Consider the following 115343-nt stretch of genomic DNA (forward strand, 5'->3'; position numbering starts at 1 on the left):
CAGCTCAGCGTGCTCAGCGTCAGGTCATCCACGGTCACTCCTCGGTTCGCGGCCGGGTCGGGTCGGCTCGGCGGCTGTGTCTCACTGTACTGATGTCGGCACAGCAAGGTGAACTGATGGCGGTCGTTCGCGCGTGGGACGTCATCCGGGGTGAAGGGCCGGACGGCGCGTGGGACAATGGGCGCGAACGAGTCGACACTGCTGCGAGGGGATGTTGGATGAGCCAGGCCGAGACGAGCGAACTCCTCGGGACGGGACGCCGCGCCGCCGTCGTCATCGCCTCCACCTCGGCGGCCCGAGGCGAGGCGGCGGACACGACCGGACCCATCCTCGTCGACTGGCTGCGGGGACGCGGGTACGACTGCCCCGAGGCGATCGTCGTCCGCGACGGCGAACCCGTCGGTCAGGCGCTGCGGGACCTCCTCGTCAACGCCGCCGTCGACGCCCGCCCCCGCATCGTCGTCACCAGCGGCGGCACGGGACTCGCCCCCGACGACCGCACCCCGGAGTTCACCGCCGAGCTCCTCGAACGCCAATCGCCGGGCCTCATCTACGCGATGTGGCGCAAAGGCCTCGAATCGACCTCCTCGGCGGTGATGAGCCGGGGCGTGGCCGGGGTGCGCGGTCGCAGCTTCGTCATCAACTTCCCGGGGTCGAAGGGCGGGGTCAAGGACGGCATCGCGGTCATCGACGACCTCCTCGAGCACATCCAGACCTCGATCGAGGACACCACCGACCACGGGCCGCGGGTCTGAGATGCAGCAGCGAAAGGCCGTGCGCGCCCGCGTCCACCGCTTCGACGCGACCGGAGAGATCAAAGCGGGCCCGGACTCACTCGCCGGCGAGGAACCGCTCGAGGTCAGCCTCGACGGCGAGGCGTTCTCCGTGACCATGCGCACCCCCGGCAATGACGTCGAACTCGTCGCCGGCTACCTCCTGTCCGAAGGCGTGGTCACCGCGATGGACGACATCGTCGAGATCGATTTCTCCACCGGGCTCGCCCCCGACGGGTCCCGGAACTACAACGTCGCCCGGGTGCGGCTGGCGCCGGGGGTGTGGAGCGCCGAGGCGGCCCCCGCCCGATCCGTCTACACCTCGTCGTCGTGTGGGATCTGCGGCACCGCAGCCATCGACGCGGTGACGAAGGACTCGGCGTACCCGCTCATCCCCCTCCTCGGCGTCGGGTCACGGGACGACGTCGAGGCCAGCAATGCCGCCGAGGATGTTGCACGGCTCGATGCCCCGCATCTCGACGAGGACGGTGACATCGTCTTCCCGCCCCTGCTCTCCCCGGCACGGATCGGGGAGCTGCCCGACCGCCTCCGCGAGGGGCAGTCGCTGTTCGACCGGACAGGAGGCGTCCACGCGGCCGCGCTCTTCGCCGTCGGCGACGATCCCCGGGCCGAACCGGAACTCCTCGTCATCCGCGAAGACGTCGGGCGCCACAACGCCGTCGACAAGGTCATCGGCTGGGCCATGGCCGAGCGCGGGCTGCCGCTCAAGCGCACCGTCCTCCAGGTCTCGGCTCGGGCCTCCTTCGAACTCGTCCAGAAGTCGGCGATGGCGGGCATTCCGATGATGTCGGCCGTCAGCGCCCCCTCGGCGCTCGCCGCCGACTACGGCAGGACCGCAGGCGTCACCGTCATCGGCTTCAACCGCAAGGGCCGCTTCAACGTCTACTCCCATCCCGAACGCATCGCCTGACCAGAGGGCGCGCGGACCGCTACGATGGGGTGACCTGAAGCCAGGCAGGCGTGACGAGAGCAAGGGCGAAGACATGGTCGCAACCGACGGCAAGAGCCTCCGCGAGGCAACCCCACGGTCGAGTCAGGCCGACCTCGATCTGCCCGCCGACCGTGACCCGGTCGCCGTGATCTGTGAGCAGAACGAGACCCGGCTGCCCGAACTGCTCGGCATCCGCACCCAGCGACTGGCCGAGTCGCCCTTCAGTTACTACCGCGGCGCCGCCGCTCAGATGTCGAGCGACCTCAATGCCGGCAGGAGCGCGGGACCGGTCGTGCTCTCATGTGCCGATGCACACCTGGGCAACTTCGGCTTCTTCGCCTCCCGCGAACGCTCACTCGTCTTCGATCTCAACGACTTCGACGAAGCGGAGTACGCGCCCTTCGAGTGGGACGTCAAGCGCCTCGCCGCCTCGGCGCACCTCAGCGCTCAGGTCCACGGCCTGAGCGAGGAGGCCGGTCATGCGGCGGCCTTCGCCTCGGTCAAGGGCTACCAGGAACGTCTGGCCGCACTCATGCAGCAGACGGCCCTCGACCGGTTCTACGCGATCGTCGATGCCGACACGATGCTGCGCGCCATCGAAGCCCGCGGGCGCGGCAAGGACAAGGCGACGGCGAAGGCGATGAAGAAGGCCCGCAGCCGAACCGGTGAGAAGGCGCTGAAGAAGTTCGCCACCGAGACCTCGGACTCCGGTCTGCGCATCGTCGACCAGCCGCCGCTCACCGAGCACTTCGACGAAGCGGGCATCGATGTCGAGACTCTCTTCGCCGAATACCGGCAGACCGCCCGCACCGACGTGATGATGCTGCTGCGGCAGTTCTCCGTGGCCGACTCGGTCCTCCGGGTCGTCGGAGTCGGCAGCGTGGGCACGCGCTGCTTCCTCGTCCTGCTCTCGGGCCCCGGCGAGGAGTCGATGCTTCTCCAGGTCAAGGAGGCGCAGGAGTCCGTCGTCACGGCCTTCGGCGGTCAGATCCCCTTCTCCGACCGGCCCGAAGGGAAGATCATCTCGTCGGAAGGGGAGAGGGTCGTCCGCGCGCAGACGGTCCTGCAGTCGGTGTCGGATCCGTTCCTCGGCTGGAACACCTTCAACGGCCGTGACTACTACTGGCGGCAGTTCCGCGATATGAAGGGCAGCTATGACTTGGCGACCCTCGACGCGACCCAGCTGGAGAGCTACTCACGGCTGTGCGGAGAGGTCCTCGCCCGAGCCCACTCCCAGTCACCGGAGGCCCGCCTCGTCGTCGAATACCTGGGGAACTCGGACACGTTCGCGACCGCGGTGAGCGAATGGGCGCGCAAGTACGCCGAGGTGGTCACCGCCGACCATGCGCAGCTCGTCGAGGCCGCGAAGAGCGGGAAGTACCCGCTGCTCGGGGAATGGGCCGAAGAGGACTGAGCGAGGCGGCGGGTCCCGCGCGTCCGGCGCCGCTGCGCGGCGGGCGGGCCGTGCTCAGCGCACCCGCAGGAGGATCTTCGTGCCCGCACCCTCGGTGAGCCGTTCGATCGCCGCCATTGCATCGTCGAGTCCCATCTCCTCGACCCAGCCCGTCGTGTCGTAGTCGCCGGCGGCCATGCGGGCGATGACCCCGTCGAACTCGGCCGGCGTGTATCCGACGGAGCCGATGAGTTCGTACTCGCCCATCATGATCGCACTCGGCTGGATCTCGAAGCCCGCCTCGTGGGGTGACTGGAGGACGACCCGCCCGCCCGGGGCGAGGGCGGCGAGCGCCGATTCGAGTGCGGCCGGCACGCCGGCGGCGTCATAGGCGATCGTCACCCCGTCACCATCGGTGAGTTCGGCGACGGCGGCATTCACGTCCTCGGTGAGCGGGTCGATGACGGTGGCGCCGAGGGCTGCGACCCTGGCACGACGGTCGGGGTTCGGTTCGGAGATGAGGACGTCCACGACCCCGTGCGCGCGCAGGGCGTACCACGTCCCGATGCCGATCGGGCCGGCACCGAGGATGAGGGCGGTGTCCTCGCCGGTGGCGCGGGACCGGCTCACACCGTGCCAGGCCACGGCCATGGGTTCGACGAGAGCGGCATGCTGGAGACTGACCGATGCGGGCACCGGGTGGAACTGGGAGGCGCTGATGGTCACCGACTCGGACATGCCGCCGCCGTTCGCATTCGCGCCCAGGGACGCCATGAGTCGGCAGCTCGTCGGTTCCCCGTGTCGGCAGGCGACGCATTCGCCGCAGCTGTAGGCGACGGGGAAGACCGCACCCCGATCGCCCACGGCGATGCCGTCGACGCCGGGACCCACCTCGGCGACGGTGCCGGAGAACTCGTGGCCGAGGGTCTGGGGGAGGTGCGCGCCGGTGACCGGGTGCGGGGTGAAGAGGTCGACGGGGGAGGCCTCGGGGTGGGCGTGGAGGTGGAGGTCGCTGCCGCAGATGCCGACGAAGCCGTTGCGCAGCCTGATCTGACCGGGGCCCGGGGCGGCAGGTGCGGGGACGTCCTCGATTCGAAGATCCTCGCGTCCGTGGAGTCTCACTGCCTTCATCGTTCCTCTTCTCCGGCCGGTGTCATGCCCGGCCCAGCGTGGTGTGCGGTCTGCCGGCCTCGGGCTGATCGCCGCGGTCGGACGGGGCGTGCGCCCTGCCTTCTACGATTCCGCCGAGGAGGAGGGTGCGACAACCGCCGAGTGCGGCAGATTCGCCGGCGATCGTCCGCCGAACGGGCAACCGGAGCGGGCAGTCGGCGCTGGATCGGATCGGGTTTCCCACCTCGGCGGGCGAGGTCGTCTGGGTCAGGACGACGGCTTGTCCGGAGCGACGATCGACGCGCACAATAGAACACATGAACGAATATTCGGTGCCGGAGTGGCTGACGACGTACCAGGGCTTCAAGGCTCTGTGCTCGGCGGTGTCGGGGGAGTACATCCGGTTCTACCTCACCACCGGGTGCGATTCGGTCACGTACACGCATTCGCAGAACACTGCGGGGCTGACGCGCTACTCGTGTCTGCTCACCGCTGAGGACGGGGCGAGTCTGCTGCTCGAGCTGGAGGAGTGGAACGGACGGCTGGACGAGGTGCCGGCCGCCGTCCGGGCGTGGCTCGCGGCCAATGCCAGTCTGCGAGGGTGTCGTCCGAACAAGTCGCGTTATGTCGGCGACCGGTACTGGCACCGGCAGTGGCAGCTGGCCAACCCCTGGTGAGGGGCGTTGCTCAGTCGGCCGAACCCTGGTGGGGATTCGTCCGTGCTCGAGTGGGCGATTTCGGAGTGTGACTCACGCTCGTCGGGTGCCTCACACCCTGCGGGAGCCTCACACCCTGCGGGGGCCTTCGTAGGCTCGGCGGCAGAGGACGACGGCGACGGTGAGGGCGACGGCGATTCCGGCTGTCGTGGCGAAGAGCGGCGTCCATTCGCCGCGTTCGCCGAGCAGGCCGCCGGCCCAGGCCCCGAACGCGCTGCCGGCGAAGAGGAATCCGGCGAAGAGCGAGACCACGGTTCCGCGGACTTGGGGCAGGACCGTCGTCGACCAGGTCTGCAGCGAGGAGTGGAGGAACGACCACGTCGCGCCGAGGAGGAACGCCGCAATGATCACTGTGACGATCGAGAGGTGGATGGTCAGCAGGACGAAGGCCGCGATCGTGGCGCTGCCGCCGATGACCATGAGGCCGGGCATGGGCAGGCGGCGGGAGAGAGGTTTGACCATGCGGCTGGTGACGATGACGCCGACCCCGTAGGCCGCGGTGGACAGGCCCGCGACGGCCGCGCCGACGCCGAGGGACTGCAGGGCCGGGGCGAGCAGGGTGAGGACACCGAGGACGATGGCCCCTTCGACGAAGACGAGTGAGATGACGATGAGCACCCACTTGTTGCTCAGTGCCGTGCGGATGGTCTGGAGGATCCCGGTCTGAGCCTCGCGGTGGGCTTCGGGGACGCGGGCGAGGCCGAGGACGGAGATCACGGCGAGGACGGAGGGGATGGCGAAGACGAGGCGCCAGTCGACGAGGTCGGCGATGATGCCCGCCAATGCCGTCGCCAGGGCGGTGCCGACGGCGATCGCGGCCATGAGGTCGGCCAGGGCCGGCTGCCGGTGCTCTTCGTCAACGGTGTCGCCGACGTAGGTGAGCGAAGTGGGCACGATCGCCCCGTAGAACGCACCGCCGAGGGTGCGGGCGATGATGAGGACCGTGAGCGACGGGGCCAGGGCCGCGACGATGCCGACGAGGGCGGCGGCGATGAGGCTCAGCCGCATGAGCCGGATGCGCCCGAGGCGGTCGGAGAGCATTCCCCAGATCGGCTGGCTGACGCCGTAGGCGAGGTAGTAGGTGCTCGCGATGACGAGGGCATGGGCGAGCGTGACGTCCATGTCGAGGGCGACGAGGACGAGCAGCGGACTGACCGCGAACCGGTCGAAGCTGCTGACGAATGCCGCGAGCGAGACGGCGAACGGTGGTCGCGTCGGAGAGGCCGGGGCGTCTGGGGAGGTCACGAGTCCACACTGTACTCGCGTCAGGGGTCGCGAACGGGATCGGATCACATCAGTAGATGACGTCCAGTTGCCTCACTTGTCCCAGGGGTCGTCGGTGAACCACCCGGAAACCTCATCAGGGAGCACCTCTGCGTCTTCGGCAGTCTTCAGGCCGTATGGAGCGACCTTGAGTCCCGCGTCCGCCAGAAGCGCGATATCGGTTGCCGGAAGACCACGATTGGGCCCTACCCAGTCGATGCCGGCGTCGGCGATCTGAGTCGGCGACTCCTTCGGAAGTGATGCTTCGAAGAGGTAGAGCGAGGTGAACCCTCGTTCGGCGATCGTCGATGCGGTTCTGAAGTCGAACGACTGGACGATGAGTGAGTTCTGCAGATCTCGGTCGTCGAACTCATCGAGGACCTGATCTACCTCGGCAGTGGTGGCCCCAGGTTTGATCTCAGGTACGAGGACGACCTCCCCGCCGAGTTCGTCGAGGAGTTCGGTCAGAGTCACTGTCTCTGCCGCTGGTCCGTCCGTCGGGTTGGTGATCGTTGCCTGGTCCCACTGCTTGCGAGAGAGATCGCGGATCTCGCCGGACGCCCCCGTGAGCGTGCGGTCTGCTGTCTCATCGTGGATGAGCACAGGGGTCCCGTCGGAGAGGAACTGGATGTCCATTTCGGGCAGGAAACCGTCCTCTGCCGAAGCCGTGAAGCCCTCCATCGATTCCTCAGGATAGACGAGGGCCCCACCTCGGTGGGAGATCGTCACGGGAAAGCTCAGTTCGGAGACCGTTGCAGGAGCTTTGAATGGGCTGGTGGCGGTTGGTTCCGGCGTGGAGGGACTTGGGGAGCACCCAGTGGCAATGGCGGCGATCAAGCTCGCCATTGCCACTGAGACGAAGGCTCTTCTGGTGTTGCGGGTGCGTGAGCGTTCGCGGGGATCCTTCTTCAACGGCGGCATCAGCCGTTCATCGCACGCTTGGCCTGCGAGCGGGCCATGAAGGCCATGACGATGAGGAAGATGCCGAAGACGATGACGTAGATGCCGATGATCCACAGCAGTGCGACGAGCGCGGTCGTCGGGGACGTGAACACGGCGATCATGACGATGATTGCGAAGATGATGTCGAGGACGCCGAGGAGCTTCGACCAGCCGCGGAACGACTTCGACGCAAGAGTGAAGATGCCGCGGACGAGCATGCCGAAGGCCATGAGCCAGAGGATGAAGATCCCGGAGGCCACGGCGAAGGCGAGCGGGGCGATGAAGATCGCAATACCCGCGATGATGTAGACGATGCCGGCAGTCAGCTCCCAGCCCCACGGCAGACCCTGCTTGCGCGCCGTGTTGGCGTTGACGATCGTGAGGATGCCGTCGACGACGAGCCACGCGCCGATCCAGATGCCGGCGACGACGGCCACAGCATCGGGGGCGATGAAGATGAGCAGGCCGAAGAGGACTGCGAGGATGCCGCGCAGCAGCACGACCCAGAAGACTCCGCGACCGAGGTCGGTGAGCAGGGAGCGAGCCGAGCCGACAGGGCTGTGCGAGCCGCCGGCGGACGTTCCCGCCGCGTGACCGGCATCCGGGTTCGAGCCGGGGAAGTCTGGGGATTCGGAATGGTCGGGTGAGGTGGTCATCTCAGCTCCTCGTGAAGGGGTCTTGCCATGGTTCTGGCCACTTCATCCTAAGTCCGAACCGATTTCCCGGCGGGGATTCGAATGCACCGATTGGGTCACAGCTGCTGTATGGGCCCGAGCATCACATCCACTTCTTCCGCCGGAAGACCGTGTAGAGGGTCGCGCTGAGGCCGACCATGAGGAAGATCGCCATCGGGTAGCCGAAGGGCCATGCGAGTTCGGGCATGTTCTCGAAGTTCATCCCGTAGACCGCGCCGATGAGCGAGGGAGCGAAGAGGATTGCCGCCCAGCCGGAGATCTTCTTCATGTCCTCGTTCTGGCGCTGAGCGACGAGGGTGGCGTTGACGCTGAGGATCTGGGAGAGGGCCTCGCGCAGTTCCCCCGCCTCGGCGAGGACGCGGGTGAGGTGATCGGTGACGTCGTTGAGGTAGGCGCGCAGCTCATCGGGGATCGCGTACTTCGTCGCCCCGTTGCTCAGCGCCTGAGTGAGCCGGCTGAGGTGGGTCGTGGCATGGAGGACGTCGATGACCTCCTGGCTGAGCCGGTAGATGCGCTCGGCCGCCGCGGGGTCGCCGCTGAAGACCTGGCGTTCGATGCCGTCCTTGTCGTCCTGGAGGCCGTCGATGACGGGGAAGTAGCCGTCGACGACGCCGTCGAGGAGACGGTAGACGAGGGCTTCGGGCCCGAGCGAGAGCAGGGCTTTGTCCGATTTGCCGATGAGATCGGCGTCGGAGAAGTGCTCCTCGAGACCGTGCGCGTCGGTGGGGATCGGCAGGCCGTCGATGAAGCGGCCGTCCTGGCAGATGATGACGAGGTCGTCACCCTTCATGAGCAGGTGGAACTCGCTGAACTCGACCTCCTCCTTCGCATCGACGTAGAGCGCGGAGATGAGGACGACGAAGAGCACATCGCCGTACCGGTCGACCTTCGGGCGCTGGTCCGCGTGGAAGAGGTCCTCGACGAGGAGGGGATGGAGATCCCAGGCGGTGGCGATCTCCGCGAGCAGCTCGGGGGTTGAGCGGGGCACGATGACCTGCGTGATCGCTCCGGGCTGGGAGGACTCGTCCGGGGTGCAGTCGGCGAGCGCCTCGGCGAAAGAGGAGGAGACGGAGATCGGGCCGGGTTCGCTGTCAACGATCTGTCGGCTGAGCAGGACCGGCGCCGAGGCGGGGGCCGGGGTGCGCCCGTTCGCGCCGGGTCGCGGACGGCGGGCGATCGAGGGAACGGGAAGTCGGCGTGACGGTGGCATCTGAGTCTCCTGGTCTGCGGGCGTACTCCTGGATCCGACGTCGTCGAATGCGGGGAGTCGTGGACTGCCAGGCACAATGGTGCCATGACGACATTGCCGAAGAAGCTCAGCGCCCGCGTGACGGGCGGAGCCAAGTTCGCGCGGACGGCGCTCAGGGTCGGATCGAGGATCGCCGAGCAGCGGTGGGCGGAGGCCCGGCTTCCGGGCGACTTCGCGCCTCGGGACACGGACCGGTTCGTCGCGTGCGCGTACTTCGCCTCGGACCTCTCGTCGGTCTATCAGCTCGAGCAGTGGCTGTGGTCGTTCGAGCAGTGCGCGGACGCACTGCGCTCCGACGGCCATGGGAGTGAGCCGTTCGGCATCGTCGTCCGCGATGCGCAGGTGGCCCGGCGGGTGAGCGGGCAGACAGCGCTGCCCGTGAGGTTCTCGCGACTGACCCGCGGATTCGACCGATTCATGAGCAGTGAGTGCCTGCGTGCGGTCTTCTATGTCAATCAGGCCATCGGGAACTTCCAGGCCCTGCGCTTCCCGCGGCCCGCCCACGTGCACCTCAGCCATGGGGAGAGCGAGAAGATCTCGATGATCTCCAACCAGCTCAAGGCCTACGACTACGTCTTCACCGCAGGTCCGGCGGCGCGAGAACGCATCCGACGGGCTCTCATCGGCATGCCCGAGGAGCACATGATCGATGTGGGACGTCCGCCGCTCGATCAACCTCGGACGCTGCCGCAGGAATGGATCGACTTCGCCGAGGCAGCACCTGAGGGGCAGGTCGTGTTCTGGGCGCCGACCTGGGAAGGCGACTCTCCGTCGATGGCCTACGGGACGCTGCCGGAGACCGGCGCGGCGATCGCCGAGGCGCTCCTCGGTTCCGGATGCCGGGTGATCCTCCGTCCTCATCCGCGCACCGGAGTGCTCGATCCTCGGTTCGCGCGTGCGCTGCGAGATGTGGAGAGGAGTCTCGAGGAGCATCCGCGCGGATTCGTCGATCGGACACCGAGCGTGGGCTGGCAGTTCGACGTTGCCGATGTCGCGGTCGCTGAGATGTCGTCGGTGGCCTTCGACTGGCTGTCGACAGGCAAGCCGCTGGTGATGGTCGAACCCTCCGATCCGCGCGCAGATATCCTCTCTGGTGGCCTGTTCGACAGGGTGCCGACGATCCGGCGCGAAGACGTGAGCGCCATCGCCTCGACGGTGCTCGAGGCGCCTGCGGATTCCGACACGAGTGCTCACTACCTCGGGACGTCGGAGCCGGGGCTGCAGATCCTGCAGTTCATCGATGCCGCGAAGCAGGTCGTCGCGGGACGCACAGAGGTCCTGAGCTCACGACACTGACCGATTCATCGTCAAGATGGCAGACTGGTAAACTTGCGGTGAAATTCTATGATCTTGCGGGACCCGTCTGCTCTCAGTCGGCGTCCTTCGAAAGTTGGGAAGCACCGCGCATGCGCCGAGTCATCACCTATGGCACGTTCGACCTGCTGCATTACGGCCACATCCGGTTGCTGCAGCGGGCCAAGGAACAGGGCGACTACCTCGTCGTCGCCCTCTCGAGCGACGAATTCAATGCGGGCAAGGGCAAGAAGTCGTACTTCACGTACGAGGATCGCAAGCGCATGCTCGAAGCCATCCGCTACGTCGACCTCGTCATCCCCGAGGACAACTGGGAGCAGAAGGTCACGGACGTCGACAAGTACCACATCGACGCCTTCGTCATGGGCGACGACTGGGAAGGCGAATTCGACTTCCTCAAGGACAAGGTCGACGTCGTCTACCTCTCCCGCACGCCGGAGATCTCCACCACGAGGATCAAGTCCGAACTCGGCAAGTCCTGACCCTGCGGAACGGCTGGTACTCCCCGACCTGCTGAGTTCCCGCCCCGTACTCAGCCCGCCGAGGCTGGTTCCCCGCACCCGGTCTGCCCCGACCGGATCCCCACTGAGAAGAGGAACGGCCGCGTGAGCCAGAAGACGACCGGAAGCCCTCCGATCCGCCTGTCCATCGTCATCCCCGTCTACAACAGCCCGGAGCACGTGCGCACGGCTGTCGAGATCGCGGCATCCCAGACCTGCGAGGGCGGGGTCACCGAGGTCATCGTCGTCGACGACGGATCGACGGACGAGACTCCGACCGTGCTCGCTCAACTCGAGGGAGAGCACACCAACCTGCGCGTCATCCGACAGGAGAACTCCGGATGGGCCGGGGCGCCGCGCAATGCCGGCCTCGACGTCGCGCGCGGGGACTATGTGTTCTTCCACGATGCCGATGACCGACTCAACGGCGACTGCCTGGGATCGGCTGTCGCCTACGCGGACGAGAAGTCGAGCGATGTCGTGCTCGTGCGGATCGAAGGACGAGGAGGGCGCCGTACTCATGCCGACGTCTTCGCGGACACGCAGGACGACGGCGACATTCGTCGGCTTGTGCGCTCGAACTTCTGCTTCAAACTCTTCCGTCGAGCCTTCCTCACTGCTCGGGGACTGAGGTTCCCAGCACACAGAATCAGGCTGGAGGACGCACAGTTCTGCTTCCGCGCGTACGCGTCGGCTGAGAGGGTCTCGATCCTCGCCGATCGCACCTGCTACTTCGTCTACGACCACGGCGGGGGCCACATCAGCCAGATGGGAGCCGAGCCCCGCCTCCATGCCGAGGGGATCCGAGAGAGCCTGACACCCCTGTCGTCGGGCCCTTGGGGCGACGAACTGCGTCGAGAGGCGATGGCGGACTTCTTCCGTCGAGTGACGCTCAACCGGTTCAACGACAGCTTCGACAACCGCAGCATCGGGTTTCGACTCTCATGGATCGAGGAATCACGCCGACTCGTCGAAGAGTTCTGCCTGCCGGATCGGCTCTTCGAGTTCTACAGCCCGCTCAATCGGGCGCGCGCGTGGAGCCTCGCGACAGGAAACCCCGCGCTCGTCGAGGCTGTCAGTCGCAGGGGCAACCGATCGCGCGCGGTGCTCGCCCACGTCGACGAAGTGCGGCTCCGAAAGCTGTCCGTCGAGGTCGAAGGGACAGCGGCCGCCGTCCTTGCGACCGACGACCTCAGTCGCCTCACACTGCAGCTGCGCAAGGGCGATGAGGAGCTGGCCCAGATCGACGCCGAACTTCTCGATGCACCGGACTCGGAGGGAAGCGCCGACCGTGCCGCCAATGCCGTTCGCCGCTTCCGTGCGGTCATCCCCCTGAAGACTCTGCTGTCGCAGGGATCGGCGAAGGTCTACGTCCGTGCGATCGACAGCGCGGGCGCGGAGACCGGTTTCATCCGAGTCGGCCTGAACGAGTCGGCGCACCTGAGCACTCGACGACTGGGACTGACGTTCGACGCCGGCTCGACTACCCTGGGCGGAATGAATCTGCACGTATCCTCAGGGCTGAAGGCAGTGGCCAGGTCCGTGCTCGGGCGCAACGGTCGTCCTGCGGGATAACGTTCTGCACGTCCGAATCGCAGCCCACCAGCACCGCACACCCGAGGAACGCCACCCATGATCTTCAACCGGCTTCTCCGGCGGATCCGAGGATCCGCGACCCCCGCCCACGACGGCATCGATCGTGTCTTCGATCTCACGTGGTCGATTCCCCAGGAGTACGGCGGCCTGACCAAAGTCATGCTGCGACGATCGCGGACCTTCGTGACTCAATTGGGGCGCAGCGTCGATGTGCTCACTCTCGACTACCGACTCGATGTCGACGAAGCCCGGGCCCGACTGCGTGCGAGCGGTGAACTCATCGACGGCATGCGCGTGCGCAATGCCTGGGACGAGGTGGCGACGTACGATCGACGGCAGCTGAAGGCGTTCGCCGGCACGCGCACCGGAGGCGGCATTCCGGAAGCACGCGAATCGGCGGAGACTCACAGCACGTCGAGATATGTCGAGCACCTCGACTCGGCGGGAAAGGTCGAACGCGTCGACCATCTGCGCGCAGACGGTTCGACCTGGCTCATCGACGACCGGACCGGAGAGAAGCGGCGTCTCGTGCTCATCGATCACGACGGTCGGTACGTGGGAGAGTTCACTCGCGCCCGCGACTTCTACTTCGCCTGGCTGGACGCCGCGATCGGACCTGACCAGGCCGTCCTGATCAACGAATCAAAGTACATCGCCACCTTCCTCTTCCACTACCGCCGCGATCACATCCGCATCGGCCAAGTGCTCCACAACTCGCATCTGCACCCGACCTCCGACTCGCCGAACGGACCTTTCACGAAGTCCCGACTCGACATCCTGCGCCACTGGTTCGACTACGACTTCATCGTGTTCCTCACCCAGAAGCAGAAAGCGGACTTCGTCCGTGCCTTCGGCGACTCTCCCACCCTGGTCGTCATCCCCAATTCGACCGCCGTGAGCGACGACGGACTCGGCGAAGCGTCGAGATCGTCCGACCGCGGAGCAGTGGTCGCGCGTCTGACAGGCCAGAAACGGGTCGACCACGCGCTGACCGCCGTCAGCGAAGTCGGTCCGGAGATGACTCTCGACATCATCGGCGACGGAGACAAGCGCGCCGAACTCGAACGCACAGTCCACGACAGCGACGTGCTCAGCCGACGGGTGACCTTCACCGGTCACGTCGACGGCGCTGCCGCTCGACTGAGCGACTACTCGTTCCTGCTGCTGACCAGCTCGTTCGAAGGCATGGGCGTCGTCCTCATCGAAGCCATGGCGAGAGGATGCGTCCCCATCGCCTACGACATCCGGTACGGACCATCCGACATCATCGATTCGGGCGAGAACGGCTACCTCGTCGATGACCCCAGGCAGATGGCGGCGGCCATCACAGCTCTGCTCGACACCGACGCCTCCGCACTTGCGGCACTGAGGCAGGCGGCGATCGCGAAGGCACGCACCTTCAGTGACGAAAGCGTCACCGAACGCTGGGCGCAGCTGTTCGCAGACCTGCAGGAGACGCCGAGGCCGCCGTCGAAGCGGGCCCCCGATCCCCAGCCGGGCGAAGCAGCGCTCGACTCCTGCGGAGATGTGATCATCCGACTGTCCGACGACTCCGCCCAGCACGGTGCCGACGATGCGATCGTCATGACCACTCGTGACGGTTACTATTCGTTCGCCTCGGCGATCACGGCGGACGGAACGGCGACATTCACCGCAGACCAGCTCGCCCGAGTGCCTTCGGGTGCGATCGTCGACGTCTGGAGGCAGACGCCCGGACCGGACAGGATCGCACGTCACCGCATCGCTTGGACGGGTGAAGGCGGGGCGACGGAGACCGTCGCAGCCGACGGTGTCGAAGCTCACGCAGACGATGCCGGCGGCAGGGCAGTGGTGCCCTACCGGACGGTGAAGGGCAATCTCAGCCTCAAGGTCGGTTGATCGCACAGCAGCGAAGTTGCGAGCGGTCTCCCAGTATCCGCGGGCAGTGTCGGCGGTCACGGAAGTAGCGGCTCGTTTGGACAGTCGGTAAACTTGACGTGAATTGTCGGGGTCGGATGCAGTCAAAAGGTAGGTCGGGAGTGAGCGCGGAGAAGCAGTCACGGTACCCGACCCTGTCCGAACTGCGCGCGAAGGCGCAGCCGATCGAGGTCCGCTCGCGGAAGAACGCCGAGCACTGGACGGCTCAGCTCTACCTCCGTCATTTCTCCATCTACTTCACGATGCTCCTGGTCAGGACGCGGATCAGCGCCAACGGTGTCACCGGGATGATGATCATCGCCGGGTGGTGCATCGCGGCGTCGCTTCTCATCCCCGGCATCTGGGGCGCGATCCTCGCCGTCTTCTTCTCCCAGGTGCAGATGTACATCGACTGCTGCGACGGAGAGGTCGCCCGGTGGCGGGGGACGAGCGGAGCCAAAGGCGTCTTCCTCGACAAGGTCGGCCACTACACCACGGAAGGGCTCGTGGCCTTCGCCCTCGGTGCGCGCGCCGTCGGAGACTGGTCGAACCTGGCATCTGATCCCGCAGGCACCTACCCGTACCTGCTCGCCGGATCGATGCTCGCCTCCCTCGTCCTCCTCAACAAGGCACTCAACGACATGGTGCACGTGTCCAGGGCGTTCAACGGACTCGACAAGCTTGCCGACTCCCAAGCCGCGACAGCCCTCAACCCGGGGTTCACCGCCAAGCTCAAGCGGGCGGCGCGATTCGTGCCGTTCCACCGCATCTACCATTCCGTCGAACTCTCGCTGCTGGCCCTGGTCTCGAGCATCGTCACCGCGATCGCCGTTCCTCTGGGCGCCGCGCCCCTGGTCGGCGAACGTTGGCTCGTCGTCGTCCTCGTGCCCCTGTGCCTGCTCTCGGTGATCGGTCACTTCATGTCGATCATGGCGTCGAAGAGGCTGTCATGACGGACTCATCCCGCCTCCTCGCTCAGCACTTCGAGACCAACCGGAAGTACACCTTCGGCGTCGTCGTCCTCACCCAGGGCAAACGCCTCGAAGAGCTCAATCGCGGCTTCGACTCCCTGCTCGCCCAGAAGGGCGTCGAGCTCGACATCGTGTGCGTGGGCAACGGCTGGGATCCGCAGGGCATCCCTCCGGCCGTCAAGCGACTGGGCCTGCCGGAGAACCTCGGCATTCCGGCCGGACGCAATGCCGGCGTGCCCCACGTCAAGGGAGAGTTCCTCTTCTTCCTCGACGACGATGCGTGGCTACCCGACGACACCACGCTGATGCGCATGGCCCAGCTCATGCGAACGAAGCCGAAGATCGGCCTCGTCCAGCCGCGCGTCGAGGAGCCGGGCGGACCGGCCTCTCCGAAGCGGTGGATCCCGCGGCTGAAGAAGGGCGAAGCCGACCACTCGTCGAACGTCTTCTCCGTATGGGAGGGCGCCGTGTGCATGCAGCGCAGGGCATTCGACGAGTGCGGCGGCTGGCCGTCGACGTTCTGGTACGCCCATGAGGGCATCGAACTCGCGTGGCGGGTCTGGGACGCCGGATACTCCGTGTGGTACATGGGCGACCTCGCCGTCGCCCACCCGGTCATGGACCCCAGCCGGCACGACGAGTACTTCTACATGAACGCCCGCAATCGCGTCTGGCTGGCCAGGCGCAACCTGCCCTGGCCGTTCAATTGGATGTACGTTGGTTCATGGACGCTCATGCAGTGCATGAAATGGGCGAACAATCCCGATCAGCTGCGCCCGTGGTTCGAGGGCTGGCGGGACGGGTGGAGACTCGACCCATGGAGCGATGACGAACAGCACAAGAAGCTGTCGGGCCGCGGAGTGCTGAGAATGGCTCGGCACGGCAGGCCGCCGGTTGTGTGAGCCGGCCTTCTGCCGACTGACCTCACACCTTCCCCGATCCCCGAAGACAGAAGCACGGAGAGCATTTTGACACACCCAGCGGTGCGCGCCGAAGGAACGACGACCGATACCGAGCCCGCCTCCGTGTGGGGCGCCGACGGTCGACCGATGGTGACCGTGGTGATCATCATGTTCAATGACATCGCCAACGTGGGCACGGCGATCCGCTCGGCGCTCGACCAGACGCTCAAGGGCACCGAGGTCATCGTCGTCGATGACTGCTCCACCGACGGGTCCTTCGAGTATGTGTCCGAGATGGCAAAGTCCGAACCGCGGCTGCGAGCATTCCAGACGCCGAAGAACAGCGGTGGGCCGGGAGCACCGCGCAACATCGGCATGGACAACGCCAGCGCTCCGTATCTCACATTCCTCGACAGCGACGACATCCTCGAACGCCACGCGACGTACAACCTGCTCACAGCGGCAGAGCGCAGCGACGCGGACATCGTCATGGCCAAGACGCGACGTCGGGAGATCGCGAAGAAGAAGTTCCGCGGATGGCACCACCGGCTCTATCGGGAAGAGCAGCACTTCGACACGATCGAGGACAATCCCGAACTCTGCATCGATACGATCGCCGTCGCGAAGCTCTATCGTCTCGCCTTCCTCAGGGACAACGGCATCCGGTTCCGTGAGGAACTCCACTACGAGGACCTCATCTTCACCGCCGAGGTGTTCGCGAAAGCCGACGGCATCCGGGTCATCCCGGAATTCGTCTATCAGTGGAATCTCTATCCCATCAAGGTGCGGAAGTCGATCACCAACCAGCGCGATGACATCAAGAATCTCCAGCACCGCAAGGTTGCGCTCGCAGAGGTGCTGCGGGTAGCCGACCGATCTGTCGTGCCATTGCTTCATGATCGACTTCAGCTCAAGATCCTCCGCCATGACGCGCGGCTCTACCTCAATGACATCGCCGCAGGACAGGTTCCCAATCTCGCGCCCGAGCTGCTTGCCGAACTCAGACCGCTCATCGAATCGATCCCGATAGAGATCTACCAAGATGTGCCCCGTGATGACAGGCTGCTCATCGCCGCCGCGCTGTCCGGCGATGTCGACCTGGTCACGCGCATGGCGAAGATCGCAGCAGGCACGTGGGACCTCTACGGTGACTGGGAGCCCGGGGGAGTCAACAGTCTCTGGGAGCCGGCGACCTTCGCTGACTACCCGGTCGGCTCGCGTGAGCGCATGCTCGCCACCTTCGACTCCGCTCAGGTCACCTCGATTCCCTGGTACTCGTTCAAGTTCTTCACCAAGGTCGACTCCGTGTCGATCGACGGATCGAACCGAGTGCGCATCAGCGGTGAGATCCCCGATTCATTCGGCAGACTCGACCAACCTGACCTCGAAGCGCGGATGCTCATCCGAGAGCGTTGGGGATTCCAACGGGAATGGACCGCGCCAGTGGCCTGGGAGCGCACAGTGGACGGCATAGTCACGTGGAGCACCGACTTCGCTTTCCCCTCTGACCTCGACTTCGCGGTCAGGCCGAAGATCTCGATCCGCATGGAAGTCTCCAACGGGATTGCCTCCACTCTGCTGCCGCTGCGTGTGAAGAAGGGTTTCTCCGGCAGCAAGGCGAAGACGCAGACCCGCGGACTCATCCAATCGTTGGCCAACGTGCGCTACCAGCCCTATGCCACCGAGATCGGCACATTGGCTTTTCGGATCGCGCGCATCGGCAAGCAGCGACGACGTCTGCGGGCCGGACTCAAGTCACTGCTGCAGAGCGGCCACTCTCGCCTTCGTGAGCGGTACATCCCGCTCGAAGCTTTCGAAGTGGCTTCCCAGGCACCGCAGATCATGGCGAGTGCGTCGACTCGAATCGACGACCGACTTGTCGTCGTGGAGTCCCACATGGGCACTTCGCAGTTCGACTCGCCGCACGTCCTCGCCGAGGAGATCCGCCGCCAGCGACCAGACCTCGACGTCGTCGTCTCCGCCGCTTCCAATCAGCGGTGGGCAGCTGGTCGAGACGACGTTGTCATCCGCAACACGGTCGACTACTACCGAACGCTTGCTCGTGCGAAGTACATCATCGACAATCAGAGCCTGCCTGACGGCTATGTCAAACGGCCGGGGCAGATCTACGTTCAGACCTGGCACGGCATCCCCATCAAGACGATGGGATTCGACGAGCCGAACTTCGCTTTCAGCTCCCGCGACGAGGTCTCCGCCCTCGAGCGGAAGGTCGGATACTGGGACTTCCTCAGCATTCCGAGTGACTACTTCCGTGACACGTTCGTTCCTGCTTTCAAATATCCGAACGGGCAACTTCCCGTCGGCTCACCGCGCAACGACATCCTCGTCAACGACTCGGAGGGAATCGCTGCAGCCAAGCGTCGACTCGACCTTGATCCGACGAGGACCGCAGTTCTTTATGCCCCGACGTTCCGCCAGCGCGGGCAGGCATCGATCGAACTCGATCTCACTGAGCTCGTCGAGGAACTCGGAGACGAGTATCAGGTTCTGCTGCGACCGCACTATCTCAATCGGATCTCGATTCCCCCGCACCTGCGAGGAGACGTCGTCGACGTCAGCAACGTCGGAGATACCGCGCAAGTGCTGCTGGCCAGCGAAATCCTCGTCTCGGACTATTCGAGCATCATCTTCGACTACCTCAGTCTCGACCGCCCCGTCATCCTCTATGCCTACGATCTCGACGACTATGTGAACTCGGCGCGCGGCACGTACTTCGACCTGCGCGAGCATCGGCCTGGGCCTCTGGTCACCTCGCAGGAGGAACTCGTCGACGCCATCAGGGCGGTCGGCGACGATGCCGACGCGCAGCGTCGCCACCGGTTCAGGGACGACTTCGCAGGTCGTGAGCCCGGGGACAGTGCAGCGAAGACGATCGCAACAGTGTGGGGAGACAAGTGATGCCGCAGGCGCAGTTCGACCGAATCGTGCTCATGGCCAACGACGTCGACCGCCTCGGCGGGGTCGGGCGTTTCATCGACACGATGGCCAACGGATTCCACTCCCGTGGTTTCGCAACCGAGCTCGTCGGCGTGTCGCCACCGCCAGAAGGGCAGGGACAGGTCGTCGAGCGAGCCGACGAAATCATCGTGCGCACTCTCATGCCGGAACCGCCGCCAGCGGACTGGATGATCCGCTCCGAGTCCGACAAGAAGGACCGAGCACGCATGCAGCGGTACCGGAAGCGCTTCGCACTGCGGAAGACCGCTGTCGACGAGCTGCGCAGGCTCATCGACGTCTGGGGCCCTTCGACGCTGATCATCTGCACCCAGGTCTACGGCATGGAGCATCTGCTCGAGGCGGGCTACGATGCGACGAATGCGTTGCACCCACGAGTCATCGGTCAGTATCACGGATCGAACGATGGCGCGACGCGGACCGGAAGAGACGCGGCCAGAGTGCTCAAGGCCTATGCCGACGTGGACCGAACCGTATTCCTCACCGCGGAAGATGCCGAAGGCTTCCGCCTCGCCGGTCTGAATAACACCGGGTGGATTCCCAACCCGGTGACTCAGGCCGACCCAGCGGAGAAGTCCGAAGGGCGCCGCAATGTCATCATTGCGCTCGGCCGCTACGACGAGCAGAAGTCTCTGCACTATCTGCTGGCAGCTTGGGCCGAAATCGCAGAGAGGCATCCTGAGTGGAGCGTCGAACTCTACGGCGAAGGAGATCTCCGCGAACGCCTCCAGGAACTCATCGACGACCGCGAGATTCCTCGCGCCCGTCTGATGGGCAAGACGGATTCTGTGGCCGAGGTGCTGTCAACCTCAAAGGTGCACGTGATCTCCTCGCAATACGAGGGACTGCCCATCTCGATCGTCGAAGCGGGTCTCCGTGGTGTACCCACGGTGTCGTTCGACGTCGCCCCGGGAATCGGTGCGCTCATCGACTCAGGGCGAACTGGGATCATCGTGCCCCGCAATCATGTCCCCGCACTGTCCGAAGCGCTCTCCGAACTCGCCTCCGACCCCGTCGGGCTCGAACGCATGTCCGAGGAGGTCCGCACGGACATGGCACGGTTCTCTCCGGACCGGATCCTCGACCTGTGGGAGGAGCTCTTCCGGCAGATGGCGCGCTGAGCGGGAGTCAGCCGATCACTCGGCCTCCGCTTTGGCTGCCATCTCGCTCTGGCGCGACCGGATGAGATCGGCGATCACCGAGGTGAAGGTGCGGGTCGAATCGCCGACAGCGCGGTCTCCGAAGTAGAACGCCCGCAACTCCCGGCGCTGCTCCGCCGTGGTGTCGTTGTCGAGCTCGGCGGTGATCGTCGTGGCGACATCGGAGATCGTGGACGCCGAGATGACCGGCGTGGCACGGGAGATCGGTGATTCCGCATGGATCCTCGCGAGATCGTCACGACGGTCGGTGAGGATCAGCGGTCGCTCCGGACGAAGATAGAGGTAGTCGAGTCCCACACTGGAGATATCGGCGACGAGGAGGTCGACATCGGCGAACATCGGCAGGATGTCGCCCTGCATGGAGACGAGGTGTTCGCCCGTCCTCGGTGCTCCTGCGGCGTTGGCCGCGTCGATGAGCTCCCGGATCCGTGCGTCTGCGGCGACGATCGCCGGGTCGTCGGAGGTCTCCACCCGAGGATGGGGCTTGTAGACGAATCGTGTGTGCGGGGTCTTGAGGATCGCCTCGGCGATGGTGACGCCGAAGAGGTCGAGCGACGTGTAGTTGTTCGCGTCGTTCTCGCCTTCCCACGTCGGGGCGTACATGATCGTGCGATTGTCCGAGCGCGGTAGGACAGGGTGCAGGTCGATGTCGAGCTGGGGCCGGCCGACCTCGACGAGCTTGTCGAAGTCGAACTCGATGAGAGCCTTCCGGTGCCGTTCGATCGCGGCAGGTCCGGCGACGAGCACACGGTCATAGGCTTTGACCTGATTCGAGACCATGGAGATCTTGTCGCTCTCACCGTGGTTGAGGTGCACGTGGACCATCGGCGCGTAGCCGAGCGATTGGAAGTTGCGCACGCCGTTGTTGACGTAGAGCGCCACCTTCGGGTCGAGAGCGAAGTAGAAGTCCTGCAGCGGATCGAACCGTCGTTTGAGGACGAGAGGAAGCGATGTCGACTTTCGCAGCTCCTGGAGCGAGCCCGGCGATCTGAGGACGATGGCGACCCTGTTGGTCCTGTCGAGCTCTTCGAGGATGGGGATCCATTGGAGGATCTGATAGATCTTCGCCGGGCCGTCGCCGAAGTAGGCGATGACCGGTGTCTCGAGGCCGGCGCCGTCGAATTCGGCCTCGAGCCTCTCGATCGCCTTCGCGCCCCGGATCCAGCGACTCGTCGCCTGCCAGGGCTTGGATTCGAGCGCAGCCAGCGCGGTCGCTCGTGCCCAGCGTTTGAACGGGGGCTTCTTCGCGGTCAGTTTCTTCAGGCCTGAGCGCATGTGCGGTGGTCCGCCCTTCCGACGATCGTGATTGCTCCCGAAATTCTAGTTCATCTCACCTGGTCGGAGCGTGGGAGACGACATGGAGACCTGATCGAGACCGACCGAAACTGTATTGTGTCCAAGTAACTCTTGCCATAATCGCAACACTTGTGCAGACTGGGGTGGTGTTCGGCAGCAGAGAGGCAGCGAACGGCGACCGCGCCGGTCTCGGGACCCGTGTGCGCGCTGCCATCAGCCGGGCAGGCATCAACCACAGCGAAGTCGCCCGCAGCATCGGTCTCGAACCGAGCAAGCTCTCGAAGTCACTCGCCGGGACGAGGAAGTTCCGCATCGAGGAGATCACCCGCATCGCCGAACTCACCGACGTCACCACCGACTGGCTCACGCGCGGCAGCGGCCGGATCCCGGGCCGGACACCACCTCGGCGCACGATCAGCGCGGTCTCGAGCGCGCACATGATCTCCGACGGAGAGCTCCCCGCCGGTGCGGGCGCTGCCGCGGACTCCCCGGGCAGAGCCGACGACGGGGAATGGATGTCGAAGGGCACCCGCAATCGGCGACGGGTCGTCGCAGCCGCCTGGGAGCTCTACGCCGACCGCGGCATCGACTCCGTGCGCGTCCACGACATCGCCGAGGCGAGCGGTCTGTCGGCCTCGGCGATCACCTACCATTTCCGCACGAAGACCCAGCTCCTCGAAGCGGCACTGCGGTATTCGCTCGAGATCATCGCGACCGCCCGCGACCTCCTCGAACCCGACGATCCCGTCGACGTGCTGCGCCGGTTCGCCCGCGTTCACGCCGGTGTCGACCCCTCGGTGCGGCGCGTGTGGTCGATCTGGATCCAGAGCTGGGCGCGCGCGGTCGTCGACGAGCAATCACGCCTCAACCTCACCGCCGTCTACAGCGAATGGCTCGACCTCATCACCGGCGTCATCGTCGCCGGGCAGCGCTCGGGTCGGGTGCGCGCCGGCGACACGGACCTCATGGTCAAGACCCTGAGCACGTTCATCGACGGCCTCGGCATCGCCCGCAGCGCCCGCCAGATGACGGTCAGCGACGAAGACGCCGCGCTGATGATCGAAGCATTCCTCGACGCCCATATCCTCGCCCCCGCAGACCCCGCGGAATCCTCAGCCAGTGAGGCGCCAACGCCTCAGCCGTCCAGTCGTCCGCCCCAGGACGAAGCGTCCCAGGAAGAAGGCACATGAGCACACCGAACCGAAGACAAGCACTCGGAGCCGGCCTGTCGCTGACGGCGCTCGCGGGCCTGAGTGCGTGCGGCGGGGGAGCCGTCGGCGCGATCAGCGCCGGTGACCCCGTGCGCGGGGGCACCCTGCGCGTGGGTGTGACCGGCGGCAACTCCGCCGACACCGTCGACGCCCACATCCCCGTCAACTCCGGCGACATCGCCCGCACCGTCAACCTCTACAACTGCCTGCTCTCACGCACCGACGACTACAAGATCCAGACCGAGCTGGCCGAGAAGTTCGAACCCAACGCCGACGCGACGGTGTGGACGGCGACGCTGCGACCGGGCATCAAGTTCTCCGACGGTCGCGACATCACCCCCGACGACGTGGTCTTCTCGTTCGAGCGGATCAACGACCCCAACGATCCGAAGACCGCTGCGGCGAGCTTCACGATGCTCGACGAGGTCGTCGCCACCGGCGACCGCACCGTCGAGTTCCGGCTCAGCTCACCCAACGGCCTCCTCAACGACTCCGTCTCCGAGTACACGACCGGCATCGTCCCCCGCGACTACGACCCTGCGAAGCCCGTGTCCTCGGGACCGTACAAGCTCGGCTCGCACACTCCGGCGGTGTCCACCGTGCTCGAGCGCAATGAGTACTACTGGCGCAAGGACGGCAACTGGCTCGACGCCGTCAACCTCCTCAACTTCAACGACTCGGACGCCCTCATCAACGCCCTCCTCTCCAGCCAGGTCGACGCGATCGGGCAAATCCCGCTCGCCCTCGTCGAGGTCATCGGCGCCGACGAGCGGATGGCGATCCTCAACTCCGAGACCGGCATGTGGCTGCCGTTCACGATGCGCGTCGACCGGCCTCCGTTCGACAACGTCAAGGTCAGGCAGGCGTTCCGGCTCGTCGTCGACCGCGAGCAGATGATCGAGCAGGTGCTCTCCGGCTACGGCACGATCGGCAACGACATGTTCGGGCCGCTGAGTGAGAACTACCCCGACTTCCCGCAGCGCACCCGTGACGTCGAGCAGGCGAAGAAGCTCCTCGCCGAGGCGGGGCACGAGGGCGGCCTCGACGTCGAGCTCGTCACCGCCCCCATCCAGTCGGGAGTCGTCGAGGCCGCGCAGGTCTTCGCCCAGCAGGCCGCCGACGCCGGCATCCGGGTGAAGATCCGCCGCGTCGACGCGACGACGTTCTTCGGGGAGAACTACCTCAAATGGGACTTCGCCCAGGACTTCTGGTACACCCGCGACTTCCTGCCGCAGTCCGTGTCCTGCGTGATGCCGGAGTCGCCGTTCAACGAGACGAACTGGAACGATCCGAACTTCACCTCCATCGTCCAAGAAGCCCGTGCCCTGCCCGATCCGAAGTCACGGCGGGATCTCGAACACGAAGCCCAGAAGATCCTCTACGACAACGGCGGCTACATCATCTGGGGCTTCGCCAACCAGGTCGACGCCTACCAGAAGTACGTCGGCGGTCTGCGTCCCAACGCCACCGGCCGACCGCTGGGCGGGTGGCGCTTCGACCGTCTCTGGATCGGAAAGGTGTGACATGTTCGCCCAAGTCATCATCCGCAGGCTGATCTTCTCCGCCTTCATCCTCCTCGCCGTCTCCCTGCTCGTCTTCGGCGCCACCCTGCTGCTGCCCGGCGACGCGGCCCGCGCGATCCTCGGCCAGCAGGCCACCCCGGAGCGCATCGCCGCCCTCAACGAACAGCTCGGCCTCAACCTGCCCGCCTGGCAGCGCTACCTCGAATGGCTCGGCGGCCTCTTCGTCGGCGACTTCGGCACCTCGACCGCCACCGGCGGCCCGGTCTCCGACCTCCTCGGCGAACGCATCGGCAACTCCTTCATCCTCATGGCCCTGGCCGCGATCATCTCGGTGCCGCTGGGCATCGGCCTCGGCGTCTACTCCGCCCTGCACCGCGGCACCCGCCGGGACCAGGCGCTGACCGGCATCAGCCTCGTGCTCGCCGCGATGCCCGAGTTCGTCATCGGCATCGGCCTCATCGCGATCTTCGCCACCTCGGTGTTCCAGATCCTGCCCGCCGTCACCCTCGCCCCACCGGGCCAGCCGGTGTGGATGATCCCCGCCCAGCTGGTCCTGCCCACCGCGACCCTCGTCCTCGTCGTTACCCCCTACATCGTGAGGATGATGCGGGCGACGATGATCGAAGTCCTCGACTCCGGGTTCGTCGAGATGGCCCGCCTCAAGGGAGTGCCCGAGCGGCGCGTGATCCTCCGTCACGCCGTGCCCCACGCCCTCGGTCCCGTCGCCCAGGTCATCGCCATCCAGCTCGCCTGGCTCGCCGGCGGCGTGGTCGTCGTCGAGTTCCTCTTCCGCTACCCCGGCATCGGCCAAGCCCTCATCGACGCCGTCACCTACCGCGACGTGCAGGTCGTCCAGGCGATCTCGATGCTCGTCGCCGCCGTCTACGTCGTGGTCAACCTGGCTGCCGACATCGTCGGCATCCTCACCAACCCGAAACTGAGGAGCGCAGCATGAGCAGCAGCCTCGACGACATGAAGTCCTCCGCCATCGAAGCCGCGGAGATCCCCAAGGAATCCCAGACGACCTACGTGCCGTTCCTCCGGCGCGTGATCGCCCAGAAGCAGGGACGGATCGGGCTGACGCTCACGGCGATCGTCGTGCTCTTCGCCTTCTGCGGACCGCTCCTGCTGCCGTGGGCGACGGGATCGACCGCGACCGAGTTCGTCGGCAAGCCGTTCTCCGCCTACGGCATCTTCGGCACCGACAACCTCGGCCGCAGCGTCCTCTCCCGGTTCCTCGCCGGCGGGTTCACCCTCATCATCTACTCCGTCCTCGCGACCGCCCTGGGCATGGTCCTCGGTGCCGCCGTCGGCATGCTCGCCGCGTAGGTCGGCGGTCGGTTCGATGCGATCATCATGCGCCTCAACGACGTCCTGCTCGCGATCCCGCAGCTCGTCTTCGCCCTCCTGGCGATCACGGTCCTCGGCCCGCAGGGCTGGGTGCTCATCACCGTCATCGGTATCACCCATGCCCCGCGCATCGCCCGGGTCGCGCGGTCGGCGACGCTGAACGTCATCAACGAGGACTACATCCTCGCCGCGGAGATGTACGCGATGCCGCGCACGAAGGTCCTCGTCCGTGAACTGCTGCCCAACATCACCGGACCGCTGAGCGTCGAGGCGGGTCTGCGCCTGACCTACTCGATCGGTGCGATCGCCTCGCTGTCGTTCCTCGGACTCGGCCTGCAGCCGCCGGCCGCCGACTGGGGCCTGATGATCAACGAGAACCGCATCGCCCTGAGCATCCAGCCCTGGGGCGTGCTCCTGCCGGTCATCGCGATCGCCCTGCTCACGATCGGCACCAACCTGCTCGCGGACTCCTTCGCCCGGGCCACCGCTTCGACCACTGTGGAGGAATGATGACGACGACCAACGACACGGTTGCCATCGAGGACCGCGCCCCCAACGAGAGCATCGTCCTGCGCGTCTCGGATCTGCGCATCGACACGTACGCCGGCGACGAGATCCTCCACGGGGTCAGCTTCGCGCTCGCCCGCGGAGAGATCCTCGGCCTCGTCGGCGAGTCCGGGTCCGGCAAGACGACCGCGGGCCTGGCCTGCATGGGCCACTTCCGCTCCGGACTCAAGTACGCCTCGGGGTCGGTGAGCCTGTGGCCGCGCGGTGAGGACACCGCGGTGGAGGTCCTCGACCTCGACGAGGTGGCCGTGCGCTCCCTGCGCGGATCCCGCATCGCCTACATCCCCCAGGATCCGGCGCTCTCCCTCAACCCCGCGATGCGGGTGGGTGAACAGATCCGCGAAGTCCTCGACATCCACGGCTTCGGGTCCTCCGCGGCCGAACGGGAGGCGCGGATCACCCAAGTGCTCGCCGATGTCGGACTGCCGGGCGACAAGGCCTACCAGAACCGGTGGCCGCATCAGCTCTCGGGCGGCCAGCAGCAGCGCATCGGCATCGCCATGGCCTTCGCGATGTTCCCCGACGTCCTCATCCTCGATGAGCCGACGACCGGTCTCGACGTCTCCACGCAGGCCGTCGTGCTCGACACCATCCGGCAGATGACCGTGGCCAACGACGTCGCCGGCCTCTACATCACCCACGACCTCGCGGTGATCAAGGACATCTCCGACCGGGTGGCGGTCATGCTGCGCGGCGACCTCGTCGAAGAGGGGCCGGTCGGCGAGGTGCTGACGAACCCGCAGCACGACTACACGAAGATGCTCCTCGCCGCGGTGCCCGACCTCGCCGGGGACAAGAGGATCGGCGACGAATCGAGTGCCGCGACCGACGTCTACCTCGGTCACTCCGCCGACGGCGCCGAGGCGGCCCCCGCCTCGGCGAGCACTGCGGCGGTCCCGGATCCGGCCGAGGATTCCGGTGCGGGACCCGTCCTCCTCGAGGTCGCCGACGTCGCGCTCTCCTATGGGAAGGCGCAGATCCTCGACGGCATCAACCTGCGGCTCGAACCGGGGGAGTGCACGATGCTCCTCGGCGAATCCGGGTCGGGCAAGACGACGCTGTCGCGGTGTGTGGCCGGACTCAACGACGACTACACGGGAGCGGTGCGGCTGCGCGGGGTCGAACTCGCCCGATCGACGCGCAAGCGCACGAACGATCAGCGCATCGGCATCCAGTACGTCTTCCAGTCACCGTTCTCCTCCCTCAATCCGCGCCGCTCGATCGGACAGTCGCTGACGGTGCCGCTCGAGATGAGCGGGGAGGGGACCGCGGCGAGTCGGAAGGCGACCGTCGAGGAGGCGCTCGACGCGGTGCGGCTGGGCCGCAGCTTCTACCACCGGCGCCCGGGAGACCTCTCCGGCGGTGAACGGCAGAGGGCGGCGATCGCCCGAGCGCTCGTCAACGCACCCGACGTCCTCGTCTGCGACGAGATCACCTCGGCGCTCGACGTCAGCGTCCAGGCCTCGATCATCGGGCTGCTGCGCACCCTGCGGGCCGAACGTCAGCTCGCGATGCTCTTCGTCACCCACAACATCGCGCTCTCACGCCATATCGCCGATAACCTCGCGGTGCTCAACAAGGGCAAGATCGTCGACTACGGGTCAGCGGACTCCGTGCTCGAGAACCCGCAGCACGCCTACACGCGGTCCCTCATCGACGACGTGCCGACGTTCTGAGCAACGGGGTCTCCCGTGCCGGACGGCTGTCCGGCACGGGAGATGCCTGCAGTGGCTGTCGATGTCGCCGGGAGCTCAGCTGCTCGTCGAGTAGACCTGCTGGGAGCCTCCGGTACGCGAGCGGTTGCGCTGCCGGGTCTCGGCCGTCGTGCCACGGGCCTCCGAGCTTCGGCGGGCACCTCCCTGGCGCGGGGTGCTCGTGGCCGACTGGCTGCGTCGCGACGCCTCGCCGCGGGACCGGCTGCCGTCGGACGAGCGGTTCGTACGGCGCTTCGCGCCGCCCGAGCGTGCGCCGCCGGACTGGGCGCCTCCGGAGCGCGGGTTGTTCGACTTCGCACCGCTGCCTCGGGAACCTGTCGTCTCGCGGGAACCGGCACCGGCCTGCTGTGCGTTGCCCGCCTGACCGCTGCCCGACTGGGAGCCGGCCCCGCGCCGTCCGCGGCGGCGACGCGAGGAGCGCTTCTGCGACGGAGACTGCACGGGTGGGACCGCCTCGGTGCCGGGAACACGCTCCGGGTTGCCCGCCTGCGGCTCGACGAACTCGGCGACCTCGCCGACGAGCGGGGTCACCAGCGCGGAGTCGGCGGTGACCTTCTGCGGCTTCACGGAGATCTTCGCCTTGCGCAGCAGGGCGAGTGTGTCCTTGCGCTCCTCGGGCGTCATGATCGTGACGACGTCCCCGGTGCTGCCGGCACGTGCGGTGCGACCCGAACGGTGCAGGTAGGCCTTGTGCTCGGTGGGCGGGTCGACGTGGACGACGAGTTCGACGGCGTCGACGTGGACTCCGCGCGCGGCCACATCGGTGGCGACGAGCACCTTGACTCCGCCGTCGGCGAAGGCTGAGAGGTGGCGTTCGCGGGCGGACTGGGAGAGGTTGCCGTGCATGTCGACGGCGGGGATGCCCTGCTTCGTCAGCAACCGCGCGAGCCGCTTCGCCCGATGCTTCGTGCGTGTGAAGAGGATCCGGCGCCCGGACCCGGAGGCCAGCCGGTGGACGAGGTCGTTCTTGTCCTCGGGGGTGACTTCGAAGAGGTGGTGCGTCATGGCATCGACGTGCGAACTCGGGTCGTCGACGGAGTGGAGCACCTGATCGTGGAGGAACCGGCGGACCAGTTTGTCCACGTCGTTGTCGAGGGTGGCGGAGAAGAACATCCGCTGGCCCCGCTCCGGAGTCTTCGCGAGGATGCGGGTGACACCGGGCAGGAACCCCATGTCGGCCATGTGGTCGGCCTCATCGAGGACGGTGATCTCGATGTCGTCGAGGGAGACGAGATCCTGCTGGAGCAGGTCCTCGAGGCGGCCGGGGCAGGCGACGACGATGTCGACGCCGGCGGCGAGTGCGGTCTCCTGCCGCTTCTGCTTGACCCCGCCGAAGATCGTCGTGGTCGTCAGCCGGCTCGCTGTCGCAAGAGGTTCGAGCACAGCGCTGATCTGTGTGGCCAGCTCCCGGGTGGGGGCGAGGACGAGTCCGCGCGGTGCACGACCGCGGGCCGGACGGTCGGGCTGGTCTTCGGAGAGCCTCGCGACCATCGGGATGGAGAAGGCGAGCGTCTTGCCCGAGCCGGTCTTGCCTCGGCCGAGCACGTCGCGGCCGGCAAGGGTGTCGGCGAGGGTGTCGGCCTGGATGGGGAAGGCCTCGGTCTTCCCGTCCTTCGCGAGCTCGTCGACGAGGGTCGCGGGAACGCCGAGGTCGGCGAAGGACAGGGCGGAGGTCGTGGTGGATGCGGTGATGGGGCGGCCTTTCGACGCGCCGGTGCGCACTCCGGTTCCGCACTGGAGCGGAGGAGGGTGCACATCCCGGCAGGGTGTCCGAACGCGGGTCCGCGTTCTGGTTCGCCGAGAGGAGAGGATCATGTGCCGTGAGCCGATGCTGACTGGCACAGAGTGAGAGTGTCCTGACGACGCAGGGATCCCCGCACGGGGATCACAAGGCTTCCCAGGATACACCCCGCGGCCGACCGTCGTTCTCAGGCAACGATTCGGCTCCGGTGACGATCGACTTCGGCGCCGCCCGTCGGCAGGGCTTCAACCTCGGCGATCGAAGTGCGAGGCGGCGAAGTCCGCGGCCGATTCGAGGGCGGTGTTCGCCTCGTCGAGCATCCGACCGAAGTGGAGGAACGAGTGGAGGACGTGCGGGTATTCGACGAACTCGACCTCGGTGCCTGCCCTGCGCAGGAGCGCGGCGAGGGCTCGGGAGTCGTCGCGGAGCGGATCGAGCCCGGCCGCTGCGACGAACGTCGGAGGCAGTCCGCCCAGATCCGCGCCGAGGTGGTCGACGTAGTGGCTCGCGGCATCGGCGGGTGTCGCGTAGTGGAAGGCGGCGATCGAAGCGAGGGCATCGGGGCCCATCCCGTCCCACTCCCCGCCGAAGAGCCTCCGGCTCGTCGAGTCGGTGAGACCGTGAGCGCCGTAGAAGAGCAGCAGGGACGTGATCGAGGAGAAGCCCGGGTCGGCCCGCACGCGTTCGGGTTCGTCACGGAAGATCCGTTCCGGTTCGTCTCTCAGGAGCAGCGCGGCACCGAGGGCGAGCATGGCCCCGGCGGAATCCCCGGCCACGGCCAGGCGGGTCGGATCGATTCCCCACGCCTCGCCGTGGCGGGCAAGGTGGTCGATGACGCTCGCGCATTCGTGGAGAGCCTGCGGGAACACGGCCTCGGGGGAGAGCGAGTAGTCGACGGCGATGACCGCTGCGCGGGAGCCTGCGGCGATCACCCGGGCGATCCGCTCGTGCGTGTCGAGGTCGCCGAGGGAAAAACCGCCGCCGTGGAGGAAGACGATGCCGGGCAGGACAGCCTCGGCGGTGGGCCGGTGGATGCGCACGGGCACGGCGACGTCCCCGACCTCGATGCGCCCGTCAAGGGTCTGCGCCATAGTCGGCCCACCCTCGTTCCAGTGGGCGCGTTCGGCACGGTACTCGGCGCGTGCGGCGACGAACTCCGGCGGCGTGGGGGAGTTCTCGCGCGAAGCCGGACTCGCCTGCGCCTGATCGGCGAGTGCGCTGGCGGCGGCGTCCCGACATTCGGCTGCGCGCGCGGCTTGGACCGCGAGCACGTCGATCATCTGCACCGACAGGGCGCTGCGGATGTCAGTGGGAATCGCAGCGAGGACGGCTGCCTCGTCGCTTCTCGAGTGCGGGGGCTCGTCTGTCATCGCGTCCTTCCCTGCGCGGCCACGGGCTGCGCACCGCTTCAGCGTACCCGCGACCTGCGATGCGGGCCGCAGTGGTTCGGCACCTGGAACCGGGTTCGCCGCTGGGACTACGAGAACGCGAGAAGGCCGCGGTTCGGGAATAAGCGCAGGCTCCCGGCGTTGTCATCACTGGACGCGCGGGACGTGCCGCAGTACCCCGCGACGCAACCGCGACCGGCAGGGTCAGCGGCCGAGAGACGGAGGAACCAGGTGAGCGAGCAGACGCGGATCGAGCAGATGCGCCGACATGAGACCGACCACGAGGTGCCGTGGTCGCTGCCCATCGTCGTCCGGAAGTCCAAGTCGGCGCCGGCCCGTCACATCGACGTCCTCGAATCCACTGCGCGAGCGGTCGTGACGTTCCTCGACGACCCGCGGACCCAGCCGGGAGGCGAATGGTCCGAAGCCGTCGAATACTGGCGTGACGGGGCGATCCGCAAGGTGGTCCGACGCGGCGACGGGAAGAAGCTCGACGATGCGCGTGCCCTCGGCAGCGTGACCGTCTCCTTCGGCGGCACCGCGGACTTCGCCCCGGCCGAGGCCTCGGTCTTCCCTCCCGGCCCCGTCTCCCCGCTGCCCCCGCAGCTGTCGAAGCTGCAGGTCGGAGGCACCGAATTCCCCGATGAGGGTGAGACCTCGGTTCCGGCCGCCGAGGCGGTCGTGACGATCGAACTCTCACCCCTGGTCACGCTGACGACTGGCAAGGCCGCCGCCCAGGTCGCCCACGGTGCGCAGCTCGCCTTCGAGCAGATGCCCGCCGAGGTGCGCGAAGCCTGGCGGGCCGGCGGTTTCGCCCTGCGCGTGGTCACCCCGACGGAGGAGGCGTGGGCGGAGAACAACCGCCCGGTCAGCGTTATCGACGCCGGCTTCACCGAAGTGGACGGACCGACCGAGACCGTGCGCGCCTGGTGGTGAGGCTCGGCGCCTGGTACGCCGGCGGGTTCAGCTGCTCTCGGGCAGCTCGTCGTCTTCGCCCTCTTCGAGCGGCCGCGTCTTCGTGCCGTTGCCGAACTCGTCGAGGATGATCCTCCGTTTGACCATCTCGCCGGTCTCTTCGTCGAGCACCTCGATGATGTCGCCCGGGTGGGTCGACGGCTGATAGAAATCCTCATTGACTCCGCTCATCGGAACCACCTCCTGTAGTGTCCTCTGACCGTACTTGAGTGTGACGTGAGTCTCAAGCATTGTTCGCCGAGGTGGTGTCGCCGCCGTGGTCGCTACGATCGGAGGCCATCGGGTCCCCTGACCAGTTGGGATCCGCGACACCGCGAGAGGACGAGCGGCCATGAGTGCGAGGAAGCGACACGCCGTCATCGGTGCCGGCATCATCGGCGCCGCCGTCGCGCGTGAGATCCTCCGCCGCGATGATCGTGCCGAGGTCACCCTGTACGAGAAGGAGGACGGGCCGGCCGCCCATCAGACCGGTCACAACTCCGGGGTCGTCCACGCCGGTCTCTACTACGAGCCGGGCAGTCTCAAGGCGACCCTGTGCCGTCGCGGGGTGGCGCTGCTGCGCGAATTCGCCGCCGCCCACGACGTCGCCGTCGACGAATGCGGCAAGGTCGTCGTCGCAACGACCGAGGCCGAAGCGCAGCGCCTCGAAGCGATTGCCGCCCGCGCCCGCGCCAAAGGCGTCCCCGATGTCGCGATGCTCGACGCGCACGGCCTGGCCGCCGTGGAACCGGGCGTCACCGGCCTGACGGCGCTCCACTCCCCGCACACGGCGATCATCGACTACCGCGGACTCACCGAGGCCCTCGTCGCCGATGTCCGCCGAGGCGGCGGCCGGGTCCGCTTCTCCACCCCGGTCTCCCGCATCGAAGTCCGCCGCGGACCTTCCGGGGAGCGGGCGATCGTGCGCACCGCCCACGACGCCCACGAATTCGATCGGGTCATCGTCTGCGCCGGTCTCCAATCCGATCGCCTCGCCGCCCGGTCAGGGGAGAGCAGGCAGCCCTCCATCGTCCCGTTCTTCGGCCAGTACTTCATCCTCGACGATGAGCACGATGACGCCGTGCGCGGACTCGTCTACCCCGTGCCGGATCCGAAGTACCCCTTCCTCGGCGTCCACGTCACCCGCCGCATCGACGGCGGCCTGATGATCGGACCCAACGCCTTCCTCTCCTTCTCCCGCGAGGGCTACTCGGGTCTCGGCCTCAACGTCCGCGACTCCCTCGCCGTCGCCGCCGATCCCGGGTTCTGGCGGTTCGCGGCCGGGAACCTGCCCATGGCGGTGCGGGAGATCGGGGGAGTGCTCTCGACCGATCGCTTCGTCGCCGAGGCGGCCCGTTACGTCCCGAGCCTCGCCGGCGCTCGCGGCCGGCGGGCGACCCGCGGAATCCGCGCCCAGGCGATGAACCGGGACGGCTCGCTCGTCGACGACTTCGTCATCCACCGGGCAGGGCCTGCGATGTTCGTCCGCAACGCCCCCTCCCCGGGAGCCACCTCGGCGCTGGCCATCGCCGAACACCTCGTCGACACCGCGGAATCCGCAGCCGCCTGATCCACGGGCCTGCGAACAGTCATCGCCGGGGACCCCGAACGCCGACATCGGACCTGTTCAGCGGCGCACTTCGTGTCGGAGGCCACCCCTGAACTAAGCTTGTTCCGGCATCGCCGCGGCACCGCGGCGGAAGACGGATGAAGGAGACACATGGCTGTTCTGGTCACGGGAGGCGCAGGCTACATCGGCTCGCACGTCGTACGACTGCTCACCGAACGCGGAGACGACGTCCTCATCGTCGACGACTTCTCCACCGGGATCGCCGACCGTGTGGCAGGACTGCCCGTCCTCGACCTCGACCTCGCCGCCCCCGACGCCGAAGACCGCCTCGTCGCGGCCATCGAGGAGCACGGCGTCGACTCGATCATCCACTTCGCCGCGAAGAAGCAGGTCGGCGAATCCGTCGAACAGCCCGTCCACTACTACCGGCAGAACATCGGCGGCCTGGCGAACATCCTCGCCGCCGTCGACCGCACCGGAGTCTCCTCACTCGTCTTCTCCTCCTCCGCCGCGACCTACGGCATGCCCGACGTCGACCTCGTGCCCGAGGACCTCGACTGCCGCCCGATCAACCCCTACGGCGAGACCAAGCTCATCGGCGAATGGATGATCGACAATGCGATGACCGCCGCGACGATGCGCGGACAGAGGCTCAACGCCGTCAAGCTGCGCTACTTCAACGTCGCCGGCGCAGGCTGGCCCGACCTCGCCGACACCGCGGTGATGAACCTCATCCCGATCGTCCTCGGCCGCGTCGCCGCCGGCAAGGCCCCGATCGTCTTCGGCGATGACTACGACACCCCCGACGGCACGTGCATCCGCGACTACGTCCACGTCAAGGACCTCGCCGAAGCCCACATCGCCGCCCTCGACTACATGAAGTCCGGGGTCGCGACCGAGACCGTGTTCAACGTCGGCACCGGCACCGGAGCCTCCGTCAAGAAGGTCATCGACACGATCGCCGAGGTGACCGGCCGTGACATCGTCCCCGAGATGGGGCAGCGCCGGGCGGGCGATCCTCCCGCCCTCGTCGCCGACGTCACCCGGATCGGCGCGCAGCTGAGCTGGAAGGCCGAGTACGGCCTGAACGAGATCGTCGAAAGCGCCGTCGCCGCCGCGGGAATGCTGCCCGAACAGCGGTGATCGCCCCCGGGCCCGCGCCCGGACCGCTGCCGCTCGCCGGCTGACACGACTGTGCCTCGCGCGCGTCGGCGTCCCGGTGCGAGCGGAACCCGGCACGTCCCAGTGCCCCATGACCCTGCCCTGACCCTGCTCTGCCCTGACCAAGGAGACACCCGCCGTGGATCCCACACAGTTCAGCCCCTACGCCCTGCTCGTCGACTCCGGCCTCATCGGCGGACTCCTCGTCATCGGCACCATCCTGCGCGCCCGGATCAGGGTCCTCCAGACGATGATGGTCCCCGCCGGCGTCATCGCCGGATTCCTCGGACTCGCGATGGGACCCAACGGTCTGGGCTGGCTGCCGTTCTCCGATCAGCTCGGCACGTACTCCTCGCTGCTCATCGTCGTCGTCTTCGCGTGCCTGTCGCTGACGAGCGACTTCAACATCTTCAAGATCGGCCGCTCCGTGGCCGGCTTCGCCAGCTACGGCGTGCTCATCTACGCGACGCAGACGGCACTGGGCATGGGACTCGTGCTTCTGCTCCTGGGCCCCCTCCTCGGCGCCCCCGACTCCGTGGGCCTCCTCCTCTTCGCCGGCTGGGCCGGCGGCTTCGGTTCGGCCGCGGCGATCGGCACGGTCTTCACCGAGGCCGGGGACCCCGCCGTGCAGTCGCTGGCATTCACCGCCGCGACCGTGGGCATGCTCACCGGCATCGTCGGCGGCATCATCCAGGCGAAGTTCGGAGCCAAGAAGGGCTACGCCCGCGAGTTCGTCGGCCTGAGCGAAGTGCCCGCGGAACTGCGCACCGGCGTGCTCGACCACGCCGAGGACAAACCGCGCATCGGCACCCACATGTTCTCCGGCAGCGCGATCGAATCCCTGACCTTCCAGGCCGGCATCGTCGCCACGGTCGCCGCGGGGGCCTTCGGCGTCAACCTCATCCTCGGCGAGGTCATGCCCTCGGTGACGTTCCCGCTCTTCTCGATCGCCTTCATCGTCGGCCTCGTGCTGCGCGGCCTGCTCTCGGCGACGAAGACGACGAAATTCATCGACAAGGAGACGCAGAACTCGATCTCCGGCACCGCCACGGACGTCCTCATCGTCTGCGGCATCGCCTCCGTCGTCCCGAGCTTCGTCGCCGACCAGTGGCTCTCGCTGCTCATCCTCTTCATCGTCGGCCTCGCCCTCTGCCTCTTCCTCGGCCTCTTCGTCGCTCCCCGGGTGATGAACGAGGGCTGGTTCGAACGCCAGCTCTTCACATGGGGATGGGCGACCGGGGCCGTGGCCACGGGCATCGCGCTGCTGCGCATCGTCGACCCCAAGCTCAACTCGCGCACCCTCGAGGACTTCTCCCTGGCCTACCTCCCGGTCATCCCCGTCGAAGTCGCCGCCGTGACCTTTGCGCCGCTGCTCGTCCTCGGCGGCGCCGCGTGGGCCGTCGTCGGCATCTGGGGTGCGATCGCCGTCGCCGCCCTCGCCGTGGCCCTGTTCATCATGGCCGCCAACCGCCGGGAGCTCGTGCCCACAGCCTGAGCCGGACTCGCCGCATTCGGACAACCGGACTAGTCTGAACGACGAGGCTCGTCTCACTCGTCCGGAGGGTTCGCCATGACCGAGCACATCGTCATCGGAGCCGGTCTCGCCGGTGCCGCGACCGCCTATGCGCTGACCCTGCGCGGCGAGGACGTCACGGTGCTCGAACAGCACACCCCCGCCAACGCCCACGGCAGTTCGCACGGCTCGGCCCGCATTCTCCGCTTCGCCTACCCGCAGCGCCTCTACCTCGACCTCGTCGTCGCCGCCCGCGCCATGTGGGACGACGTCGAACGCGCCGCCGGCACCGAGCTCATCACCACCACCGGAGCCCTCGACCACGGAGAGGCCAGGCACACCGCGCAGCTCGCCGCCCTCTTCGCCGCCGCCGGCATCGACCACGAGGTCCTCAGCCCCGCACAGGCCGGCGCCCGGTGGCCCCAGTTCGCCTTCGACACCGCAGTCCTCTGGCACCCGGCCGCCGGGGTGATCGACGCGGAGACCGCGGTGAGCGCGATGCTGCGTCTCGCGGTCGCAAGCGGTCGGGCCCGGGTGCTCGAGGACTGGACCGTCGCCGAGGTGGGACGGCGGGCCGGCGGCGGATTCCGCGTCACCTCGGCGAACGGGGGAGCCGTCGACGGGGAGAGAGTCATCGTCACCGCCGGCGCCTGGCTGCCGGCCCTCCTCGGCCACCTCGGACTGCCGCGTGGCTTCCTCGAGTCACTGCCCGCCTTCGAGGTGCGTGAGGAGCAGGCCTTCCATCTGCCGTACCGGGACACTGAGAGGTCGGGGCGACGCGAGAACCCGTGGCCGACGTTCATCCACAAGACCGGCGAGATCTTCACCTACGGTCTGCCCGGAGGCCGCGACGCCGGGTTCGCGGGACAGAAGCTCGCGCAGTTCAACGGCGGTCGGGTCATCGCCTCGGCGCTCGATGCCGACGGCCGGATCACCGCGGCGATGCGGGCGCGGATGGTCGACTACGCGCAGCGGTACCTGCCCGGTCTCGTGCCCGAACCGTATGCGGAGACGACGTGCCTGTTCACGAACACCCCGACCGAGGACTTCGTCATCGACGAGGCCGACGGCGTCGTCGTGGTCTCGGCGTGTTCGGGCCACGGGGCGAAGTTCGCCCCGCTGCTCGGCGAACTCGCCGCCGGACTGGCCGTCGGCGACGGTTCGGTGCCTGAGGAGTTCCGGGTCGCCCACCACCGAGGCTGACAGGCGTCTGGGCAGCGCGCTTTGTGGGCGGATACCCCCGCTGGGTACGATGGTCGAGTGTGCGGCTGCGGCCGGCACACGACCCAGCAGTGAGATGCGGAAGCGGGACTGACGTGAAGAGACTGGCGATCGCCGGAATGGCCCTGACACTGGCACTGAGCGGGTGCGCCTCGACCGGGGCGGACGACCCGAAGGCGGAGGCCTCGGCCTCTGCGAGCGCCGCGGCGGGCTTCCTCTCCGCCTACGGCATGGCCGGCCAGGATGCCGTCGGCATCATCGACACCCTCGACCGGCTCACCGAGGAGCAGCGGCCGACCGCGTTCACGGCCTCGATCGAACCGGACCGGCTCGTGCTCGCCGACGCCGCCGGGAAGGTCGCGCTGCCGCTGCCGCAGGACAAGAGCTACGTCGCGATCGCCCCCTACGTCTCGCAGACCCACGACTGCTTCTACCACAGCCTCACGACGTGCCAGGGGGAGATGGCGAACACCCCCGTCGAGGTGACGATCGTCGACGACGCGACGGGGAAGACGCTGGTCAAGGAGTCGACAAGGACGTTCGACAACGGGTTCGTCGGCTTCTGGCTGCCCCGGGATGTCGACGGCACGGTGACGATCAGCGCCGGCGACCGCAGCGGCAGCACGACATTCACGACCCAGCCCGATGGAGCCACCTGCATCACGGATCTCCAGCTGAGCTGAGCCACGCCTCCACCTCGGCGGCGAACGCGGCGGGCGCTTCGAGGACCGCGAGGTGTCCGACCTCGGGGAAGCGGGTGAGGTCGACATCTCCCGGCAGCGCCGCAGCCAGCCGGTCCGCCTGCTCGACCGGGATCCACGGATCAGCCTCACCCCAGCTGATGCGCACCGGGGCGCGCACGCCGCCGAGGCGGGCGGCGATCGGTGCGGTGTGCGCCGGTGAGAGTTCGGCGATCTGGCGGTAGAACGTCGCCTGACCGTGCGGCGTCGACCATGGTCGGGCAAGCTCGCCCACCCAGCCGGCGGGCAGATGCGGGCCGGCCGCCCCGGCGATGTATTCGTGCACGAGCGCCCGATGGAGGGCGAGTGGGAGGGCTGCGAAGACCTCCTCGTTCTCGGCGACGAGGCGGAAGAACGGCGACCCCCACGGTGTCAGGGTGACGATGTCGCTGAGGTGGAGGGAGGCGAAGTCGACGCCCTCGAACAGGTGGGCGCCGAGGGCGACCGCCCCGCCGATGTCGTGGGCGATGACGTGCGGGCGCTCGAGGCCGCGATCGTCGATGAGGGCGGCGAGCCGCCGCCGTTGGGCGACGAGGTCGACCGGTGGGGCCGCCTCAGCAGACGTGATCGAGTCCCCGTAGCCGGGCATGTCCCACAGCAGGACACGGTGGTCTCGCGCGAGCCTTTTCGCCAGCGGAAGCCACATCCGCGACGACCACGGCGTGCCGTGGCAGATGACGACATCGCCGCGGCCGGACCCGGTGCGGGGACCGAGACTCCAGGTCACCGCCTCGGCGGGAGACTCATCGGTCCCGATGTCGAGGGTGACGGTCGTGCGGGAGATGTCGATGCCCATGCACCGACGGTAGGCCCACAGGTCGAGTCGACGTCAAGAGGCAGCGGTGAGCCGATGACGATTCCCGGCGCTGCGGCAGCGTGAGGAATGCGCCGAACCCACGGCAGCGCACCCAGCAGATTCATCGGGTGTCTGCGGTCACAAATCGCCCTATGGCAGGCATGATGGGCACTATGAGCATTGACCTTGACATCGCCCTCGCGGCTGAGCTCGATCCCATCGTCGACGTCGCCGCCTCCCTCGACCTCAACCCCGAGAACATCATCCCCTTCGGCTGGACCAAGGCGAAGGTCCCCATCGACGTCCTCGACGCCGCCGCGCAGAACGCGACGCCCGGCAAGCTCATCCTCGTCACCGCGATGAGCCCGACCCCGGCCGGCGAAGGGAAGACGACGACGAGCATCGGACTCACCGACGGGCTCAACGAACTGGCGAAGACGAACCCCGAGATCGGACGGGCCGTGCTCGCGCTGCGCGAGCCGAGCATGGGACCGGTCTTCGGGATGAAGGGCGGAGCGGCCGGCGGCGGGTACGCGCAGGTCGTGCCGATGGAGGACATCAACCTCCACTTCACCGGTGACTTCGCGGCGATCGCCGCGGCCAACAACCTCGCCGCGACGATGCTCGACAACCACATCCACCATGGCAACGAACTCGACGTCGACCCCCGCCGAATCCACATCCGCCGCGTCGTCGACCTCAACGATCGGGCCCTGCGCAACGTCACGATCGGCCTCGGCGGACTCAACGGGGGAGTGCCCAGGGAGGACCACTTCGACATCGTCGTCGCCAGCGAGGTCATGGCGGTGTTCTGCCTGGCCACCTCGGTGGCGGACCTCAAGGAGCGGCTGGGACGCATCGTGGTCGCCCACAGCCGCGACCGCAAGCCCATCACCGTCTCCGACATCGGTGCGGCCGGAGCGCTCACCGCTCTCCTGCGCGATGCCCTCGCCCCCAACCTCGTCCAGACCCTCGAACACACCCCGGCGTTCATCCATGGGGGACCGTTCGCGAACATCGCCCACGGCTGCAACAGCCTGCTCGCGACGAAGGCGGCACTCGCCCTCGGGGACTGGGTGGTCACGGAGGCGGGCTTCGGCGCCGACCTCGGGGCGGAGAAGTTCCTCGACATCAAATGCCGGGCGGCAGGCATCTGGCCCTCGGCCGTGGTCGTCGTCGCCACCCTGCGCGCGCTGAAGTACCACGGGGGCGTCGAGGTGGCCGACGTCCAGACTCCGAACACCGAGGCCGTGCTCGAGGGTATGAGCAACCTCGTCCACCACTGCACGAACCTCCGCGACATCTTCGGGCTCACCCCGGTCGTGTGCGTCAACCGGTTCCCCAGCGACACGGACGAGGAGATGGCGGCGGCGCTCGACCGCCTCCACGGGCTCGGCATCGCCGCCGTCGAATCCACGCATTGGGCCGACGGGGGCACCGGTGCGGTTCCCCTCGCCGAGGCGGTCGTCGAGGCCGCTGAGAATGCCGGGGACGGTGACGCCGCGCAGCGGGCCCGCTACAGCTACGAGCTCGACGCGCCGCTCGAGGACAAGATCCGCACGATCGCCCAGCGCATCTACGGTGCCGCCGATGTCGACATCCCCGCGAAGGTCAGGCGCAAGCTGAAGCAGTTCGCCGACGAAGGCTACGGTGACCTGCCGATCTGCGTGGCCAAGACCCAGTACTCGCTGAGCACGGACCCCACCCTGCGCGGGGCGCCGACCGGTCACATCATCGCAGTGCGCGATGTGCGGCTGTCAGCCGGCGCCGGGTTCGTCGTCGTCATCGCCGGTGACATCATGACGATGCCCGGCCTGCCGAAGGAGCCGTCGGCGCTGAAGATCGACGTCACCGAGGACGGGGACATCACCGGCCTGTTCTGAGCGAACTCGGTGTCGGCCTCACCCGGCCGGCGGTCCTGTGCGGCGCCCGGCTCAGGCGACGGGGTAGCCGGCTGCCTCGGCGACCGTGCGAACATGGTCCCAGTCGGCCTCGGCCCTGATCTGCGCTGCCATCGCCGGCGTCAGCGGTGTCCCGGCGAGGAGGGGGTCGACGTCGCGTGGCGTGAGATCGAGATCGTAGTAGTGGCCGAAGTCCTCGGCGATGTCGGCACCGGTCCTCGCCGCCTTCACCGATCCGAGCATCGAGTCGGTCTCTTCGGGCCTGATTCCCTCGCGGACCTTGGGCGCACCGTGCTGCCACGTCTCTCCGGTGCTCCACAGGGCCAGGGTGATGGACGGCGTGCCGGGCTCGCCGTTGAGCTTTTCACTCTCACAGAGGGGAACGAGCGGCTCGGGCAGCCCCTCGAGGAGGCCCGGCCACACCTCGCCCGTCTCGGCGATGTTCATCGGTGATTCGTGATCGAAGGCCCACAGCAGAACCCCATCATCGGTCCGGGCGATGCCGAACCGATCGCCGCCACCCTCGTCGAGGCGCGCTATCGTCATCCCGCCTGAACTGGTGCAGGTGAACCGGGGTCGTGTGGTTGTGCAGATGGCATCGAGGACGGCCAGCGCCCGCATCCGCTCGGTCGCCGCAGTTGGGGCGAGGAGTTCACCGGCGAGGGTGTCGAGGGCGGATGCGGCCTTCGCCTCGGCGGCGCTGTCGGCTTCGTCCTGAGAGATGATCTCGGTGCTGTCCAGGCGTGGTCCTCGAGCGGCCAGGGCAGAGAAGCTCTCCGCGAGCTGTCTGCTGCTCTCGGTGATCTTCGACAGGAACATCCTGACGTTGTCCACTCGCAGTGCGATTCCATCGTCCGAGGTTTCGGGGGCGAAGATCCCCAACCATCGGGCGACGTCGTCCCCTGTTGCCTCCGGGTGGAAGGTCACACCCCACGCGGCGCTGCCGACCCGGAAGATCTGTGGGCGGGTGGATGAGTGGGTCGGGCTGTGCGTGAAGACCTGCGCGGCCCCCTTGGGGCGGACCCTGAGGTCGTTCCATCCGGCTCCGATCGACTTCACATCTACACCGAGTGCGGCGACCAAGGGGTCGGTCTCACCCGCAGGGGTCTTCTCCACGGAGATATCGCCGATGTGGGCGATCCAGCCGAACGTCTCAAGCGTCTTCTTCGGCATCGTCACTCTGCCGCCGGTGGCCAAGGCAAGCTGCTGAGCACCGAGTCCGATGGCCAGGGTGGGAAGGGAATCCTCGACGGCCTGGACGAGCAGAGCCCTCACCTGCGGCAGCCACGGCATGGCCTCATCGCCGCCGCGTTCGAGAGCGCAGCCGAAGACGATGAGGGGTTCTGCGACCCGGTCGGGGAGCCGATCACCGGCGAAGGGGCGGATGATCGTGGCGTCGGGAATCCACTCGGCGAAGCGACCGGCGGGAGCAAGCGGTTCGGTCTCGATGAAGAGCATGGGCACAGACTAGCCCAGGCGCCTGCGGGATCGGCTGGGGTTGGGACCCCGCAGCTCAGTTCCGGGGCTTCTGCAGCCACGGGCGCAGCAGCCGGGTGCTCACGGGCAGGAAGATGTAGGTCATCAGCGGAGTGAGGATGCAGATGTTGAGGAGGACCGCGAGCACCGGCGGCCAGCTCTCGAGGTGCGGCATGAGGAGGAACGTCGAGAGCAGGCTGAGGGGGAAGAAGGGCAGGAAGATGCTCACCGCCTGCTTCCACCTCGGCGGGACGACGGTCTCCGGGATCGTCACCGCGTTCTCCCCCTGAGGTTCGAACCAGCCTTCGATGCCCGTGCGGTGTTCGACCTTGGTCGTCTCGACGAGTTCGGCGGCGCTGTCGATCCACCACCGACGGTCGTCGGACTCGTCCCAGGCCTTGAGCGACTTCGCATCGGCGAAGCGGTAGAGGACGTGCCATTCGTCGGAGTCGGGTGCGGTGCGGATCCACCCGGAGCCGAGGTATCCGTTCCTCTCGCGGACCAGTTCCTGGCCGGCTTGGACCCACGCGTTGAAGCGCCGGTGGTGTCCGGGCAGGACGGTGCGGGTGATGGAGACGGTGATGGGAGACGGCTGAGGCATGATTGCGATTATAGGGATCGCCTCGGTGTGATCTGCGTCGGGGTCCGCCGGGTCGGCCGCGGCGTCTCAGGCGATGGGGTAGCCGGCCTTCTCAGCCGCCGCGCGGACCTCATCCCAGTCGGCGTCCGGGTTGATCTTCCGCGCGATCTGTTCGGTGAGGGGGCGGCCGCCGAGGATGGGGGTGAGATGGCGTGCGGTGAGGTCGAGGTCGTAGTAGCGGTTGAGGTCGTCGGCGAGATCGCGGGGTGTCGAGGCCGAGCGGATCGGTCCGAGCATCCAGTCGGTGACGGTGGGGGCCTGACCGTCGTGGAGGCGCGGCGTGCCGTGCTGCCAGGTGCCGTCGGTGCTCCACAGTGCAAGGGTGATGAAGGGCTCGCCGGGTTCGTCGTCGAACTCCGGACTCTCGGACCACGGGGCGAGGGCCGCGGGCAGGCCGTCGAGGAGTCCGGGCCACACCGCGCCGACCTCGGCGGGGCTCATCGCGGATTCGTGGTCGAAGGCGCGCAGCAGAGTCTCGGCGCCGGTGCCGACGACGGCGAAGGAGTCGCCGCCGCCGTTGTCCCACTGTGCGACCGTGGCGTCACCGGTGGTGGTGCAGGTGACGCGGGGCCATTCGGGGTCGCAGAGGAACTCGATGACGGCCAATGCCCGCATGCGGTCGAGTGCGGCATCGGGGGCGAGGAGTTCGGCGGCGAGGGTGTCGAGGGCCGCGGTGATCTCGGCGGCGGACTCCACTTCCGTATTCGCCTCAGGGGCGGGGGAGGTGAGTCGCGGGCCGTTGTCGGTCAGCGCGGCGAACGCCTCGGCGAGCTGCTGACCGTACTTCGCGAGCGTGGGGTAGAAGGCGTTGATCACCGTCGTCCGCAAGCTCACCGAGGACTCCGAGGCGTCGGGGGCGAACACCGTTCCCCACGTGAGGAAATCGGGAATCGTCGCCTCGGGGTGGAAGGTCACACCCCAGGCCGAGGTGCCGGCGCGGAAGATCTGGGGACGGGACGCTTTCGACTTCGACTGTGGTCTGACGACTTGGACGGCACCTTTGGGCTTCGCTTCGAGTTCGGCCCATCCGGCGCCGACGGACGACCAATCGGCAGGCATCTGGGAGACGAGGGGATCGGTCTCGCCGTCGGGTGTGCGGACCACCAAGACATTGCCGAACACGGTGCGCTCCGTCTTCGGAGCCTTGATCGTGCCGCCGGTGGCCAGAGCGAGCTGGTGGGCGCCGAGGCCGATGGCGAGAGTGAGGATGGAATCCGCGACGGCCTGGGCGAGCAGAGCCCTCACCTGCGGCAGCCACGGCATGGCCTCATCGCCGCCGCGGTCGAGCTCGGTGCCGAAGACGATGAGAGGTTCCTTGATGCGGTCGGGGAGCGGATCGCCGGCGAAGGGGCGGATGATCGTGGCGTCGGGGATCCACTCGGCGAAACGGCCGGCGGGAGCATTCGGTTCGGTCTCGATGAAGAGCATGAGCACAGAGTAGCCCAGGCACCTGCTGGTTCTTCGGGGGAGGCGACCCGGTTCAGCCGGTGACCCGGTCGAGGACCGCGGTGAGCGCGGCCGCAAGCCGAGTCCTGTTGCCGTCATCCATCCAGGTGCTGCGCAGCTGCGCGTTGAGTCCGCCCGGCGTCTCGTGGGCGGCGACGAGTGCGGAGACGGGAGTGTCCGTTTCGGCCAGTGTCGAGCCCAGTCCGACGAACTGACCGCGGACGATCGCCTCAGCATCGGTGCGCGACCAGCCCTGGGTGATGAGCCAGTCGGTGATGACCTCGAGGTAGGCGAAGTGCGCGGACATCGTCGCCGTCGTCGCCGACAGGGTGCTGAAGAGCACCTCGGTCGCAGCGACGACGGTTCCTCCGAGATCGGCGAAGAGAGCCTCGACGGTCGCGTCGGCGGGGAAGACCGCGGTGACTCCGCGGCGTTCGCGCACGGCGGGCAAGGGGATGACCCGGACGATCCTCGGCCCGTGCGGCAGCAGGTCGGACAGGACGTCCACCGGGACCCCGGCGACGGCGCTGATCAGCGTCCGGTCGGCGGGGACGTCGAGGTCGGCGAGCACCTCGGCGACCTGACCGGGAAGGACCGAGAGGACGATGAGGTCGCTGCGATCGATGACCTCCTGGTTGCTCTGCGCCACCTCGACGGCCTCGTACCTCGCGGCCAGCCCAGCCGAGCGATCCGCACTGCGCGGGGAGAGGAGAATCGCCGGCGCACCTGCTGCCGCGGGGCTGTTCGCCTTCTCGGAGCGGAGACCGTCGACGATCGCCGAGGCGATCTCCCCGACGCCGATGAAGCCGATGGTGGTCATGGAGCCTCCTGCACTGGCGAGCGATCGGGATCGTACTCTCGCATTGTGCCATCCCGGCTCAGGCCGGTATGAGGCGCACGGGCAGGGACTTCCACCCGAGAAGCGTGTTGTTGATCTTGCGTTCGGGTTCAGCGGTGAACTCGATGCGTTCGACCGCCGGCAGCAGAGCCCTCACCATCGAGGCCGCTTCGAGCCGGGCGACGTGCTGACCCACACATTGGTGGATGCCGGATCCGAACGCGACATGACCGGAAGGGTCACGGTCGAGATCGAACTCGTCCGGGTGCTCCCACCGGCGCGGATCCCGGTTCGCCGCCCCGAGGAACATGAGCACTTTCGCATCGGCTGGGATCGCGTGATCACCGATGGTCACGTCCCTGGACGTCGTGCGGAAGAACGTCTGGACGGGGGATTCGAGGCGCAGCGCCTCCTCGATGGCGGCCGGGACGAGGCTCGGTTCGGACCGCAGTCGTGCGTACTGCTCGGGGTTGGCCGCCAGATGGCAGAGAGTCGCGGCGATCCCGTAGACGGTGGTGTCGACACCCGCGGTGAGCAGAGAGCGGACGAGCAGCGGGGCCTGGGCCTCGGTGATGTCCGCATCGTCGCTTGTCGACCAGATGTCCGCGCCGAGGCTGGGCTCGGCCAGCGCGTCCCGGGGGCACTGCTGAGACACCCAGTCGACGACGGGACCGATGCGCTCCTCATCCTCGGTGACGAGCCGGTTGCGCGGCCCGAACGCGTTGAACGCGAAGTTCCCGTACGGCAGGAGGTTCTCCAGACCGTCTCCGCCGAGGCCGAGAGCGGCGGGGAAGACCGACAGCGGGAACGCCTCGGCGATCGTCGGCACGGCATCGAGGACGACCGCGGATTCGTCGTCGCGTTCGCCGTGCCTGAGCAGACAGGCTACGAGCTGCTCGGCGGTCTGCGCCCAGTCCTCCTCGAACCGGCGGACCCGGCGGGGCCCGAGGATGCGCTGGAGTGCGGACCGGGGCGCGTCGTGGAGTGGGGGATCCGCCTCGAGGAGCAGCGAGGGCGGCCGCCACGGCTCCTCGTAGCGGAAGTTCGCCAGGCCCACACCGGCGGCGCTCGAGAAGTCCTGCCAGTTCTCCAGCGTCTCCTTGACCGGCTGGTAGCGGGCGACCGCGTAGACGCCGTAGGCGGGGATCCAGACGACGTCACCGGCGTCGCGGATCCGGGCGTGCATGGGGTGGGGAACGGTGAGGACCTCCTCGGCGAAGGGATCGACGTCGACGCTGGGGATCGTGGGGTCGACGGGTGCCTGGGTTGCGGTGGGTGGGGCGGTCATCAGCGGTTCCTTCCTGGGCGGGGGCTCAGAGGTCGAGGACGAGGCGGGGTCCGGCGGCCCGGGAGACGCAGGGGAGCATGCAGGTGCCGGCGGCGCGTTCGGTGTCGTCGAGGAGCGCGTCCCGATGGTCGACGGCGCCGTCGAGCACACCGACCTCGCAGGTTCCGCAGACCCCGCGCGAGCACGAGGTGATGACTCCGACGCCGTTGCGGCCGAGCGCCTCGGCGACGCTCTCGTGACCGTCCGCGCGGATGACCCGGCCGGTGCTCTCGAGGACGATGTCGTAGGGGTCCGTGTTCACGGGGGCCGTGTTCAGGGCGTCGTTGGTGAATTTCTCGACCCGGATCTGTGTCCGCGGCAGCTGCGCGCATTCGCTCGGCAGAGCGTCGAGGAGGGCCTGCGGGCCGCACGCGTAGACCATCGCGGAGTGGTCGAGGTCGCCGAGCCAGTCGCAGATGCTCGCCCGGCGTCCGCCCGTCGTCGTGTGGATCCGCACGCGGTCGGGGTGGCGTTCGGCCAGCTCGCGGTAGGCCATGCGCTCCGGTGTCCGGCACAGGTAGAGGAGCTGCCAGGGAATGCCGAGGCGTTCGGCCTGGTCGACCATCGGTACGATCGCGGTGATGCCGATGCCCCCGGCGATGAAGCGGTACTCGCTCGCCGGGGCGAGGCGGAAGTTGTTGCGCGGCCCGCCGAAGCGCACGCGGCTGCCGGGGTGGGCTGACGCGTGGATCTCCTGGGAGCCGCCGTCGCCGCCGGCTTCACGCTGGATCGCGATGCGATAGCTGTGCGGATCCCACCGGTCCCCGCACAGGGAGTACTGGCGGATGGTGCCGCTGTCGAGGATGAGATCGATGTGGGCACCGGGCGACCAGTCGGGCAGTCTCCCACCGTCGGGCCGTGCCAGTCGGAGTTCGATGACCTCGGCCGCGACGTCCTGTCGGTGGGTGACGATGAGTTCGTCTGTGGTCGCCGTCATCGGTGTCTCCTTCACGCAGCGTCGTTGCCCGTGGCATCAGTGTGCCGGTGACCGGGTATACGCTGAATGCGATGTTTCCACTCATCGGAAAAGATGGGCGGGGAGTGTTCTCGACGGAGGTGAGGGCTGATGAGCGGTACGCGCACCGGTGAGTCGATGCTCTCCCGCCACCTGCGCATCCTCGACGTCTTCGGCGTGGACTCCGCGTTCCTCACGCTCTCCCAGATCTCCCGGCGCAGCGGACTGCCCGTCTCGACGACGCACCGGCTCCTCGACGAACTCGAACGCGAACGCCTCGTCGAACGCCTGCCCGACCGCAGCTACCGTCTGGGCCTGCGCCTGTGGGAGCTTGCGGCCCGCACTCCCGGTGCCCTGGGGCTGCGGGAGATCGCCCTGCCGATGATGCAGGGCGTGCAGGGTGCGATCCGGCAGCACACGCAGCTCGGCGTCCGGGACGGCCGCGACGTCGTCTACCTCGAACGGCTCTCGCACCGCGATGCCGTCGTCAGCGCCACCGTCGTGGGCGGGCGGATCAGCCTCGCCGCCTCGGCGATCGGGCACGTGCTCCTCTCTGCTCTGCCCGAGGAGGCGCTCGCCGATTTGTTCGCCTCCGGGATCCCCCGCTACACGAAGCGGACCCCGCAGACCCTCGCCGAGGTGGTTGCCGCGGTCACCGAGGTGCGGGCGCGGGGGCATGCGATCGCCGATGGGCTCGTCCACCCCGATGCCCGGGGGATCGCCGTGCCCGTGCGCGGGCCCGAGGGGGAGATCGTCGCAGGTCTCGGCGTCGTCGTCCCCAACGACGGACGGGATCCACGGCCGGTGGTCGCGGTGCTGCGCAGAGCCGCAGTCGGAATCGAGGAGTCCCTGCGCCGCGCCTACGTCGCCCCCGGCCACCCGCACGCGCTCGCCGGCGCCCGCTACCGCCCGCTCATCAACTCCTCGACCTCTTCGATGGAGTACTTCGACGAGCGGGGACGGGCCGGACAGGACCGTGGGTAAGCGGCGAGGGTGCGCCTCGACAAGGTGACAGGACTGCGTCAGTCCTCGCGGACGCTCTGTGCCTGCGTGTCCGTCGGCCCGGGACCATAAGGCCGCGACGAGCTCGGCGCCGATGCGGGCGAGTTCGGTGCGCAGCTCCGGTGGATCGAGGACCTCGACGGTCCGTCCCCAGCCGGCGAGCTGCTCGGCGAGGGCGGCGACGAGGTTGGCACCCACCGTCGCAATGACGGTGTCGTCGCCCTCTGTGACGACTGTGAGGTACCGACCGAACTGGGCCTGAAGGATCGGCAGTGCCCAGGCCGGACAGCTGATCCGTGCCGTGACCGAGGAGCGCAGGGATTCGACCTCGGCGACGTGGCCGGCCCAGAACCCGGCGAGGTCGAAATCGCGTGGGCGACCGGGCCTCTGCGCGGCACTGGGGCCGTCGGGACTCGGGGATTCGACGACGACCTCGCCGAGGCGGTCGACCCTGTACGCCCGAGCCCGGTCGCCGGAGTCCGCGGCGTCCGCAGGGTCGGCGACGAGATACCAGACGCCGGCCTTCGCGACGAGTCCGAGCGGCCGCAGGGCCGTGTGCCGGCCGGTGCCGTCGCGTGAGGTGTAATCGGCCTCGATGAGGCGGTCGCCGATGAGGGCGGTGCGCAGAGCTTCGAGTCTGTCCCGAACGGCGTCGTCGGTCGTCGGCGTCCGACTCCACGGCGTGTGGTCGTAGTGGATGGTCATGGCGAGGACCTCCGCCTCGGCGCGCAGGCTCTCGGGAAGCGCGCGGATGAGCTTGCGCGTCGCGAGACGGGTGTCTGGGTCGGAGAGCCCGGCAGTGCCCAACATCCAGAAGAGCGAGCGCGCTTCGGGGCCGCCGAGCCCGGTGAGGTTCGTGCGCGCACCGCCGAGCAGCCCCCACCCGCCGCCGCGCCCGGGCCGGACGTGGACCGGAACTCCGGCAGCCGACAGTGCCTCGAGGTCGCGCCGGGCGGTGGCGAGGGAGACCTCGAGTTCGGCAGCCACCTCGGCGGCCGTGACCTGATCTCGGCTCTGGAGGAAGAGGAGGAGGGCGAGAAGCCTGTCTGCGCGCATGGTCCGAGTCTTCCAGTAAAAGTAGTCAGAAGGTGAGCACTTTGGGTGGGATCGTTGACGATGACCCCACCACCCGCGTCGACACGACGCCGATCAAGGAGAACGACATGAGCACTCTGACAGGTCTGACGACGATGGTCCTCACTGCCGACGACGTCGCCGCGGCGGCCGACTGGTACGCCGACGTCCTCGGCATCTCCCCGTACTTCCGACAGCCTCCCGAGGGCGAACCGGCCTACATCGAGTTCCGCATCGGACCCGACGAGGACGAACTGGGCATCATGAGCCGGGGCTTCGCACCGGAGGGCACAGCACCCGGCGGCAGCTCGGTGACGTACTGGCACGTCGACGACGTCGACGCGACGCTCGGCGATCTCGTCTCACGGGGCGCAGCCGTGCATGCCCCGGTGACGTCACGCGGGGAGGGGTTCGTCACCGCTTCGGTGATCGACCCCTTCGGCAACGTCCTCGGGCTCATGCACAGCCCCCATTGGGCAAGGCGGCACTGAAGTCCTGGAGTTTTGCGAGCCGGGCACCCTGTCAAGGTGCCCTGAGGGAGGGCGACGGGCTGCCGACGATGAATTTGGTTAGGCTATCCAAACTCATTAGAATCCAGAGATTGTGAAGACGAATCGCGTTCGCCGCCTCCTGACACTGTCCGCCTCGATGCTCGGCATCGCCCTTCTCGCCTCGGGCTGCACGGCGGCCCAGGGTGGACAGGGGGCCTCCGAACCAGCCGCAGCTTATACCGTCACCGATGCGATGGGTGAGGTGGAGTTCGCCGAGACGCCGCAGCGAGTCGTCGCCCTCGACTCTCCGGCCATCGACGCCCTCATCGCCCTCGGCGTCACTCCGGTCGGAGCCTCGGAGATCCGGGAGGGCACGGGATTCCCCGACTACCTCGCCGACGAGCTCACGGGAACGGGATCGGTCGGGACGATCATGGAGCCGAATCTCGAGGCGATCGCCGAACTCGACCCCGATCTCATTCTCGGTTCGAAGGTCCGGCACGAGGAGGTCTACGATCAGCTCTCCGCCATCGCTCCGACCGTCTTCGCCGCTGACTCGGGAACGAACTGGACAGAGCAGGCGACGCTGACGGCCGCGGCCGTGGACAGGGCCGAGGAGATGGACACGCTGCTCGATGATCTCTCCTCCAGAGCCTCCACTGTCGGCGCGGAGGTCGGTGCGAAGGGCATGACGGCTTCGATGGTGCGCTTTCGCACCGAGAGCTTCCGCCTCTACGGTCCGGAGACGTTCTCCGGCTCGATCCTCACCGATATGGGCTTCGACCTGGGGGACCGTGACTGGAACGAGTACTCGATGATGGAGCTCAGTCCCGAACGCTACGAGCTCATCGACGGCGACGTCGTCTTCCACACCGGGGCGGGGGCCGACGCCGAGGCGACGACCCAGTCGACGGTCACCGAGCTGTGGGGCGGACAGCCTGCTGTCGCGGCCGGGAAGGTGTTCCCCGTAGAGGATGACACGTGGATGGTCGGCATCGGGGTCATCGGCGGCAACCTCATTATCGACGACGTGCAGGCCGCACTCGGCTGACAGATGCGAGAGAGCGCCCGCCTCGGCGGCGGATTCCACACGGGAATCTCCGTCAGGCGGGCGCTCTCTCGGTGCGATATGCGCGCGATGCGCTCAGGTGCTCAGAAGCTCGGGAGCACCGAACCGTCGGACCACTTCTCCTCGATGAACTTCTTCACCTCGGGGGAGTGGAGAAGGTCGTTGAGCTTCCGCACGTTCTCATCGTCCTTGTTCGCGGTGCGCACGGCGAGGAAGTTGCCGTACGGGTTGTTCTCCGCCGATTCGATGAGGATGCCGTCCTTGGCGGGGCTCAGACCCGCTTCGAGGGCGTTGTTGCCGTTGATGACCGAGGCGTCGACGTCCTGGAGGGTGCGGGCGAGCTGAGCGGCGTCGGCCTCGACGAACTCGAGGTTCTTCGGGTTCTCACGCACGTCGGAGAGCTTCGCGCTCACCGCGTCGACGCCGTCGTTGAGAGTGATGAGATCGGCCTCTTCGAGCATCTTCAGCGCCCGACCCTGGTTCGCGGGGTCGTTGTTGATGCCGATCTTCGCGCCCTCGGGCAGGTCCGCAACGTCCTTGACCTTGTTCGAGAACAGCGCGAACGGTTCGAGGTTGATCGGTTCGAACCCGGTGATCTCATAGCCCTGGCCCTTGACCTCGGAGTCGAGATAGGGCTTGTGCTGGAAGTAGTTCGCGTCGATGTCGCCGTCGGACAGCGCCTTGTTCGGCAGCGTGTAGTCGGTGTACTCCTTGACGTCGATGTCGAGGCCCGCGTCGGCGGCGAGGTTCTCGTCGACGAAGCGGAGGATGTCGCCCTGCGGCACGGGGGTGGCGCCGACTGTGAGCTTGGTGATGTCTCCCTCCTTCTGTCCGACGGTGTCGGTGCCGCCGCCGACGAGGCCGCAGCCGGTCAGGGCCAAGGTCGCTGCGGTGGCGACGGCGATGAGCGTGGTCTTCATGACTCTCCTAGTGGTGACGATATGGATGTGATGGTGCTGTCGGACAGGTGCGGATCGCCGCCCCTCGGGCTGGGGCAGATCAGCCTCAGCGGTGGTCGACGAGTCGGGAGACCCGATCGCCGATGAACTGGATGGCGGCGACGATGAGGACGAGGACGACGATGCACGCGATCATCGTGTCCGACTGGTAGCGCTGGTAGCCGTACGAGATCGCCAGCGCACCGAGCCCTCCGCCGCCGACGGCACCGGCCATCGCGGTGTAGGACACGAGCGTCACCGAGGTGACTGTGGCGGCTCCGATGAGTCCGGGCAGGGCCTCGGGAATGTAGACCTGCCGGATCACCTGGCCGTTCGAGGCGCCCATCATCAGCGCCGCCTCGACCTTGCCCTCGGAGACCTCGCGCAGCGCGTTCTCGACAAGGCGCGCGTAGAACGGGATCGCCCCGACCGTGAGCGCCACGACCGTGGCCTGCCAGCCCAATGCCGTGCCCACCATGAAACGGGTGAACGGGATGAGCGCGATCATGAGGATGATGAACGGGATCGACCGGGTGATGTCGACGATGAGCGAGAGCACCCGGTAGAGCACGGGGTGCGGGCTCAGTCCGCCCTTCGAGGTCGTGAACAGCCAGATCCCCAACGGCAGGCCGAAGAGGACGGCCAGGCCCGTCGACCATGCGGTCATGAGCAGGGTCTCGATCGTCGCCGGCCACATCTGGTCGGTGATCGCCGGGTTGTCGAACCACATCGGATCGTTCATGCTCCGGCCACCTCCTCGGCGTGGATGCCCTCGGAGGCGAAGGCGATGATGAGCTCCCTCACCCGGGCGGGCTCGCCGACGGAGAAGCGGATGCGGCCGACCTGACGGTTCTCCACCGTTTCGACGGCGCCGGCGAGGATGGCGTCGGCATCGAGTCCGACGGTGCCCGCGCAGCGGAGCACGGCCGGCAGGGTCGTGCCGGCGAGCGCCACTTCGACGATTCCCCGCTCACTCTCGCCGAGGCTGACCGGGGGAAGGGGGACGAGATCCTTGGCCAGGGTCGACCCGGGTTCGGCGATCACCTCAGCGAGCTTCCCCGTCTTCGCCACCCGACCGTCGGCGAGCAGTGTCACGGAATCGCAGATCTCGCGGACGACGGACATCTCGTGGGTGATGATGAGCACCGTGATGCCCAGGCGGTCGCGCAGGGAGCGGATGAGGCCGAGGATCTGCTCGGTCGTCGAGGCGTCGAGAGCCGAGGTCGGTTCGTCGCACAGGAGCACCTTGGGTTCGGCGGCCAGGGCGCGGGCGATGCCCACACGCTGGCGCTGCCCGCCGGAGAGCTGCGCGGGATGGTTGTCGACGCGGTCGCCGAGGCCGACGAACTCGAGCAGCTCCCGGGCCTTCGCGGTGCGCTCGGCCTTGCCGACGCCGGCGATCTGCAACGGGTGGGCGACGTTGTCCAGGGCGGTGCGCGAGTCGAGGAGGTTGACGTGCTGGAAGACCATGCCGATGTTGCGGCGGGCCCGGCGCAGACCGGCGCCCGTCTGCTCGGTGAGGTCGGTGCCGTCGATCGAGACGGTGCCCGAGGTCGGCTTCTCGAGGCCCGTGAGGCAGCGGATGAGCGTGGATTTGCCGGCGCCGGAGCGACCGACGATGCCGTGGATCTCTCCCGCGGGCACGCTGAGGTCGATCTCCTCGAGCGCGACGGTGCCTCCGAACACCTTCCGCAGACCGCGCAGTTCGATCACAGGCCTCTCCTCCTCGGATGATTCTGGGATGGGATTCCGACGGTGGCCGGGTCCCGCAGTTGGGCACAGCAGTACCCGGTGAGGGCATGTGTGCGGACGATTCAGCATGCCAAGGGCCTTCGCAGACCGGTGTCGGCCATGACACAAAAGGACGCATAGGGTGCAGAACGTGACGAAGGCCTCAGCGGTCCGACCAGGAGGACTGCCGTGCAGGATCGGAGAGTCGAACCGCACCCTCCACGCACATCTGTGTGAACAGCAGGGGTCCCAGTTTCGTCTGCGGACGTTGCCCTGCGGTTCAACCCGATGCCATTCGCCGTCCATAGTGTCGGTCCCTGTGGTTGCGCGCACCCCCGCGCGAGAGCCGACAGCGACCGAAAGGCGGAGAATGAACGACGACACAGCGACCGGAGACGGGGAGACTCGGACGGGAGCAGGTGCCTGGAATCGGCGCGGGATGCTCCAGGCCGCCGGGGTGACGGCCCTCGGCGCCGGGCTGGCCGGACTCGGGGCCGCCCCGGCAGCGGCCAAGCCGGGCAAGGAGAAGAAGCCGAAGAAGCCGAAGAAGACCAAGGTCACCGACGACGACGGAATCGTGCGCGGTGAGTTGGCGTTCAACAGCTCCGGGGCCTTCACAATCGTTCAGTTCAACGACACCCAGGATTCGCACCGCACCGATGTGCGGACGACGGAGCTGCAGAACGCCGTCCTCGACGAGGCGAAGCCGGACTTCGTCGTCATCAACGGCGATGTCATCGACGGCGGGCCGAAGACGGTCACCGAGGTCAAGCAGGCCATCAACAACGTCGTGCTGCCGATGGAGCAGCGGCAGATCCCGTGGGCGCTCACCTTCGGCAACCACGACGAGGACAGCACCGGGGCGACCGGATTCGACGAAGCCGACATGATCGACTTCATCGGTCAGTACCGCTACAACCTCAACACTCCCGGTGCCGACGTCACCGGCACCTCGAACCAGGTGCTCACGGTCTCAGCCTCCGGCGGCAAGGACGACGCCTTCGCCATCTGGCTGCTCGACTCGGGACGGTACGCACCGAAGGAGATCGCCGGGCAGAACTTCGAGGGCTACCCCGACTGGGACTGGCTGCGCTTCGACCAGGTCGAATGGTACGCCGAGGCTTCGCGGGAGCTCGAGAAGCGGGCGGGTGCCAAGGTGCCCGGACTCGTCTTCCAGCACATCGCCCTCCACGAGCATCGGTCGATGTGGTTCTCGAGCATCGACTCGCGCACCGATGCGGACCACAGCCGTGCGAAGGCGAAGCACTCGATCATCGGTGAGCGCAACGAGGCCGAGTGCCCTGGACCCTTCAATTCGGGGATGTTCAATGCGATGCTCGCCCGTGGCGACGTCCGCGGGCTGTTCGTCGGCCACGACCACATCAACACGTACTCGGGCAACTACTACGGCATCGAGCTCGGGTATTCCCCGTCGACCGGATTCGCCCCCTACGGTCTCGACGGTGCGGAGCGCAACCGCCTGCGCGGGGCGCGCGTCTTCACCCTCAAGGAGGGTGCCGACGGCGTCTACACCGGGTCCGAGATAAAGTACGCCCGCGACTACGGCATCGACGTCAGCCCGGCCGCCCAGCGCGGCGAACCCGCGGAGTTCCCCGCCTACGTGAAGTGAGTGCGGCACTGAGCTCGGATGGAACGCGCTGGCGAGTTCAGGAAGTCTGCGAATGCATGCCCGCTGGTCTCTTTCGATGCTGACGATGACCAGCGGGCGGCGGCCGTCCTCGCTTGCGCCGCATGGTCCGCGCGACGTCGACTCGCCCGGGGGCATTCAGCGAGTCCGGAAGCTGGCCCCCTAGAGTAGTGCTGTCATGAAAGAGTCAGTCTCGGCCCGACTACGGCGCCTCGCGGTGGAAGCCTTCAAATTCCTCACTGTCGGCGGGGTGGGCTTCGTCGTCGACGTCGGACTCTCCAACATCCTGAGCTTCGGGCTCGGTCCGGTGCCTGCGCTGCTTGACGGCAGCCCCATCAAGGCGAAGATCATCTCGACGATCGCGGCGATGATCGTCGTGTGGATCGGTAACAAGCTGTGGACCTACGGGGACCGGACGACCGATTCGAACCTGCGCGGCATCGTCCTCTTCATCGTCGTCAACGTCGTCGGCATGATCATCTCCGTCATCCCGCTCGGCGTCACGTGGTACCTGCTCGACATGCGCGACCAGCTCACGTACAACATCTCGACGAACGTCATCGGCATCGCCCTGGCCATGGCCTTCCGCTTCTACGCCTACCGCACGTGGGTGTTCAAGGACCAGGCCCCCGCCGCCGAGGTGGTCGTCGAGCTCGACGACTCCAGCACCGTTCCCGGCGAGCGGGCTTAGGGCCGGTCAGCGGCCGCTGCCTGACGACGAGCCCGGTGTGGTGGTATCTCAGCGCCCGTAGCGGATCCTCCGGTAGACGCGGATGACCGGAGTCGGCGTGAACGTTCGGGCCTCGGCACGCATGAGCATCCGCTTCTGCTTCCAGATCGACCGACGGCGGTCCGGCAGCTGCCGAGTGCGAGCGCGGAGCGCGAGCAGTCCGAGGCTGCGGCGCAGACTTCCGTCGTCGTCGTGGAAGTAGTTCTCCGCCAACCACGCCCGGTTCGGGAAGCCGATTCGACCCGCGGCGACGTCAGCAAGCGTGCCTTCAGCGCCGGAGTCGGCATAGACCTCGTTGAGAAGCTCTCTGTCGAACCCGAAATCGGAGATGAGCAGGGTCGGGATGCTGCGGTCGATCGATTCGAGTGCGGCCGTCGAGGAGACGGTGACGAGAGCGGCGCCGGGGGTGAGGAAGGCCGTGAGCGGGCCATAGCCGATCTCGAGGCGATCCGCTCCCGGAACTCCTTGGGCCTTGAGGCTCGCGATGATGTCGAAGTACGAGTGCTGTTCGTGGTGGGTTTCGTGCTCGCCAGGACGGGAGCGCATCTTGACGATGGCCCGTGACTCGGGATGTCTGTCGGCGAACGCGGCGAGCGCCGTGATGATCGCCTCGCGGTTCTCAGCGGCCGCCGGCACTTTCGCCTGTGGCGCGAAGACGAGCGACCGGGGGGCAGTGGACAGCTCTCGCGGTGACGGCGGCTGAGGCACCGATTCCGAGCGGAGCATCGGCAGCCGGCCGAGGAGGATCTCTGCCGGTACCCGACGCATCGCGCTCACAGCCCGGTATTCGCCCACCTCGGTGAAGGAATGGGCGAGGAAGGCGTCCATGAGTCGGCGGTAGTTCATCCCTTTGCCGCTCGCCGGCAACCCCATTCCCGGCAGTCCGGATACGAGCGCGGGACGGGGGTCGAGTGCGCTTGCGGTGAGGAAGAGCTGGGCGACGATCGGCCCCGTTGCGGCACCGAGGACGATGTCGGGTCGGTGACGGGAGAGGACGGCGCCGAGTTCGCTGCGGGGAACGACAGGGATGTCGTGGCCCTCCCAGGCGGTCTCGGCGACGGCGTTGGCGATCTGCTCGTCGGTGGGCAGGATCGGATTGTCGAGGAGATAGACGTGCGCTTCGACGTCGGGCAGGGTGCTCAGCAGCTGTGTCGCCCACTTGAGGTAGGACTCGCTGTCAGAGACGGAGACGATGCTGATCGGCTCATGCGCAGGATCGCCTGCGCCGACCGGATGTGCCGCCCCCGACGGGCTTTCGGCAGGTGAGGGGACGACAGTGTCGGCGACCTCGACTGCGGTCGCCGCGAACTCTGGCTGGTGGGCGGGGGATTCAGGTTTCGTCATCACCGGTGACCGTTTGGGCGTTGAGGGACGTTCGCAGACTATCGGGTGAGGCGCCGGTCCACCATTCGGCGGGGACCTCGGTGACCTCGATGCGCACATCCGGGTTGAGCACCGCCAGGGACACGGCCGCGGTGCTCGGGAGGCTGCGGATGACGGAATCGGCGGGCAGGTTGATCAGCCGCAGTTCGATCGGCAGGCCGACGTGCTTGATCCGCACCCGCTCGTCTCGGCCGAGGGCGGCGAGGAACTCATCGGTCTCACGCCGGTGCGGATAGTAGGTGATGGGACCGTCTGAGATGATCCCCTGCAGCCAGCCCAGATAGTCGGCTTCGCGAATGAGGCCGTCGGCGGCGAGCGAGGACCCGATGACCGGGGTGTCCCGTGAATGGCTGCCGCCGGTGGGCAGGGACTGGAGGTGTTCGAACCGGTGGCGGGTGATCTGGCCGCCGGTGCGCAGGAACGCGTTGCGCAGGGACTTCGGCACCGGCAGTGCGGTGTGCCAGCGCAGCCGACCGGCGTTGGCCAGTCCGCGCAGCCGGTCGGCGACGTAGGCGGCCATGACCTCGCGAGAGGGTTTGAGCTTCTGCCGGGGGCGCACGAGCGGTCCGCGCTTGGCGGTGAGGGTCTCGATCGTCGAATAGGTCGCCAACCCGTCGTCGAGGACGACGATCTCGGGCATGCGCCTCTCCAGGTAGGCCATCGACAGGGCCTTGTGCACCTGCCCTGAACAGGCATCGCCTACGTAGATCCGCTGCGGGGAGACCTTGCGGAGGATGCCGGGCTTCGCCCCCTCACGGTCGAGGCGGACGCGCTCGGGCAGCCAGGCCGGGTCGAACGCGTCGAGGAACGAGGTCATCCCCTTCGCGTTCGCTCGGGCCCGGATGAGCAGCTCTTCGTCCGGCTCGTGGGCTTCGAGTGCGGAGAGGAACTGCAGGGGCGATTCGACGAAGGCGATCGCGGTCCGCTTCGACGTCTTCTTCGCCATGCTCAGGTGCGCCGCCCGGTCAGCTTGGCGACGTCGATCTTGATTCCGCGCTTGTCGAGCTTCGTCAGCGCCGTCTTCGCATTCCTGCGCAGAATCCGCTTTCCCGTCCTCAACACGCGTCCGCGAGCCGAGGCCTCGAGACTGCCCGGCAGTTCGAGTCGGGTGAGTCGTTTGCGCTTGAAGTACACCATGTCGTCCGTCCCGAGAGCGTCGGTGAGGAACCGAGCGGCCGGCTCTCGCAGATGCCACATGATGTTCGCCTGCATGCAGTAGGTCACGGCGTCGATGAGGGCATTGAATTCGCGCAGTCCTCGACCGTCGGCGCTGTCTTCGAGTGCGTAACCACCGCGGTGGAGCGCGTCGACGATAGTCAGGGGGATGCGGTTGCTGTTCTGATACGGGGCGATCCGTTCGAGGAGCAGCTTCGTGCCCACTGCGGCGGTCTCGGTTCCGAACAGCGCCTGCGTGGTCACCAGCCCCGTCGAGAAGCACGATACGACGAGGCGGGGCTGCGTCCTCGACGCCACCACCTCGGCGAGGACGGGCACATCGGCGAGGACGAACCGCAGTCCCAGGGTCTCCGCGCGCCGTCTGAGCGGCTCGGCGACGGTTCGGGCGGATGTCGGGTGCGGCTTGAAGACCACCGTGCTCAGGCCGCGGCGCTTCACCTCATCGAGCATGTCGAGGTGGAGCTGGATCTCCTCTTCTTCGGTGATGAGTTCGATTTCCGCGAGATACTGTCCGAGGACAAGAGCGCTGTCGTCGATCGGGTTCGCCAGGCCCGCGGCTGCGAGTGCGCCATCGGATTCGCGTGCCATTTCCTCGACGACCGGTCGGAGCTCATCAACGGTCAGGGCGACGCGATTCGGAGCATGTTCGGCGAGCTGACGTGGCATGACCCCTGGCAGCAGATCGGTGTAGTGAACGTTCTCGAGCCGCTGCCACAGCGGACGTCCGAGCGGGTTCCGGACCGGTCCGTAGCTCATGAGGCCGTCGGAGTGCACGGAGATGGGAGCGTCGGCGAAGATCTGCGTAAGGGCGTGGGCAGGGTGGCCGGGCAGCGATTCGACGACAAGGGAGATGTCCTCGTCGGGCGACAGCGACCACAGCCTCTCGAGCAGGGTGCGCATGATCGGGGCACGAGTGGGCGAGACCCCGAACTGCTTGGGGTGGCTCGGCCAGATGGCCGCGTTCCAGTCGACGACGGAATCGAAGCGGCTGAGCAGGGTCGAGGAACCGAGCAGCTCAGTTGCCGCCGGCGTGATCTCAGGCGCATAGGCATTGTTGGCCACAACCAGGATGCGGCGTTCGTCGGCCGCCCCGAAATGGCCGGCATCGATGTTCGCGGCGACGTTGGCGAGCTGGTACAGGGTCGAGATCTGGATGAGCTGTGTCATGCGTGTGCCCTCCTCAGGACCGGGGCGATGACCGGTACTCGGTCGTCGCCGAATCTTTCGACCACTCGATCGACCAGCTCGGGTTTGATCATCTTCACGTTCGTGGTGGCACCGGCGAACAGCTTCTGCTTCACCTCTGAGCTCATCTGATCTGATCGTTTGACGAGCTGGTGGTAGAGGATCGACAGGAAGTTCCTCACGGCTTTCGTCTCGAATTCGTCGACCTCGGGGTCGTTCTCGAGCATCGCGAACACGGTCCGGAATGCCGGGATGAAATCGAGCTGCCGTTCGTCGTAGATCGAGGTCAGCGACGTCGACATTCCCTTGCGGTAGCACAGTCCCGCCGAGTTGATGACGGCGAACGAATCGGATTCGAGGTGCTGTCGCCAGGTCCATGGCCGGTCCTCGCAGGTCCGCAGCGCAGGATCGAAGGTGAGCAGGCCGCGATCGGCCATGCTGCGAGTGAAGATGCCTGTCCAGCACGCTGGGTAGTCGACCATCGTCGGCATGTTCGCGGGCATGATGTAGTCGCGTGGGTTCAGCGGCCGGTTTCGGACGGCGCAGGGTGCCTGATTGAGGCTGCGTTTGGTGCCTTCGACAAGGACATAGTCGATCTTGACGAAGTCGACGCCGAGTCCGTTGATTGCGTCAGTCATCTTCCGCAGGTGTCCGGGCGCATACCAGTCGTCGCCGTCGAGATAGGTGATCGTCTGCCCGGTCGACGCCTCGAGCGCAAGGTTGCGCGAAGCCGAAACTCCGAGCGAGGCGGGGTTCTCGATGGTCACCAGGTTGAGTTTGTCGTCGAATTCGGCGATGACCTCGGCCGAATGATCATCCGAGCCGTCGTTGACGACGATGACTTCGAGTTCATCGGGGGTGAACCCCTGCATGGTCAAGCTCTTGAGACTGCTCCCAATGGTGTGCTCGGCGTTCTTCGCCGCGATGATGACACTGGTCAGGGGAGTGGTCATGGGGTCCTTTCACTGCTGAGCACGTCCGCGGGAGACCACCGCACGTGCATGGGCTCAGATGATGGTAGACACGGCCGAGTAACAGCAGGTGACGACGAGGTTAACGGGGTAGGCCGGAGTGTTCACCGAAGGTTGTCCTCGCTCGTCCTGGGGCTGCAGGTGAGACGCATGGACACAGAACCGCCCCGACGGACTTCTGCACGTCGGGGTGAGAGATCGCAGACGAGAGCCACCTCGGCGCGCTCGCCCCTCGCTTTGAAGATCGTGCGCGCCGAGGTGGCTCAGCCGTCAGCTCAGACCGTGACCTTGCGCAGGGAGTCGATCTTCGACTCCTCACCGGGCATGATGCGCTTGACGCCGTCGCCCATGGCCTTCTCGAGGACACGGACGCCCTTGACGAGGGAGGCGAACTCGCGCGGCTCCATCGACGCGGACTGGTCCGAGCCCCACATCGAGGAGTCGAGCGTGATGTGGCGTTCGATCGTCACCGCGCCGAGTGCCGCGGCGGCGAAGGAGATCTCGAGGCCGAGCTCGTGGCCCGAGTAGCCCACGGGCACGCCGTAGCGTTCGATCATCGCCGGGATCGCCCGGAGGTTGACCTCCTCCGGGGGCAGCGGGTAGGTCGAGGTGGCGTGCATGAGGACGAGCTTGTCGCGGTCGAAGACCTCGACGGCGGCATCGAGGGTGGCCCAGTCGGACATGCCCGAGGAGCAGAGGACGGGCTTGCCGGTCGCAGCGATCGCGCGCAGCAGCTCGAAGTCGGTCAGGGACGCCGAGGCGACCTTGTAGGTGAGGGCGTCGAACTCGTTCTCGAGGAAGTCCACGGAGTCGGTGTCCCACGGGGAGGCGAACCACTGCAGGCCGAGTTCCTTCGCGTAGCGGTCGATCTCCGCGTACTCCTCGCGTTCGAACTCGACGCGGAACTTGTAGTCGAGGTAGGTCATCTCGCCCCACGGGGTCTGCCGCATCTTCGACTTCTGGTGCTCGGGCACGGCGACGTCGGGGTTGCGCTTCTGGAACTTCACGGCCTGAGCGCCGGCCGTGGCAGCGGCATCCATGAGCTGCTTGGCGATCTCGACGTCACCGTTGTGGTTGATGCCGATCTCACCGATCATGTACACGGGCTGATCGGGGCCGACGAGCTGGTCGCCGAAGGCCACGGGGGTGATGTGATCCGTCATGAGTCCTGCTTTCGTTTCAGACGCGGGATGGTGTGTCCGCGCCGGGTGGGGTGGTGCGCTTGCATGTGAGGTTGTGTGGTCGTCGGGGGCGGGTCCGCCTCGCCGAGGAGGCAGAGGCCCTGTCGTGGTCGTGTCCGCCTCGCCGAGGCTGGGTGCCGGTCGGTGCCGCGTGACCGGTCCGTGCCGTTCAGCTGCGGACCGGGATGAGGTCGCAGACCTCCCGGACTGCGCCCCGCCCGCCCGGCCGGTCGAGGACCACCCGGGCTGCCGCGAGCACCTTGGGATGGGCGTCGGCGACGGCGATCGGCCATCCGACGACGTCGAAGGCTTCGAGGTCGTTGATGTCGTTGCCGACATAGGCCACGCGTGCTGCGTCAAGGCCCTGCTCGTCGATCCACGACCGCAGGACCTCCGATTTATTGTCGACACCCTGGGTTACGTGAACATGAAGTTTCTCCGCCCTGCGGGTGACGACTGGGTTGCGTTCCTTTGAGAGGATCATGACAGGCAGACCTGATCGGACGAGGCGGGAGACGCCCATGCCGTCGCCGCGGTGGACGCGGACGTGTTCGTTGCCGTCCTCGTCGACGTAGGCCCCGTCGTCGGTGTGGACGCCGTCGAAGTCGGTGACCAGTGCGTCGACGTCGATGACCTGCGCGGTCTCCTGAGTCGAGGCGATCGCACGGACCAGGGTGAGGTCGGACATGTCGTCGATCTCGTGGGCGTGTTCGGGCGGGACCTCTTCGATGCCGACCCGGCCGAAGAACCGGTGCCCGTGCTCGAGGAGGCCTGCGGTGCGCATGACGTAGAACGCCCCGGTCTCGTTGTAGTGCTGCGGCCGGTCCTGGCGGCGGGGCCGGAACGACTGGTCGTGGCCGACGGCGACCGCTTCCCCGTCGCCGCCGAGGCGCCAGAGGAACGAGTGGTCGGCGACGGCTGAGAAGACGACGTCCTCCGTCTCGTCGCGGACCCGGCACACCGCGTTGTCGATCGACGCGGAGTCGATGAACGGGGAGGTGCACTGGAGGAAGACGGTGATGCCGTAGTCGGCGTCGAGGGTGCCCAGGGTGTGGATGATCGCGGATTCGCTCGTCGCGGTGTCCCCGGCGATCTCCGCGGGACGGTGGGACACCTCGGCGCCGGCCCGGATCGCCTCCGCGGCGATGCCGTCATGGTCGGTGGAGACGATGACCCGGTCGATGCTCGGGGTGGCCTTGGCCGCGTTGATCGCCCTGGCCAGGAGGGAGACGCCGGCGACCTTCTGGAGGTTCTTCAGGGGGATCCCCTTGGATCCTCCGCGGGCCGGGATGATGGCGACGACCCCGGGTCCAGGGTGCGGATCCGTGCCGGTTCCGGTGGCGTTCGCCGAGGTGGGAGCTGGGTGGTTCAGTGTCGCTTCGTCAGTCACAATGCCTCGACGCTAACGACGGGCCGTGTCCGGGAGGTGAACGATCGGTGTCGGCGAGGCGACCGCGTCATGTCCGGTTCAGGTCAGCGCCAGGTGACGTTCCACATCCGGTTGTTCCAGGCCTCGAACGGGATGACCTCGCCGGTGTAGATCGGCCAGAAGTAGGCGAACGCGAGGACGGCTGCGACGAGGACGAGGCCGACGGCGAGGCGGCGGGCGAGCAGCGGCCACGGAGGTCGGCGGAGCCTGCGGCGGGCACCGGACGAGGCACCGGTCGGGGCGTCGGGTGACTGCGCGGTTGGCGGAGTCGGGGCGGTCGTCTCGGCGGGGGGCGCGGAGGTCGGTGACGCTGCGGTCGTCGCGGTGGTGGGCGACGCTGCGGTCGTCGCGGTGGTGGGCGTCGGTGACGCTGGGGAGGGCATCGGGGTGCGCGGGGTGAACGCGGGGTACGGCGTCCGGCGACCCCACAGCAGCGCGAGGCAGTAGACGAGCGCGAGGACGACGAAGGGGATCATGACGATCGTGTAGAAGGTGAAGATCGTCCGCTGCTGGTAGGCGAACCACGGCAGCCAGGTCGCGGCGAGGCCTGCGAGGATCACGCCGGCGCGGGCGTCTCGGCGCAGGATCCATGCGGCGAGGACGATGAGGAGGGCGACGGGGGCGAATCCCCAGATGATCGGGTTGCCCACCGAGATGATCGCCGAGGAGCACTTGACCGCGGTGCAGCCGAGGTCGCCCTGGCTCAGCGACTCGTAGTAGAACGAGGTCGGCCGCCACTGGACGATCCAGCCCCACGGGTTCGACATGTACGGGTGTTCGGAGTCGAGGCCGACGTGGAAGGAGTACGCCGTGTAGTGGTACTGCGCGAGCGAGGGGATCCAGTCGAGCCAGGACGGCAGAGCCTGCCACCAGCCGGGGGTCTCGGCGGCCCATTGACGGTTCCAGCCGCCGTCGGTGACGATCCAGCCCGTCCATGTCGCGACGTAGGCGACCAGGGCGGTGGGGACGAGTTTGAGGAAGTCGGGGACGATGTCGCGCAGGAACGATCCCAGCCAGGGGTGGACGACGCCAGCGCGGAAGCGGGAGTGGACGTCCCACGCGACGACGAGGATGCCGAAGGCCGCGAGTGCGTAGAGGCCCGACCATTTGACCCCGGTGGCCAGGCCCAGGCTGATGCCGGCGGCGATGAGCCAGGGACGCGCGCCGAGGCGGGGCCCGAAGTTGATGAGGTCGGCGCGCCGGGCGGCGGGGGACTTGCGGCCTCGGGCGGTGGTGGCAGTGGTCGCGGTGGTCGTTGTCGCTGGGTCGGTGGTCGAGGCGGGCGCGGAATCCGGGTCGGGCGCAGAGGCGGCGGTCGCCTCGGCGGGGGGATGGTCGACGTCGGCGGCCCAGCGGGCGAGGCGCTTCGTCACCTGTTCGCGGTCGAGGAGGAGGAGATAGAAGGCGAGGAGGATGAAGGCCATGAGCACGATGTCGAGGAGGCTCGTGCGGGAGTGGACGAAGTGCTCGCCGTCGATGGACAGCAGGCCCGCGGCGACGCAGGCGAAGAACGCGGAGCGGAAGAGCTTCCAGGCGACGAGGCCCATGAGGAAGACGGTGAGGGTGCCGACGATGGCGACGGAGAAGCGCCAGCCGAACGAGTCGTCGGCGCCGAAGAGGTCGATGCCGAGGCCGATGATCCATTTGCCGAGCGGGGGATGGACGACGTACTCGGGGGCGTTCTCGATGACGCTGGGGTCACCGGCGTTGAAGGAGGCGTCGGCGTTCTCGGGCCAGGCGCGCTCGTAGCCGAAGTTGACCACCGAGTACGCGTCCTTGACGTAGTACGTCTCGTCGAAGATGAGGCGGCCGGGGAAGCCGAGGCGGAAGAGGCGCAGCACCAGGCTGATGAGGGTGATGATGATGAGGGCCGGCCACATCCAGACCGGGGCCTTGGTCGCCCACATGCCGGCGGCGAAGGACTGTCGGCGCAGTGCCGCGGCACCGGCGAGGACGGTTTCTCGCTTGCGGGCCCGGTCCTCGCGGGCACGGGCGCGCTCGTCCTTGGCGGGGCGGCCGGTGGAGTTCTTGGAGGCGCCAGGGGTCGCGTTCTCGGGGGAGCGCGGAGCCGTGGTGGTTGCCGTTGCGGTGCGGGTCGACGCGGAGCCGTCGGACTGCTCGGGGTCGGGGGTCGACGCTGGGTCCGAGCTGGAGTCCGGGTCGGACGGTCGCCTCGGCGATGGGGGATCTGCGGGTGCTGTCATCAGGGCCAAGTCTAGGGCGCGAACCCAGGTGGGACGCTCAGCCTGGGCGGGACCGTGTCTCCGGCAGGTGACGCAATACCGTGCGGGCCCGGTGGCGGCTAGGCTTGGGGGACAGCAGGTCCGTGCACGAGCGAAGACGGTGATGAAAGTGTCGTACGACCGCCCGAGCGACCCTCCGCGGGTCGGCTCACAGCACTTCGGTCAGTCTCAGCCGCCCCTCGAATACGGTCCCGTGCCGGATGACGGGCAGGTGCGCTACGGCGGCGGCCAGTACACGGACTACGGTCAGTACCTCGACTCCGTCGGCCAGCCGGATCCGCAGCAGTCGGGTGCGGCATACTCAGGTGCGCCGTACTCGGGTGCGCAGTACGGTCAGATGGTGCCCGCGCAGCCCGTCTACAGTCAGCCGGTCACGTACGGCACCTATGGGGCGCCGATGGTCGTGATGACGAAGACCAACGGGCTGGCGAACTGGTCGATGATCATGGGGATCGTGGGATTGGGCGGCGGGTTCGTCGTCATGATCCTCTCGCTCGTCCCCATCATCCAGTACTTCGCGAGTCTGCTGTCGTTGGTCCTCTGGATCGCTCCGATCCTCGCAGTGATATTCGGCCATGTGGCGAAGAGTCAGATCAAGCGCAGCGGAGAAGGCGGCAGCGGGCAGGCCACGGCCGGTCTCGTCATGGGCTACATCAGCATCGGGCTGGGCCTGTTGCTGATCGTCTTCCTCCTCTTCGTGGTCGCGCTCCTCGGGGTCAGTTTCTTCGGGTCGACGGTCTTCTGACAGCTTCGGCCGGCGGGCCTCGGTCGGCGGCCTCGGTCGACCGCAGGTCGAGGTCTTCGGCCGGCGGCTTCGACCGGCGGCCTCGGGCGATCGCAGGTCGAGGCTTTGAGCCGACCGCCTCGGTCGGCGGTCTCGGACGACCGCTTCGAACGACTGCCTCGGACGACCGCTTTGACCAACGGCCTTGAACGACGGCTTCGACCGACGGCTTTGACCAACGGCTTCGATCCGAGGTGGGTTGTGGCACCACTGCTGACGGCAAGCCGCGGCGCCCGCCTGTCGAGGCTGGGAGTCGGAGATGCAGGATTGCAACACTCTCGCCTTTCTCGGGGATGATTGTCTGAGTACCGTTGGTGGTGAACCGCACCGTTGGTGGCGAATCCGAGGAGAAGAAGACATGAGCAGCCAGAACAACTGGAACAATCCGGACATGTACTACCAGCAGCCGCAATCCGGCCCGCCCGCGAACAGCTACCAGCCCGCGAACGCCGGCAGCGGCTATGCTGCGTCGAGCTACGGCAGCGCCGGACCCGGCTACCAGCCGCTGCCCCCGAACAACACGCTGGCGATCATCGCGCTCGTCGCCTCGATCTTCGGCGTCGTCTCGAGCTTCTTCATCGCAGGCATCGCCGGCATCGTCATGGGACACATCGCGCGCAAGCAGATCCGTGAACGCGGCGAACGCGGAGACGGCATGGCGGTCGCCGCCCTCTGGGTCGGCTACATCGGCACGGCGCTGTGGATCCTGTTCTGGGTCGTCTACGTGCTCTTCTTCGTCGTGATCCTCGGGTTCGGCCTGTTCGCGGGCACCTCGTCCTACAGTTGAGCAGTCGACTCCACCCGCGCTCGAACGATGAGGGCCGCGCGGACGGACCGACAGGCGCCGCCGACGGCTCGATCGCTCCGGCAGGCGAGCCGTCGACGGCTACCGACGCGACTGCCCCGGGCATCGACGATGACGACGCTCTCAACTCCGTGCACTCTGCCGGCCCCCGCCTCCTCGCCGGCACAGGCGGGAAGCTCATCCTCGTCGGGACTCCGATCGGCAACCTCGGCGATGCCGGGCCCCGGATGATGGAGGCCATCGAATCCGCCGACGTCATCGCCGCCGAGGACACTCGCCGGTTCCTTTCGCTGGCACAGAGGCTCGGGCTGACTCACACGAAGCGCGTCATCAGCGTCTTCGACCACAACGAACAGGGTCGCGCCCCCGAGATCGTCGACCTCATCCGCGCAGGTCAGACCGTTGTCCTGCTCAGCGACGCGGGAATGCCGGCCGTCTCCGATCCCGGCTACCGGGTGGTCAGAGCCTGCGCCGAGGCGGATCTCCCGGTCAGCGCGACCCCCGGGCCCTCGGCGGTGCTCATGGCGCTCGCCGTCTCCGGCCTGCCGAGCGATCGCTTCAGCTTCGAGGGATTCATCCCGCGCAAGTCGGGGGCGAGGACGTCGCTGTTCGAAGAGCTCAAGACCGAGAAGCGCACGATGGTCTTCTTCGAAAGCCCCCACCGGATCGCCGACACCATGGACGATCTGCTTGCCGTCATCGGGCCGGATCGGCCGATGAGCATCAGTCGGGAGCTGACGAAGACCTTCGAGGAGACGCTGCGCGGCACCGTCGGCTCCCTCCGCGACGCCGCTGCCGAGGGTCTGCGCGGCGAGCTCACCCTCGTCCTCGCCGGCGCCACGGCCGTCGAGACGGAGCCGGAGGACCACCTCGGCGAGATGGAGGTTCTCGTCGAATCGGGCGTGCGGGCGAAGGAAGCGGCAGGTCAGATCGCCAAGCGCTTCGGTCTGTCCAAGCGCGAGATCTACGAGGCCTGGCTCCACCGCGCCTGAGGCGCGGGGCCCGTCCCCGGCGCCGACTTGTACGTTCTGCCCTGTGGACGGTCACAGCTCAGGTGAGTGTGGAGAGCTCAGTTCGTGAACTGGGCTGTGCAGATTCACGTGAGCTGCACATGCGTCGTTCGGCTGTGACGCCGGGTGCCGGTGGGCGTGGGCGGGCAATGCCCTGCCGCGATTGGAGATTCGGCGGACGGACGCACCTGTGGATGACCGCGTCGACTCGTGTGCGATTCGCCTGTGGAGGCTCGAGGTCTGTCAACAGCTCGGAATTTCAGCAGTGCGCTCGACGACCGTGGTGATCACAGTGGAGGGATGAATGCCCGAATCGAACTCAGGTACAACGTCGTCACCAATCGAGACCTCAAAGCGGTGGGCGTGTCCAGCACAGAGATCAGTCGTGCGGTCAACTGCTGCCTGATCAGGTTGTGTGCCGGTGTCTACTCGATTGCCGCCGCGTGCGGCAGGCCGCAGCACAAGCGGATTGGTTCGCTGATCACCGACACCGAATGGACGGACTACTTCCGAACTACTTCGGGAGACGAGCGCGCGAGAGATCGCCAGTTCACCTCTCTGCTGGCCCGTCTCCAGGCGATCCACTATAGGAGCTACCGGTCTGCCGACGTCGTGGCCGGTGCGTCCGCGGCACTGCTCCACGACCTGCCGATGTTCGACCTGGCCCTCCGGCCGTTGACCGTCATGCATCCGACGGCGAGCACGAGAAGCACGGCCATTCGCCGCCTGCGGCGCGCGGTGCCAGCCGAGGATCGGGAGGCCATCGGACGTCTGACGGTGACCAGTGCGGTGCGCACCGGGCTCGATCTCATCGAGTTCGGCGGCCCGGTGTCGGGGTTCGCGGCACTCGAAACCGTGCTGCGCCGAAGCGTCACAGCGGCGAACGGAGGCAGAGCGCTCGCCTTCTCTGACTCTCGGAAGGTGCGAGAACTCGGTTCGACGGCGGTCGAGGCCGAAGTGATGCCCGCCGTGCGGCGATTGACTCGGGGGTCAGCTCGGGCGCAGAGGATCGTGGAGCGGATCTCGCCGATGTCGGAGAGCTACGCGGAGAGTCGCTGCTCATTCAACTTGCATACCCTGGGCCTCCACGACTTCGTCCAGCAGTGGAACGTCGCCGCCGACGGAGAGCTTCTCACCCGTCTCGACTTCCTGCACAGGGCGACCATGACTGCTCTTGCGGTCGACGGCAGCGGCAAGTACGAGGACGCCGGACGCGGTCGCCTCCGACACGAGAGCTATCAGCACAACATGCTGCTGAAGATGGGCTACACCGTCGTGCACTTCACTTTTCACGACATCCTCAACCCACAGGTCTTCGGCCTCAAGCTGTTCGAACAGGCTCCTCGCCTCCTCGAGTTCCGGATCGACCCGCTCGTGCTCTGAGTGTTTCCGGTTCTGAGTGTCTCCGGGCCCCCACGACCCTGCGGAACCAGCGTGCGTGCCATCAACGGTCGGTGTCTCGATGATGGCCACGCGCCGAATCCGGGTTGCAGCTCACTTGAGTCTCCACGGCACAGTTCGTGAACTGAGCTCTCGAGATCCAAGTGAGCTCAAACCCGGTACTGCCTCGCTCGCCCGCCCGCCCGGCCGCGGACTGCGCCCGCCCGCCCGGCCGTGCACTGCGCCCGCTCGCTCACCTGGCCGCCCGGCCGTGGACTGCGCCCCGCCCCGCCAAGCCCGCCCCCGCGCCGACTGCGTACCCGCCGCCCCACACCTCCAGTCCACCACCCCCGGACCGCGTCGACTGCGTACCCGCCACCCCACACCTCCACCCGCCCCCTCCCCGGACCCCGTCGGCCCTGCCGCCGCGCGTCCTTTAGACTGAGTGGCCTATGGGTTACTACGTGACAACAGCCATCGCCTACCCCAATGGGGCCATCCACATCGGGCACGCGTACGAGTACATCGCCGCCGACACGATCGCGCGGTTCAAGCGCCTCGACAACCACGAGGTCTTCTTCGCCACCGGCACCGACGAGCACGGTCTCAAGATGCTCCAGGCGGCGAACAGGCTGGGCATCACCCCGAAGGAGCTCGCCGACGACAACGCGAAGAGCTTCCGCGACACGCAGCTGGCCCTGGGCTCGACGTTCGACCGGTTCATCCGGACCACCGACCCCGACCACTACGCCGCCTCGCAGGCGATCTGGCGCAGGCTCGAGGAGGCCGGTGACATCTACCTCGACTCGTACTCGGGCTGGTACTCGGTGCGCGACGAGGCGTTCTACACCGAGGACGAGACCGAGGTCGTCGACGGCGTGCGGCTGTCGAAGGAGACCCGCACCGAGGTGACCTGGACGGAGGAGGAGTCCTACTTCTTCCGCCTCTCGAAGTACCAGGAGCCCCTCCTCGAGCTCTACCGTGACCACCCGGAGTTCATCGGCCCCGACTCCCGCCGCAACGAGGTCGCGTCGTTCGTCGCCTCCGGACTCAAGGATCTCTCGATCTCGCGCACGACCTTCGACTGGGGCGTGCCCGTGCCCGGCAACGACAAGCACGTGATGTACGTGTGGATCGACGCGCTGACGAACTACCTCACTGCCGCGGGCTACCCCGACGACCTCGAGCGGCTCGAGAAGTGGTGGCCGGCCGACGTCCACATCATCGGCAAGGACATCATCCGCTTCCACAGCGTCTACTGGCCGGCGTTCCTCATGTCCGCCGGCATCGAGCTGCCCCGCCGCGTCCACGCCCACGGCTTCCTCTTCAACGCCGGTGAGAAGATGTCGAAGTCCGTCGGCAACGTCGTCGACCCCATCGACCTCGTCGACGCGTTCGGCCTCGATACGCTGCGCTTCTTCCTCCTGCGCGAGTTCTCCTACGGCCAGGACGGCTCGTACACGAAGGACTCGATCATCACGCGCAAGAACGCCGACCTCGCCAACGAATACGGCAACCTCGCCCAGCGCTCGCTGTCGATGATCGCGAAGAACTGCGACGGCCAGGTCCCGCAGCCCGGTGACCTCACCGAGGCGGACGAAACCCTGCTCGCGCTCGCCCGCGACACTCTCGCCACGGCGCGCAAGCACATCGACACCCAGAGCCTCCACCTCTACGTCGACGCGTGCTGGAAGGTGCTCACCGAGGCCAACCGCTACTTCTCCGCGCAGGAGCCGTGGAAGCTCAAGAAGACCGATCCCGAGCGCATGGCCACCGTGCTGTGGGTGACGATCGAGGTCGTGCGCATCGTCTCGATCCTCATCCAGCCCGTCATGCCCGAATCCGCAGGCCGGATCCTCGACCTCCTCGGTGTTCCCGCCGGAGTCGCCGAGGCGGGGGCAACGGTCCTGCCGACCGCGACGGAATCCGGTTCCGGCGCCGAGGTGATGGACACCGTGACCGCGAGTGCCGCCGTCGGCGTCGCCGCAGGTGCGGCCTTCGCCGGTGCCGGCATCGCGCCGGCCGCCGCCGAGGCCACCGAAGGCGGGATCGCCGCCGCCGAGGTGGATCCCCGCTCGTTCGCCGCCATCGACTTCCCGCTCGTGCCCGGCACCCCGCTGCCCACGCCGGTACCGGTGTTCCCGAAGTTCGTGGAGGAGGCGGAGTAATGGCGTCGCGTGCCGCTGGAACCTATCCTCCGGTGCCCGAGCCCCTGCCGCACCCGATCGTCGACACCCACACCCACCTCGACATCTGCACGGGTGTGCGGCTGCCGCTCGGCGCGGGCGAACCCGCCCCCGAGGTCGCCCCGGCCGAGACCGAGGAGTTCCCCGACCTCGACTTCTTCTTCGACACCGCCGAGGCGGCCGGAGTGACGCGGATCGTCCAGATCGGCTGCGACCTTCCCGCCGCCCGGTGGACGACTGCGCTCGTGGCCTCGCAGTATGCCGGTGCCGCAGCGCTCACCGAAGTCACCCCCGAGGTGGCCGCGCGGGTTCCGACGCCGCCGACTCCCGGGCGGACGTGGATGCTCGGGGGAGCGGCGCTCCACCCGAACGAGGCGCCGCGGCTCGCGCAGCGCGGCCTCCTCGACGATGCGCTCACCGAGATCGAGACGCTCGTGGTCAGCAGCGATCGGATGCGCGTGGTGGGGGAGACCGGGCTCGACTACTTCCGCACGGGAGAGGACGGCATCGCCGAACAACAGCGGTCCTTCCGCGCTCACATCGAGATCGCCAAGCGCACCGGTCGGGCACTGCAGATCCACGATCGTGAGGCCCACGCCGACGTCCTGCGCATCCTCCGCGAGGAGGGTGCGCCCGAGGTGACGATCTTCCACTGCTTCTCCGGCGACGAGGCGATGGCCCGCGAGTGCGCCGAGCACGGCTACTTCATGTCCTTCGCCGGCAACATCACGTTCAAGAACGCCGACGAGCTGCGCCGGGCCGCCGCCTCTGCACCGCTCGAGCTCCTGCTCACCGAGACCGACGCACCCTTCCTCACCCCGCACCCGTACCGGGGGAAGCCCGGAGGCCCCTACCTCACCCCGATCACCGCGAGGATGCTCGCCGGGGTGCGGGGGATGAATGCAGGCGACCTCGCCGAGGCGGTGTGGGCCAACGCCGAGACCGCGCTCGGCGGCTGGGACTGAGCGACCGCCTCGGCTGGGACTGAGCGATAACCTCGGCGGCTGGGACTGAGCGACCGCCTCGGCGAGGATCCGGGAATCCGGGAGTCTGTGAGATTCCTGTTACGGTTTCGTGATCTTTTGCAAGCGATGTAACGAATCGGTTACAGTGGATGAGTCGCAAACAGCTGATCAACTCTGCTCGGGGATATTTCTGTGATTGATTTTCTCAAGAACCGCAAGGTGCAGATCGCCGCACAGGCGGTCGTCATCACCGGACTCGTCGGTGGTACGGGTGCCGTGCTCACCATGAACAAGCCGGTCACCCTCGAGGTGAACGGCAAGGCCGAGGAGATCCGCACCTTCGGCGGCACTGTCGGTGAGATCCTCGACAGTCAGAACATCGACATCGACAAGCGCGACCAGGTCAAGCCCGGCGTCGACGCGAAGATCAACCGCGATATGACGGTCACGGTCAACACGGCCAAGGACGTCTCGCTCACCGTCGACGGCAAGAAGACCGACGAGTGGACCAACGCGAACACCGTCGGCCAGGCGCTGGCAGACCTCGGCGTCGACGCCAAGGACGCGCAGCTGAGCGCCGAGGCGAGCGACAAGCTCAAGGTCGACGCCCCCACGAACATCGACGTCACCACGGCGAAGGCGCTCACCGTCGTCGCCGACGGCAAGGACGTCAAGGTCACCGCGCCCGTCGGCACCGCCGGCGATGCCCTCGAAGAGGCCAAGGTGACCCTCGACAAGGACGACTTCCTCTCCGTGCCCATGAACGCAGCCGTCACCGACGGACAGGTTCTCACCGTCAACCGGGTGGAGAACAAGACCGTCACGGAGAAGGAAGACATCAAGCCCAAGGTCGAGAAGAAGAAGTCCGACTCCCTCTACGTCGGCGAGACCAAGGTCGAGGACAAGGGCAAGACCGGTCAGAAGGAAGTCCAGTACCAGGTCAAGACCGTCAACGGCGATGAGGTCGAGAAGGAGAAGAAGGGCGAGAAGGTCCTCACCGAACCTCAGGCCAAGGTCGTCATCGAAGGCACGAAGAAGAAGGAGTCCTCCTCGGGCGGCTCCGACTCCGGTTCGGGCGACAGCGGCTCCGGCTCCGGTTCCGGAGATGGCGGTTCGAGCTCCGGTGGAGGCGGATCGATGTCGACCGAGGAGATCAAGGCGATGCTCGGCGGACCCGGCTCGAAGTGGTACCAGGTCGCCAAGTGCGAGTCGAACTTCAACCCGCGGGCGGTGAACAAGCAGAACAACGCGCACTTCGGTCTCTTCCAGTTCAAGCTCGCCACTTGGCGCAGCGTGGGCGGCTCGGGCAACCCGATCGACGCCAGCCCGCGTGAGCAGTTCGACCGTGCGAAGACGCTCCAGGCCAAGGCCGGCTGGGGACAGTGGTCCTGCGCCTGACCTGACCCCGCCGAGGCGGCTGATGCTTCCCGACGGGAGCTCACCTCCCGACGAGAGCAGAAGCGACGAGGGACTCCGGAATTCCGGGGTCCCTCGTCGCATCTCTGCGCCCGCACTCGGCGCCCCGAGACTGAGCTTTCGCCGAGAGCGTGAGGTTTTCCTGGCACTCGAGTTGACCGAGTGCTAAAGGAGTCATAGAGTCGAATTAGCACTGACGCTCAGTGAGTGCCAGTTTCATGAGACGGTCGAACACCTCGGCACCCGCGACGACGAGAGGTTCCTCAGGCAGCAGCCGCCGTCTGTCTTCACAAGAATTGAACCCAGCGAAGGGAGAGAGCCCGATATGTCGGTCTCCATCAAGCCACTCGAAGATCGGATCGTCATCCGTCAGGTCGAAGCAGAGCAGACCACCGCCAGCGGTCTGGTCATTCCCGACACTGCCAAGGAGAAGCCGCAGGAAGGCGAAGTCGTCGCAGTGGGCCCCGGCCGCGTTGCAGACAACGGCAACCGCGTTCCCGTCGACGTCGCCGTCGGCGACAAGGTCATCTACTCGAAGTACGGCGGCACCGAGGTCAAGTACGCCGGCGAAGAGTTCCTCGTGCTCTCGGCTCGCGACGTGCTCGCCGTCATCGGCTGAATCCCCTGAATCACTGACATACGACTGAGACAGGAGGACGAATGCCTAAGAATCTGGAATTCAACGACGAGGCCCGTCGTTCGCTCGAGAAGGGTGTCAACACCCTCGCCGACACCGTCAAGGTGACGCTCGGACCCCGCGGCCGCAACGTCGTTCTCGACAAGAAGTGGGGCGCCCCCACGATCACCAACGACGGCGTGACCATCGCCCGTGAGGTCGAGCTCGACGATCCCTACGAGAACCTCGGCGCTCAGCTGGCCAAGGAAGTCGCCACCAAGACCAACGACATCGCCGGTGACGGAACCACCACCGCGACCGTCCTGGCCCAGGCCTTCGTCAACGAAGGTCTGCGCAACGTCGCCGCAGGCGCCGCCCCCGGCGCGCTCAAGCGCGGCATCGAGACCGCCGTCGAGGCCGTCTCCGAGGAACTCGGCTCCATCTCCCGTGATGTGGCCGGCTCCGAGGAGATCGCGCACGTCGCCGGTCTGTCCGCCCAGTCGGAGGAGATCGGCTCGCTCATCGCCGACGCCTTCGACAAGGTCGGCAAGGACGGCGTCATCACCATCGACGAGTCCCAGGCTTCCGATGTGGAGCTGGAGATCACCGAGGGCATGCAGTTCGACAAGGGCTACCTGTCCCCGCACTTCGTCACGGATGCGGACCGCCAGGAGGCGATCCTCAATGACGCGCTGATCCTCATCAACCAGGGCAAGATCTCCAACATCCAGGAGCTCCTGCCCGTCCTCGAGAAGGTCCAGCAGGCCGGCAAGCCGCTGTTCATCATCGCCGAGGACATCGAGGGCGAAGCGCTGTCGACGCTGGTCGTCAACAAGCTGCGCGGCATCCTCAACGTCTGCGCCGTTAAGGCTCCCGGATTCGGTGACCGCCGCAAGGCCATCCTCGAGGACCTCGCCGTCCTCACCGGCGGGCAGGTCGTCACCCCGGACATGGGCATGAAGCTCGACCAGGTCACCCTGGACGAGCTCGGCAACGCCCGGACCATCACCGTCACCAAGGACACCACCACCATCGTCGATGGTGCCGGTGCCGATGACGCCGTGGCTGGTCGCGTCGCCCAGATCCGCTCCGAGATCGAGAACACCGACTCCGACTGGGACCGCGAGAAGCTGCAGGAGCGCTTGGCCAAGCTCTCCGGCGGTGTCGCCGTCATCAAGGTCGGCGCCGCCACCGAGGTGGAGCTCAAGGAGCGCAAGCACCGCGTCGAAGACGCTGTGTCCGCGACCCGTGCAGCCATCGAGGAAGGCGTCGTCGCCGGCGGCGGTTCGGCTCTCATCCACGCCGCCAAGGTGCTCGACGGCAAGGACTTCGGCCTCGACTACGACGGTGCCACCGGTGTGGAGATCGTCAAGCGCGGAATCGTCCAGCCCCTGCGCTGGATCGCCGAGAACGCCGGCCAGGACGGCTACGTCGTCGTGTCCAAGGTCCAGGACCTCGAGTCCGGCCAGGGATACAACGCCGCCACCGACTCCTACGGCGACCTCATCTCCGCAGGCATCATCGACCCGGTCAAGGTCACCCGTTCGGCTCTGCGCAACGCAGCGTCGATCGCGGCCCTCGTGCTCACCACGGAGACCCTGGTCGTGGAGAAGAAGGACGACGAGGACGAGGACTGACCTCCTCCCCTCACAGGCGGAGCAGTTCGCCTGAGGCCTGAATGAGCGGCCCGGACCATCAAGGTCCGGGCCGTTCGTCTTCCTTCGCCGAGGCGGTCGTGGAGTTCCGCAGGCTCCCGGCGGCGCGACGCGTATCCCACCCCGCCGAGGCGGTCGTGCCGTCGGGGTCCCCGCTCGGTGCCGTCATCAGGGCTGTTGCCGTCTGACGTGATGAGTGCCATACTCGTTGACTGTTGAAACCTGAATCATCTCTTCGAGGACGAGGACCAGTGGCCCATCGGGACAGCGCGCGAGCTCGCGCGAACACGGCGCAGCGGCGTGCGCGCATCGAATACGCCGCCCGCTTCGTCGTCGCCGACGGAGGCTTCGCCGCTGCCAGCATCAACGCCGTCGCCCGCGCCGCCGCGTGCAGTCCGCGGCACATCACGAGCTTCTTCGACAGCCGCGACGAGCTGCTGCGCACGGTCTTCGCCAATGCCGCCGGCCATGAGCTCGAGGTCGTCACCGAGGCGGTCGATGCATGCGGCACCCCCGACGAGGTCGTCGGCGCCGTCGTCGAGGTCTTCATCCGCCGTTCCGTCGCCGGCCGCGGCCTCGCCTACGCTCTGCTCATCGAGGATGTCCCCGACTCCGTCCAGCGCGAACGCCGTGCCCTGCGTCGGGGATACGTCACGGTGATCGCGGCAGCGCTCAAGCGCACCTTGGGGCTGGACTATCCGGCCGAGGTGTTCGCCCGCTCGCTCGTCGGCGCGATCGCCGAGAACCTCGTCGATCTCCTCGACCCTGCCCGGTCGAACCCGAGTGCCCTCGAAGTCGAATGGCACATCTCGACGATCGCGACCTATGCGCGGGCGGCCCTGACCGCGCTGCCGCGCGACAATGCCCCGATTGCGGTGGCCCCGGCCGCGGGCTGACATCTCCCTGTTCGAGCACCGCACCCCTGTTCGAGGACCGTATTCCACCGCTCGAAGTCCGCAGCCACGGCCGCGGCATCACGGTCGGCATCCTCGGCGCTCATGCCAGGACCGGCCCGTGATCCAGTCCGCCGCCCTCGTAGACTTGAGGGCATGCCGCGCAGTCCGTTACCGCCGAGAGAGGGCATCTCGGCGACCGTGCTCCGCGCTCCCGGGGGACTGGCGACTCACGCCAAGGCCCACCTGCCCGTGCCTGCGACGATCGGGGACTGGCTGTCTGCCGAGTTCCCGCACGCCGCCGAGGACGAGAGACGCGCGCTCACTGCGCAGACGCCTGCCGACGCGCACGATCTGCTCCCCGGCCAGATGTGCGACGCCGCGGGCACTTCGGTGTCCTGGGACGATCCTGTGATCCCCGGCGGCTTCTACTTCTTCCACCGCCCCGTGCCGCCGGAGGACCGGATCGCCTTCGAGGTGACGACGGTGTTCGAGGACGAGGACCTCCTCGTCGTCGACAAACCCCACTTCCTCGCGAGCACCCCCAATGGCCGCTTCGTCCGCGAAAGCGTCGTCACCCGCCTGCGCGTCGACCGCGACGAACCCGACCTCGTCGCCATCCACCGCCTCGACCGGATCACCGCGGGCCTCCTCATCCTCTCCCGACGCCTCTCAACCCGCGGCCGCTACCAGCGCCTCTTCCAGGACCGAGCGGTGACGAAGACCTACCGCGCCCTCGCCCCCAGCCCGCCGCCCGATCTCGAATTTCCGCTCACCCGACGCTCCCGCCTGCACAAACCCACTGGCGGTCGGCAGGTCCTCGAAGTGCCCGGGGAGGTCAACGCGATCAGCCGGATCGACCACCTCGGCGAGGTGGAGGGACGACCGGAGGTCAGCGCATACCGACTCGAACCCCTGACCGGGAAGACCCACCAGCTGCGCGTGCACATGAACGCACTCGGGCTGCCCCTCGTCGGCGACCCCGTCTACCCGCACGATCTCGGCCCCGACCCCTACGACTTCTCGTCCCCGCTGCAGCTGCTCGCGGCCACGATCGACTTCGCCGATCCGCTCACCGGGGCACCCCGGCACTTCGCGACGGGACTCGAGCTCAACCTCGGCGGGTGAATCAGCAGGGATCGTCCACGACGGACACGGGCTCGACGGTGCCCGCCGAGGTGGCAGTGCGCTGGGAATGCGGCAGGCGTAGTGGGGCGGTCGCATCTCACGGAGGGAGACACGGTAGCCTGGTGGTATGAGCCCGAACGCACCCGGATGCACCTCAGAGGCGATCGTCGCCCTGGTCCGGACCCGAATCACCACCGGAGAGTACCCAGCAGGATCTCCGGTGCGCGATGGTGCGCTGGCCAAGGAATTCAACGTCTCCCGCAACACCGCCCGCGAATCCCTCAGCCTGCTGCGCCACGCCGGTCTGCTCACCCAGGAGCCCAACCGCGGTTTCTTCGTCCGCACCTTCGGCATCGACGAACTCAAGGACCTCTACCGGGCCCGCCGGGTCTTCGAGATCCGTGCCGTCCAGGAGTCCCAGGACGCCACCGACGAGGCGATGGCCCGCGTCGAAGCCTCCGTCGTCCGGGCCGAGAACGCCCCGGAGAACGAAGGCTGGGCCGACGCGCAGGAGCACTCGGCGTCCTTCCACCGGGCGATCGTCGGGCTCCTCGGCTCGCCCCTGCTCGACGAGTTCTACCTCAACCTCATGGCCCGCCTGTCGACGACGTTCTCCCGCTCACCCGAGCCCGGGAAATACCACTCGCACTGGGCCAACCCGCACCGCGACATCCTCGAGAAGATCAAGTCCGGGGACCGGCAGGGCGCCGAAGGACTGCTGCGCATCCACCTCGACGACTCCGAGGCCTCGACGCTCGACCTGGCACGGTCGGTGGGCGCGGGACGCTGACCTCCACACCCTTCGTTCTGGGACTGTTCGACCGCGGAACCCAATGGTCGCCGGTGGCTGCGGACCGCCTCGGCGAGGTGTCCATTCTCACAGCCCGGGGTAGTTGAAACTGTAGAAGCCTCACAGTCCCCTTCGATACCATGGATCAACTGATCTTCCGCGTCGAAAGGCTGGACTCATGGGGAACTCCGAGCAGGAATCACAGACCGCACACGATCCGTTCGCACTCACCGGACTCACGTACGATGACGTTCTGCTCCTGCCCGGCGACACCGATGTCATTCCCTCGGAAGCCTCAACGACGACGCGCCTGACCAAGGACATCGAGCTCAACATCCCGCTCGTCTCCGCCGCCATGGACACCGTGACCGAATCGCGGATGGCGATCGCCATGGCCCGCATCGGCGGACTCGGCATCATCCACCGCAACCTGTCGAAGGAAGACCAGGCCGACCAGGTCGACTACGTCAAGCGCTCCGAGTCGGGGATGATCAACGACCCGCTGACGATCACCCCGGAGAAGACCCTCGAAGAGCTCGACGAACTCTGCGGCCGCTACCGCATCTCCGGTCTGCCCGTCGTCGACGAGAACGACGTCCTCGTCGGCATCGTCACCAACCGCGACCTCCGCTTCGTCACCCGCAGCGAATTCCCCACCCGCACCGTCGCCGAGACGATGACTCCGATGCCGCTGGTCACCGCCCCCGTCGGCGTCTCTCCGGAGAAGGCCTTCGAGCTGCTCGCCGACAACAAGGTCGAGAAGCTGCCCCTGGTCGATGAGAACAACGTCATCCGCGGCCTCATCACCGTCAAGGACTTCGTCAAGACCGAGGAATACCCGCTCGCGACGAAGGACTCCGAAGGCCGCCTGCGCGTCGGTGCCGCCGTCGGCTTCTACGGCGACGCCTACGAGCGTGCCGGCCTCCTCGCCGAGGCGGGCGTCGACGTCCTCGTCGTCGACACCGCGAACGGCCACGCCCGGGGCGTGACCGACATGATCAAGACGATCAAGGCCGACCCCGCGTTCTCCCACGTCCAGATCATCGGCGGCAACGTCGCGACGAAGGAGGGCGCACAGGCGCTCATCGACGCCGGCGTCGACGCCGTCAAGGTCGGCGTGGGCCCCGGCTCGATCTGCACGACCCGCGTCGTCGCCGGCGTCGGCGTCCCGCAGGTCACCGCCATCCACCTCGCCGCGCAGGCCGCTCGCGCCGCCGGCGTCCCCGTCATCGGCGACGGCGGCCTCCAGTACTCCGGCGACATCGGCAAGGCCCTCGTCGCCGGCGCCGACACCGTCATGCTCGGCTCCCTGCTCGCCGGCTGCAACGAGTCTCCGGGCGAGCTGATCTTCGTCAACGGCAAGCAGTACAAGGCCTACCGCGGCATGGGCTCACTCGGCGCGATGGCTCCCCGCAAGGGCAAGTCGTACTCGAAGGACCGCTACTTCCAGGCCGATATCGCCACCGACACCGACCTCATCCCCGAGGGCATCGAAGGCCGCGTCGCCTACCGCGGCCACCTCAAGCAGGTCGCCCACCAGCTCACCGGCGGTCTGCGCCAGACGATGTTCTACGTCGGCGCGCGCACGATCGACGAACTCAAGGCCAAGGGCCGGTTCGTCCGCCTCACCACGGCCGGACTCAAGGAGAGCCACCCGCACGACATCCAGATGACCGTCGAAGCCCCGAACTACGTCTCGAAGTGAGTCGCCGAGGCGGGCGGCTTCGCTGAGGCGGCTTGCCTCGCTGAGACGACCTGCGCTTCGATCGCACACGACGCGGCCGCAGTCCCACCACGGGCTGCGGCCGCGTCGCGCATTCACCGACCCAGCCGACTCCACCGTTAGGGCCGATTCCACCGACCCAGGCGACCCCACCGACAGAGCCGATTCCACCACAACCACTCCTGTCATGTGACGAGGATCACGTCGCATATTTTCGGGCAGGCAGTGTTGTCATTTCGACCCCTCTGACCCCCGCGAGACCGGGCGACGGGGAAGACGCGTTTCCGGCAAGGGTGCTTCTGTAGTGAGCCGTCTGTGACGATCGCTCAACATTTTCGCACTGACTTAGGGTAGGTTTCCCTAATGCGATCGGGTCGACCCGATCCGCATACCGAAGGAGGCTGCCGAACACTCATGAACGAAACGCTCTCGGAGATCCACCCCGCCCACGACCGCGTGACTCGCGCGAACACCGCCCGCGACTCTGTCACCAGCGACAACACCCACATCCACGACATCGTCGGCATCGGCATCGGGCCCTTCGGCCTCGGTCTCGCCGCCCTCGCCGACCCGCTGCCCGACGTCGACGCCGTCTTCCTCGACCAGCGGCCGGAGTTCCGCTGGCATCCGGGCATGATGATCGAAGGCGCCACCGTGCAGGTGCCCTTCCTCGCCGACCTCGTCACCATGGCCGACCCCACTTCGCGCTTCTCGTTCCTCCAGTTCCTCAAGGACCGCGGCCGCCTCTACCCGTTCTACATCCGCGAATCCTTCTACCCCCTGCGCGCCGAATTCGACGAGTACTGCCGGTGGGTCGCCGCACAGCTGGACACCCTGCGCTGGAACCGGAGGGTCACCTCGGTGACCGATGACGAGGGAATCCATACCGTCACCGCCGAGGTGACCGATCCCTCCGGCTGCACCGTGGCCACGGAGACCTACCGCGCCCGCCACATCGTCCTCGGCGTCGGCACCGCACCCGTCCTACCCGAGGCGCTGAGCGACCTCGGCACCGCCGACGGCGGGCCCGTCATCCACACCGCGGACTACCTCGACCACCGCGAGGCACTGCTCGAGAGCGGGTCCGTGACGATCGTCGGCAGCGGGCAGTCCGCGGCCGAGATCTACCGCGACCTCATCGAGGACGCCGAAGCCCGCGGGGTGCGCGTGGACTGGGTGACCCGCTCGCCGCGGTTCTTCCCGATGGAGTACACGAAGCTCACCCTCGAGATGACCTCGCCGGAGTACACCGACCACTTCCGCGCCCTGCCCGATGACCTGCGCCGACGCCTCGGCCGCGAACAGCGCACCCTCTACAAGGGCATCAGCGGCGACCTCATCGACGACATCCACGACACGCTCTACCGACTCAGCCGCGGTGGACGCGCGCTGCTGACGAACCTGTTCACCGACGCCGAGCTCATCGCGGCAGAACCCCTGCGGGGAGGCTGGGCGCCGGGCGAGTACGCGCTCACCTTCCGGAACACCCTCCTCGGCGAGACCTTCACCCGCCGCAGCGGTGCCGTCGTCGCCGCGACCGGTTACCGGTCATCCCTGCCGGGATTCCTCGCCCCGCTCGGCGAGGACATCCGCCTCGACGACGAGGGCCGCCTCGACGCGCGGCGCGACTACACCGTCGACGACGCAGGCACGATTCACGTCCTCGGCGTTGAAGAGCACACCCACGGCGTCACCGCTCCCGACCTCGGCTTCGGACCGTGGCGTGCCTCGGTCGTGCTCGCCCATGTCACCGGCCGCGAACCCTATCCGATCGAGCGCGCGATCGCGTTCCAGACCTTCGGGGTCCCGGACTCGGAGACCTCCGCCGAGGCGGTGTCCGGGGTGAGTGCGCACCGTGCCGATCGATCCGCCGACGGCACCGATGAATTCGCCGAACGCGACGTTCGATCCGCCGACGGTGCCGGTCGTTCCACCGCCCTGGCCCGTCCGACCGCGAACCGCGCCCATCCGACCGACGCCCGCACCGAGGAGATGACCCACGCATGAGCACCGACACGATCACCAGCGGCCAGCAGACGACCGATCCGCTCACCGCCCCCGGCAAGAGGACCGCCCCCGGCGAGGCGACCGCCTCGGCGCCGGACATCACGATCCTTCCGCTGCGCCCCGACCGCCACTCCGCGGACGTCCACGCCTGGCTGAGCCACCCACGCTCGCACTTCTGGCAGATGACGGAACTCGACGAGCCCGCCGTGCGCAGCTACCTCGAGGCGATCCGCATCTCCGCAGATGAGAACGGGTGGATCGGACTCGTCGACGGTGTCCCGCGGTTCTACGTCGAGACCTACACGCCGGTGATCCTCATCCCCGCCGAGGTGGTTCCCGAGCGACCCGGTGACATCGGCATGCACCTCCTCGTCGCCCCGCCCGAGGGTCCCGGCATTCGCGGACTCACGGACGCCGTCATGGCCGCAGTCATCGACTTCTGCCTGCGTCCGCGCACACTCGGCGGTCGCGGCGGCCTGCGCGTCGTCGTCGAACCCGATGCCCGCAACGAGGCGATCCATGCCAAGAATGCCGCGGCCGGGTTCCGCGTGCTCGGGGAGGCCGAGGTGCCCATGGGAGATGGCACGAAGACGGCGCTCGTGAGCACCTGCACCCGCACCGACTTCGCCGCCAGCCGTCTCGCCGGCCTGGTCGACACGGGTTGGATCGACAACGTCGGGACGGACGGCGAAGTCGTGGGTGACGGCATCGGGGCGGGCGACCACCTCGGCCACCTCGGCGAGGGACAGCGCACCACCGCGACTCACCTCGGCGACAATGCCCACCGACCCGATGGCACGCACCTCGAGGTGGAGGACTACGCGCACCTCACCCCGGAGGCCTTCGCGGTCGTCAGCCGTCATCTCGTCGCCAAGGCGATCGCCGAATTCGCCCACGAACGGCTCATCGCCCCACGTCACACGCCCGAACATGGACCCGAGGCCTGGGTGCTCGCGATCCCGACCGCGGACCAGGGTGACGGCGAGAACGACTCCGGCACCGAACCACAGCCGCTGATCCCGGCGCCCGTCGTCCACTACACCTTCGATGCCCGGGTGCTTCCGCTCGAACACTGGGCCATTGATGAGGCGAGCATCATGCGCTACCGCGACGGGCATCCGATCAACCTCGACGTCCAGGAGCTCGTCCTCGAACTCCAGGACGGACTCGGCCTGCCTGAGGACCTCGTCTCGACCTACCTTGAGGAGCTTGCCTCGACGCTTGCCGGAGGTGCTTTCAAGCTCACGGAGGCCCGGCAGGGAACGCGACCGGACGTGGAGGGTCTCCTCGATGCCGACTTCCAGACGGTCGAGGCGGCGATGACCGAGGGGCATCCGGGTTTCCTCGCCAACAACGGTCGCATCGGCTTCGCGCTCAGCGACTACCGTCGTTGGGCACCGGAGACCGGGCGGCTCAACCGTCTCGAGTGGGTGGCCGTGAACCGGGAGCACGCGCACCTGTCCGTTGGTGCCGGACTTAATGAGGTGAGCCACCTCGAGTGGGCACTCAGCGACGATGAGCGCACCCTCTTCGCCGACCGCCTCGGCGCGGCCGGGCGCAGTCTCGACGACGTCCACCTCATGCCGATCCACCCGTGGCAGGCCGACCACCGGCTGGCGATCACCTTCGCCGCCGACATCGCCCGGGGCGATCTCACCCCGCTCGGGTCCGGGCTCGATGAGCATCAGGCGCAGCAGTCGCTGCGGACGTTCTTCAACCACTCGCGTGCCGGTGCCCCGTATGCGAAGGTCGCGCTCGCGGTGCAGAACATGGGCTTCCTCCGCGGGCTCTCGCCGACGTACATGCGTGACACCCCGGCGATCAACGACTGGGTGGCCCGCCTCGTCGCCGAGGATGCGACGTTCGCCGACCACGGCTTCCGACTCCTGCGCGAACGCAGCGCGATCGGGTACACCGGCGACGTCTACCACCGCACGCGTGAGACCAATCCGCACCGGAAGATGCTCGCAGCCCTGTGGCGCGAGAACCCGCTGCCGCTGCTCGTCGGCGGGCAGCGGACGATGACGATGGCCGCTCTTCTCCACCGCGACCACCGCGGAGATGCCCTGGTCAGCGCGCTCATCCGCCGCTCAGGCGCTAGCGCCGAGGAGTGGGTGCGTTCGTACCTGCGGGCCTACCTCGAACCGCTCGTTCACGCGCTGCTGGCCCATGATCTCGTGTTCATGCCGCACGGGGAGAACCTCATCCTCGTCCTGGAGGACGACCTGGTCACGGGTGTGTTCATGAAGGACATCGGCGAAGAGGTCGCCTACCTCGGGCAGGGGAGTCTGCCGCCCGAGATTGAGCGGATCCGCGCCGTCGTTCCCGGTGAGGCGAAGGCGCTGTCGATCTTCACCGACGTCTTCGACGGTGTGCTGCGCCACCTGGCGGGGATCCTCGAGGTCGACGGCGTCCTCGCCTCGGACCGGTTCTGGTCGCTCGTCGCCGAGGTGCTCGAGCGTTACGAGTCCGAGCATCCGGACACGGCCCGTGGGCTCGCCGGTGACATCGACCTGCGCACCGGACGGTTCAAACACTCGTGCCTCAACCGCCTGCAGCTGCGCAACACGACGCAGATGGTCGACATCGGCAACCAGGCGGACTCGCTCATCTACGCGGGCACGATGCGCAACCCCGTGGGCCGCTGACGCGGAGAGCGCTTCGGGCTCACTTCGATCTCGAGGGCGCAGTTCACGAACTGAGCCCTCGAGATCGAAGTGGGCTGGAGGTGAGTCCGAACTCCAGGCCGTCGGGCTATCATCGATCCCACGGTCGCCTGCCTCGAGGCGGCCGCCGGGGTCGGTGCCCCGGACTGTCCCGAAGGCGCACACATGGTCAAGCAGCACGACCGGCCGACCCTGGCCACGGTCGCCGAGCGCGCCGGTGTGAGCATCAAGACGGCCTCCCGGGTACTCAACGGGGAGAAGCACGTCGCCAGTGCGACCGCGGCCAAGGTGGAGACCGCGGCCGCCGAGCTCGGCTTCCGCCTCAACTCCGCGGCTCGCCGACTGCGTGAAGGCAGCCGGTCACCCTACATCGGCGTCGTGCTCTCCGATATGGATGATCCTCTCCAGGTGCGGATCCTCGCTCGCCTCGAACGCGACCTCGCCGTCCACGGCCTGCGCCCCGTCGTCACCGTGACCGGCGGGGATCCCGCACTCGAACGCGCCTTCGTCGACGACTGTCGGGGCGGGGACATGTCCGGCATCTGCGTCGTGTGCTCCCAACCGGAATCTGCGGACATCTACGCCCAAGCCTCAGGCGGATCCTCCTCGGCGGGCACCGGCGAGGTCGCCGTCGTCTCCCTCGATCCGGCCGTCGCGGGGCTGGGCATCACGACGATCGCCGCTGACGACGTCGCCGCGGGGCGGCGTGCCGCCGAACAGCTCGTGCGCCACGGTCACATCAGCATCGGCGTCATCGGCGACCGCGCCCTCATCGAATCCCAGGTCCGCCGGCTCGCCGGCATCCGCGAGGTCCTCGCCGACCGCAGGGACATCGGCTGGCGCGCTTACCTCGACGAAGGGGCCCACGACCAGTCGAGCGCGAAGAACGTCGTCGCCGCGCTGCTCGGGTCCCGTGCCGCCCCGACCGCCCTCATCACCCTCTCGGCCACGGTGACGATGGGCGCCATCGATGCCAGCCGCCGCCTCGACCAGTGGCCGGCCGTCGTCGGCATCGACGACTTCCCCGGAGCGGATCTCCTCGACGTCACCGTCGTCGACCCGGACGTCGATGCGATGTCCGCCGAGGCGGTCCGGGTCCTCTCCGGCGACCGCCGGCACCTCCCCGGCACAGGGTCGATACCCCTGCTGACCTCGCAGGACGGCCTGACCAGGGTGCGGCTCATCCGCCGCGGCAGCGGTGAGGAGTCACCTCGCCAGGCCACCGGGCGCTGAGTGCGTGCAGCGCGGAGATTTCCGCGCGGACAGTTGACAAACCTCCTCGGTGGGCGAAATATGTCTACCAACCTGACAACGTTGTCAGAATGAGGAAAGGTTCCGAGAATGCGCACTTCTCACCCCCGTGGATCATCGTCGGCGACCAGGCCGAGCAGGCTTCATCGTCGCCTCACCGTCGTCGGCGCCGCCGTTGCGATCTCCGCTCTCGCACTCACCGGCTGCGGCAACCAGAAGGGCCAGGGCAACGACGAAGCGGGCTCCGGTTCCGGCTCCGACGGCGACGTGACGATCGCCCTGCTCCTGCCCGAGTCGAAGACGACCCGATACGAATCCCTCGACAAACCCAACTTCGAGAAGTACGTCGCCGAGGCCAATCCCGACGCCAAGGTCGAATATCGCAACGCCAACCAGGACGCCTCCCAACAGCAGCAGCAGTTCGAAGCGGCTGTCACCGAAGGCGTCGACGTCATCGTCCTCGACCCCGTCGACGCCTCGGCAGTCGCCTCCTCACTGGCGAAGGCCGAAGCGAAGCAGATCCCCGTCGTCTCCTACGACCGCTTCTTCGAGGGCGCTGATTACTACACCTCGTTCGACAACAAGAAGATCGGCAACCTCCAGGGCCAAGCGCTCCTCGACGGTCTCAAGGCCAAGGGCGTCGACCCGAAGTCAGGACCGGTGTGGATGGTCAACGGCGACCCGAAGGACCCCAACGCCGCCGACTTCAAGGCCGGTGCCGAGGAGACGCTCAGATCAGCAGGTGTCGACATCGCCGCCGACCACGACACCCTCGACTGGAATCCCGACGACGCCCGACAGTGGGTCGAAGGTCAGCTCCAGGGCGGTGGTCAGAAGCCGATCGCCATCTACGCCGCCAACGACGGCACCGCCGGCGGAGTGCTCGCCGCGACGACGAAGGCCAAGCAGGACCCCGTCGTCACCGGCCAGGACGCCGAGGTCGACGGCCTGCAGAACATCCTTAAGGGCGAACAGTACGCGACGATCTACAAGTCGATCCCACCGCAGGCCGAGTTCGCCGCCAAGGCTGCGATCGCCCTGGCCGGAGGGGAGGAGCCGAAGGCCGCGACGACGTACAAGGACACCCCGACCGACTTTGTCGAGGCCAAGGTCGTCACGAAGGACACGATCAAGGACATCGTCGGCGACCAGATCAAGGCCTCGGACATCTGCAAGGGAATCGATAAGAAGCTCTGCCAAGACGCCGGAATCGAATAGGCCCCGATGACTTCCCAGACGAATGACCCGACGCCCGCTTCCGGGCGGGCGTCGGGGGACCCAGTGCTCGAACTGCGCGGCATCGCCAAACGCTTCGGTGCCGTCCAGGCGCTCACCGACATCAACCTCACCATCGGCCGCGGCGAGGTCGTCGGCCTCGTCGGCGACAACGGCGCCGGCAAGTCGACGCTCATCAAGATCATCGCCGGCGTCCACGGCGCCGACGAAGGCGAGATCCGCATGGGCGGGCGCCCACAGCGGTTCTCCTCACCGAAGGACGCCCAGAAGGCCGGGGTCGCCACGGTGTTCCAGGACCTCTCCCTGTGCGAGAACCTCGACGTCGTCGCCAACCTCTTCCTCGGCCATGAGGCCACCCGCGGCGGCGTCCTCGACGAAGTGACCATGGAGGCGAAGTCGTGGGAGCTCCTGCGCAGTCTCTCGGCGAAGATCCCGAGCGTGCGCGTGCCCATCGCCGCCCTCTCCGGGGGACAGCGGCAGACGGTCGCGATCGCCCGGTCCCTCCTCGGCGAACCCTCCATCGTCATGCTCGACGAACCGACCGCCGCCCTCGGAGTCGCCCAGACCGCCGAGGTGCTCAACCTCATCGAACGCCTCCGGGACCGTGATCTCGGGGTGCTCCTCGTCAGCCACAACATGGCCGACGTCCAAGCCGTCTGCGACCGCGTCCACGTGCTGCGCCTGGGCAGGGACGCCGGGGACTTCCCCGGTGACGAACGCACGGATGTGCTCATCGCCGCCATCACCGGCGCCAACGACAACGTCGTGACCCAGCGTGCGGCGAGGAGGGGTGAGCGCCGATGACCCGCAGCTCGTTCATCACCGACGAACGGATCTCCGACGAGGGGTTCGTGCGCACCTTCTTCCGGCGGATCAAGGAGGGCCAGCTCGGCTCGTTCCCCGTCATCCTCGCGCTCATCGTCATCGTCGTCGTCTTCCAGTCGGCGAACAGCAACTTCCTCTCCCCGGCCAACCTCGTCAACCTCTCCACGCAGGTCGCCTACCTGGCGATCCTCGCGCTCGGCATCAACCTCATCCTCCTCCTCGGGGAGATCGACCTCTCGCTCGCGCAGCTCGGCGGGCTCGCGGCCTCGGTGCTCGGTGTGCTCGTCGTCCGGCAGGACGTGCCGCCGGTCATCGCGCTGACGATCATCCTGCTCCTCGGCCTCGTCGTCGGGGCGATCCAGGGCTGGTTCTTCGCCGTCGTCGGCATCCCCGCCTTCGTCGTCACTCTCGCCGGCCTCCTCGCGTTCACGGGGCTCACCCTCACCGTGCTCGGCACCCAGAAGAACCTCTCGATGGCCGACACCTTCGCCTTCGACTTCGCCAGCTACTACTTCCCGGCGATCTGGGCGTACGTCTTCGGGGCGATCGCGGTCATCGGGTTCGCCGCGGGCCTCGTCTACTCGAAGCTGCGGCGCCATGCGCAGGGGCTCGACAGTGCGAGCTGGCTGGCCGTCATCGTCCGCATCGTGCTGCTCACGGCGATCGTCTTCGGCTTCCTCATCCTCGTCAACCAGGACTTCGGTCTCGCCCTGCCGTTCTTCCTCATGATGGTCATCGCGATCGTCATCGACCTCGTGCTGCGCAAGACGCGCTACGGGCGTTCGATCTACGCCGTCGGCGGCAAGGTCGAGGCCGCGCGGCGGGCGGGCATCCGGGTGACATGGGTGCGCATCAGCGTCTTCATGACCGCCGGCGTCCTCGCCGCCCTCTTCGGCTTCGTCAAGGCCGGAGTGACGACGAACGCCGGGTCGACGCTCGTGGCGACCCAGGATCTGCTCAATGCGATCGCCGCGGCCGTCATCGGCGGCACCTCCCTCTTCGGCGGACGCGGCACGGCCTGGGCGGCGGTGCTCGGGGCGTTCGTCGTCGGCGCCATCAACAACGGCCTCTACCTCATCGGCTTCAACTCCGACGCGCAGCAGATCATCACGGCCCTCGTCCTCCTCACCGCCGTCGTCATCGACGCGGTCAGTCGGCGCGGTCAGCGCTACGTCGGCAGGGGATAGTCGCCGAGGCGGGCGCACGGCAGCTCGAATTCACCGAGACCGCCAGTTCGCGCCGAGACCGCACCTCCAGACGTGCGGTCTCGGCGCGAAGTGGCGGTCTCGGCGGTGGTGGGACCCGTGAACCGCGCGGCCCACGCGTGCGCTGCCCGCGTCACCGGCGCCTCGGCGATCCTGATACAGTCGAAGGCAATGACATGGGGTGCCCGGGGAATCGCGCCGGGCTGAGAGGACACCCATCGAACCTGATCTGGGCCATGCTAGCGAAGGGATCGTCATGACCGACCTCGATCTGTCGTCGGCGCACGCACGTCTGCGCGCGTCGAACCCGCTCATCCAATGCATCACGAACACCGTCGTGCAGCAGTTCAGTGCGAACGTGCTGCTCGCTGTCGGGGCGTCTCCGGCGATGCTCGACCACGACGCCGACGCCGCACAGTTCGCCCACCTCGCCGGCGGGCTGCTGATCAACTTCGGCACGGCGACGAACCAGCAGTTCCTCGCCGCCGACGCCGCGATCGAAGCCGTCACCGCCGATGCGAAACCCTGGGTCCTCGACCCGGTGAGCATCGGTGCCGCCGATTTCCGCACCACCCGGATCCGCCGGGCCGCTGCCGCCGGACCCACCGCGATCCGCGGCAACGCCTCGGAGATCGCGGCACTGGCCGGCGCCGGTGCCGGCGGGCGCGGAGTCGAATCCACCGACGAAGTCGACGCCGTGCTCCCCGCCGCCGCCGACCTCGCCCGCGCGACCGGCGCGATCGTCGCCGTCTCGGGTGCCCGTGACGCCGTCGTCGCCCACATCGACGGGGTCGACCATGTCGCCCGCATCGACGGCGGACACGCGTTCATGCCGCTCGTCATCGGCACCGGGTGCTCGCTCGGCGCCGTCACCACCGCCTACCTCGCCGCGGTCCCTCCGGCGGGGACGAGTTCGCAGGCCGGACCGGCAGGCGTGGGAGCGCTCGAGAGGTTCACCGCCGTCGTCGCCGCCCACGCGCATTTCGCCGTGGCCGGTGAGGCCGCCGCGACCGGGGCACTGGGTCCGGGCCGGTACGCCATGAACTTCCTCGACGCCCTCTTCACCACCGACGACGACCGCATCGCCCGCTCCCGCGTCGCGGTGACGGCGGCATGAGCGCGGCACTCGACCGCCTCGCCGGCATCGACACCCGCCTCTACCTCGTCACCGACTCCGCGCAGTGCGCCGAGGCCGGTCGGACGGTGGCCGAGACCGTGCGCTCCGCGGTCGCCGGCGGGGTCGGCATCGTCCAGGTCCGGGACAAGGACATCGACGACACCGAGTTCCTCGTCCTCACCCGTGAGGTCGTCGCCGCCGTCGCCGAGGCGGTGGCCGGCACCGACCGCCGGGTCCCCGTCTTCCTCAACGACCGGGTGGCCGTCGCCGGGCGTCTGCGCGAGGAGGGCACGGACGTCCACATCCACGTCGGCCAGTCCGACACCCCCGTCGCCGAGGTGCGCGCCCTCCTCGGCGACGCACCGCTCGTGGGTCTCTCGGCCGCCGAGGACGCCGAATTCGCCGCAGCCCGGGCCACCGGAGCGGTCGACCTCGTCGGCATCGGCCCCGTCTTCGACACGACGACGAAGGCCGACGCACCGGCCGGGATCGGCCCGGACCGCCTCGGCGAACTCGTCTCACAGGCAGGACTGCCCGCGGTGGCGATCGGCGGGATCGACGCGACACGCGTCCCGGACCTGCGCGGCCTGGGTCTCATCGGCGTCTGCGTCGTCTCGGCGATCTGCCGCGCCGCCGACCCCGAACTCGCCGCGGCCGAACTGCTCGCCGCCTACGGGGACGGGGGAGCGGTATGAGTGTGCGCCCGCCGATCGCGCTCTCGATCGCCGGCACCGACCCGAGCGGGGGAGCGGGCATCCACGCCGACCTCAAGACGTTCACCGCCCTCGGCGTGCTCGGGACCACGGCGATCACCGCGCTCGTCGCCCAGAACACGCACGGCGTCTCCCGGGTCTACCCGATCGACGAGGACTTCGTCACCGATGAGCTCGACAGCGTCCTCAATGACATGCCCGTCGATGCGACGAAGACCGGAATGCTCGGTTCGCGCTCGCTCGTCGACCTCGTCGTCGACCGGGCCTCGACCTCGGACCTAGGGTTCTTCACCGTCGACCCGGTCATGGTCGCGACCTCCGGGCACCGGCTCCTCGAAGCCGACGCCGTTGAGTCCGTGCGCACCCGCCTGCTCCCGGTGGCCGACCTCATCACCCCGAACCTCCCCGAGGCGGCTCTCCTCCTCGGCGACGACGTCGACGAAGCGCAGACTCCGGGGCAGATGCGCGAGCAGGCGCGGGAGCTCGTGGCCCGTGGGGCGCAGGCGGTGCTGCTCAAGGGCGGGCACGCGCGCGACGGAGAGGTCGCCGACATCCTCGTCACCTCGGACGGTGAGATCACCGAGTTCGCGCACCCCCGGATCGCGACGGCGAACACGCACGGCACCGGGTGCACGCTCTCGGCGGCGATCACCGCCGAGGCGGCCGTGCTCCGGCAGGCGGCTCCCGGCTCCCGGCTGAGCCCCGAACAGGTCCGCGGTGCCGTCGAACGGGGCCTGGACTTCCTCGCCCGGGCACTCGCCTCGGCGGCGGACTGGCAGGTCAGCCTTGACCCCGCCGGTGCGCACGGACCCGTCGACCACCAGGTCGACATCACCAGGCGCTGAGACCGGCAGCCCATCCACCCCGAACCGCCCGGAGAGCGCTGCCGCTCAGCGGAGCGGGCACCATTCTGCGACGATCACCTACGACCCGAGGAGACTCACTGATGACCACGAACTTCGCCGTCGGCCCGAACACCACCGAACTCTGGGAGCACGTGCGCCCGCTCATCGAAGAGATCGAGTCGCTGCCGTTCCTCACCCAGCTCGCCGACGGCAGCCTCGACCCCGTGGCGTTCGCGAACTACATCAACCAGGACAGCATCTACCTCAGCGGGTATGCGAAGGCAATGTCCTTCCTCGCGGGGAAGACCACGGATCGGGACGAGTCCCGGTTCTGGTCCACCTCGGCGGCGGAGGCGATCACGGTCGAAGAGGACATGCACGCTCAGCTCCTCTCCGATGCCCGTCTCGGGCAGGCGCTGAACGACCTCGAGGCGAACGACCGGTTGGGAGCCTCGCCGACGACGCTCGGGTACGTGTCCTTCCTCGTCGCCACCTCGGCGACCCGGTCCTACGGGGAGGGCGTCGCCGGGGTGCTGCCGTGCTTCTGGGTGTACGCGCACATGGGCAAGGTGCTCATCGAACGCGCCGGGGCGATGAGCGAGAACCACCCGTACCGCACCTGGGTGCAGACCTACGACTCCCCGGAGTTCGACGAGTCGACCAGGAAGGCCGTGACGATCCTCGAACGGGAGCTCGAGCGGGTGCCCGAGGACGAGGTGACCCGGATGCGGGCCGCCTTCGAACGCGCCTGCGTCTACGAACTCCACTTCTGGGCCTCGGCGCACGCGATGCAGACCTGGGACGCCGCGGTCTTCGCGGTGTGAGGCGCGCAGGGCGGGTGCCTGGCTCGGGAACCCTCCTACGCTGTGCCTTCGCGGCGGTCGTCGACGATGCGGGTGAGCGGACCCAGCTGGCCGAGCGCCATCCACCCGCGGCACAGGGTGGTCCAGAGGATGACCCGGTCGACCTGGGTCAGCGGCACACGATCACGCGGCGGGCAGGCGATTCGTCCGACGAAGAAGACGACCGCAGCGAAGCCGACTCCCATGATGGTGACGATCAGCAGATCCATGACGAAAACCCCCTCGCAACCGCAGTGAAATCCTGGATTCCAGTGTCTCTCCGCAGTGGCGCGGTGGAAAGGGGCCAATCGCACATCTGTGGCCTTTTCGCGCACTGCGTGGGGTGAGGAGGCGAGGTTCCGGCGGCTGGGGCGGGCGCGGCCTCAGGAGGTACCCGAGGACTCAGGAGAACGCGAGGCTGAGACGGGTCGCCGCCTCGACGACGGCCGCTGATGCTGCCGCCCCCTGCTCGGCGGTGATCGACGCGGGAAAGGTGAAGCGCACACTCGTCTTCGCCACCTCGGCGTCGATGCCGAGCGCCAGCAGCACATGGGAGGGCTCATCCGACCCGACCGCACACGCCGACCCGCTCGACGCCGTCACGCCGAGCCGCTCCAGCTCGAGCAGCACCGCCTCCCCGCTCGTGCGGGAGAAGCAGAACGACGCATGATTCGGATTCCGCGTACTCCCACTGCCCGTCGGCTGGGCGCCCGTGAGGATCACCCCGGGCACCTGGGCGAGCACCTCGGCGATGAAGTCATCCCTGATCAGGGCCACACGCCGGGCTGCGTCGACGCGTTCGGCCTCGGTGAGTTCAAGCGCGGTGGCGAACGCGACGGCGAGGGCGACGTTCTCCGTGCCCGACCGCCGACCCGACTCCTGCCCGCCCCCGTGGATGAGCGGTTCGACGGGGATCCGCGCGCGGATCGCCGCCGCCCCGATGCCCTTCGGCGCCCCGACCTTGTGCCCGGCCAGTGTGATCGCGTCGACGCCGAGCCCGGCCAGCGGCAGCCAGCCGGCGGCCTGCACGGCATCGGTGTGGACGTGGGCACCGACGGAGTGGGCGACCCCGGCGAGGGTCGAGACGTCGGCGACCGTGCCGATCTCGTTGTTCGCATACCCGAGGCTGACGACCGCGGTGTCCTCCCGCAGCGCCGCCCGCAGCGCCTCGGGCGTCACCGTCCCATCGGATTCGACATCGACGAAGGAGACTGCGAAGCCGTGACGTCGGCGGAGGTATTCCGCCGAGGCGAGCACCGCCTCGTGCTCGAGCGGGGAAGTGACGATATGACGGCGTTCGGAATCCGTCCCTGCCGATGCGGTGGCGTCGGGAAGCCCGCCGAGGGCCATGCCGATGACCGCGAGATTCGCCGCCTCGGTGCCCCCGCCGGTGAAGACGATGTCCGTGCTTCGCATCCCGAGCACCCGCGCGACCCGCGCACGGGCATCCTCGAGGGCCTCGGAGGAGACGCGCCCGAACTCATGATGGCTCGACGGATTGCCGAAGGCGCCCGCGAGGTACGGCCATGCCGCCTCGAGTGCTTCGCGCCGCACGGGCGCGCTCGCCGCCGTGTCGAGGTAGAGCTGATCCATGTCAGTCCGCCGCCGCCCGAGACCAGGCATCGGTGAGGCCCTCAGTTGAGCCATCAGCCGTGCCATCTGCCCCGCCCGCGGCTGAGCCGTCTGCCAGGCCCTCAGTTGAGCCATCCGACCGGCTGTCTGCCTCGCCCGCGGCGCCGTCGACCACAAGATCGAGGCCCAAATCGATCGCCCGCACACTGTGCGTGAGCGCACCCGAGGAGATGACGTCGACACCCGTGTCCGCGATCGCCGCGACCGTCTCGAGCGTGACGTTGCCGCTGGCCTCGACGATCGCCTGATCGCCGATGAGCGTGACCCCACGCCGCAGATCCTCGAGCGAGAAGTTGTCGAGCATGATGATGTCCGCCCCGCCGTCGAGGACCGCGGGAATCTGGTCGAGCCGGTCGACCTCGACCTCGATCATCGTCGTGTGCCCCAGCCGCTCCCGCGCCGCCATGAGCGCCGCCGTGACATCCGCGCCCGCACCGGCAAGCACGCCGAGGTGGTTGTCCTTGACCATGACCGCATCCGAGAGCCCGAACCGGTGGCTGCTCCCGCCCCCGCACACGACCGCGTGCTTCTCGAACGCCCGCAGCCCCGGCGTCGTCTTCCGGGTATCGGCGATGCGCGTGCGACCGTCGACGGCATCGACGAAAGCCCTGGTCAGGGTCGCGATCCCGCTCATCCGCTGGGTGAAGTTGAGTGCGATCCGCTCGGCCCGCAGCACTCCGCGCGCCGGCCCCGAGACCGTGGCGAGCACCTGGCCCGCAGCGAACGTCTCACCTTCGCCGAGGTGGACTGCGACATCGATCCCCGGATCCGTGAGGGTGAACGCCCGGGCGAAGACCTCCCCACCGGAGAGCACTCCGTCTTCCCGGGCCCGCAGCTGCGCGTCCGCGCGCGCATCCGCGGGGACGAAGACCTCGCCCGTGATGTCACCCCACGGCGCATCCTCCTCGAGCGCTGCCCGCACCGCCGCATCGATCGTCGTGGTCGTCAGCATGTGGCCGCCTCCTCGTGATCCTCCGCCGGCGTCCGATGGCCGGTCCCTGACCATGATGACGCATGCACCCGCGAATCCGCGTCGGTGCGCACATGCGCACCGACGCTGTCCGTGCGGGCCAGCGCGTGTGCGGCCATCGTGCGGGCGATGAGGGTGAGATTCGCCGTTTCGATCGCCTCGACCTCGCCGAGGCGACCGTCCGTGACCGCGGCAACGCCGTCCGCGACCCCGTCTCTCGGGTCCGCAAGCCCGCGAGTGCCGGGGTCGTCGGCGGGTCGCTCGGATCCGCGACCGGCGTCGAGTGCTTCGAGGAGCGTCGTCAGGCCCTCCTCGGTGCGTTCGAGACCGAGGTGCTCCCAGGCCAGTGCCTGGAGTTCGGGGCGGGTAAGCGGGGCCGATGCAGGCTGCAGGGCTGAAACGACCGACGGTGCGTCGACCAGCCGACCGTCGAGCAGCGGTGCATCGGACGAGGACGTGCGTCCCGACTCCGTGGACCCAGCCGCGATCGCGTTCGCCGCCCGTGCCCCGAAGACCGCGCCCTCGAGCAAGGAGTTCGAGGCCAGCCGGTTGGCCCCATGGACGCCGGTGCACGCGACCTCGCCGACGGCGAAGAGCCCGTCGATCGAGGTGCGTCCGTGCAGATCCGTGACCACCCCGCCCATGAGGTAATGCGCGGCCGGAGTGACGGGAACGAGGTCCTCAGACAGGGAGAGCCCCTGCGCGCGCAGGGCGGCAGCGATCGTGGGGAACCGCTCACCGACCGCCGGTACGGCGCGGGCGTCGAGGTGGCAGGGCAGCCCGTTCTGCCGGGCCATCCTCCGGTGGAGGCCCAGCGCCACGACATCACGCGCGGCGAGTTCCCCGCGCGGATCGATGCCCGGCATGAACCGGTCGCCGTGGGCGTCGAGGAGCAGAGCGCCGGCCCCGCGCACCGCCTCGGAGACGAGGAACCCGGATCTCGCGAGCGCCGTGGGATGGAACTGGACGAACTCGAGGTCGCGGACCCTGGCACCGGCGCGGATCGCCGCGGCCAGGCCGTCCCCGGTCGCCCCGGCCGGATTCGTCGTGTGTGCGAAGACCTGCCCGGCACCGCCGGTGGCGAGCACGACCGCCTCGGCGGGGATGACCTCGGTCCCGCCCCCGCAGCCGAGCACACTCACCCCGGCCACGGCGCCGGCGTCGAGGACGAGATCGACGAGCATCGTCTCCGTCCGCAGCGCCACCCGGCCCGCCGTCGCCTCGGCGAGGAGGCGGGCGATGAGCGCATCGACGATCGCCCGGCCCGTCGCATCCCCACCCGAATGCCAGATCCGGGGCGCCGAATGCGCACCCTCCATCCCGCGCGCCCACCCGGACGGATCGCGGGGGTCGGGAGTCTCGCCGGTCCCCGCCTCGGCGGAATCGAAGACGACCCCTGCGGCGGCGAGGTCGCGGATGCGGTCGGGCCCGTCCGTGCAGAGCACCCGCACCGCCTCGGCGTCGCAGAGTCCCGCCCCGGCGGTGAGCGTGTCGGCGATGTGGTCCTCGATGCTGTCGTCCGCGTCGAGGACCCCGGCGATCCCGCCCTGGGCGAGCGCGGTGTTCGACTCGCCGAGGCGGCCCTTCGTGACGACGGTGACGACGTGGGTGCGGGCCAGGCGCAGGGCCGCGGTCAGCCCGCCGATGCCGCTGCCGACGACGATGACACGGTCCATCAGATCCTCGGCTTCGCCGCGAGCATCCGGTCGAGGGCGACCCGCGCCGGGGCGGCCACCTCGGCGTCGACCGAGATCCGGTTGACGACCTCACCGGCGAGCAGGGCCTCGAGCACCCAGGCGATGTAGCCGGGGTGGATGCGGTACATCGTCGAACACGGGCACACGACGGGGTCGAGGCACGTGATCGTGTGCTGCGGGTGCTCGGCGGCCAGACGCTGGACGAGGTTGATCTCGGTGCCGATCGCAAAAGCGGTCGGTTCGGCGGCGGACTCGATGGCCTTCGTGATGTAGGCCGTCGACCCGGACTCGTCGGCTGCCGCCACCGTCTCGCGCGGGCATTCGGGGTGGACGATGACGCGGACCTCGGGGTTCTGCGCCCGGGCGGCGGCGATCTGGGCGGGGGTGAAGCGCTTGTGGACCGAGCAGAACCCCTGCCAGAGGATGACACGGGAGTCCTCGAGCGCCTCGGCGGTGTTGTTGCCCAGCGGCCTGCGGGGGTTCCACAGCGGCATCGCCTCCGGGTCGATGCCCATGTCGATCGCGGTGTTGCGGCCGAGGTGCTGGTCGGGGAAGAAGAGGACGCGGTGCCCGCGCTCGAACGCCCAGTTGAGGACCACCTCGGCGTTCGAGGACGTGCACACGATCCCGCCGTTGCGGCCGCAGAACCCCTTGATCGCGGCCGAGGAATTCATGTACGTGACGGGGATTACGGGCACCTTGCCGGACGCGTCGGGCGCCGTGCCCCACAGCTGCGCCAGCTGCTCCCAGCAGTCCTCGACCTGGTCGATCGTCGCCATGTCCGCCATCGAGCAGCCCGCGGCGAGGTTGGGCAGGATGACCGCCTGGTCGGGGGAGGAGAGGATGTCGGCGGTCTCGGCCATGAAGTGGACGCCGCAGAAGACGATCGCCTCGGCCTCGGGATGGTCGAGGGCGGCCTGGGCGAGCATGAACGAGTCGCCGATGTAGTCGGCGTGCTCGACGACCTCGACCCGCTGGTAGTGGTGGCCGAGCAGGACGACCCGCTCACCCAGCTGCGCCTTCGCGGCCACGATCCGCTCCCGCAGCTGCGCATCGGAGGCGTCGCGGTACTCCTGCGGGATCTCGCCCTGCCTCGGCGCGGCCGCCGGGATCGGGTCGGCCGTCGAGGCTCCAGGACCGTAGCCGGGGGAGGCGTCGACGTCCCACGGGGCGTCGACGAGGTCAGAGGAGCACATCGCTCCCTGAGTCCTGCCTGCGGAGATGTCCTTGAGGGTGAGCTCGATCGAAGCAGTCGTGGTCATCATCGTCCTTTCGGCGCACTTTTACGCACATTTGAGCTTAATCACGCCCGCCCGTAAAGTACAACCCGACCCACCCTGAGACGTGGCCCGGCCCGACTGTTAACCGGGCCGATGTCCTACGCTGGTGGCAGGCTCGCGATCCGGGCCGACGCCATTCCGACCGGCCTGCGAGCGCCCGCACATCCCTGCGAGTGCTCGAGTCGCACAGCGGCTGCAGCGTGGCCGTACCCGTGCGAGAGTGCAGGCGATCCCGCAGGCATTCCCGCGGGGAGGCGAGGGGTGAGCGCACATGCCGAGAACCGCGAACCGATTGAGGATTCCCATGCCCGAGGCGGCAGAGAGCACAGAGTCAGAGACGACCCCCGTCTACGGGACCGGCGCGTCCGGTGCGTCCGGGACCCCGGCACCGCCTCGGCGGGTGCGCACCCTCGACCTCATCCGTGCGAAGGCCGAAGGCCGGCGCTGGGCGATGCTGACCAGCTACGACCAGTACACGGCCGCGCTCTTCGAGGAGTCCGGGGTCGAGGCCCTGCTCGTCGGCGATTCCGCGGCGAACAACGTCTACGGGCATGCCACGACCCTGCCGGTGACCGTCGACGAACTCATCCCGCTCGCCCGTGCGGTCGCATGGGCCACGTCACGGGCCCTCGTCGTCGCCGATCTGCCCTTCGGCAGCTACGAGATCTCCGACGAACAGGCCGTCGCGACGGCCGTGCGGTTCATGAAGGAGGCCGGGGTCCACGCCGTCAAACTCGAAGGCGGAACCCGGGTCGCCTCCCGGATCCGCGCCATCACCTCGGCGGGGATCCCCGTCATGGCCCACATCGGCTTCACCCCGCAGGCCGAGCACAACCTCGGCGGATACCGGGTCCAGGGTCGCGGGGAGGCCGAGGAGGCGCTGCTCGCCGATGCCCGCGCCGTCGCCGAGGCGGGGGCGTTCTCCGTGGTCATGGAGATGGTCCCGGCCCCGTTGGCCGCCAAGGTCACCGCGGAGCTCGCCATCCCCACCGTCGGCATCGGGGCCGGCGCCGACTGCGACGCCCAGGTCCTCGTGTGGCAGGACATGGCGGGCCTGCGTCCGGGCCGGTCACCGCGCTTCGTCAAGCAGTACGCGGATCTGCGCTCCGTCCTCGCGGGCGCGGTCGAGACCTATGTCGCCGAGGTGGCGTCCGGGGAGTTCCCCGAACCCTCGAGGAGCTTCGAATGATCGAGATCGGCGGGATCCCCGCACTCCGGCAATGGCGGAAGGAGCGGGCGGGCACCGTTGCGCTCGTCCCGACGATGGGTGCGCTGCATTCGGGGCATCGGGCGCTCATGGATCGGGCCCGGGAACTGGCCGACCATGTCGTCGTCAGCATCTTCGTCAACCCCCTCCAGTTCGGTCCCGGGGAGGACTTCACGCGGTACCCCAGGCCCTTCGCCGAGGACATTCCCATGTGCGCCGAGGCGGGTGCGGACTTCGTCTTCGCCCCCGCGTTCATCGAGATGTATCCGGCCGCCCCCGAGGTGAGGGTGACCGCGGGACGGATGGGCGCGGTATTCGAAGGCGCTGACCGGCCCGGACACTTCGACGGCGTGCTCACGGTCGTGACGAAGCTCTTCACCCTCTCCCTGCCCGACGTCACGGTCTTCGGGCTCAAGGACATCCAGCAGTTCACCCTCGTCAGGCGCCTCATCGCCGATCTCGACTTCGACATCGAGCTCGTCGGGCTGCCGGTCGTCCGCGACCGCGACGGCCTGGCCGTCTCGAGCCGCAACGATTACCTCACCCCGGGGGAGAGGATCTCAGCACTCGCGATTCCCCGTGCCCTCGACGCCGGCGAGGCCGCCCTGCGCGAGGGCGCGTTGGGCGGGGGCGCACTGGGTGGCGGTGCGCTGGGTGGCAGCGCACTGGCCGACGACGTCCTCGCCGCGGCACGTGCGGTGGTGGCGGACTCCGAGCTGCGCGTCCACTACCTCAGCCTCGTCGACGCCTCGACCCTGCAGCCGGTGCGCGAGCATTTCCGGGGTGATGCGCTCCTCCTCATCGCCGCGAGTGCGGGCACCACGAGACTCATCGACAATCGGCCGCTGGAGTTCTGAAGGCATTTCCGATGCCCGATTGTGATCGCCGGATGAACGCATTGTTAAGGCCCTGAAATATGCGCGTGAATGCGTCGTCCGCTAATTCCGATTCGGTGCATGATTCGAGATGACGGGGTCAATGCCCTTGTCCTGGATGCCCTGGGGGAATAGGCTCAGAAATAGCAAGTGACAAAGACGCCTTGTTAGTCGCAGCATCCGAAGGAGACTGAGGAAATGCAGGACATATGGCCGGTCCTCATCAATGTGGGCCTTGCAATCGTTATTCTCATCGTCACGTGGATCGTCGCCTCCATCGTCAAATGGGCGATCGCCAAGCTCGTCGCCAAGGTTCCGGCTCTGCAGAGAGACGGGCACAACGGACAGCAGGTCGGCCGCTCGGTCGGACAGATCGCGGGACTCGTCATCTGGATCCTCGGTCTCATCGCCGTGCTCCAGCTCTTCGCCCTCGACCAGGTGCTCACCCCGCTGCAGGGCCTGGCGAACGGGATCTTCAGCTTCCTGCCGAACATCATCGGCGCGGGCTTCATCTTCCTCATCGGCTACGTCTTCGCGAAGATCGCCAAGCAGCTCGTCGTCACCGCGCTCGGCGCCGTCGACCTCAGCCGGATCACCTCGAAGTTCCGGTCTCTCGGTGACCGTGCGGTGAGCGTCGCCGACGCCGAGGGAGGCTTCCGTCGCCGCGAACCCGCAGGCCAGCCCACCGCCGCCTACGACCAGGTCCAGGGCCAGCCGATGCAGGGCAACCCGCAGCAGACCGGTCCCATCGGTCAGCCGGGTCAGCAGGGACAGCCGGGTCCGGCGGGTCCCGGTCAGCAGGGGCAGCCGATGCAGGGCCACCCGCAGCAGGGCGGGCCGGTCGGTCAGGGCCAGCCGATGCAGGGGCACCCGCAGCAGGGCCACCCCGGGCAGCCGGGCATGCAGGGACAGCAGGGTCGGGGCCCGATGTCCGCTCAGGCCGAGGCGAACGCACGTGTGTCCAACCTCGTCGGCAACGTCGTCTTCGGGATCATCATCATCGTCGTCTCGATCGCGGCCCTGCAGGTGCTCGGCATCGCCGCGATCTCCGATCCGGCGCAGCAGATGCTCGAGATGTTCCTCAACGCGATCCCGCTCATCGTCGCCGCCGGCATCCTGCTGGCGATCGGTCTGGCGATCGCGAAGTTCCTCGGCAACCTCCTCGAGGAGATCCTCCGCGGCATCGGCACCGACAGGGCGATCGAGTCGATCGGGATCGTTCCCGAGGGCACGAGCGCATCCTCGGTGATCACGAAGATCGTCCAGGTCGCGATCATGATCTTCTTCGCGATCATGGCCACCCGGATGCTCGGCTTCCCCGAGATCACGCGGATCCTCAACGAGATCCTCGCGCTGGGCGGCAGCGTCCTCTTCGGCGCGGTCATCATCGCCGCCGGCTTCCTCATCGCGGCGATCATCGGGAAGTTCATCACCAACAGCATCGCGAGCAAGGTGCTGCGCTATTCGGCGATCGCCCTGTTCATCGCGATGGGCCTGCGCTACATGGGCATCGCCGATTCGATCATCAACCTCGCCTTCGGCGCCGTCGTCATCGGCGGAGCCGCTGCGGCGGCACTCGCGTTCGGCCTCGGCGGACGCAACGCTGCGGCCAGGCTGCTCGACAAGGTCGAGGACGAAGCCGCCGACGTCGTGGCCTCCTCGGTCGGTGACACGACGGAGGATCGTCCCGCCGGTGCGGCCCGCACCCCCGGCACCGGAACCACCCCCGGTACCGGCGCGCCCGGTACCGGACCGGTCGGGGACGGACCTCTCGGGTCCGGACCCAGCCACGGCGACTGAGGACTGAGCGACACGCGGAGGGCCGGCGATCATCTCGATCGCCGGCCCTCCGGTCGTCTCCGTGCGTCTGGGACGGGTGGCCCGGGTCCGCAGACGCCTCGGCGGTCCAGCCTCGGCGGGCCCTCACATCGGCAGGGCGGCGACCGTGATGCCCATGATGACGAGGATGCCTGCGGAGACCGCCTCGATCCAGAAGTCGGTGCTGCGGCGCTGCAGGGCCGCAGCGGCCATGCCCGCGATGAACGCGAGCAGGATCTGGTAGGCCAGCAGCAGGCCGACGACGATCGTGACGAGGAGGACGTAGTCGGTGCCCGCCGGCGAGGCGGGCACGAGGGTCGGCATGACGGCGAGGAAGAAGAGACCCGCCTTCGGGTTGCTCAGGGAGGACAGGAGGCCGCGCCGGTAGGAGATGACCGACCGCAGCTGACCCCACGGGTGGGCGCCTGACGCCGGTGCGTCGGTGAGCGGGTTCTCGGCGACGATGTCGTCGCTGGCCGCCGCGATCTCACCGACGGGACCGAGCGGGGCAGGACCGCGCAGTTCGGTGCGGATCCGCAGCGCCTGCCGGGCGGCGAGGACGCCGAGGAAGCAGAGGTAGGCGCCGCCGACGATCTTGAGCACGAGCAGCGCCGAAGGGTAGGCGGTGAGCAGGGCGGAGATGCCGGTCAGCGCTGCGACCATCCAGATCGTCATGCCGGTCGCCGAACCGAGGGAGTAGATCAGCCCTGCCTTGCGCCGCAGCGCCGAGAGCCTGACGGTGAGGATCGTCTCGGGCCCGGGCGTGACGGCGAGCACGGTGGCGGCGCCGGCGATGGTGATGAGCTCAGGACCGGTCATGGATCTCCTTGCGGGTGATGGTGCGGGCGGTGCGGCGGGGTGAGGGGGTGGTGCGGGACAGGCGGGGATGGGCGCGGTCGAGGACCGCGCCGGATCCATTCTCACCCATCCCATGCATCAGGAAAAGCAATCATTGGCGAATGACCATCAGGTGAAAGCGAATGGTTCTCGGCTAGGCTGTGACCCATGTGGGATCTTCAGCGTCTGCGCGTGTGGCGCGCCGTCGTCGCGACGGGTTCGGTCGTCGCGGCCGCACGCAGCCTCAACTACACCCCGGCCACCGTGAGCCAGCACATCACGACGCTGCAGAAGTCCGTCGGCGCTCCGCTCTATCGGCGTTCGGGCCGCGGCATCGAGGTCACCGAGCTCGGCCGTCGCCTCGCCGAGGAGTCCGCGGACGTCTTCACCGGTCTCGGCCGCCTCGACAGCCTCGTCGAGAGCTACCGCACGGTGTCGCGTCCGCGCATGCGCATCGCGGCGTTCACCTCCTTCAACGCCGAACTCCTGCCCGACATCATCGCCCCCGTCGCCGAGGCGCACGAGGACCTGCGCTTCGACATCCAGCTCAACGAGCCCGCGAAGGTCCGCCGCAGCCACTGCACGATCGAGATCCGCAACGAAGTGCCCCAGGACGACGAGGTGCACCTGCCGGGGATGTCGCGCACCGTGCTCTTCGACGACGACTACCGCGTCGTCGTCTCCGACCGTCACCCCTTCGCCCGCCGGGACTTCGTGCCTTTCTACGAGCTCGCCGCCGAACGCTGGGTCGACTACGACCTGTGGAGCGGGCCGACGAGCCGCGTCGTCGAACTCGCCTGCGCCGCCGCCGGATTCGAACCCGTGATGTTCGCCGCCTCCGAGGACGACTATGCGGCCCTTGCCCTCGTCGGCGCCAACCTCGCCGTCACCGTGCTGCCCCGGCTCTCGACCCTCCACCTGCCGTCCGGTCTCGTCGCCGTCGACCTCACCGATCCCGTGCCCATCCGCCGGGTCGTCATGCACATCCGGGACCGGGAGGCGCACCTGCCGCACGTGCGTGCCTTCGCCTCCGCCGCCGAGGCGATCGCCGCCGACCGGCTCCCCGCAGTCTGAGACCCGGCTGAGGCCCGGTGGGATAGGCTGTGCGCGTGAGTTCTGAAATCGAAATCGGCAAAGGCAAGCGCGGTCGTCGCGGGTACTCCCTCGACGACATCGCGATCATCCCCGCTCGTCGCACCCGCGACCCCGAGGACGTGTCCCTGTCGTGGCAGATCGACGCCTACCACTTCGAACTGCCGTTCATCGGCGCTCCCATGGACTCCGCGATGTCCCCGGACACCGCGATCGCCCTCGGCAAGCTCGGCGGCCTCGGCGTCCTCGACCTCGAAGGGCTGTGGACCCGCTACGAGGACCCCGCCCCGCTGCTCGCCGAGATCGCCCAATTGCCCTCGGACATGGCGACCGCGCGCATGCAGGAGCTCTACTCCGCCCCGATCCAGGCCGAACTCATCACCGCCCGCCTCGCCGAGATCCGCGAGGCCGGCGTCACCGTCGCCGGCGCCCTGACCCCGCAGCGGACCCAGCAGTTCTACAAGACCGTCGTCGACGCCGGCGTCGACATCTTCGTCATCCGCGGCACCACGGTCTCCGCCGAGCACGTCTCCTCCCAGGCCGAACCGCTCAACCTCAAGCAGTTCATCTACGAACTCGACGTCCCCGTCATCGTCGGCGGGGCCGCCACGTACACCGCCGCCCTCCACCTCATGCGCACCGGCGCCGCCGGCGTCCTCGTCGGCTTCGGCGGGGGAGCGGCCGCGACGACCCGCCGCACGCTGGGCATCCACGCCCCCATGGCCACCGCCATCGCCGACGTCCACGCGGCCCGCCGGGACTACATGGACGAATCCGGTGGACGCTACGTCCACGTCATCGCCGACGGCGGCATGGGCACTAGCGGAGAGATCGTCAAGGCCTTCGGCGTCGGGGCCGACGCCGTCATGCTCGGCACCGCGCTCGCCCGCGCCACCGAGGCTCCCGGACGGGGCATGCACTGGGGCGCCGAGGCGCACCACCCCGAACTCCCGCGCGGGCACCGCGTGGAGCTCGGCACCGTGGGCAGCCTCGAACAGGTCCTCTTCGGCCCCGGCCGCACCGCGATCGGCGAACTCAACCTCGCCGGCGCCCTGCGTCGGGCGCTCGCCACCACGGGATACGTCGACCTCAAGGAATTCCAGCGCGTCGACGTCACCGTCTCGCCCTACCAGCCTGGATCGGTGGTCTGATCTGTTCCGTCTGGCCCTGACCCCCAAATGGCTGGGGTCCCTCCTCTTCGTCCTCGTCCTCGTCAGCTGCTTCGTCGGCCTCTCGGCCTGGCAGGTCGACCGGGCGCAGAACAAGAACGACGTCGTCGCGGCCGCCGACGTCGATGAGCTCAAACCGTTCAACGAGGTCATGGGCGCACAGGCGCCGATGCCCGGCATCCTCGCCGACCAGCGCGTGAGCCTCACCGGCCGCTGGCTGCCCGACGCCCAGGTCGTCATCCCCGGCCGCGTCCAGGACGGCAAGGACGGGTACTGGGTGGTCACGATGTTCGCCCCCGACGGCGCCCGCCTCGGCGAGGGAGCGGTCGCGGATACGAGCGGCAAGACGATCGCGATCCCCGTCGTCCGCGGATTCACCCCCGACGAGGCGACCGCGATGTCCTCGCGCGCCGCCGAGGGACCGGTGTCGATGGAGGCCCGGATCGGACCCATCGAAGGACCCGAACCCGGCAACGACCTGCCCGAGGGTCAGGTGAAGACGGTGTCGACCTCGCAGCTGATCAACCTCTTCCCCGACCTGCTCACGTATTCGGGATTCCTCATCCCCGAGTCGGCGACCGGGGCGGGTGCCTCGGTGGGCACGGACGGACTCGCACAGGTGCCCACGACGACGACGCGCGACCAGGGCGGATTCGACATCCAGTCCGCGGTGTACGCGATCGAATGGCTGATCTTCGCGGGCATGGCCCTCTACATGTGGTGGCAGCTGCTCCGGGACGCCTACCTGGGCCGCCGCCTCGGCGAGGACGGTCGGAAGCAGGACGACGGCGACGTCGAATACGTCGTCGTCAAGGCCGCCGGCGAGTCGACGATCGACCCCGAGGTGATGTCCGGGCTCACCGGACTGCCCGCGCACAAGCACGGCGGGAAGCGACCGCCCAAGGACAGACGAACCACCACCCCGACCGGAGGACCCGAAGCGTGAGCGACGACCCCAACCTCGATTCCCGCCCCGACGTCGACGGGGCCGATGTGTGGAGCGTCAAGCGCTTCACCTCGGCGCGCAATGCGCTGAAGTTCTACCGCGTCATGGCGATCATCACCGGCACCATGCTCATGATCCTCACGGTGGAGATGATCTACAAGTACCTCATCGCCGCCGACCCGAAGACCGCGCTGATGTTCGGCGACTTCAACCTCGCCGCGGCGATCGCGATCAGCCACGGCTGGTGCTACGTCGTCTACCTCATCGGCTGCTTCTGGCTCAACCAGCAGATGCGCTGGACCCTCGGCCGCTACATCGTCCTCGCCCTGGCCGGCGTCGTGCCCGTGATGTCGTTCATCCTCGAACGCCGCATCAACCGGCAGGTCGAGGCCGAACTCGCCGCCGCGGTCGTCGTCGCCCCCAAGAGCTGAAGCCGCGCCGCCGGGTCGGGTGAGCGGGACGGCCCGCGTCTGCCGCGGGCTGAAGCCGCGTCTGCCTCGGTGCGACCGAGCGAACCCGCGGTTCTGGCGCGGCGGGTGCGGCGTTTAGAATTGGGCGCATGACGCAAACCCAGAGCACACAGGTGCCTCCTGTCCTCGTGGTCGACTTCGGCGCGCAGTACGCGCAGCTCATCGCCCGCCGGATCCGTGAGGCGGGACTGTATTCCGAGATCATCGCCCACGACGCCCCGGCGGCCGAGTTCGCGGCCAAGAACCCGGTGGCCATCGTGCTCTCCGGCGGACCCTCGAGCGTCAACGACGAGGCCGCCCCGCCCTTCGACACTGGCGTCTTCGAGCTCGGCGTGCCGACGATGGGCATCTGCTACGGCTTCCAGCTGATGTCGACGAGCCTCGGCGGTCGCGTCGCGAAGACGGACAAGCGCGAATACGGTTCGACCCCGGTCTCCGTCGCCGACCAGGGGGCCCTGCTCGCCGAGACTCCCGACGCCTACACGGTGTGGATGTCCCACGGGGACTCTGTCGCCGAGGCGCCTGCCGACTTCACGGTCCTCGCCTCGACCCCGGACACCCCGGTCGCGGCGTTCGAGCACGCGGAGCGCCGCTTCGCCGGCGTCCAGTGGCATCCTGAGGTCCTCCATTCGGAGAACGGGCAGAAGATCCTCGAGAACTTCCTCTACCGCGTCGCCGGTCTCGAGGCCGACTGGACGAACGAGTCCGTCATCGACGAACAGGTCGAACTTATCCGCAGCCGCGTCGGGGACAAGAAGGTCATCTGCGCGCTCTCCGGCGGAGTCGACTCCTCGGTCGCCGCGGCGCTCGTCCACAAGGCCATCGGCGACCAGCTCACGTGCGTCTTCGTCGACCACGGGCTCCTGCGCGAAGGCGAGAGGGAACAGGTCGAGAACGACTACGTCGATTCGATCGGCGTCCGCCTCGTCACCGTCGACGCCCGCGAGCAGTTCCTCTCGCAGCTCGCCGGGGTCACCGACCCGGAGGAGAAGCGGAAGATCATCGGCCGCGAATTCATCCGCACCTTCGAGAAGGCGGCCGCCGAGCTCGTCCTCGAAGCCAAGGACGAAGGCGAGGAGATCGGCTTCCTCGTCCAGGGCACCCTCTATCCCGACGTCGTCGAGTCCGGCGGCGGTTCGGCAACGGCGAACATCAAGAGCCACCACAACGTCGGCGGCCTGCCCGAGGACATCCAGTTCCAGCTCATCGAGCCTCTGCGCACCCTGTTCAAGGACGAAGTGCGCTCGATCGGCCGCGAACTCGGCGTGCCCGAGGCGATCGTCGCCCGCCAGCCCTTCCCGGGACCGGGCCTGGGCATCCGCATCATCGGCGAGGTCACCGAGGACCGTCTGGCGATCCTCCGCCGTGCCGATGCGATCGCCCGTGAGGAGCTGACGAAGGCCGGCCTGGACAATGAGATCTGGCAGTGCCCCGTCGTCCTCCTCGCCGACGTCCGCTCGGTCGGCGTCCAGGGCGACGGCCGCACCTACGGTCACCCCGTCGTCCTCCGCCCCGTCTCGAGCGAGGATGCGATGACCGCCGACTGGACGCGGATCCCCTACGACACGCTCTCGGTCATCTCGAACCGGATCACCAATGAGGTCGACGACATCAACCGGGTCGTCCTCGACGTCACCTCGAAGCCTCCGGGCACGATCGAATGGGAGTGAGCACCGGTAAGGAGTCCAAGGAGTCGGGCAGCGAACTGTGCCCCGCCGACAACTCCTGAACGGTGTTCAGTTAGGGTGGGGTCAGCCCGGGTGGGACCCGGGCCCGACCCGACCCACGGAGAACTCATGACACACGCATCGTCCACCCCCGCCTCGGCGGCGGCGTCCGCCTCGCTCAAGCCCGCCAGCCGAGCCGGGGACATCGCGCTCATCGCGGTCTTCGCCGCCCTCATCGCCGCGTTCGCGATGCTCCCGCCGATCCCCGTCGGACCGCTCGGGGTGCCGATCACCCTGCAGACGTTCGCGATCGCGCTCACCGGTCTCGTCCTCGGCCCGTGGCGGGCCGCCGCGGCGACCGGCCTCTACGTCGTTCTCGGCCTCATCGGCCTGCCGATCTTCTCCGGCATGCGCGGGGGCATCGCCGTGCTCGCCGGCCCGAGTGCCGGCTACATCCTCGCGTTCACCCTCTACGCGCTCGCCGCCGGATTCGCCGCCCGCTGGGCGCTGCGCCGGTTCAGCGGCGGCCGGCTGTGGGCGGCGATGTTCGCAGGAGCCCTGGCCGCGAGCCTGCTCATCGTCCATCCGCTCGGCATCCTCGGCATGTCGATCAACGGCGACCTCCCGCTCGGCGTCGCCGCCGCAGCCGACCTCATCTACTGGCCCGGCGACATCATCAAGACCGTGCTCTCCGTCTCCGTGGCCCTCCTCATCCACCGCGCGTTCCCCGACATCCTCCGCCGCCGAGGCGCTCGCCCCCAGGCCCCGGACGCACAGTGATCCTGCGGCGGAGTTCGACCACCGGTACCGCCGCGGGCGACCGGGACGCGGCGGATGGCGGGGAGCCGGCGACCGCCTCGGCGGGGGAGTCCTCACGCTCCTCAGCGGGGGACGCCGCGACCGCCTCGGCGGGGGAACCGGTCCGGGAGATCGCGCTGACCGGGGTGTCCGTCGGGGTCATCGACGACACTCCCGCAGGTGATGCCTACCGGTCGATCCTCTCCGACGTCGACCTGCGGCTGAGCGAGCCCTCGGTGGCCGTCATCGGCGCCAACGGCTCGGGCAAGTCGACGCTGCTGCAGCTGGTCCACGGGCTCGTCACCGCGAACGTCGGGCAGGTGCTCGTCGACGGCATCGACCCGGCCAGGCACCCCGCCGAGGTGCGCCGCCGTGTCGGCTTCGTCTTCACCGACCCCGCCGCGCAGCTCGTCATGCCCACTCCGCTCGAGGACATCGAGCTCTCCCTGCGCTCCCGGGTGCCCAGGCGGGAGAGGCGCGCGGCGGCCCTCGCGGTCCTCGACGAACTCGGGATCGCCGACCTCGCCGAGCGCAGCGTCTACGAACTCTCCGGCGGTCAGCGTCAGCTCGTCGCGCTCGCCGCGGTCCTCGCCGTCGACCCGCAGATCCTCGTCCTCGACGAGCCGACGACCCTGCTCGACCTCCGCAATCGGGAGCGACTGCGCGCGCGTCTGGCCGATCTCGTCGCCCGTCGCGGGGTCCGTATCGTCTTCTCGACCCATGACCTCGAGTTCGCCTCGATCGCCGATCGTGCCGTCGTCGTCGAGGACGGCCGCATCGCGTGGGACTCGACCCCCGCCGAGGCGGTCGCCGCCTACCGCGAGATCATCATGAGCGAATCCCATGAGTGAGCCGGGTCCGAACCGCACCATGCGGACGCTGAGCCGTTCGGCGGGCAGGCGCGCGGGCATCCGGCCGCGGCCCCAGCTCTTCGGGCGGGTCGTGCGCCGGTCGACGTGGCTCCACCGGGTGCCGACGGGGTGGAAGCTCGCGGTCATCGCCGTCATCGGACTCGTCGCTCTGATCTACCGTGACGGCATCGTCAACTGGTCGATCTTCGCAGTCCTCACGGTCCTCGGCTTCAGCGCGCGCCTGCCGCTGCGGCGCTTCCTCATCCCGTGGGCGTATGCGGCGGTCCTCGTCGCCATCGTCATGGGACTCCAATACCTCTTCGGCACGCTCGAGGCTGGGTTGACGGTCGCCGGCACGGTGTTCGCGTGCGTGCAGGCGGCGCTGCTGCTCACCCTGACGACGACGGTCGGCCAGCTCCTCGACGCCTTCGCGGTCATCGTCTCACCGCTGCGCCGCCTCGGCGTCGATCCGGAGATCATCGCACTCACCGCGAGCCTCATGGTCCGTGCGATCTCCCATCTCTCGGGTCTCCTCGCCGAGGCGGACCGCGCCGCCCGCGCCCGTGGACTCGATACGAGCCTCAAGGCCCGCGTGGTCCCGGCGATCCTCCGGTCGGTCAAGTACGCGCAGGACACCGGCCGCGCCCTCGACGCCCGCGGCATCGTCGACTGACGTTCGGGTCGTCTGAGTCCCTCGGCGACTGGGTCTGGGGCTCGGATCGGGCCGACCGCCTCGGCGGATGACGTCGTCCACGGATTCCGCTGTTCGCTCGGGGTTCGCTGCGGCGGAGTATCCTCAGGCGTGCAGGCCGCCTGACCTGCACGAGAGGAGCGAATCATGACCGAGGGCACCGTCCTGCTCGCAATGGATTTTCAGAACGGCATCGCCGGCCGCTTCGCCGAGACGGCGCTGATGGACCGCGTCCGCGAAGCCGTCGCCCACGCCCGGAACACCGGCATCCCGGTCGTCTGGGTGCATGTCGCCCTGCGGCCGGGCTACCCGGAACTGCCCGAGACCTCGCCGTTCATGCGCATCGCCTCCCACGGCGATCTCGATGAGACGAGCGAGTCGACGCAGATCCTCGATGTGCTCGGCCGCCGCGAGGACGAACCGCTCGTGACGAAGCGTCGGGTCGGGGCGTTCTCCGGCAGCGATCTCGCCGCGGTGCTCAGCGGGCTCGGGGCGACGAACCTCGTGCTCGCCGGCGTCGCCACCCGCGGTGTCGTGCTTGCCACGTGGCGGCAGGCCGCCGACCTCGACTTCGGCGTCACGGTGCTCTCGGATGCGTGTGCCGACCCCGACGAGGAGGTCCACCGCGTGCTCACGGAGAAGGTCTTCTCCTGGCAGTCCGACGTCCTCACCGTCGCCGACTGGATCGCCCGCTGACCCGAAGCCCCCATCGAGACCGCCGCTTTGCGACGCGCGTTCATCGAGACCGCCACTTAGCGCCGAGACCGCCGCCTGTGCGCTGCAGTCTCGGCGCAAAGTGGCGGTCTCGGTGGTGTGAGGGTCTCGATGCGCTCGCCGGCGGAGGGGTGTGCGGGCAGAGCGGCGGTCTCGGCGCGAAGTGGCGGTCGCGGTGGTGGGGGCTCTCGCGCTGCTCAGCGGGGAGCGGCGGCGCCCTCCCATGCGAGGACGTTGAAGCTGCGGCCCATCACCTGCGGGGTGGGATTCTCGATCGCCCGCGAGTAGTGGCCCACCAGCTGCGAGCACACACTCTTCCACGACCGGCTGAGCACCTGCTCGCGGCCGGCGATGCCGAAGGCACGGCGTTTGGCATCGTCGCCGAGGAGGTCGACGACGTGCTCGCGCATCGCCGTGAGGTCCTTCGGCGCGTACAGCCACCCGGTGCGCGAGGAGTCGACGAGGTCGAGGGGACCTCCGCGGGCGGGCGCGATGACCGGCACCTGGGAGGCCATCGCCTCCTGGATCGTCTGGCAGAACGTCTCGAGCTCCCCGGGCGCGACCATGAGGTCGAAGCTCGCGACCGCCTGCGCGAGCGCGTCCCCGCCGAGGAAGCCCGCGAAGTGCGCGCCGGGCAAGGTGCGTTCGAGCTTCGAGCGCCACGGACCGTCGCCGACGATGACGAGCTTCGCTCCGGGGATGTCCGAGAGCACCGCGAGGTCCTCGACCTGCTTCTCCGCGGCGAGCCTGCCGACGAAGCCGATGATCCGCTCCCCGTTCGGGGCCACGGTCCGTCGCCACGCCGCGGAGCGGTGACCGGGGTCGAAGCGGGTCGAATCGACCCCACGGGCCCAGTGATCCACCTCGGCGACGCCGAGCCTGCGCAGCTGATCGATCGTGTACGAGGACGGGGCGAGGGTGAGGGAGGCGTGCTGGTGGAGGTTGCGGACATGCGTCCAGAGCATCGCCTCGATGCCGTGCATGCCGTAGCGGGCGGCGTAGGCGGGAACCTCGGTCTGGTAGATCGCCACTGTCGGCAGGCTCAGGCTCTGGGCGGCGAGCACCCCGCGCCAGCCGAGGACGAAGGGGCTGGCCAAGTGGACGACGTCGGGGGCGAAGCGTTCGAGGAGGCGGCGGATGCGGGTGACCCCGCCGGGGGCGACGCGGATGCGACGGTACTTCGGCAGGGCGATCGAGGGGACGCGGACGATCTTCGCGCCGGAGACCTCTTTGGGTCCGTCGCGGCGGGTGCCGGGGGCGATGACGAGGACTTCGTCGCCGCGATCGGCCAGATGGTCGAGGACCCGCAGCAGTGAGTGGGTGACCCCGTTCATGTTGGGGAGGAAGGATTCTGCAATGATCGCTACTCTCACACCACCCAGTGCACGCTCCGATGGTGAAGCGACGACGACTCAGAGGCTACGTGTCGGCGACGAGTTGCCGAAATCAGTTCATGCAGGCAGACGCCCGATGGCCGGTGTCCGACCCGTTCGCGACGGAGGTGAACCCTGCGTAAACTTGAAGGAGCCGCAGGCGGCACCGGACGACCGTGCGCCGGGCGGCTGAGTGCTGCGGGACAGAGACGAGAGGACAGCGCGTGATCTGGACCATCATCGCGGCAGGCGCGGCCTCTGTGCTCATCGTCGCCGCGGTCATGCTCATCATCCTTCGGTTCAATCAGCTGTCGATGGCCCGTTCGCTCTGCGATGAGGCCAAACGCCAGCTCGTCGTCGAACTCCGCGCCCGCCACGGACTCGTCCCCGCGTTCATCGGCACCATCGGGCAGGTGACGACCCGTGATCTCGGCAGCCTCGAACTCGCCCTCGCCTCCGCCGAACGCGCCCCCTTCGGGCCGCGCGGGGCGGCGGCGGAGAATGCGCTGACAGCAGCGATCGACGATGCCGCCCTCCTCCCGGGTCGCCGAGGCGGTGGCCCCGGCACAGCGCCGGCCGACGCGGCGTCCGCGGCGGTGGCCACCACCTCGGCGCAGGCTGGCATGCGCGACGAACTCGACATGACCGTCCACCTCCTCCACGGCCAGCTCACCGTCCTCTCCGAGCGGATCGTCGCGGTGAGCCGGCTCTACAACGCCAACGTCGACCGCTACCACCGGCAGCGCGGACGGCTGCTCTCGCGCATCTTCGGGGGAGTCTTCCGGCCGCGCGACCATTTCACGGAAGCACCGTCCGACACGGTCGAGCCCTCGCCCGGACCCACGGTGGCATCGACGTCGTCGACCGCACAGCCACCAGCCCCCGCACCCTCGACCCCTGAGAATCGGCCTGACCGAACCGACCGGCCGGACCGGTCCGGTCGCGGAGTGGTCGAGGCATGACCCGGTTCCGCATCGACCTCGGCTATCGGGGCACGGACTTCCACGGCTGGGCGAAGCAGCCGGGCCTGCGCACCGTCCAGGGCAAGCTCGAAGACGGCCTTGCCCGCGTCACCGGCACCGAGGTGCCCACGGTCGTCGCCGGCCGCACCGACGCCGGCGTCCACGCGCGCCGCCAGGTCGTCCATGTCGACCTGGGGGAGGAGGCGATCGGCAAGCTCGTCGGGCGCACCAATCGCACCCCGGAGACC

Annotated in this window: 101 protein-coding genes, 2 pseudogenes and 1 riboswitch (2 of these 104 running past the window's edge); of the genes and pseudogenes, 66 read left to right on the top strand and 37 right to left on the bottom strand. The window is 68.1% G+C overall.

Annotation, left to right across the window (positions count from 1 at the left end):
- On the bottom strand, positions 1 to 32 hold the start of the coding sequence (locus tag AACX88_RS05115; RefSeq protein WP_339392033.1) for a MarR family winged helix-turn-helix transcriptional regulator. The gene continues 415 nt to the left of window position 1, outside the view; only the first 32 of its 447 coding nucleotides appear in the window; its start codon is at positions 30 to 32; its stop codon lies beyond the left edge, outside the window.
- Between the two features lie 186 nt (positions 33 to 218).
- Here AACX88_RS05115 and AACX88_RS05120 point away from each other — a divergent pair, with 186 nt between their 5' ends.
- From AACX88_RS05120 to AACX88_RS05130, 3 genes are all read left to right on the top strand, one after another.
- A complete protein-coding gene (locus tag AACX88_RS05120) occupies positions 219 to 755 on the top strand; it encodes a MogA/MoaB family molybdenum cofactor biosynthesis protein (protein ID WP_339392034.1) in 537 nt (178 codons plus the stop codon).
- Position 756: 1 nt separating this feature from the next.
- Entirely contained in the window at positions 757 to 1704 is a 948-nt protein-coding gene (locus AACX88_RS05125) for a formate dehydrogenase accessory sulfurtransferase FdhD (protein ID WP_339392035.1), read from the top strand.
- Positions 1705 to 1777: 73 nt separating this feature from the next.
- Positions 1778 to 3139 (top strand): DUF2252 domain-containing protein, encoded by a 1362-nt coding sequence (locus AACX88_RS05130; RefSeq protein ID WP_339392036.1) that lies wholly within the window; start codon positions 1778 to 1780, stop codon positions 3137 to 3139.
- Positions 3140 to 3193: 54 nt separating this feature from the next.
- On the opposite strand, the gene AACX88_RS05135 is transcribed toward AACX88_RS05130, so the two are convergent.
- Positions 3194 to 4249, bottom strand: coding sequence for an alcohol dehydrogenase catalytic domain-containing protein (locus tag AACX88_RS05135; RefSeq protein WP_339392037.1), 1056 nt, complete (start codon positions 4247 to 4249; stop codon positions 3194 to 3196).
- Positions 4250 to 4545: 296 nt separating this feature from the next.
- Here AACX88_RS05135 and AACX88_RS05140 point away from each other — a divergent pair, with 296 nt between their 5' ends.
- Positions 4546 to 4905 (top strand): hypothetical protein, encoded by a 360-nt coding sequence (locus tag AACX88_RS05140; RefSeq protein WP_339392038.1) that lies wholly within the window; start codon positions 4546 to 4548, stop codon positions 4903 to 4905.
- 108 nt (positions 4906 to 5013) lie between these two features.
- Here AACX88_RS05140 and AACX88_RS05145 read toward each other — a convergent pair whose 3' ends face one another.
- From AACX88_RS05145 to AACX88_RS05160, 4 genes are all read right to left on the bottom strand, one after another.
- Complete coding sequence (locus AACX88_RS05145; protein WP_339392039.1) at positions 5014 to 6189, bottom strand: MFS transporter; 1176 nt, start codon at positions 6187 to 6189, stop codon at positions 5014 to 5016.
- A gap of 72 nt (positions 6190 to 6261) precedes the next feature.
- A complete protein-coding gene (locus AACX88_RS05150) occupies positions 6262 to 7128 on the bottom strand; it encodes a glycerophosphodiester phosphodiesterase (RefSeq protein WP_339392040.1) in 867 nt (288 codons plus the stop codon).
- On the bottom strand, positions 7128 to 7805 hold the full coding sequence (locus AACX88_RS05155; protein ID WP_339392041.1) for an HdeD family acid-resistance protein: 678 nt from the start codon (positions 7803 to 7805) through the stop codon (positions 7128 to 7130). The genes AACX88_RS05150 and AACX88_RS05155 overlap by 1 nt, the downstream gene beginning before the upstream one ends.
- A gap of 121 nt (positions 7806 to 7926) precedes the next feature.
- On the bottom strand, positions 7927 to 9054 hold the full coding sequence (locus AACX88_RS05160; protein ID WP_339392042.1) for a magnesium and cobalt transport protein CorA: 1128 nt from the start codon (positions 9052 to 9054) through the stop codon (positions 7927 to 7929).
- 84 nt (positions 9055 to 9138) lie between these two features.
- On the opposite strand from AACX88_RS05160, the gene AACX88_RS05165 reads away from it, so the two are divergent.
- From AACX88_RS05165 to AACX88_RS05200, 8 genes are all read left to right on the top strand, one after another.
- Entirely contained in the window at positions 9139 to 10389 is a 1251-nt protein-coding gene (locus tag AACX88_RS05165; protein WP_339392043.1) for a CDP-glycerol glycerophosphotransferase family protein, read from the top strand.
- A 110-nt stretch (positions 10390 to 10499) separates the two neighbouring features.
- Positions 10500 to 10889: a glycerol-3-phosphate cytidylyltransferase gene (gene tagD / locus AACX88_RS05170; RefSeq protein WP_339392044.1), complete on the top strand. Its 390-nt coding sequence runs from the start codon at positions 10500 to 10502 to the stop codon at positions 10887 to 10889.
- 123 nt (positions 10890 to 11012) lie between these two features.
- Positions 11013 to 12482, top strand: a complete 1470-nt coding sequence (locus AACX88_RS05175) for a glycosyltransferase family 2 protein (RefSeq protein WP_339392045.1) — start codon at positions 11013 to 11015, stop codon at positions 12480 to 12482.
- Positions 12483 to 12539: 57 nt separating this feature from the next.
- A complete protein-coding gene (locus AACX88_RS05180; RefSeq protein WP_339392046.1) occupies positions 12540 to 14381 on the top strand; it encodes a glycosyltransferase in 1842 nt (613 codons plus the stop codon).
- A 140-nt stretch (positions 14382 to 14521) separates the two neighbouring features.
- Positions 14522 to 15352, top strand: coding sequence for a CDP-alcohol phosphatidyltransferase family protein (locus AACX88_RS05185; protein WP_339392047.1), 831 nt, complete (start codon positions 14522 to 14524; stop codon positions 15350 to 15352).
- Complete coding sequence (locus tag AACX88_RS05190; RefSeq protein WP_339392048.1) at positions 15349 to 16272, top strand: glycosyltransferase family 2 protein; 924 nt, start codon at positions 15349 to 15351, stop codon at positions 16270 to 16272. The genes AACX88_RS05185 and AACX88_RS05190 overlap by 4 nt, the downstream gene beginning before the upstream one ends.
- Before the next feature lie 66 nt (positions 16273 to 16338).
- Positions 16339 to 19191 (top strand): bifunctional glycosyltransferase/CDP-glycerol:glycerophosphate glycerophosphotransferase, encoded by a 2853-nt coding sequence (locus AACX88_RS05195; RefSeq protein ID WP_339392049.1) that lies wholly within the window; start codon positions 16339 to 16341, stop codon positions 19189 to 19191.
- Positions 19191 to 20369, top strand: coding sequence for a glycosyltransferase (locus AACX88_RS05200; protein ID WP_339392050.1), 1179 nt, complete (start codon positions 19191 to 19193; stop codon positions 20367 to 20369). Before AACX88_RS05195 ends, AACX88_RS05200 begins: the two co-directional genes overlap by 1 nt.
- Before the next feature lie 15 nt (positions 20370 to 20384).
- Here the strand turns inward: AACX88_RS05200 and AACX88_RS05205 are convergent, their stop codons facing one another.
- A complete protein-coding gene (locus tag AACX88_RS05205) occupies positions 20385 to 21683 on the bottom strand; it encodes a CDP-glycerol glycerophosphotransferase family protein (RefSeq protein ID WP_339392051.1) in 1299 nt (432 codons plus the stop codon).
- Between the two features lie 167 nt (positions 21684 to 21850).
- Here AACX88_RS05205 and AACX88_RS05210 point away from each other — a divergent pair, with 167 nt between their 5' ends.
- The 5 genes and pseudogenes from AACX88_RS05210 (at position 21851) to AACX88_RS05230 (ending at position 28031) form a co-directional block, all read left to right on the top strand.
- A complete protein-coding gene (locus AACX88_RS05210; RefSeq protein WP_339392052.1) occupies positions 21851 to 22894 on the top strand; it encodes a TetR family transcriptional regulator in 1044 nt (347 codons plus the stop codon).
- Positions 22891 to 24438 (top strand): ABC transporter substrate-binding protein, encoded by a 1548-nt coding sequence (locus AACX88_RS05215; RefSeq protein WP_339392053.1) that lies wholly within the window; start codon positions 22891 to 22893, stop codon positions 24436 to 24438. Before AACX88_RS05210 ends, AACX88_RS05215 begins: the two co-directional genes overlap by 4 nt.
- 1 nt (position 24439) lies before the next feature.
- A complete protein-coding gene (locus tag AACX88_RS05220; protein ID WP_167560483.1) occupies positions 24440 to 25393 on the top strand; it encodes an ABC transporter permease subunit in 954 nt (317 codons plus the stop codon).
- Positions 25390 to 26298: pseudogene (locus tag AACX88_RS05225) on the top strand (ABC transporter permease). Before AACX88_RS05220 ends, AACX88_RS05225 begins: the two are co-directional and overlap by 4 nt.
- The gene (locus tag AACX88_RS05230; RefSeq protein WP_339392054.1) at positions 26298 to 28031 is read left to right on the top strand and encodes an ABC transporter ATP-binding protein; all 1734 of its coding nucleotides are present in this window, start codon (positions 26298 to 26300) and stop codon (positions 28029 to 28031) included. The pseudogene AACX88_RS05225 and the gene AACX88_RS05230 overlap by 1 nt, the downstream one beginning before the upstream one ends.
- 75 nt (positions 28032 to 28106) lie before the next feature.
- Here the strand turns inward: AACX88_RS05230 and AACX88_RS05235 are convergent, their stop codons facing one another.
- Entirely contained in the window at positions 28107 to 29792 is a 1686-nt protein-coding gene (locus AACX88_RS05235; protein WP_339392055.1) for a DEAD/DEAH box helicase, read from the bottom strand.
- Between the two features lie 264 nt (positions 29793 to 30056).
- Complete coding sequence (locus AACX88_RS05240; protein ID WP_339392056.1) at positions 30057 to 31181, bottom strand: alpha/beta hydrolase fold domain-containing protein; 1125 nt, start codon at positions 31179 to 31181, stop codon at positions 30057 to 30059.
- A gap of 249 nt (positions 31182 to 31430) precedes the next feature.
- On the opposite strand from AACX88_RS05240, the gene AACX88_RS05245 reads away from it, so the two are divergent.
- Positions 31431 to 32135 (top strand): peptidyl-tRNA hydrolase, encoded by a 705-nt coding sequence (locus AACX88_RS05245; protein WP_339392057.1) that lies wholly within the window; start codon positions 31431 to 31433, stop codon positions 32133 to 32135.
- A 27-nt stretch (positions 32136 to 32162) separates the two neighbouring features.
- On the opposite strand, the gene AACX88_RS05250 is transcribed toward AACX88_RS05245, so the two are convergent.
- On the bottom strand, positions 32163 to 32345 hold the full coding sequence (locus tag AACX88_RS05250) for a hypothetical protein (protein WP_167560477.1): 183 nt from the start codon (positions 32343 to 32345) through the stop codon (positions 32163 to 32165).
- A gap of 160 nt (positions 32346 to 32505) precedes the next feature.
- Here AACX88_RS05250 and lhgO point away from each other — a divergent pair, with 160 nt between their 5' ends.
- The 5 genes from lhgO to AACX88_RS05275 all read left to right on the top strand — a co-directional run bounded on the left by lhgO (position 32506) and on the right by AACX88_RS05275 (position 38301).
- Positions 32506 to 33723 (top strand): L-2-hydroxyglutarate oxidase, encoded by a 1218-nt coding sequence (gene lhgO / locus AACX88_RS05255; protein WP_339392058.1) that lies wholly within the window; start codon positions 32506 to 32508, stop codon positions 33721 to 33723.
- A gap of 150 nt (positions 33724 to 33873) precedes the next feature.
- Entirely contained in the window at positions 33874 to 34866 is a 993-nt protein-coding gene (gene galE / locus AACX88_RS05260; protein WP_339392059.1) for a UDP-glucose 4-epimerase GalE, read from the top strand.
- A gap of 157 nt (positions 34867 to 35023) precedes the next feature.
- On the top strand, positions 35024 to 36379 hold the full coding sequence (locus AACX88_RS05265; protein ID WP_339392060.1) for a sodium/glutamate symporter: 1356 nt from the start codon (positions 35024 to 35026) through the stop codon (positions 36377 to 36379).
- A gap of 75 nt (positions 36380 to 36454) precedes the next feature.
- Positions 36455 to 37600: an FAD-dependent oxidoreductase gene (locus AACX88_RS05270; RefSeq protein WP_144589259.1), complete on the top strand. Its 1146-nt coding sequence runs from the start codon at positions 36455 to 36457 to the stop codon at positions 37598 to 37600.
- 137 nt (positions 37601 to 37737) lie between these two features.
- On the top strand, positions 37738 to 38301 hold the full coding sequence (locus AACX88_RS05275; protein WP_009376294.1) for a CueP family metal-binding protein: 564 nt from the start codon (positions 37738 to 37740) through the stop codon (positions 38299 to 38301).
- On the opposite strand, the gene AACX88_RS05280 is transcribed toward AACX88_RS05275, so the two are convergent.
- Positions 38279 to 39154, bottom strand: a complete 876-nt coding sequence (locus AACX88_RS05280) for an alpha/beta fold hydrolase (protein WP_144589261.1) — start codon at positions 39152 to 39154, stop codon at positions 38279 to 38281. The genes AACX88_RS05275 and AACX88_RS05280 overlap by 23 nt on opposite strands.
- A 173-nt stretch (positions 39155 to 39327) precedes the next feature.
- On the opposite strand from AACX88_RS05280, the gene AACX88_RS05285 reads away from it, so the two are divergent.
- Positions 39328 to 41037, top strand: a complete 1710-nt coding sequence (locus AACX88_RS05285; protein WP_339392061.1) for a formate--tetrahydrofolate ligase — start codon at positions 39328 to 39330, stop codon at positions 41035 to 41037.
- Between the two features lie 51 nt (positions 41038 to 41088).
- Here AACX88_RS05285 and AACX88_RS05290 read toward each other — a convergent pair whose 3' ends face one another.
- The 6 genes from AACX88_RS05290 to AACX88_RS05315 all read right to left on the bottom strand — a co-directional run bounded on the left by AACX88_RS05290 (position 41089) and on the right by AACX88_RS05315 (position 47719).
- On the bottom strand, positions 41089 to 42513 hold the full coding sequence (locus tag AACX88_RS05290) for a type 1 glutamine amidotransferase family protein (protein WP_144589263.1): 1425 nt from the start codon (positions 42511 to 42513) through the stop codon (positions 41089 to 41091).
- Between the two features lie 55 nt (positions 42514 to 42568).
- Positions 42569 to 43132, bottom strand: coding sequence for an antibiotic biosynthesis monooxygenase (locus AACX88_RS05295; RefSeq protein ID WP_009376284.1), 564 nt, complete (start codon positions 43130 to 43132; stop codon positions 42569 to 42571).
- A 66-nt stretch (positions 43133 to 43198) separates the two neighbouring features.
- Positions 43199 to 44599, bottom strand: coding sequence for a type 1 glutamine amidotransferase family protein (locus AACX88_RS05300; protein ID WP_100227392.1), 1401 nt, complete (start codon positions 44597 to 44599; stop codon positions 43199 to 43201).
- A gap of 52 nt (positions 44600 to 44651) precedes the next feature.
- Positions 44652 to 45437, bottom strand: a complete 786-nt coding sequence (locus AACX88_RS05305; protein WP_009376280.1) for an NAD(P)-binding domain-containing protein — start codon at positions 45435 to 45437, stop codon at positions 44652 to 44654.
- Positions 45438 to 45495: 58 nt separating this feature from the next.
- On the bottom strand, positions 45496 to 46743 hold the full coding sequence (locus AACX88_RS05310) for a cytochrome P450 (protein ID WP_009376278.1): 1248 nt from the start codon (positions 46741 to 46743) through the stop codon (positions 45496 to 45498).
- 25 nt (positions 46744 to 46768) lie between these two features.
- On the bottom strand, positions 46769 to 47719 hold the full coding sequence (locus tag AACX88_RS05315; protein WP_339392062.1) for a PDR/VanB family oxidoreductase: 951 nt from the start codon (positions 47717 to 47719) through the stop codon (positions 46769 to 46771).
- A 129-nt stretch (positions 47720 to 47848) separates the two neighbouring features.
- On the opposite strand from AACX88_RS05315, the gene AACX88_RS05320 reads away from it, so the two are divergent.
- Positions 47849 to 48721, top strand: coding sequence for an IclR family transcriptional regulator (locus AACX88_RS05320; protein ID WP_339392063.1), 873 nt, complete (start codon positions 47849 to 47851; stop codon positions 48719 to 48721).
- Between the two features lie 159 nt (positions 48722 to 48880).
- Here the strand turns inward: AACX88_RS05320 and AACX88_RS05325 are convergent.
- Positions 48881 to 49795 (bottom strand): annotated as a pseudogene (locus tag AACX88_RS05325) (helix-turn-helix transcriptional regulator); the annotation flags it as partial.
- A gap of 107 nt (positions 49796 to 49902) precedes the next feature.
- Here AACX88_RS05325 and AACX88_RS05330 point away from each other — a divergent pair.
- Positions 49903 to 50304 carry a VOC family protein gene (locus tag AACX88_RS05330; protein WP_339392064.1) on the top strand — a complete coding sequence of 134 codons (402 nt, stop codon included), beginning with the start codon at positions 49903 to 49905 and terminating at the stop codon, positions 50302 to 50304.
- Positions 50305 to 50416: 112 nt separating this feature from the next.
- The gene (locus AACX88_RS05335) at positions 50417 to 51355 is read left to right on the top strand and encodes an ABC transporter substrate-binding protein (RefSeq protein ID WP_339392065.1); all 939 of its coding nucleotides are present in this window, start codon (positions 50417 to 50419) and stop codon (positions 51353 to 51355) included.
- Positions 51356 to 51456: 101 nt separating this feature from the next.
- On the opposite strand, the gene AACX88_RS05340 is transcribed toward AACX88_RS05335, so the two are convergent.
- From AACX88_RS05340 to AACX88_RS05350, 3 genes are all read right to left on the bottom strand, one after another.
- Entirely contained in the window at positions 51457 to 52293 is an 837-nt protein-coding gene (locus AACX88_RS05340) for a MetQ/NlpA family ABC transporter substrate-binding protein (protein ID WP_339392066.1), read from the bottom strand.
- Between the two features lie 85 nt (positions 52294 to 52378).
- Positions 52379 to 53053 (bottom strand): methionine ABC transporter permease, encoded by a 675-nt coding sequence (locus AACX88_RS05345; protein WP_339392067.1) that lies wholly within the window; start codon positions 53051 to 53053, stop codon positions 52379 to 52381.
- Positions 53050 to 54024, bottom strand: coding sequence for a methionine ABC transporter ATP-binding protein (locus AACX88_RS05350; RefSeq protein ID WP_339392068.1), 975 nt, complete (start codon positions 54022 to 54024; stop codon positions 53050 to 53052). Before AACX88_RS05350 ends, AACX88_RS05345 begins: the two co-directional genes overlap by 4 nt.
- A 388-nt stretch (positions 54025 to 54412) precedes the next feature.
- Between AACX88_RS05350 and AACX88_RS05355 the strand changes: the two genes are divergently transcribed.
- On the top strand, positions 54413 to 55672 hold the full coding sequence (locus AACX88_RS05355) for a metallophosphoesterase family protein (RefSeq protein WP_339392069.1): 1260 nt from the start codon (positions 54413 to 54415) through the stop codon (positions 55670 to 55672).
- A 196-nt stretch (positions 55673 to 55868) separates the two neighbouring features.
- Positions 55869 to 56381, top strand: a complete 513-nt coding sequence (locus AACX88_RS05360) for a GtrA family protein (RefSeq protein ID WP_339392070.1) — start codon at positions 55869 to 55871, stop codon at positions 56379 to 56381.
- Between the two features lie 48 nt (positions 56382 to 56429).
- Here AACX88_RS05360 and AACX88_RS05365 read toward each other — a convergent pair whose 3' ends face one another.
- The 7 genes from AACX88_RS05365 to AACX88_RS05395 all read right to left on the bottom strand — a co-directional run bounded on the left by AACX88_RS05365 (position 56430) and on the right by AACX88_RS05395 (position 65949).
- Positions 56430 to 57764 carry a DUF6716 putative glycosyltransferase gene (locus AACX88_RS05365; protein ID WP_339392071.1) on the bottom strand — a complete coding sequence of 445 codons (1335 nt, stop codon included), beginning with the start codon at positions 57762 to 57764 and terminating at the stop codon, positions 56430 to 56432.
- Positions 57751 to 58749, bottom strand: a complete 999-nt coding sequence (locus tag AACX88_RS05370; RefSeq protein WP_339392072.1) for a polysialyltransferase family glycosyltransferase — start codon at positions 58747 to 58749, stop codon at positions 57751 to 57753. Before AACX88_RS05370 ends, AACX88_RS05365 begins: the two co-directional genes overlap by 14 nt.
- 2 nt (positions 58750 to 58751) lie before the next feature.
- Positions 58752 to 60146, bottom strand: coding sequence for a polysialyltransferase family glycosyltransferase (locus AACX88_RS05375; protein ID WP_339392073.1), 1395 nt, complete (start codon positions 60144 to 60146; stop codon positions 58752 to 58754).
- On the bottom strand, positions 60143 to 61117 hold the full coding sequence (locus AACX88_RS05380) for a glycosyltransferase family 2 protein (RefSeq protein WP_339392074.1): 975 nt from the start codon (positions 61115 to 61117) through the stop codon (positions 60143 to 60145). The genes AACX88_RS05375 and AACX88_RS05380 overlap by 4 nt, the downstream gene beginning before the upstream one ends.
- Before the next feature lie 293 nt (positions 61118 to 61410).
- Positions 61411 to 62298, bottom strand: coding sequence for an N-acetylneuraminate synthase family protein (locus AACX88_RS05385; protein WP_339392075.1), 888 nt, complete (start codon positions 62296 to 62298; stop codon positions 61411 to 61413).
- Positions 62299 to 62485: 187 nt separating this feature from the next.
- Positions 62486 to 63706 carry a cytidylyltransferase domain-containing protein gene (locus tag AACX88_RS05390; RefSeq protein ID WP_339392076.1) on the bottom strand — a complete coding sequence of 407 codons (1221 nt, stop codon included), beginning with the start codon at positions 63704 to 63706 and terminating at the stop codon, positions 62486 to 62488.
- 83 nt (positions 63707 to 63789) lie between these two features.
- Positions 63790 to 65949, bottom strand: coding sequence for a dolichyl-phosphate-mannose--protein mannosyltransferase (locus AACX88_RS05395; protein ID WP_339392077.1), 2160 nt, complete (start codon positions 65947 to 65949; stop codon positions 63790 to 63792).
- Positions 65950 to 66091: 142 nt separating this feature from the next.
- Here AACX88_RS05395 and AACX88_RS05400 point away from each other — a divergent pair, with 142 nt between their 5' ends.
- The 9 genes from AACX88_RS05400 to groL all read left to right on the top strand — a co-directional run bounded on the left by AACX88_RS05400 (position 66092) and on the right by groL (position 76787).
- The gene (locus AACX88_RS05400) at positions 66092 to 66733 is read left to right on the top strand and encodes a DUF4190 domain-containing protein (protein ID WP_339392078.1); all 642 of its coding nucleotides are present in this window, start codon (positions 66092 to 66094) and stop codon (positions 66731 to 66733) included.
- A 397-nt stretch (positions 66734 to 67130) separates the two neighbouring features.
- On the top strand, positions 67131 to 67559 hold the full coding sequence (locus tag AACX88_RS05405; protein ID WP_339392079.1) for a DUF4190 domain-containing protein: 429 nt from the start codon (positions 67131 to 67133) through the stop codon (positions 67557 to 67559).
- Positions 67556 to 68569 carry a 16S rRNA (cytidine(1402)-2'-O)-methyltransferase gene (rsmI, locus tag AACX88_RS05410; protein WP_422614407.1) on the top strand — a complete coding sequence of 338 codons (1014 nt, stop codon included), beginning with the start codon at positions 67556 to 67558 and terminating at the stop codon, positions 68567 to 68569. Before AACX88_RS05405 ends, rsmI begins: the two co-directional genes overlap by 4 nt.
- A 318-nt stretch (positions 68570 to 68887) precedes the next feature.
- Positions 68888 to 69970 carry a hypothetical protein gene (locus AACX88_RS05415; RefSeq protein ID WP_339392080.1) on the top strand — a complete coding sequence of 361 codons (1083 nt, stop codon included), beginning with the start codon at positions 68888 to 68890 and terminating at the stop codon, positions 69968 to 69970.
- A 449-nt stretch (positions 69971 to 70419) separates the two neighbouring features.
- Positions 70420 to 72135 (top strand): methionine--tRNA ligase, encoded by a 1716-nt coding sequence (metG, locus tag AACX88_RS05420; protein WP_339392081.1) that lies wholly within the window; start codon positions 70420 to 70422, stop codon positions 72133 to 72135.
- A complete protein-coding gene (locus AACX88_RS05425; RefSeq protein WP_339392082.1) occupies positions 72135 to 73118 on the top strand; it encodes a TatD family hydrolase in 984 nt (327 codons plus the stop codon). Before metG ends, AACX88_RS05425 begins: the two co-directional genes overlap by 1 nt.
- Before the next feature lie 192 nt (positions 73119 to 73310).
- Positions 73311 to 74516, top strand: coding sequence for a ubiquitin-like domain-containing protein (locus tag AACX88_RS05430; RefSeq protein ID WP_339392083.1), 1206 nt, complete (start codon positions 73311 to 73313; stop codon positions 74514 to 74516).
- Positions 74517 to 74859: 343 nt separating this feature from the next.
- The gene (gene groES, locus AACX88_RS05435) at positions 74860 to 75153 is read left to right on the top strand and encodes a co-chaperone GroES (RefSeq protein ID WP_339392084.1); all 294 of its coding nucleotides are present in this window, start codon (positions 74860 to 74862) and stop codon (positions 75151 to 75153) included.
- 41 nt (positions 75154 to 75194) lie between these two features.
- On the top strand, positions 75195 to 76787 hold the full coding sequence (gene groL / locus AACX88_RS05440; RefSeq protein ID WP_063249386.1) for a chaperonin GroEL: 1593 nt from the start codon (positions 75195 to 75197) through the stop codon (positions 76785 to 76787).
- A gap of 58 nt (positions 76788 to 76845) precedes the next feature.
- Here groL and AACX88_RS05445 read toward each other — a convergent pair whose 3' ends face one another.
- Positions 76846 to 76974, bottom strand: coding sequence for a hypothetical protein (locus tag AACX88_RS05445; protein WP_339392085.1), 129 nt, complete (start codon positions 76972 to 76974; stop codon positions 76846 to 76848).
- Between the two features lie 82 nt (positions 76975 to 77056).
- Between AACX88_RS05445 and AACX88_RS05450 the strand changes: the two genes are divergently transcribed.
- The 14 genes from AACX88_RS05450 (at position 77057) to AACX88_RS05515 (ending at position 94028) form a co-directional block, all read left to right on the top strand.
- Positions 77057 to 77701: a TetR family transcriptional regulator gene (locus AACX88_RS05450; protein WP_339392086.1), complete on the top strand. Its 645-nt coding sequence runs from the start codon at positions 77057 to 77059 to the stop codon at positions 77699 to 77701.
- Positions 77702 to 77854: 153 nt separating this feature from the next.
- Entirely contained in the window at positions 77855 to 78826 is a 972-nt protein-coding gene (locus AACX88_RS05455; protein WP_339392087.1) for a pseudouridine synthase, read from the top strand.
- A 127-nt stretch (positions 78827 to 78953) separates the two neighbouring features.
- The gene (locus tag AACX88_RS05460; RefSeq protein ID WP_339392088.1) at positions 78954 to 79616 is read left to right on the top strand and encodes a GntR family transcriptional regulator; all 663 of its coding nucleotides are present in this window, start codon (positions 78954 to 78956) and stop codon (positions 79614 to 79616) included.
- A 178-nt stretch (positions 79617 to 79794) separates the two neighbouring features.
- Positions 79795 to 81321, top strand: coding sequence for an IMP dehydrogenase (gene guaB, locus AACX88_RS05465; protein WP_339392089.1), 1527 nt, complete (start codon positions 79795 to 79797; stop codon positions 81319 to 81321).
- A gap of 432 nt (positions 81322 to 81753) precedes the next feature.
- Positions 81754 to 83346 (top strand): lysine N(6)-hydroxylase/L-ornithine N(5)-oxygenase family protein, encoded by a 1593-nt coding sequence (locus AACX88_RS05470; protein WP_339392090.1) that lies wholly within the window; start codon positions 81754 to 81756, stop codon positions 83344 to 83346.
- Positions 83343 to 85994, top strand: coding sequence for a GNAT family N-acetyltransferase (locus AACX88_RS05475; protein WP_339392091.1), 2652 nt, complete (start codon positions 83343 to 83345; stop codon positions 85992 to 85994). Before AACX88_RS05470 ends, AACX88_RS05475 begins: the two co-directional genes overlap by 4 nt.
- 183 nt (positions 85995 to 86177) lie before the next feature.
- Positions 86178 to 87245, top strand: a complete 1068-nt coding sequence (locus tag AACX88_RS05480) for a LacI family DNA-binding transcriptional regulator (RefSeq protein WP_339392092.1) — start codon at positions 86178 to 86180, stop codon at positions 87243 to 87245.
- A gap of 108 nt (positions 87246 to 87353) precedes the next feature.
- On the top strand, positions 87354 to 88481 hold the full coding sequence (locus tag AACX88_RS05485; RefSeq protein ID WP_339392093.1) for a substrate-binding domain-containing protein: 1128 nt from the start codon (positions 87354 to 87356) through the stop codon (positions 88479 to 88481).
- A gap of 6 nt (positions 88482 to 88487) precedes the next feature.
- The gene (locus AACX88_RS05490; protein WP_339392094.1) at positions 88488 to 89303 is read left to right on the top strand and encodes an ATP-binding cassette domain-containing protein; all 816 of its coding nucleotides are present in this window, start codon (positions 88488 to 88490) and stop codon (positions 89301 to 89303) included.
- Positions 89300 to 90511 (top strand): sugar ABC transporter permease, encoded by a 1212-nt coding sequence (locus AACX88_RS05495; protein WP_339392095.1) that lies wholly within the window; start codon positions 89300 to 89302, stop codon positions 90509 to 90511. The genes AACX88_RS05490 and AACX88_RS05495 overlap by 4 nt, the downstream gene beginning before the upstream one ends.
- Positions 90512 to 90696: 185 nt before the next feature.
- A riboswitch (TPP riboswitch) is annotated at positions 90697 to 90798 on the top strand.
- Positions 90786 to 91646 carry a hydroxyethylthiazole kinase gene (gene thiM, locus AACX88_RS05500; RefSeq protein ID WP_339392096.1) on the top strand — a complete coding sequence of 287 codons (861 nt, stop codon included), beginning with the start codon at positions 90786 to 90788 and terminating at the stop codon, positions 91644 to 91646. (Overlaps the previous riboswitch by 13 nt.)
- Positions 91643 to 92341, top strand: coding sequence for a thiamine phosphate synthase (gene thiE, locus AACX88_RS05505; protein WP_339392097.1), 699 nt, complete (start codon positions 91643 to 91645; stop codon positions 92339 to 92341). Before thiM ends, thiE begins: the two co-directional genes overlap by 4 nt.
- Positions 92338 to 93204, top strand: a complete 867-nt coding sequence (thiD, locus tag AACX88_RS05510; protein WP_339392098.1) for a bifunctional hydroxymethylpyrimidine kinase/phosphomethylpyrimidine kinase — start codon at positions 92338 to 92340, stop codon at positions 93202 to 93204. Before thiE ends, thiD begins: the two co-directional genes overlap by 4 nt.
- 101 nt (positions 93205 to 93305) lie before the next feature.
- On the top strand, positions 93306 to 94028 hold the full coding sequence (locus tag AACX88_RS05515) for a TenA family protein (RefSeq protein ID WP_339392099.1): 723 nt from the start codon (positions 93306 to 93308) through the stop codon (positions 94026 to 94028).
- Positions 94029 to 94063: 35 nt separating this feature from the next.
- On the opposite strand, the gene AACX88_RS05520 is transcribed toward AACX88_RS05515, so the two are convergent.
- The 5 genes from AACX88_RS05520 to nadA form a co-directional block, all read right to left on the bottom strand.
- A complete protein-coding gene (locus tag AACX88_RS05520) occupies positions 94064 to 94276 on the bottom strand; it encodes a hypothetical protein (protein ID WP_339392100.1) in 213 nt (70 codons plus the stop codon).
- Between the two features lie 172 nt (positions 94277 to 94448).
- Positions 94449 to 95639, bottom strand: coding sequence for a cysteine desulfurase family protein (locus AACX88_RS05525; protein ID WP_339392101.1), 1191 nt, complete (start codon positions 95637 to 95639; stop codon positions 94449 to 94451).
- Between the two features lies 1 nt (position 95640).
- The gene (gene nadC / locus AACX88_RS05530) at positions 95641 to 96630 is read right to left on the bottom strand and encodes a carboxylating nicotinate-nucleotide diphosphorylase (protein ID WP_339392102.1); all 990 of its coding nucleotides are present in this window, start codon (positions 96628 to 96630) and stop codon (positions 95641 to 95643) included.
- Complete coding sequence (nadB, locus tag AACX88_RS05535; RefSeq protein WP_339392103.1) at positions 96624 to 98324, bottom strand: L-aspartate oxidase; 1701 nt, start codon at positions 98322 to 98324, stop codon at positions 96624 to 96626. Before nadB ends, nadC begins: the two co-directional genes overlap by 7 nt.
- Positions 98324 to 99607, bottom strand: a complete 1284-nt coding sequence (gene nadA, locus AACX88_RS05540) for a quinolinate synthase NadA (protein WP_339392104.1) — start codon at positions 99605 to 99607, stop codon at positions 98324 to 98326. Before nadA ends, nadB begins: the two co-directional genes overlap by 1 nt.
- Before the next feature lie 322 nt (positions 99608 to 99929).
- On the opposite strand from nadA, the gene panB reads away from it, so the two are divergent.
- The 3 genes from panB to AACX88_RS05555 all read left to right on the top strand — a co-directional run bounded on the left by panB (position 99930) and on the right by AACX88_RS05555 (position 103507).
- Positions 99930 to 100814, top strand: coding sequence for a 3-methyl-2-oxobutanoate hydroxymethyltransferase (gene panB, locus AACX88_RS05545; protein WP_339392105.1), 885 nt, complete (start codon positions 99930 to 99932; stop codon positions 100812 to 100814).
- A complete protein-coding gene (gene panC / locus AACX88_RS05550; protein WP_339392106.1) occupies positions 100811 to 101689 on the top strand; it encodes a pantoate--beta-alanine ligase in 879 nt (292 codons plus the stop codon). The genes panB and panC overlap by 4 nt, the downstream gene beginning before the upstream one ends.
- Positions 101690 to 101905: 216 nt before the next feature.
- Positions 101906 to 103507 carry a mechanosensitive ion channel gene (locus AACX88_RS05555; protein ID WP_339392107.1) on the top strand — a complete coding sequence of 534 codons (1602 nt, stop codon included), beginning with the start codon at positions 101906 to 101908 and terminating at the stop codon, positions 103505 to 103507.
- Between the two features lie 123 nt (positions 103508 to 103630).
- On the opposite strand, the gene AACX88_RS05560 is transcribed toward AACX88_RS05555, so the two are convergent.
- On the bottom strand, positions 103631 to 104344 hold the full coding sequence (locus AACX88_RS05560; RefSeq protein WP_339392108.1) for a LysE family translocator: 714 nt from the start codon (positions 104342 to 104344) through the stop codon (positions 103631 to 103633).
- Positions 104331 to 104453 (bottom strand): hypothetical protein, encoded by a 123-nt coding sequence (locus tag AACX88_RS05565; protein ID WP_339392109.1) that lies wholly within the window; start codon positions 104451 to 104453, stop codon positions 104331 to 104333. The genes AACX88_RS05560 and AACX88_RS05565 overlap by 14 nt, the downstream gene beginning before the upstream one ends.
- A 77-nt stretch (positions 104454 to 104530) precedes the next feature.
- On the opposite strand from AACX88_RS05565, the gene AACX88_RS05570 reads away from it, so the two are divergent.
- The 9 genes from AACX88_RS05570 (at position 104531) to AACX88_RS05610 (ending at position 112742) form a co-directional block, all read left to right on the top strand.
- On the top strand, positions 104531 to 105436 hold the full coding sequence (locus AACX88_RS05570; protein WP_339392110.1) for a LysR family transcriptional regulator: 906 nt from the start codon (positions 104531 to 104533) through the stop codon (positions 105434 to 105436).
- 35 nt (positions 105437 to 105471) lie between these two features.
- Positions 105472 to 106605, top strand: a complete 1134-nt coding sequence (locus tag AACX88_RS05575) for a GuaB3 family IMP dehydrogenase-related protein (protein WP_339392111.1) — start codon at positions 105472 to 105474, stop codon at positions 106603 to 106605.
- Positions 106606 to 106636: 31 nt separating this feature from the next.
- Positions 106637 to 107569, top strand: a complete 933-nt coding sequence (locus AACX88_RS05580) for an SURF1 family protein (protein WP_339392231.1) — start codon at positions 106637 to 106639, stop codon at positions 107567 to 107569.
- Complete coding sequence (locus AACX88_RS05585; protein WP_339392112.1) at positions 107566 to 108000, top strand: DUF3817 domain-containing protein; 435 nt, start codon at positions 107566 to 107568, stop codon at positions 107998 to 108000. The genes AACX88_RS05580 and AACX88_RS05585 overlap by 4 nt, the downstream gene beginning before the upstream one ends.
- Positions 108001 to 108128: 128 nt before the next feature.
- Positions 108129 to 109709 carry a glutamine-hydrolyzing GMP synthase gene (gene guaA / locus AACX88_RS05590; protein ID WP_339392113.1) on the top strand — a complete coding sequence of 527 codons (1581 nt, stop codon included), beginning with the start codon at positions 108129 to 108131 and terminating at the stop codon, positions 109707 to 109709.
- Between the two features lie 126 nt (positions 109710 to 109835).
- A complete protein-coding gene (locus tag AACX88_RS05595; RefSeq protein ID WP_339392114.1) occupies positions 109836 to 110486 on the top strand; it encodes a biotin transporter BioY in 651 nt (216 codons plus the stop codon).
- Positions 110483 to 111355, top strand: a complete 873-nt coding sequence (locus tag AACX88_RS05600; RefSeq protein ID WP_422614408.1) for an energy-coupling factor ABC transporter ATP-binding protein — start codon at positions 110483 to 110485, stop codon at positions 111353 to 111355. Before AACX88_RS05595 ends, AACX88_RS05600 begins: the two co-directional genes overlap by 4 nt.
- On the top strand, positions 111348 to 112028 hold the full coding sequence (locus tag AACX88_RS05605; RefSeq protein ID WP_339392115.1) for a CbiQ family ECF transporter T component: 681 nt from the start codon (positions 111348 to 111350) through the stop codon (positions 112026 to 112028). The genes AACX88_RS05600 and AACX88_RS05605 overlap by 8 nt, the downstream gene beginning before the upstream one ends.
- 165 nt (positions 112029 to 112193) lie before the next feature.
- The gene (locus AACX88_RS05610; protein ID WP_339392116.1) at positions 112194 to 112742 is read left to right on the top strand and encodes a cysteine hydrolase family protein; all 549 of its coding nucleotides are present in this window, start codon (positions 112194 to 112196) and stop codon (positions 112740 to 112742) included.
- Positions 112743 to 112957: 215 nt separating this feature from the next.
- On the opposite strand, the gene AACX88_RS05615 is transcribed toward AACX88_RS05610, so the two are convergent.
- The gene (locus AACX88_RS05615; RefSeq protein WP_339392117.1) at positions 112958 to 114133 is read right to left on the bottom strand and encodes a glycosyltransferase family 4 protein; all 1176 of its coding nucleotides are present in this window, start codon (positions 114131 to 114133) and stop codon (positions 112958 to 112960) included.
- A gap of 224 nt (positions 114134 to 114357) precedes the next feature.
- On the opposite strand from AACX88_RS05615, the gene AACX88_RS05620 reads away from it, so the two are divergent.
- Together AACX88_RS05620 and truA are read left to right on the top strand one after the other, a co-directional pair.
- Positions 114358 to 115095 carry a LemA family protein gene (locus AACX88_RS05620; RefSeq protein WP_339392118.1) on the top strand — a complete coding sequence of 246 codons (738 nt, stop codon included), beginning with the start codon at positions 114358 to 114360 and terminating at the stop codon, positions 115093 to 115095.
- Positions 115092 to 115343, top strand: the 5' end (the start) of a protein-coding gene (gene truA / locus AACX88_RS05625; protein WP_339392119.1) for a tRNA pseudouridine(38-40) synthase TruA. The gene runs 603 nt beyond the window's last position; 252 of the gene's 855 nt are visible here — the first part of the coding sequence; it begins with the start codon at positions 115092 to 115094; the stop codon falls past the right edge of the window. Before AACX88_RS05620 ends, truA begins: the two co-directional genes overlap by 4 nt.

Origin of the sequence: Brevibacterium metallidurans (assembly GCF_037101285.1) — a bacterium.
Lineage (GTDB): Bacteria > Actinomycetota > Actinomycetes > Actinomycetales > Brevibacteriaceae > Brevibacterium > Brevibacterium metallidurans.

What these genes read in the sequence shown, in the direction of transcription:
- AACX88_RS05480 (WP_339392092.1), top strand. Translation starts at nt 86,178, where the DNA reads ATGGTCAAGCAGCACGACCGGCCGACCCTGGCCACGGTCGCCGAGCGC.
- nadB (WP_339392103.1), bottom strand. Translation starts at nt 98,324, where the DNA reads ATGGACCGTGTCATCGTCGTCGGCAGCGGCATCGGCGGGCTGACCGCG.
- AACX88_RS05275 (WP_009376294.1), top strand. Translation starts at nt 37,738, where the DNA reads ATGGCCCTGACACTGGCACTGAGCGGGTGCGCCTCGACCGGGGCGGAC.
- groL (WP_063249386.1), top strand. Translation starts at nt 75,195, where the DNA reads ATGCCTAAGAATCTGGAATTCAACGACGAGGCCCGTCGTTCGCTCGAG.
- AACX88_RS05415 (WP_339392080.1), top strand. Translation starts at nt 68,888, where the DNA reads ATGAATGCCCGAATCGAACTCAGGTACAACGTCGTCACCAATCGAGAC.
- AACX88_RS05490 (WP_339392094.1), top strand. Translation starts at nt 88,488, where the DNA reads ATGACTTCCCAGACGAATGACCCGACGCCCGCTTCCGGGCGGGCGTCG.
- AACX88_RS05605 (WP_339392115.1), top strand. Translation starts at nt 111,348, where the DNA reads ATGAGTGAGCCGGGTCCGAACCGCACCATGCGGACGCTGAGCCGTTCG.
- AACX88_RS05160 (WP_339392042.1), bottom strand. Translation starts at nt 9,054, where the DNA reads ATGCCACCGTCACGCCGACTTCCCGTTCCCTCGATCGCCCGCCGTCCG.
- nadA (WP_339392104.1), bottom strand. Translation starts at nt 99,607, where the DNA reads ATGACCACGACTGCTTCGATCGAGCTCACCCTCAAGGACATCTCCGCA.
- AACX88_RS05220 (WP_167560483.1), top strand. Translation starts at nt 24,440, where the DNA reads ATGTTCGCCCAAGTCATCATCCGCAGGCTGATCTTCTCCGCCTTCATC.
- AACX88_RS05230 (WP_339392054.1), top strand. Translation starts at nt 26,298, where the DNA reads ATGACGACGACCAACGACACGGTTGCCATCGAGGACCGCGCCCCCAAC.
- AACX88_RS05290 (WP_144589263.1), bottom strand. Translation starts at nt 42,513, where the DNA reads ATGCTCTTCATCGAGACCGAACCGCTTGCTCCCGCCGGTCGCTTCGCC.
- AACX88_RS05470 (WP_339392090.1), top strand. Translation starts at nt 81,754, where the DNA reads ATGAACGAAACGCTCTCGGAGATCCACCCCGCCCACGACCGCGTGACT.
- AACX88_RS05455 (WP_339392087.1), top strand. Translation starts at nt 77,855, where the DNA reads ATGCCGCGCAGTCCGTTACCGCCGAGAGAGGGCATCTCGGCGACCGTG.
- AACX88_RS05495 (WP_339392095.1), top strand. Translation starts at nt 89,300, where the DNA reads ATGACCCGCAGCTCGTTCATCACCGACGAACGGATCTCCGACGAGGGG.
- AACX88_RS05150 (WP_339392040.1), bottom strand. Translation starts at nt 7,128, where the DNA reads ATGCCGCCGTTGAAGAAGGATCCCCGCGAACGCTCACGCACCCGCAAC.
- AACX88_RS05330 (WP_339392064.1), top strand. Translation starts at nt 49,903, where the DNA reads ATGAGCACTCTGACAGGTCTGACGACGATGGTCCTCACTGCCGACGAC.
- nadC (WP_339392102.1), bottom strand. Translation starts at nt 96,630, where the DNA reads ATGCTGACGACCACGACGATCGATGCGGCGGTGCGGGCAGCGCTCGAG.
- AACX88_RS05305 (WP_009376280.1), bottom strand. Translation starts at nt 45,437, where the DNA reads ATGACCACCATCGGCTTCATCGGCGTCGGGGAGATCGCCTCGGCGATC.
- AACX88_RS05525 (WP_339392101.1), bottom strand. Translation starts at nt 95,639, where the DNA reads ATGGATCAGCTCTACCTCGACACGGCGGCGAGCGCGCCCGTGCGGCGC.
- AACX88_RS05355 (WP_339392069.1), top strand. Translation starts at nt 54,413, where the DNA reads ATGAACGACGACACAGCGACCGGAGACGGGGAGACTCGGACGGGAGCA.
- AACX88_RS05365 (WP_339392071.1), bottom strand. Translation starts at nt 57,764, where the DNA reads ATGACGAAACCTGAATCCCCCGCCCACCAGCCAGAGTTCGCGGCGACC.
- AACX88_RS05215 (WP_339392053.1), top strand. Translation starts at nt 22,891, where the DNA reads ATGAGCACACCGAACCGAAGACAAGCACTCGGAGCCGGCCTGTCGCTG.
- guaB (WP_339392089.1), top strand. Translation starts at nt 79,795, where the DNA reads ATGGGGAACTCCGAGCAGGAATCACAGACCGCACACGATCCGTTCGCA.
- AACX88_RS05515 (WP_339392099.1), top strand. Translation starts at nt 93,306, where the DNA reads ATGACCACGAACTTCGCCGTCGGCCCGAACACCACCGAACTCTGGGAG.
- AACX88_RS05570 (WP_339392110.1), top strand. Translation starts at nt 104,531, where the DNA reads ATGTGGGATCTTCAGCGTCTGCGCGTGTGGCGCGCCGTCGTCGCGACG.
- groES (WP_339392084.1), top strand. Translation starts at nt 74,860, where the DNA reads ATGTCGGTCTCCATCAAGCCACTCGAAGATCGGATCGTCATCCGTCAG.
- AACX88_RS05560 (WP_339392108.1), bottom strand. Translation starts at nt 104,344, where the DNA reads ATGACCGGTCCTGAGCTCATCACCATCGCCGGCGCCGCCACCGTGCTC.
- AACX88_RS05345 (WP_339392067.1), bottom strand. Translation starts at nt 53,053, where the DNA reads ATGAACGATCCGATGTGGTTCGACAACCCGGCGATCACCGACCAGATG.
- AACX88_RS05180 (WP_339392046.1), top strand. Translation starts at nt 12,540, where the DNA reads ATGATCTTCAACCGGCTTCTCCGGCGGATCCGAGGATCCGCGACCCCC.
- guaA (WP_339392113.1), top strand. Translation starts at nt 108,129, where the DNA reads ATGACGCAAACCCAGAGCACACAGGTGCCTCCTGTCCTCGTGGTCGAC.
- AACX88_RS05205 (WP_339392051.1), bottom strand. Translation starts at nt 21,683, where the DNA reads ATGCGCTCAGGCCTGAAGAAACTGACCGCGAAGAAGCCCCCGTTCAAA.
- AACX88_RS05395 (WP_339392077.1), bottom strand. Translation starts at nt 65,949, where the DNA reads ATGACAGCACCCGCAGATCCCCCATCGCCGAGGCGACCGTCCGACCCG.
- thiM (WP_339392096.1), top strand. Translation starts at nt 90,786, where the DNA reads ATGACCGACCTCGATCTGTCGTCGGCGCACGCACGTCTGCGCGCGTCG.
- AACX88_RS05380 (WP_339392074.1), bottom strand. Translation starts at nt 61,117, where the DNA reads ATGACCACTCCCCTGACCAGTGTCATCATCGCGGCGAAGAACGCCGAG.
- AACX88_RS05375 (WP_339392073.1), bottom strand. Translation starts at nt 60,146, where the DNA reads ATGACACAGCTCATCCAGATCTCGACCCTGTACCAGCTCGCCAACGTC.
- AACX88_RS05595 (WP_339392114.1), top strand. Translation starts at nt 109,836, where the DNA reads ATGACACACGCATCGTCCACCCCCGCCTCGGCGGCGGCGTCCGCCTCG.
- AACX88_RS05280 (WP_144589261.1), bottom strand. Translation starts at nt 39,154, where the DNA reads ATGGGCATCGACATCTCCCGCACGACCGTCACCCTCGACATCGGGACC.
- AACX88_RS05460 (WP_339392088.1), top strand. Translation starts at nt 78,954, where the DNA reads ATGAGCCCGAACGCACCCGGATGCACCTCAGAGGCGATCGTCGCCCTG.
- AACX88_RS05315 (WP_339392062.1), bottom strand. Translation starts at nt 47,719, where the DNA reads ATGACGGCGACCACAGACGAACTCATCGTCACCCACCGACAGGACGTC.
- AACX88_RS05405 (WP_339392079.1), top strand. Translation starts at nt 67,131, where the DNA reads ATGAGCAGCCAGAACAACTGGAACAATCCGGACATGTACTACCAGCAG.
- lhgO (WP_339392058.1), top strand. Translation starts at nt 32,506, where the DNA reads ATGAGTGCGAGGAAGCGACACGCCGTCATCGGTGCCGGCATCATCGGC.
- AACX88_RS05125 (WP_339392035.1), top strand. Translation starts at nt 757, where the DNA reads ATGCAGCAGCGAAAGGCCGTGCGCGCCCGCGTCCACCGCTTCGACGCG.
- AACX88_RS05135 (WP_339392037.1), bottom strand. Translation starts at nt 4,249, where the DNA reads ATGAAGGCAGTGAGACTCCACGGACGCGAGGATCTTCGAATCGAGGAC.
- AACX88_RS05520 (WP_339392100.1), bottom strand. Translation starts at nt 94,276, where the DNA reads ATGGATCTGCTGATCGTCACCATCATGGGAGTCGGCTTCGCTGCGGTC.
- metG (WP_339392081.1), top strand. Translation starts at nt 70,420, where the DNA reads ATGGGTTACTACGTGACAACAGCCATCGCCTACCCCAATGGGGCCATC.
- AACX88_RS05300 (WP_100227392.1), bottom strand. Translation starts at nt 44,599, where the DNA reads ATGCTCTTCATCGAGACCGAACCGAATGCTCCCGCCGGCCGTTTCGCC.
- AACX88_RS05320 (WP_339392063.1), top strand. Translation starts at nt 47,849, where the DNA reads ATGAGCGGTACGCGCACCGGTGAGTCGATGCTCTCCCGCCACCTGCGC.
- AACX88_RS05610 (WP_339392116.1), top strand. Translation starts at nt 112,194, where the DNA reads ATGACCGAGGGCACCGTCCTGCTCGCAATGGATTTTCAGAACGGCATC.
- AACX88_RS05285 (WP_339392061.1), top strand. Translation starts at nt 39,328, where the DNA reads ATGAGCATTGACCTTGACATCGCCCTCGCGGCTGAGCTCGATCCCATC.
- tagD (WP_339392044.1), top strand. Translation starts at nt 10,500, where the DNA reads ATGCGCCGAGTCATCACCTATGGCACGTTCGACCTGCTGCATTACGGC.
- AACX88_RS05250 (WP_167560477.1), bottom strand. Translation starts at nt 32,345, where the DNA reads ATGAGCGGAGTCAATGAGGATTTCTATCAGCCGTCGACCCACCCGGGC.
- AACX88_RS05310 (WP_009376278.1), bottom strand. Translation starts at nt 46,743, where the DNA reads ATGACCGCCCCACCCACCGCAACCCAGGCACCCGTCGACCCCACGATC.
- panB (WP_339392105.1), top strand. Translation starts at nt 99,930, where the DNA reads ATGCCCGAGGCGGCAGAGAGCACAGAGTCAGAGACGACCCCCGTCTAC.
- thiD (WP_339392098.1), top strand. Translation starts at nt 92,338, where the DNA reads ATGAGTGTGCGCCCGCCGATCGCGCTCTCGATCGCCGGCACCGACCCG.
- AACX88_RS05270 (WP_144589259.1), top strand. Translation starts at nt 36,455, where the DNA reads ATGACCGAGCACATCGTCATCGGAGCCGGTCTCGCCGGTGCCGCGACC.
- AACX88_RS05190 (WP_339392048.1), top strand. Translation starts at nt 15,349, where the DNA reads ATGACGGACTCATCCCGCCTCCTCGCTCAGCACTTCGAGACCAACCGG.
- AACX88_RS05295 (WP_009376284.1), bottom strand. Translation starts at nt 43,132, where the DNA reads ATGCCTCAGCCGTCTCCCATCACCGTCTCCATCACCCGCACCGTCCTG.
- AACX88_RS05485 (WP_339392093.1), top strand. Translation starts at nt 87,354, where the DNA reads ATGCGCACTTCTCACCCCCGTGGATCATCGTCGGCGACCAGGCCGAGC.
- AACX88_RS05340 (WP_339392066.1), bottom strand. Translation starts at nt 52,293, where the DNA reads ATGAAGACCACGCTCATCGCCGTCGCCACCGCAGCGACCTTGGCCCTG.
- galE (WP_339392059.1), top strand. Translation starts at nt 33,874, where the DNA reads ATGGCTGTTCTGGTCACGGGAGGCGCAGGCTACATCGGCTCGCACGTC.
- AACX88_RS05130 (WP_339392036.1), top strand. Translation starts at nt 1,778, where the DNA reads ATGGTCGCAACCGACGGCAAGAGCCTCCGCGAGGCAACCCCACGGTCG.
- AACX88_RS05360 (WP_339392070.1), top strand. Translation starts at nt 55,869, where the DNA reads ATGAAAGAGTCAGTCTCGGCCCGACTACGGCGCCTCGCGGTGGAAGCC.
- thiE (WP_339392097.1), top strand. Translation starts at nt 91,643, where the DNA reads ATGAGCGCGGCACTCGACCGCCTCGCCGGCATCGACACCCGCCTCTAC.
- AACX88_RS05475 (WP_339392091.1), top strand. Translation starts at nt 83,343, where the DNA reads ATGAGCACCGACACGATCACCAGCGGCCAGCAGACGACCGATCCGCTC.
- AACX88_RS05120 (WP_339392034.1), top strand. Translation starts at nt 219, where the DNA reads ATGAGCCAGGCCGAGACGAGCGAACTCCTCGGGACGGGACGCCGCGCC.
- AACX88_RS05385 (WP_339392075.1), bottom strand. Translation starts at nt 62,298, where the DNA reads ATGACGGATCACATCACCCCCGTGGCCTTCGGCGACCAGCTCGTCGGC.
- AACX88_RS05555 (WP_339392107.1), top strand. Translation starts at nt 101,906, where the DNA reads ATGCAGGACATATGGCCGGTCCTCATCAATGTGGGCCTTGCAATCGTT.
- AACX88_RS05200 (WP_339392050.1), top strand. Translation starts at nt 19,191, where the DNA reads ATGCCGCAGGCGCAGTTCGACCGAATCGTGCTCATGGCCAACGACGTC.
- AACX88_RS05565 (WP_339392109.1), bottom strand. Translation starts at nt 104,453, where the DNA reads ATGGGTGAGAATGGATCCGGCGCGGTCCTCGACCGCGCCCATCCCCGC.
- AACX88_RS05445 (WP_339392085.1), bottom strand. Translation starts at nt 76,974, where the DNA reads ATGACGGCACCGAGCGGGGACCCCGACGGCACGACCGCCTCGGCGGGG.
- AACX88_RS05400 (WP_339392078.1), top strand. Translation starts at nt 66,092, where the DNA reads ATGAAAGTGTCGTACGACCGCCCGAGCGACCCTCCGCGGGTCGGCTCA.
- AACX88_RS05240 (WP_339392056.1), bottom strand. Translation starts at nt 31,181, where the DNA reads ATGACAGACGAGCCCCCGCACTCGAGAAGCGACGAGGCAGCCGTCCTC.
- AACX88_RS05155 (WP_339392041.1), bottom strand. Translation starts at nt 7,805, where the DNA reads ATGACCACCTCACCCGACCATTCCGAATCCCCAGACTTCCCCGGCTCG.
- AACX88_RS05165 (WP_339392043.1), top strand. Translation starts at nt 9,139, where the DNA reads ATGACGACATTGCCGAAGAAGCTCAGCGCCCGCGTGACGGGCGGAGCC.
- panC (WP_339392106.1), top strand. Translation starts at nt 100,811, where the DNA reads ATGATCGAGATCGGCGGGATCCCCGCACTCCGGCAATGGCGGAAGGAG.
- AACX88_RS05140 (WP_339392038.1), top strand. Translation starts at nt 4,546, where the DNA reads ATGAACGAATATTCGGTGCCGGAGTGGCTGACGACGTACCAGGGCTTC.
- AACX88_RS05425 (WP_339392082.1), top strand. Translation starts at nt 72,135, where the DNA reads ATGGCGTCGCGTGCCGCTGGAACCTATCCTCCGGTGCCCGAGCCCCTG.
- AACX88_RS05370 (WP_339392072.1), bottom strand. Translation starts at nt 58,749, where the DNA reads ATGGCGAAGAAGACGTCGAAGCGGACCGCGATCGCCTTCGTCGAATCG.